This window comes from Nocardiopsis coralli, from assembly GCF_014892575.1.
Classification (GTDB): domain Bacteria; phylum Actinomycetota; class Actinomycetes; order Streptosporangiales; family Streptosporangiaceae; genus Nocardiopsis; species Nocardiopsis coralli.
This window is the reverse complement of the sequence record NZ_JADBGI010000005.1, coordinates 1-115,343: the sequence shown is the minus strand read 5'-3', so window position 1 is coordinate 115,343 and position 115,343 is coordinate 1. Positions and strand designations below refer to the sequence as shown.

The window sequence follows — 115,343 nt, the reverse complement described above, 5'->3', positions numbered from 1 at the left end:
GCAGCCGGGTGACGACGCCGCCGTCGGAGGGTGCGACGGTGTCGTGGAACAGTCGGGACCCGTGGGTCACGGGTGCACCTGCGACCGGTTCGAGGTCTTTGACCGGAACCGGGACCCCCAGCAGGGGCGGAAGCCGGTCGGGCGCGTCGGACATGACACGCTTCTCCGCATTCAGAGCCTGCTCCATGGCCATTTCTGACATGACCGAAACGAATGCACCGAGGGCCGGATCGTGCCGTTCGGTCCGCCGCAGAACATGCTCAGTGATCTCAACAGGGGACAGTTCACGACTGCGGACCAATGCAGCCAACCCCTGTGCCGTCTGGTCGTGGATCTGGGTCATGGGGCCTCAGGTTAGCGGGCACCAGAGGGGGCACCACTGGAGTTGGCGCCGCTTCTCCAGAGAGACCGACGAAGCAACGATCATGCCCCCGTTTCCTTGCGCACACACGCGTGCACACAGAAGAGCGAGGAAACAACCGTGTGAGATGTCAGGCACTAGGACTCGGATATGGATGGAACTAACCTGTCCGACGTGGAAACGGCAACGCGAGTGAACGGCCCCGAAGAGGCGTCTGGAAACCGGGAGACGGACAACCCCGAGACCCTCTTTTTCCCCAACCAACGTAAGAACCAGGACGATTCGGGCGCATCGATGTACGGCGCGCTCAAATCGAGCCAGTCCGCCCGCAAATGGATCATCCGTATCGGCGCGGCCGTGGCCGTCACCGCCGTGTTCGGCCTGCTCACCTCGGAATGGGCGGTCAGCGCGACCCTGGGCATCATCGTCATGATCGCCTGGACGATCTACAGCTCCCGGCGCGAGTCGGAGATCCCCCGCTGGCGCAAACCCTCTGCGGCACAACGGCGCACCGAGGTCCAGCTCAAGGTCATGAAGCAGCTCGGGTACCGGGTGCTGCACGCCCGGGCCGTGCCGGGCGGCAACGGGCAGATCGACCACTTCATCGTGGGTCGGCGCGGTGCGTTCGCCATCGACTCCGAGGCGTGGGACAAGCGCCTGCCTCTGCGCAACAAGCTGGAGAAGCTCTACCACGGTCGCTTCTCCAAGAACGAGCGCATCGACGAGGCCCTGGAGGAGGCCCAGCGCGCGGAAGAGCTCGTCAGCGCCGAGCTCGGACGCGACATCAAGGTCCGGGCCTCGCTGGCGATCTACGGCCCCGGCATGCCCTGGGACAGCCACCGGCTGCGCGGGGTGGACATCATCCAGGGGACCAAGGTCCGCAAGTGGTTGCGCAGCGGACGCGACCGGTTGACCGAGACGGAGATCGAGGAGATCTATCAGGCCGCGAAGAAGGCCCTGCCGGCCCGTTACTGAGGGCCGCACGAAAGCACGCAGGACACGGGCCCGGGACCGGCCACGACGAGGTGGCACCCGGGCCCTCGGTATGTCCGGGGCCTGCCTCCGGTGAACAGGACGGGCGCGCGGAGCTCTCCCCGGACCCACCGCGGACCGACTGTCTCATGATTCGGACGCAGCGTCTTCACTCATGAGACCGAAGCGCCCCTCACGAGGGATTACCATCGGAACACGCACACCCCGTAACGATGGGAGTCTCCCCGATGCCAGCCCTACGCTCACGCACCGTCACCCACGGCAGGAACATGGCCGGCGCGCGTGCCCTCATGCGCGCCACCGGTGTGGAGCGCGAGGACTTCGGCAAGCCCATCGTGGCCGTGGCCAACAGCTTCACCGAGTTCGTCCCCGGACACGTGCACCTGCGCGAGGTCGCCGAGGTCGTGGCGAACGCGATCCGCGAGGCCGGGGGCGTCCCCCGCGAGTTCAACTCCATCGCCGTGGACGACGGCATCGCCATGGGCCACGGGGGCATGCTCTACTCGCTGCCCAGCCGCGAGCTCATCGCCGACTCCGTCGAGTACATGGTCAACGCGCACTGCGCCGACGCCCTGGTGTGCGTGTCCAACTGCGACAAGATCACCCCCGGGATGCTGCTGGCCGCCATGCGCCTCAACGTCCCCACCGTCTTCGTCTCCGGCGGGCCCATGGAAGCCGGCAAGGTCACCGTCGTGGACGGCACCGCGACCAAGGTCAAGAAGCTCGACCTCATCAACCCGATGATCGCCTCCGCCGACGAGAGCGTCTCCCAGGAGGAGCTCGACGAGATGGAGGAGAACGCCTGCCCGACCTGCGGTTCCTGCTCGGGCATGTTCACCGCCAACTCGATGAACTGCCTGACCGAGGCGATGGGGCTGGCCCTGCCCGGCAACGGCACCGTGCTCGCCACGCACACCGCCCGCCGCGCCCTCTACGAGAAGGCCGGGCACCGCGTCGTGGAGGCCGCGCGCCGCTACTACCAGGACGACGACGACTCCGTCCTGCCGCTGTCGATCGCCACCCCCGCGGCCTTCGAGAACGCCATGGCGCTCGACGTGGCCATGGGCGGCTCGACCAACACGATCCTGCACCTGCTCGCCACCGCCACCGAGGCCGGCGTCGACTACGGGCTGCCGGAGATCGACGAGGTCTCGCGCAGGGTCCCGTGCCTGTGCAAGGTCGCGCCGAACACGGAGAAGTACCACATCGAGGACGTGCACCGGGCGGGCGGCATCCCCGGGATCCTCGGCGAACTGGCCCGCGGCGGCCTGCTCGACACCAGCCGGCCCACCGTGCACGGCAAGACCATCGGTGAGTTCATCGAGGAGTGGGACATCGCCGGCGAGTCCCCGCTGCCCGAGGCGGTCGAGCTCTTCCACGCCGCACCCGGCGGCAAGCGCACCACCAAGGCCTACTCCCAGAGCACACGGTGGGACAGCCTGGACACCGACCGGGAGCAGGGCTGCATCCGCTCATACGAGCACGCCTACACCAAGGACGGCGGGCTCGCGGTGCTCTTCGGCAACCTCGCCCCGCAGGGCGCGATCGTCAAGACCGCCGGCGTGGAGGAGGAGCTGTGGACCTTCTCCGGGCCCGCGAAGGTCTTCGAGTCGCAGGAGGACGCCGTCGACGGGATCCTGCGCAAGGAGATCGAGCCCGGTGACGTCGTGGTGATCCGCTACGAGGGCCCCAAGGGCGGCCCCGGCATGCAGGAGATGCTGTACCCGACGAGCTTCCTCAAGGGCCGCGGCCTGGGCAAGGCCTGCGCGCTCATCACCGACGGCCGCTTCTCCGGCGGGACCTCCGGGCTGTCGATCGGCCACGCCTCCCCCGAGGCGGCCGCGGGCGGCGACATCGCGCTCGTGGAGGACGGCGACACCATCAGCATCGACATCCCGAACCGGGGGATCGTGCTGGAGGTGCCCGAGGACGAGCTCGACACCCGCCGCGAGCGCCTGCTGAAGGAGCTGGGCCGGTTCCGCCCGGTCGACCGCGAGCGCCCGGTGACGGCGGCTCTGCGCGCCTACGCCGCGATGGCCACCTCGGCCCACACCGGCGCCGCGCGGGACGTGGAGCAGATCGAGAAGTAGGCGCCGAGCACGCCCCGGGACAAAGCGAAGCTCCTGGGGGCAGCCCCCGTGAAAAGGGTGCCCCCAGGAGCCTGGGTCGGTGGTGTGTTCCTCGGGCGCTGACAGCGGGGCCGGCCGGGACGCAGGACACCGGCCCCTGAAGCTCAGGCCGCCAGGTGCCCGGTGTAGGGCTCCCACTGTGGATCACCGTGCAGGTCGCCGTTGATCAACCGCCAGTGCGGACCCTTGGGCACCTTCGGGGTGACGTTGAGTTGCCAGCCGATCTCGTCCAGGAACTTGTCGGCCTTCCGGTGATTACAGGGTTTGCAGGCGGCCACCACGTTCTCCCACACATGTGCGCCACCGCGGCTGCGCGGAATGACGTGGTCGATGGTCTCCGCCCGCTTTCCGCAGTAACCGCACGTGTGCCGGTCCCGCCGCATGAGCGCCACCCGTGTCAGCGGCACCCGCCGTCCGTGGGGGACGTTGATGTACCGCCGCAACCGGATCACCGACGGCACCTCGTAGGTCCTCGTCGCCGAATGGAGCAGCGCCCCGGCCTCGTCCCGGTGCACGACCTCGGCCTTCTCGCGTAGAACGAGCAGGACCGCCCTGCGCAGCGGCAATGTCGTGAGCGGTTCGAAGCTGGCATTGAGCAGGAGCACGTGCCTCCGGGCGGCGGCAGTGGCATCCGCCCCGCCGTTCCGGGCACTCATCGTCCCACCCCGGCCGCCGGACGCGACGGCCGTGTCTCATCCCCGGCCAGCCGATCGGCCAGCCAGGAGACCTCCTTGTGCACCGACCCGAGGATCGGTGATTCTGTTCGCCTTGCCACACGGACCTCCCGGTGGTTCCCGCCGAGTTGCGTCCCGCATTCAGTCTGCTTGTTGGGACCGTCCCGGCGCCACCCCAATTTACGCCGGACCGCGCAGAAACCGTGTGTTCTCCGTTTTCGCGGGCCATTCCGTGTCGCCCAAAACCCTTTCCTGGACGGTTCGGAGGACTGGATAGGCTTCGGAGCATGCACGAACTCCGCTACCCCTCCGCCGAACGGCTGGACCTCACCGAGAACCTGCACGGCCACACCGTCTCCGATCCCTACCGGTGGTTGGAGGAGGCCGACTCCTCCGCGACCAAGGAGTGGGCCGAGGCGCAGGACACCCTCTACGCGCGCGCGAGCGCCGAGTACAGCGGCCGGGACCGGTTCGCCCTCCACCTGCGCGCCCTGATGGGCTCGGGCGGGGTGGGCGCCCCCGTGCACGTCGGCGCGCGGTCCTTCTACCTTCGGCGCGACCCCGACCAGGAACACGCCGTGCTGCTCATGTCCGAGGACGGGCAGGAGCGCGTGCTCGTCGACCCCGGCGCGCTCGACCCCGAGGGCCTGACCACGCTCGACGCCTGGAAGGTCGACCCGGGCGGGCGCCTGCTCGCCCACCAGCTCTCCGAGGGCGGGAACGAGGAGTCGGTGCTCCGTGTGGTCGACATCGACACCGGTGAGCTCGTGGACGGCCCCATCGACCGCGGCCGTTACTCCCCCGTCGCGTGGCTGCCGGACTCCTCGGCCTTCTACTACGTGCGCCGGCTGCCCGCCGACGAGGTCCCCGAGGGCGAGGAGCACTACCACCGGCGTGTGTACCTGCACCGCCTGGGCACCCCGACCGAGGAGGACGCGCTGGTCTTCGGCGCGGGCCGGGACATGACCGACTTCCACCTGCCCTCCCTCAGCCGGGACGGGCGCTGGCTCACGGTCACAACCTCCCGCGGGACCTCCGCCGCCACCGAGGTGCGCCTGGCCGACCTGACGGTGTCGCCTCCCGACGCCCCTGAGTTCACGGTCGTGCAGGAGGGTGTGGACGCCGCGCTCAGCCCGCACGTGGGCCGGGACGGGCGCCTGTATCTGTTCACCGACCGCGACGCCCCGCGCGGGCGCCTGTGCGTGGCCGACCCCGCGTCCCCCGGCGACTGGACCGAACTGGTCTCGGAGGACCCCGAGGCGGTCATGGAGGACTACGCGGTCCTCGACGGCCCCGACCTGGACCGGCCGGAACTTCTGGTGGCCTGGGCCCGGCACGCGGTCAGCGAGATCACCCGCCACGACCTGGCCACCGGTGAGCGCCTGGGTGCGCTGGAGATGCCGGGGCTGGGTGCGATCGGCGGGATCGTCGAGCGGCGCGAGGGCGGGCACGAGGCGTGGTTCGGTTACACCGACACCACCCACCCGTCGTCGGTGTACCGCTACGACGCCCTGGCCGGCGAGGTGACGGCGTGGGCGCACGCGCCGGGTGAGATCGAGGTCCCGGACGTCTCGGTCGAGCAGGTGACGTACACGTCGCGGGACGGCACACCGGTGCGGATGCTCGTGGTGGCGCCGGCCGACGCGGGTGAGGGGCCGCGGCCGACGATCCTGTACGGCTACGGCGGGTTCCGGATCTCCCAGCCGCCGGCGTTCTCCCCGACGGCGCTGGCCTGGGTGCGTTCGGGCGGTGTGCACGTGGTCGCGAACCTGCGCGGCGGCCTGGAGGAGGGCGAGGAGTGGCACCGGGACGGGATGCTCGAGCGCAAGCAGAACGTCTTCGACGACTGCATCGCCGCGGGTGAGCACCTGATCGCGACCGGGGTCACCACGCCCGGGCAGCTGTCGGTGCTGGGCGGGAGCAACGGCGGGCTGCTGGTCGGCGCGATGGTCACCCAGCGCCCGGACCTGTTCGCGGCGGCCGTGTGCTCCGCGCCGCTGCTGGACATGGTGCGGTACGAGCGCTTCGGCCTGGGACAGCTGTGGAACGTCGAGTACGGCACGGCCGACGACGCCGAGCAGCTGGGCTGGCTGCTGGGTTACTCGCCGTACCACAAGGTGCGCGAGGGGACCCGGTACCCGGCGACGCTGTTCACGGTCTTCGACAACGACACCCGGGTGGACCCGCTGCACGCCCGCAAGCTGTGCGCGCAGATGCAGTGGGCGACGTCGGCGGCGCCGGAGGAGAGCCCGGTGCTGCTCAGGCGCGAGTCCGAGGTCGGGCACAGCGCACGTTCGGTGAGCCGGCGGGTGTCGCTCAACTCCGAGCAGCTGGCGTTCCTCGCGCACCATCTCGGGGCGGCCACGGCCTGACCTCCGGTTCCACCGGCGTCCGTTCCGGGCACGGCCACCGGCCGCGCACGCCTCTGACCTGCACAGTGAAGCCCCGAGAGGAACAACACAGCGTTTTCCTACTCGGGAGTAACACTCTCTCCCGGGGGTGTTGAGACAATCGGAACCGTCCGACACCCCCGGAGAGCACCCACGAGAGGATCCCCGACGTGACACAGACCGAGGCCGGACCGGCGGCGAGCGAGACGCAGGGCGGGACGCCGCAGCGCCACGTGCACCTGCAGCAGGTCCGCTACGCCGACCTCGACCCGCAGTTCCACGTCAACAACGTGCGCATGCTCACCTACCTGGAGGACGCCCGGATCTCGTTCCTCCACTTCGGGCAGGGCCACACCGACCAGGTCTTCGGGGCGATGGTCGTCGCACGCCAGGAGGCCGACTACCTCGCTCCGCTGCTCCCGCGCACCGAGCCGGTCCGGGTCGAACTGTGGGTCACCGAGGTGCGCAACTCCAGCTTCACCCTGGCCTACGAGATCCTCGACGAGAACACCGTCTATCTGCGCGCCCGCACCGTGCTGGTCGGTTTCGACGTGGACCAGCAGCGCGCCCGGAGGCTCGACGCCGCCGAGCGCGCCTTCCTCGCCGACTACGCGTAGACCGACCTCACCGGGAACCGCGGGGCGGGGCGGTCACTTCAGGGAGATCGTGACGGTCTCACCGTCGTCATCGTCGTCGCCGGAATCGGCGGAGACCGACACCGAGGTCGGGTCGGACACCTGCGGGGCCGCTGTCTCCTCGGGCACGTTCACCATGCTGTGCGCGGCCATGACCATGTACTCCCACAGCTGGCGCTCCAGCGGTTCGGGGAGTTCGACCGAGTCCACGGCGGCGCGCATGTGCTTGAGCCACACGTCGCGCTCGTGCGCACCGATGCGGAACGGGAAGTGCCGCATGCGCAGGCGCGGGTGGCCGCGCTGTTCGTTGTAGGTGCGCGGCCCGCCCCAGTACTGGATGAGGAACAGGCGCAGCCGCTCCTCGGCAGGGCCGAGGTCCTCCTCCGGGTACATGGCCCGGAGCTCTTCGTCCTGGGCCACGCCCTCGTAGAAACGGCCGACCAGGCGGGTGAAGAACTCCTCCCCGCCCACGGCCTCGTAGAACGTCATGCGTACCGGCTGCTCGCCCTGGCTCTGGTGGTCATCACGCGCGGAAGTCATCGCCCCCAGGGTATGCCACGCCCTCTCGGCGCAAGGGGGACGAAGACCGCGGCGATGGTCACCCCGCACGCACGCCGGGGGCCCGGCCGCATCGGCCGGACCCCCGTGCGCTCAGCCGGAGGCCCGTACCCGCCGTGGCGGGAACGGGCGGTGCTGTGCCCGGTGCGGCCGCCCCGGTCGGAGCGGCCTTCACACCGTGTCAGCCGCGCGTGAGCTTGCGGTGCGTGACCGCGTGCGGACGTGCGGCCTCCGGGCCCAGGCGCTCGACCTTGTTCTTCTCGTAGGCCTCGAAGTTGCCCTCGAACCAGTACCAGTTCGCGTCGCCCTCCCAGGCGAGGATGTGGGTGGCCACGCGGTCCAGGAACCACCGGTCGTGGGAGGTGATCACGGCGCAGCCCGGGAACTCCAGGAGCGCGTTCTCGAGCGAACCCAGGGTCTCGACGTCGAGGTCGTTGGTGGGCTCGTCCAGCAGCAGCAGGTTGCCGCCCTGCTTGAGGGTCAGCGCCAGGTTCACGCGGTTGCGCTCACCGCCGGAGAGGACCCCGGCCGGCTTCTGCTGGTCCGAACCCTTGAACCCGAACGCGGCCACGTAGGCGCGGCTGGGGATCTCGACCTTGCCGACCTCGATGAAGGTCTCGCCGTCGGAGATGGTCTCCCACACGTTCTTGGTGTCGTCGATCCGGCCCCGGTACTGGTCGACGTAGGAGATGTCGACCGTGTTGCCGATGTTGATCTTGCCCTCGTCGGGGGTCTCCTCCCCCATGATCATCCGGAACAGCGTCGTCTTACCGACACCGTTCGGACCGATCACACCCACGATGCCGTTGGGCGGCAGCGAGAAGTTGAGGTTCTCGATGAGCACGCGGTCGCCGAAGCCCTTGGTCAGGTTGCTGACCTCGACGACGGTGTCGCCCAGACGCGGGCCCGGCGGGATCTGGATCTCCTCGAAGTCCAGCTTGCGGGTCTTGTCGGCCTCGGCGGCCATCTCCTCGTAGCGCTGGAGACGGGCCTTGGACTTGGTCTGGCGCGCCTTGGGGTTGGAGCGCACCCACTCCAGCTCCTCCTTGATGCGGCGCTGGCGCTTGACGTCCTTCTGCCCCTCGACCTTGAGACGCGACTCCTTGGTCTCCAGGTAGGTGCTGTAGTTGCCCTCGTAGGGGTAGAACTGGCCGCGGTCCAGCTCCAGGATCCAGGTGGCCACGTGGTCCAGGAAGTACCTGTCGTGTGTGATGGCCACGATGGTGCCCGGGTAGCTCGCCAGGTGGGACTCGAGCCAGTTCACGGACTCGGCGTCCAGGTGGTTGGTGGGCTCGTCGAGCAGCAGCAGGTCGGGCTGTTCGAGCAGCAGGCGGCACAGGGCCACGCGGCGCTTCTCACCACCGGACAGGCTGTCGACCGACGCGTCCTTGGGCGGGCAGCGCAGCGCGTCCATGGCCTGCTCGAGCTGGCTGTCGAGGTCCCAGGCGCCTCGGTGGTCGAGCTGCTCCTGCAGCTTGCCCATCTCCTCCATGAGATCGTCGGAGTAGTCCGTCGCCATCTTCTCGGCGATCTCGTTGAAGCGGGCCATCATGTCCTTGGTCTCGCGAACGCCGTCCTCGACGTTCTCGAGCACCGTCTTGTCCTCGTCCAGGCGGGGCTCCTGGGCGAGCAGCCCGACGGTGAAGCCCGGCATCAGGCGCGCTTCGCCGTTGGACGCCTGCTCGATGCCGGCCATGATCTTCAGAAGCGTCGACTTACCCGCCCCGTTGGGGCCCACGACGCCGATCTTGGCTCCGGGCAGGAACGACCCCGAAACGTTGTCCAGGACGACTTTGTCGCCGTGCGCCTTGCGCACGTTGTTCATGGTGTAGATGTACTCCGGCATGTCTTCCAGCCTAGGGCGTCGGGGACCGTGCCAGGGCCGCCGGCGAGCGCCGCCTCACACCGGTATCTCCCGGTGTGCGCGCGCCCGCCCCGGGACGGCCGCCAGCAGTTCGTGCGTGTGCTCGTGCTCGGGTGCCGCGAACAGGGTCCGGACGTCGGCCTCCTCGACGATGCGCCCACGGTGCATGACACCGACCCGGTGGGCGACCCGGCGGACGACGGCCAGGTCGTGCGAAATGAAGAGGTAGGCCACGCCCAGGTCCCGTTGGAGTTCGGCGAGCAGGTCGAGGATGCGCGCCTGGACGCGCACGTCCAGGGCGGAGACCGGTTCGTCGCACACGACCAGGTCGGGTTCGAGGGCGAGAGCACGGGCGATGGCCACACGTTGGAGCTGCCCGCCCGAGAGCTCCCCGGGCCGGCGGTCGGCGGTGCTTGCGTGCAGACCGACCCGGTCGAGGAGCTCCACGGCACGGGCCCTGCGCCAGGCGCGGTCCCCCACACGGAAGGCCCGCAGCGGTTCGGCGACCGAGGCCGCCGCGCCCGTGCGCGGGTCCAGCGACGCGTAGGGGTCCTGGTACACGACCTGGAACCGGCGGCGCATCCGGCGCAACCGCGACCCGCGCAGCGAGGTGAGGTCCACCCCGTCGAAGAGCACGGAACCGGACGTGGGACGGGTCAGCCCGATCACCGTCCGGGCCGTCGTGGTCTTGCCGGACCCCGACTCCCCGACCAGGGCGTAGGTCCGCCCGCGCTCGAGTGTGAGGTCGACCCCGGCGACCGCCGGTTCGGGCCCGCCGTAGTCCTTGATCAGGTTCTCGACGCGGACCAGGGGCGGGCCGTCGTTGGCATTCGGATCTGTTCGGGGCGCGTCGGCCCCGGTCGGGTCGTCCAGGCCGGGGGCCGCTTCCAGGAGGGCCCGTGTGTACGTGTGGCCCGGCCGGTGCAACACCGCGTCGGCGGGTCCCTGTTCCACGATGCGGCCTGCGGACATGACGGCGATCCGGTGCGCCCGGTCCGCGGCCACGCCCAGGTCGTGCGTGATGAGGAGCATCGACAGGTTCTGCTCGGAACGCAGGTGGTCGAGGTGGTCGAGGAGGCGGTGCTGCACGGTCGCGTCCAGGGCGCTGGTGGGTTCGTCGGCGACCAGGAGGCGAGGTCCGCCCGCCAGGGCCATGGCCACGAGCACCCGTTGGCGCATGCCTCCGGAGAGTTCGTGGGGCAGGCGCAGGGCGATGCGCGCGGGGTCGGGCAGACCGGCCTCGCCCAGGAGGCGGACCGCGTTCGTTCGTGCGCCGGCCCGGTCGGTGCGGTGGTGCAGGCGCACGGCCTCGGCGACCTGCGCTCCCACGCGCTGGACCGGGTTCAGTGCGGCGGCGGGGTCCTGGGGGACGAACCCGATCTCACCTCCGCGCACCTGGCGCAGGCGGCGTTCGGTGGCGGTGAGCACGTCGGTCCGAGTGCCCCCGGACCCGTGGAGGAGGATGCGTCCGCCGACCCGTGCGCGTCCGGACAGCCCGAGGATCGCGCGGGCGGTGGTGGACTTGCCCGACCCGGACTCCCCCACCAGGGCGAGCACCTCGCCCGGGAACAGGTCGAGGTCCACCCCGTCCACGGCCCGGTGGCGCCCCGAGCGGGTGGCATGGTCCACGCGCAGATCCCGCACGGACAGGAGGGCATCCGCTTCGTCAGGGGCAGCCGCGGTGGAATCGGGCGGTGTGGGCCTGTGAACAACGGTCATACGGGGCGCCTCGTCTCGGGGTCGAAGGCTCGGGAGATCCGGTGGGTGGAGAGCACGGTGGCCACGACGACCAGTCCGGGCAGGGTCGTCAGCCACCACGCGGTCACCATGTAGTCGCGCCCCTCGGCCACGAGCGATCCCCATTCGGGTGCGGGCGGGGCGGCCCCGAACCCGAGGAAGCTCAGCGCGGAGACGGCCAGGACCGCCTGCCCGAACTGCACGGCGGCGAGGGAGAGCACCGGTCCGGCGGAGTTGGGCAGCACGTGGCGCACCAGGACCCCGCCCCACCGCACCCCGCCCGCGCGGGCGGCCTCGACGTAGGTCGCGGTGCTCACCCGCAGCACCTCCGCGCGGGTCACACGCGCGAAGGCCGCCACGAAGCTCACCCCGACCGCGACGGCGACGTTGACGGTCCCGAACCCCAGGACGGTGATGACGGCCATGGACAGCAGGAGCCCGGGCACGGCCTGCACCACGTCCACGCACCGCATGAGGAACCCGTCCGTCCGGCCGCCCGCGAACCCGGACACCAGCCCGAGCGCGCCGCCGGCGAGCGCGCCCAGGCCGACCGCGAGGAACGTGGCCCGCAGGGTGAGCGAGGCCCCGTGCACGACCCGGGAGTGCAGATCGCGTCCCAGGTGGTCGGTGCCGAACCAGTGCTCGGTGCCGGGTGGGACCAGGACCTGCGCGGTGTCGCCGGTGAGGGGATCGTGCGCGCTGAACAGGGACGGCCACAGGGCCCAACCGGCCAGGAGCACGAAAACGCCCAGCGCCGCCGACAGGCCGGCCCCGGGCCGCGCACGGACCGCGGCCAGAGGGGTGTCGGGTGCGACTGCCGTTCCGGGTGTGTCTGCTGTGTCGGGTGCGTCCGGAGCGTCGGACGGGGCTGAAGGGCTCGGCGTGGAGGGGATGGTCATGCGGCGGCTCCGCCGGGTCGGCGCGCACCGATGCGCACGCGCGGGTCGAGCAGGGGCAGGAGGAGGTCGACCAGGAGGTTGGCCAGGACGAAGACGACCGCGGCGAGCAGGACGACCCCTTGGACGAGGGGAAGGTCCTGGGCCTCCACGGCGGTGGCGGTGATGCGTCCGATGCCGGGCCGGGAGAAGACGGTCTCCACGACGACGGCCCCGGCGAGGAGTTCCCCGGTCACGACCCCGACCAGGGTGAGGGTGGGCAGCACGCCGCCGCTCAGCGCGTGCGCGAGGTGCACGCGGGCGCGCGAGGCCCCTTTGGCGCGGGCGGTCGTGGTGTGGGGGCGGGCGAGTTCGGCGCGCAGGCCGTCGGAGAGCACCTGGGCGATGAGCGCCGCGACCGGCAGGGACAGCGTGAGGGCGGGCAGGACGAGCCCGGCGGCGCTGGTCTCCCCGCCGAGGGCGGTCAGCAGTCCCCACTGGAAGGAGACGACCTGCACGAGCACGAGCCCCACCCAGAACGTCGGCATCGCCACCCCCACCGGCGGCAGGGCGGTGAGGAACCGTGCCAGGAGCGGCGACCGGGTGTAGGTGGCCGCCACCGCCACGCCCCCGCCCAGGAGCACGGCGGTCACCAACGCTGCGCCGGCGAGCTGGGCGGTGGGCGGCAGGGCCTCGGCGAGCGCGGCGACGACGGGTTGCCCGGTCGTCAGGGAGGTTCCCAGGTCGCCGGTCAGGGCGAGGCCGAGCATGGTCAGGTACTGGATCGCCGGGGGCTGGTCGAAGCCCCACCGTTCGCGGAGTTCGGCCTCCTGTTCGGGGGTGGCGAAGGATTCCTCTCCCCCGCCGCGCAGCATGAGGGAGACGGGGTCGCTGGGCAGCAGGTAGAGCAGTGCGAAGGTGGCGGTGTAGGCGGCCCACAACACCAGGAGGGCCTGGAACAGGCGGCGCAGGACGTAGCGGGTCACCGTTCCGGTTCCGGGCCCTGCCGTGCCGAACCCTGCCGGTCGGGTACGCCGCGCCACCGCGTGCGCGTGGCGGCCCATCAGTCCTCCGTCCAGGCCTCGTAGAAGCTCAGGCGCGAGGACGCCTCGAACTCGACGCCGTGCACGTGCTGCCCGAGGCCGTGGATCTGGGCGAACTCGAAGACCGGGACGATGTAGCCCTCCTCGATGATGTGGCTCTCGGCCTGTTCGACCAGGTCGGCGCGTTCCCCGGGGTCGGAGGTCGCGGCCTGGTCGGCGAGCAGGGCGTCGAGTTCGTCCTCCTCCCCCAGCCCCGTGCGGTCGGCGTACTCGGTGTGGAAGAGGGTGCGCAGGACGTCGGGATCGGTGCGCGTGAGGTTGTACCAGGCCAGGTCGTAGTCGCCGTCTTGTTGCACGGTGTCGTACTCGGCGGGGGTCATGGAGCGCAGTTCCAGGTCGACACCGAGGTCGCGGAACTGCTGCTGGAGGAGTTCGAGCACGGTCTCGTTGGCGTTGAACAGTGGGCTGAAGATGACGTCGAGCTCGAGGGGTTCGCCGTCCTTGGTGCGCACCCCGTCGCCGCCCTCGGTCCAGCCGGCCTCGTCGAGGAGCTCCGCTGCGGCCTCGGGATCGTGCTGCAGTCCGTCACCGGTGCCGGCTGCGTGGTCGGTGACCTCGGCCAGGGGCCCGGCGGCGACGGGGTAGCGCTCGCTGAGCACGGTGTCGACGATCTCCTGGCGGTCGACGGCGAGCTGGAGCGCCTGCACGATCGCGGGGTCGTCGAACGTCGGCGAGGCGAGGTTGGGGTGCAGGTTGAAGGGGATCCCGGGGTTGGGGCGCGTGAGGACCTGCACGTCGTCGCCCTCGAAGCGTTCCTCGTCCTGGGGCGGGATGTCGGCGATGGCGTCCACCTCGCCGGAGAGCAGGGCCCCGGTGCGCACCCCGGACTCGGGCACGATGCGGAAGTCGATGCCGTCCAGCCGTGCGGGGCCGGTGTGCTCGGTGCGTTCGGAACTCCAGTCGTAGTCCTCGCGCGCGGTGGTGGTGACCTGCTGCTCGGGTTCGTAGGAGTCGAGGGTGAAGGGCCCCGACCCCTCGTACTCGCCCTGGCAGCGCTGCTCGGGTGTGGTCTCCTCCAGCGAGACCGGCGAGACCAGGCCCAGGGACATGGTGGAGGTGGCCTGGAGGAACTGGGCGTTGGGGTCGTCGAACCGCACGGTGAGGGAGAGGTCGTCGTGGACCTCGGTCCCGGCGTATCCGCCGAGGTAGCTGGAGCCGAGCTCGGCCAGGGCTCCCAGTTCGGAGACGGTGTCGAAGTTGGCGCGCACGGCCTCGGCGTCGAGGGGTTCGCCGTCGGAGAAGGTCACGCCGTCGCGCAGGTGGAAGGTGTACTCGTCCGCGTCGTCGGAGACCTCCCAGTCCTCCGCGAGCCAGGGCACGATCTCCCCGGTCTCGGGGTCCTGGTCGGTGAGGGAGTCGACGACCTGCCGTCCGACGTTGAGGGCCTGGTTGTTGCCGGACTGCTGGGGATCGACGCAGGAGGGGTCGGCGGCCAGGGCGAAGGCGAGGGTTCCGCCGTCGGAGGGGCTGCCGGTCTCGCCTCCGGCCGTGCCGCAGCCGGTGAGGACGAGGACCGGGGCCAGGGCGAGGGCGGTCCGGGCGAGTGCGGGCCCGGACGCGGGTCGGAGGGACACGGCGGTGGCTCCTCGGATGGGGGGTGGACGATCAACCGATATTCCAGATCGAATTAGTAGGCATTATGGGCGCGCAGGGAAGCCCGCCGCAAGCCCCGGTCGCCCGATTGTCCATATTTACTACCTACTAAGTATGGATTAGTCTCGTCGCGTGACCTCCCCAGCCCAGGCCCGCCCCTACCGGATCGCTCTCGTCGGAGGCGGACCCCGCAGCACATCCCTCCTGGAACGCATCGCCGCCAACCTCCCCCTCCTGGCACCCGGCCGGCGCGTGTACGTGCACGTCCTCGACCCGTTTCCCCCCGGGGCCGGCCGCATCTGGCGCCGCGAACAGTCCGAACACCTGTGGATGAACACCACCGCAGGCGACTGCACGATGTACACCGACCCGTCGGTGACCTGCGACGGGCCCATCGTCCAGGGCCCGACCCTGACCGAGTGGGCCACCCGCCTGGCCGCGGGCGGGCTCGAACGCCCGCCGGGGTTCACCACCGACGAGCACGACCTGGCCGAGGCGCGCCGGGTGAGCGCCGGCTGGTTCTCCACCCGGCGCCTTCTCAACCGGTACCTCGCCTGGGTCTTCCACGACACGGCCGCCCGCGCACGCGGGGACCTGTCGGTACGCGCGCTGCCCTCGACCGTCGTCGACCTGCTCGACCTGCCCGGCGGCGGCCACCGGCTGGTGCTGGAACCCGGTTTCGGCCACCTCGACGCGGACGCCGTCGTGCTCGCCCAGGGCGGCACCCCCACGGCCCCCACCGACGAGGAGGAGCGGCTGGCGCGCCACGCCGATGATCACGGCCTCGTGCACCTGCCGACGGCGCCCACCGCCGACGCCGACCTGGACCGCGTCCCGCCCGGCGCGCGGGTGCTGGTGCGCGGCCTGGGCCTGGCCTTCGTCGACACCGTGGTGCTGCTGACCTCGGGGCGGGGCGGCACGTTCGTGCGGTCGGCCGACGGCACGCTGCGGTACCGGCCCTCGGGGCGCGAACCGCTGCTGTGGGCGGGGTCCCGGCGCGGTGTTCCGTACCATTCCAAGCTCCACTACGACCTGCCCGGAGCGCGCCCGCCGCTGCCCCGACACCTGACCCCCGAGGTGCTGGCCGGGGGCGGGAAGTGGAACCTGGGCGAGGACGTGTGGCCCCTGATCCTGCGCGAGATCACCCACGCCCACTACCACGAGCTCGCCACCCAGCACCCCGAGCGCCTGGCCGTCCCCGCCCGCGAGTTCCTCGACCGGTTGGAGACCCTGGACTGGGAGGGGCCGGGGCTCAAACACCTGGTGACCGAGGCCGTCCCGCACGAGCACGACGTCTTCGACGTGGAACGCATCGACCGTCCGCTCGCGGGACTCCGGTTCGGCGGCCACGAAGAGCTCGCGGACTGGATGCGCACGTACATGCGCGGCGACCTGGAACGGCGCAGGGACGAGCAACACAGCCCCGACCTGGCCGTCTTCTTCGCGCTGCTGTCGGTCTTCGGGGTGCTGTCCGAGGCGCTCGCGGCCGGCCGGATCGCCCCGGAGAACCTGACGCAGGACCTGGACCGGTTCCGGGGGTTCTTCAGCTTCCTGGCCAGCGGGCCGCCCGGGCCCCGCTTGGAGGAGTTGCTGGCCCTGACCGACGCCGGGGTCCTGCGCTTCACGGGGGCCAACACGGCCGTCGAACCGGTGCCCGGCGGGTTCGAGGCGTCGTCGGACAGTACCGGGGCCACAGTGCGGGCCGAAGCGCTGGTCGAGGCACGCCTGCCCCGGTACTCGCTGGAGCGCACCACCGATCCGCTGCTGAGCGCGCTGCGGGCGCGGGGGCGTGTGCGGGCCCGCGCCGACGACGGGCTCATCGACACCGACCCGGAGCAGCGGCTGGTGGACTCCGAGGGGCGGGCCCACCCCATGCTGTTCGGTGCCGGGATCATGGTGGCCGGCGGGGTGGGGTCGGGCGGTTTCTCGCGGCCCCGCACCGACGCCGGGTTCTTCCGGCAGAACGACCGGTTGGCGCGGACGCTGTTGGCCCCGGACGGTTCGGACGGTTCGGGCGGACCGGGCGCTGCGTGATCGCACCCGGTCCGCTGCGCGCTCCGGGACGTGTGCCGTTCCGGGCCGCGCCCCAGTGTCAGGGGCCCGGAACGGGTGTCGGCTCTCCGGCCCCGGACGGCTCTCGGGTCGCACCGCGGTCGGGCGCCGGGCGCGGGCGCAGCCCCAGGTTCTCCCGCAGCGTCGCCCCCTCGTATTCGGTGCGCAGGGCACCGCGTTCGCGCAGCAACGGCACGACGCGGTCCACGAACTCGTCGAGCCCGCCCGGCGTGAGGTGCGGGACCAGTACGAACCCGTCGCAGGCGCGGGTCTCCACGTGCTCGACGAGCGTGTCGGCCACGGTCCGCGGGGTTCCGACGAAGGTCTGGCGCGCCGACACGCGCACCACGAGCTCGCGGAGGCTGAGCCCTTCGGCCTCGGCCAGGTCCCGCCATTCCCGCGCCTTGGCGGCACGGTCGTGGAAGCGGGCCGCCGCCTTGCCCTGGGTCACGACGGTGTCCAGGTCGGGTTCGACCGTGGGGAAGGGGCCCTCGGGGTCGTGGTCGGACAGGTCGCGCCCCCACACCTGCTCGACGAACTGGATCGCGGTCGCGCCGCTGACCTGCTGGTACCTGATGTGCCGCGCCCGCTCGGCCGCCTCCTCCTCCGTGTCGCCGAGCACGAGGGTGGCGGCGGGCATGATGAGCAGATCGTCCTCGTCCCTGCCGTGCGCGGGCAGGCGTGCTTTGACGTCGGCGTAGAACTCACGGCCTTCCTCGAGCCCGCCGTGCCGGGAGAAGACGACGTCCGCCTGGGCGGCGGCGAGGTCGCGGCCGCGGGGTGAGTCTCCGGCCTGGATGATCACGGGGTGCCCCTGGGGCGGGCGGGGCACGGTGGCGTTGCCGGCGATGTCGAAGAAGCGGTCCCGGTGGCTCACGGGGTGCACGGCCCCGGGCCGGGCGGTGCCGCGCGTCCCGGTGTGCGGGCTGAGCGCGTCGGTGTCCCAGGAGTCCCAGAAGGCCCGGGCCGCCCGCAGGAAGGACTCGGCCCGTTCGTAGCGGTCGGCGTGGTCGAGGTAGCCGCCGCGGCGGAAGTTCTCCCCGGTGAAGGCGTCGGAGGAGGTGACGACGTTCCAGGCGGCCCGGCCCCCGCTGAGGTGGTCGAGGGTGGCGATCTGGCGGGAGATCTCGTAGGGCTCGTTGTAGGTGGCGCTGAGGGTTCCGGCGAGACCGAGGTGCTCGGTGACCGCGGACAGCGCGGCCAGGACGGTCAGGGTGTCGGGGCGGCCCATGACGTCGAGGTCGTGGATGCGTCCGCGGTGTTCGCGCAGGCGCAGGCCCTCGGCGAGGAAGAGGTAGTCGAACCCCCCGCGCTCCGCGGTGCGGGCGAGGTGGGCGAAGGAGCCGAAGCCGATCTGACTGTGTGAGCGCGGGTCGGCCCACACGGTGGTGTTGTTGACGCCGGGGAAGTGCGCGGCCAGGCGGATGCGTCGGCCGGTGCGGCGGTCGGAGGCGCTCATCGCGGGGCTCCTTCACTGGCGGGGGCGGTGGGTGCGGTGCGCGCGGTGGGCGCGTGACGGTTGGCGGGCCGGCGCAGGCCCAGGTTCCCGCGCAGGGTGTCGGCGGTGCGGGCGGTGCGCAGGATCCCGGCCTCCTTCAGCAGCGGGACGGTGTCGGCGGCGAACCGCTCGAGGTCGACCGGTAGGACGGCGGGGCGCAGCGTCAGACCGTCCACGGCCTCGGACCATGCTTCGATCTCGCGGGCCAGGTCACGCGGGGTCCCGGCGAAGGTGGCGGCCGGCCTGGAAGGCGCGGAGGGCTTGGCTCCGGAGATCCCGGTTCCGCGGGCGCCGGTCTCGGGGGCGCCGTCCCCGGGCACGAGCGCATCGAGCCGGGCGCTGCGTTCCTCGGCGATGCGCCGGTCCCGGTCGAGCACGATGCCGAGGTCGGCCAGCACACGGACCTGCCCCGGGTCGCGGCCCGCTCCCCGGACGGCCCGGTGCACCTCGGCCCGGCGCTGCGCCGCGCGTTCCGGGGTCCGGGCCCGGATGAGCACGGCGTCGGCGTACCGGGCGGCGGTCCGGAGCCGGTCGTCGGTGTCGGCGCGCACGAAGACCACCGGATGGCCCTGGGGCGGGCGGGGTGTGATCGAGGGCCCGCGTACGGTCCAGCCGGTGTCCTCCGCGTGGGGGCCGTCCTCCGGCCGAGCGTCCTCGCGCCGCACGTACTCGTGGTCGACGTAGTGGAGCCGGTCCCGGTCGATGAAGCGGCCGGTGGCGACGTCACGGATCTCCGCGCCGTCCTCCCAGCTGTCCCACAGTGCCGAGGCGGCGTCGACGACCGCTCCGGCCTCGTTCCAGAGCTCCTCGGCGGGGGCCACCGGACGGCGTCCCACGAGCCGGGCGTCGTCCTCGGTGTCGGAGACCTCGACGAGCCAGCCGGCCCGGCCCCGGGAGGCGTGGTCGAGCGAGGCGATGCCCTTGGAGACGTGGAAGGGCTCGGTGTGGGTGGTGGTGACGGTGGGGACCAGGCCGATCCCCGAGGTGACCGGGGCCAGGGCGGCGAGGGTGAGCAGCGCGTCGGGGCGCCCCGGAACGCCCGGGCGTCCGGGTGCGGCGAAGCTGTCGTCGAGGGTGACGTAGTCGAGGGTCGCGCGCTCGGCGAGACGGGCGCTGTGGGCGTAGTGGGCCGCGGTGAAGAGTTCGTACGGGGCTGCGGGTGTCGAGCGGTGGGCGGCCGGATGGGAGCCGGCGCCGTCGATGGCGGCGCCGATGTGCAGGGGGTGGGCCACGGGTCCCTCCTCGTCGGTCTCCTGTGGCGTTCTTATCTCAATTAAACCTACATGAATGGTGGGGTATTTCGAAGAGGGGTCCGGGGGTTGCGACTGCAGGGCGATGACTTAGAATCTTCGTATGAATGAAGATAAGAAGGCTTGCAGTTTCGGACTCGACAGCCCCTACGTCGACCTGGCCGTGGAGGTGTTCCGGCTGCTGTCGGACGCCACCCGGATCCGGATCGTCCTGGCTCTGCGTGAAGGGGAACGCTCGGTCAACGACCTGGCCGAGGCCGTGGGCAAGTCACCCACCACCGTCTCCCAGCACCTGGCCAAGCTGCGCTGGGGCCGCGTGGTCGCCACCCGCCAGCACGGCACCCGCGTCTACTACCGCCTCCAGGACGAGCACGTGCGCGAGCTGGTCGCACAGGCGGTCTTCCAGGCCGAGCACGCCTTGGACGAAACCCCCGCCCACCACCGAGCCGGCGTGCCCGCGGACCCGCGCAAGAGCCCCGGATGCCCCGCCGGGACCTCCTCGGACGCCCCGGAAGAGCAGACGTGACCCGGCTCCAGGCCCCGCCCGCGCTCCAGGACGGCCGCGTCCTGGCCCGGCCCCCGTCGATCTTCACGACCGCGCTCACCCTGCCCGAGGTGCGCTGGGCCCTGGGCGCCCTGGTCCTCTTCTTCCTGGGTTGGGGCCTGCAGCTGGGTGGAGCCCCGGAGCTCCTGTGGTGGGCCGCCTACTTGGCCTGCTACGGCGTCGGAGGCTGGCAGCAAGCACTGTCGGGCCTGAACGCCCTGCGCGAGAAGACCCTCGACGTGGACCTGCTGATGGTCGTCGCCGCCATCGCAGCGGCCTCCATCGGGCAGGTCTTCGACGGTGCCCTGCTCATCGTCATCTTCGCCACCTCCGGGGCGCTCGAGGTGATCGTCACCCGGCGCACCGCCGACTCGGTCGACTCACTGCTCGGACTGGCCCCCGAACAGGCCGAGCTGCTCCACGAGGACGGCAGCACGTCCACGGTCGCCGGCCGGGACCTGGAACCCGGGCACCGCATCATCGTGCGCCCCGGCGAACGCATCGGCGGTGACGGGACCGTCGTCGAAGGAGTCAGCGAGGTCGACCAGCAGGCGATCACCGGCGAATCGGTGCCCGTCACCCGGGGCATGGGCGACGAGGTGCTCTCCGGAACCGTCAACGGCACCGGCACCCTCACCGTCGAGATCACCCGACCGGCCTCCGAGTCGGTCATCTCGCGCATCGTCACCCTGGTCGAGGAAGCCTCCGGGACCAAGGCGAAGACCCAACTGTTCATCGAGAAGGTCGAGCAGCGCTACTCCCTCGGCGTCGTCGTGGGCACCCTGCTCGTGCTGACCGTCCCGATGCTCTTCTTCGCCCACACCTTCGAAGACGCCCTGCTGCGCGCGATCGTGTTCATGATCGTCGCGTCCCCCTGCGCCGTGGTGCTCTCCACCATGCCGCCGCTCCTGGCCTCCATCGCCAACGCGGGCCGGCACGGCGTCCTGGTCAAGTCGGCGACCGTCATGGAGACCATCGGCCGCTCCAGCGTGGTCGCCTTCGACAAGACGGGAACACTCACCGAGGGCTCGCCCGAGGTCAGTGCCGTCGAGCCCGGCGCCGGCCACGGCGCGGACCAGGTGCTGGCCCTCGCCGCGGCCGTCGAACGCCACAGCGAGCACCCCCTGGGCCGGGCTGTGGTGCAAACGGCCACTCAGCGGGGCCTGACCCTGCCCGAGGTCGACGGGTTCCGAGCGCTTCCCGGCCGCGGGGTCACCGGCAGCGTCTCCGGACGAACGGTCACCGTGGAACGGGCCGAGCGTGGGACCTCGACCACCGGCACCCGTGTGCAGGTGCGGTGCGGGGACGAGGTCATCGGAACCATCCTGCTGGTGGACCGGTTGCGCGTCGACGCACCCGATGCGGTGCGCGCGGTCTCGCGCTTGACAGGGAGCCCGGCCGTACTGCTCACCGGGGACAACGCGTCCACCGCGGCGGCGGTGGCCCAGCGCACCGGGATCGGGACGGTGCACCACTCCCTGATGCCGCAGGACAAGGTCGGCATCGTCGACGAGCTGTCGGCACGGGGTGAGCACGTCCTGGTGGTCGGGGACGGCATCAACGACGCCCCGGCCCTGGCAACGGCCGGCACCGGGGTGGCGATGGGGCGCCGCGGTTCGGACCTGGCCCTGGACACCTCCGACGTGATCATCGTGCGCGACGAGCTCGGGGCGTTGGAGAACCTGGTTCGTCTGTCCCGGAAGGCACGGCGTTACGTCATCGCCAACCTGACCATCGCCGCGACCTTCATCGTGACGCTGGTGACGTTGGATCTGGTGGCCACCCTGCCCCTGGGTCTGGCCGTGGCCGGCCACGAGGGGTCCACGGTCCTGGTCGCGCTCAACGGCGCCAGGCTGCTCCGGCGCTCGGCCTGGGAGGGGTGACCCGGCGTGCACGGTGCCCGTGGGGCCGGGTGCCGTGCACGATCTGCCCCGCGATCGGCTCTGGAGACCGGGCCCGTGCGCCGGCCCTCAACCGGAGCGGTCGTGAAGATGGTCGATCCACCGTTCGGCGGGCAACCCCACGTCGAGGGCCTGCTGCATGAGCAGCGCCATGGAGTACTGCGGATCCGCCTCCAGCGAGACCTCCAACGCCGCCCGGGCCAGGACGAGGTCCTCGAGCTGCCAGGCCGCGACGGCAGCCAGTGCGGCAGGTGCGGCGCGGTCCGCGCGGGCGGCCATGTGCCCTGCGTGGCCGGCATCTTCGGCGCTCGCGCCCTGGGCCGTGGAGGCACCGTGCTCAGGGTGCCCGGTGTGCGCTCGCCGGCCCGGCTCGGCGGCAGGGCCCTGGTCGGCCCGGTCGACCGTGTCCGCCCACGGGGCGTGCTCGCCCGCCCCGGAACCCCGGGCCGGCAGGGACGCCCGGGTGACGCGGGACCACAGGTCCAGGTGGGTGCGTGCGGTCTCGGGGGTGATCGTGGCCCAGACGGTGTCCCGCACCGGACGCTCTCGCAGGAACACGGCGAGCCGGATCAGCTCCTCCACCCCGTGGGGACCTGCCCCGGTGCGCTCGGCCTCGACCGCGGACCGCACGACCGCCGCCCCGCAACGGCGCAGGACCCGCTCCCCGGACCGGCGCAGGCGTTCGGCCTCGGACTCCGCGTCCATGAGCGCAGCCCGGACCGTCTCGGCCCTGAGCGACCCGGGCGGGTCCAGGGTCCGGCGCGCCCGCGCGATCCCGTCCATCACGGTGCGCAGCGGCGGACGCGGGGCCAGCCCGCGCAGGACCGCCTCGGCGGGCCCGGTGGAACGGTCGGGGTCGAGCTCCGTCCCCTCCGGCGGACAGCATCCGGGACGCACGCACACCTGCGACCAGTAACGGCCGCCGTGCACCCGGAAGGCCTCCAGGACCTTGAGGCCCCGCCGTCCGGCCGTCGTGACCAGACCTCCCACGTGGCCGGAGACCTGGGCCGCGGTTCCGTACCCGACCACGATGACGGCATCGGCGCCCTCGGTGACCGCGCTGTCCACAGGCGGCCCGGCGCAGGCGAGCGGGTCTGCGGCCTCGGCCTGCCCGAGGTCGCGGCACAGGACCGAGCGCACGCTCCTGCCGCACAGGGTGAGCACCACCAGGCCGGGTACGGGCGGTTCCCCGACCAGGTAGGGCATGGTCGCGACGACGTCGTTGGGCGAGGACAGGCTGATGCGCTCGGACGAGGGCTCGGCGGGCGGGCCGGTGCCCGGGGTACCGCTGTCGGTGGAGCCGCTGATCGGACCGCCCTGGGCCCGGCCGGTCAGCCCCTCCACGGGGGTGTCGGGCGCGGGCACAGAACGGGATCCGCGGTGGGTCCCGGGGTCGGGCCCCGGGAGGGGTGAGGGCGCAGCGGGTCCGTCGTCCCGAGCGCGGGCTGTCCGGCCGCCGTCGGACGCATCGCTCTGGGCGGTGTCGTGTTCCTGCTCCAGATCCGGTTCGCGGCTGCGGTCCCGTTCGTGTTCGAGCTCGTGCCCGGGCGCCTGTTCGGGGCCCGGCCCGGGCGCATCTGCGCGCCCAGGCCGGTCGGGGCCGTGCTCGGAGCCGTCGTCGGGGTCGATCGGGTGAGGGGTGTGGTGTGAGGCCATGACCTCACGGTGAGTGACGCCGGATCGCCCCGCAATGGCGTTCTCCCGGCCTGTGGACAACGCTGGCGCGCAGGTCAGCGACGCCGCCCGAAGAAACGCCCACCAGGGGGCGCAAGGGGTCCCTCCGAGGCAGGCTCACCGCCCCGGGGCGACGTCGCTCATTCGGCCGGCGTGGCCCTCGGGCAGGGGTCCACCCGTGACGGACGGGGGTACCCCGAGAGGGCTCGGGCGGTGTTCCGGGGGAGCTGCCCGGCAGGGCCGGGGCCGGCCTCAGGGGTGTTCAGCAGAAGGCTTTCGCATCGGCGAGCGCCCGCACAGGCGGCCTCGCGCACGACAGTGCGCGAAGGCCGGCCTGATCGGCTTCACAGGGGCGAAACGAGAGGCGTCCTGGTCGTTGCACGTAAACACAGTCGCGCGCCGACGCGTCCGTCGAGGGCGCTGGTGGGCGACGGTACAGGAGCGGAATGCTTCAAAGAGCATGACCCCGGGGACCGTCCGCCGGGGCGGGCGGAGAGCTCGCAGAGCGTCGCCCGCCAGGCCTGCGCCCGGGAACCCGGCCGGCCCCGACACGTTCCGTCCGGGGCCGACCGGGTTCGACCGGCCGCGCGCTTCCGGTCAGGGGATCTCGCCGGCCGGGACCCCGGCGTCCCCGGCGTCCCGAAGGCCTTGGGCGTCCCGCACGTGCCCGGACGGTCCTGCGTCCGCAACGTCCCCGGCGGGGTCGCCCACGGGACACCGGACCGGGTCCCCGGTCGCCGCTCCGTCGGACGCAGCCCCACGAATGTCTGCGTCGGCACCGGTCGCCTGTTCCGACAGGTCGGACCGTGGTTCGCCGACGGAAGGGCTTGGGCCCACCGAAGCCCTCGGCGCAGGGGGCTCCGTGCGCTCGCCACCCGGAACGCGCGGCGGCGCCCCGGGCGTCACCGACGGCTCCGCGACCGCAGAGGCAGCAGCCCCGGCGACCGCATCGACGGCCACCTCGGCGACCACCGCCTCGGGTACTCCGCCCTCCCGTGGCCCCGGGATGCGTCCGACCGGACCGGTGTGGCCCTCATGGCGCGCCGTCGACCGGTCCGCGGCCCGGTGCTCGGCAGCACGGTGCATGGACGCGTCGTGCCCGTGCGCCGGGTGCACCGACGGGGCGGGGCCCTCCCCGGATCCGGCGTCCCCGACCGGACCGGCCCCCTGCGTTCCGCACCCCGCAGGACACGTCTGAACCCCGCGCAACTCCACGGAACCGGGGTGGTCGGTGGAGGTTCCCACGACACCGGGACCGCCCACAGAACCGGGTTCGCCCTTGCCCTCGGGCTCCCCCACGGAATCCCCCGTCGGACCGGGCCCCCCGGCAGGCAGGCACACCCGGTTCCGCCCGGTCTCCTTCGCGCGGTACAGGGCCAGGTCGGCAGCGGTCAACAGCTCCACGAGGTCGTTCCCGTGCTCCCCGGTGACCGCCAGGCCGACCGACACGGTGATCGCGACCGGTACGTCGTCCACGGTGATCTCCATCCCGCCGACGCGGGCGCGCAGGCGCTCAGCGGCCCGGGAGGCCTCACCCACGTCCGCCCCGGGCAACAGCACCACGAACTCCTCGCCACCGAACCTTCCGAGCAGGTCGGACTGGCGCAGCTGCTGGTCGATGGTCGTGGCGACCCCGAGCAGCACCTGGTCACCGAAGAGGTGTCCGTGACTGTCGTTGACGCGCTTGAAGTGGTCGATGTCGATGATGAGCACGGCTGCACGCCCCCTCGTGCTGCGGGCCCGCGCGATCGCGTTCACGGCGGCCTGCTCCCACGTGGGGGCGTTCAGCAATCCGGTCTTGGGATCGGTCCGTGCCGCGGCCCTGAGTTGGTGGTACATCAGGCTCCGCTGCAGCAGGAGGATCGGCGGCAGAGCGATGGCCAGCAGCAACAGCGAGAGCTGGGCGAGGATGGCGACGGTGATCCCGACACATAATTCGACGGCGTCCACCATGACCGCCTCGCGGTCGGCGTTGGTGCGCCGGACCCGCTCGGGGCCGTTGCTGATCCGGGCGGCGAGGGCGATCAGCGCGGTGTTGAGGCCGGTGAAGGCCATACAGCACAACACCGCCAGCAAGACCCCGCCGACCGTCAGGAGCGAGGCGGCGGAACCGGCGGAACCGCCCAGCCCCGCGATCGGGTCGCCCGCGTGCACACCGTGCCAGAGCACCGAGGCCAGGAACCCGCAGAGCGCGATCGAGCAGGCATTGAACACACGGCGGTGCACCCGCGCGCGCCGTACACGGCACTGCATCAGCACGAAGACCGGGAGCGGGACGAGGAGCGCGTAGATCGGCGGCAAGAGCACGACCACGGGGAACCACCAGGCCCCCAACAGGTCGTGCGAGAGCCCGCGCGGTTGGCCGAGGCGGCGCACGCCCTCGACGGAAACGGCCGCGCACAGGGTGAGCGCGGCGAAGGTGACCACGTCCGAGGTGGTGAGTGTGGTCAGGGCCGCGGCCACGCCGATGAGGAACAGCACGGCGAACACCAGCAGCCCCATGTAGACCACGAACCCCGGGGGTTGCTGCAGGATCGGCCAGCCGGGGCGTTCACCGTGTGCCTGTTCCGCCGCCGGTTGCTCCGGGATGCTCACGTCTCCCGCCTCCCTCCCGAACTCACTCCGTGTCGACTGCCCCATTCACCCCTGTGATGGGCCCACCCTCTCCAGAGGTTCTCCCTCAGACGGAACGTGATCGCACCGAGTTCCCCCGCAGTGCCGGAACGGCAACCCCCATGACCCCCTCTGCGCCTGCGCGCCCTAGAGCATCATCCGCATCATTGTCGACCACACACGACCCACTTTACATTACGTTGAGTAATTCATTTATTGCCCATTGTACTGCCAGCGCAGGCAGGGGCAAGGTTCCCGGGGAGCTCGTCCGAGAAGGGGGTTGGGATCGCCTGTGGATTAGGGCATCCTGCCGTGGGCGGACGACGGCCCGGAGAGTCGGAGGACCGTGGCTCGCCGGTCGGCCGCCCCGTACGTGCCCACCCCCACCGACAAGGAGTGCACCCATGAGCAAGGGTCTGACCTGGGTCTGAGGACGCACAGAAGCCGGGGGCGGGCGGCATCGGTCGTGCCGCCCGCCCCCGGGCCGGTCCGAGCGTCCGGCCGGCCACCGGACGTGCTCGTCGTGTTCTGTTATCGCCTGCGGACCTTGATCCGCTCCTGGAACCGGTACTCGGGGCCGGTTCCGGCCCCGTTCACCGACCGCTTCGGTCAGCCCCCGGAACCATGCTCGGCAGGCCCTCGTGCGGTCTCGTAGGCCCGGCGGAAGGACCGGAACCGTTCCAGCTCGGCCTCCAACGGGCGCACCACACGTTCCCCGGCGATCTCGCGCATGCTCGCGTCCGCGGTGCGTTCGATCTCCTCACGCCGCTGGACGGCCGCGACCTCCACGAGGTTCCCGCAGCCCACCCCCGTGAGCCAGCCGACCACCAGCGAGGCGGCCACGACCGCAGCCGAGTAGGCGATGAAGACCGGGTCGTCGAAGACCCGGAGCCCGGTGATGCCGCCGCCCAACCAGCTCACCGCCGACACCAGCGCCCAGGCAGCGCCCACGCCGGCCACACCCAGCAGCACGTACTGCACCAGGCGCGCGAAGGCCCACCAGGAGGGGGTCCGCTCCGACCCGCGTACGGCGGCGTCGACGGTCTTGCCCAGCTCGGTGGGGAGCTCGCCCACACCCGAACGGGCCGCCGCGCGCAAACGCCGGCGCCACATCGACGGCATGCCCTCGGAGACGTTGTCGGCCGCCTCCACCAGGGACTTCTCCAGCTCGGCCTCGTGCGCGTCGACCCGTCCGGACACCCCGTTCTCGGTGTCGCGGCGCACGAAGTCCAACTGCACCGCTGCCAACGGATCCTTGCGCAGCTTGGCGAGCCGGCGCGCCACCGGCCACCCGACCCTGCGCCGGCCGCGGCGCACGTCGTTGGCCTCCGTGACGTCGGCGACCGCGCTGACCCCGGCCGCGTTCGACAACCCCTTCTGCAGGGAGGAACGCACCTCGGTCGAGACGGTCGTGGGGATCTCGCCCTCGCCCTGGAACGGTTCGAAGTCCCCGATGATGACGTCGAGGTCGGCGTCGAGGCGGTCGACCAGGGCACGCCGCTCGTGCACGGTCTCGACCAGGAACTCGCGCAGGTCGTCCACGCCCTGGTCGGTGGTGGTCGAGGTGGTGATGATGCGCGGGTGCACACCCGACTCGCTCTCGAGCAGGCGCCGCAGGTCGGTGAGCAGCTCCTCGAGCTCCTCGTTCCCGACCCGGTCGACCTGGTTGAGCACGGCCACGGTCACCGCGCCGTGCCCGGCCATCTTGGCCAGGTAACGGTGGTGGACGGCAGCGTCGGCGTACTTCTGCGGGTCCAGGACCCACACGAGCAGGTCGACGGAGCCGATGAGCCGGTCGGCTTCGGCGGTGTGCATGCTGCGGACCGAGTCGTGGTCGGGCAGGTCGAGCAGGACCAGCCCGTTCATCTCGGAGTTGCCGGAGTCGAGCACGCCCGTGCGCGAGTGGCGGTAGCGCTGCGGGACCCCGAGCCAGCCCAGGAGTTCGTCGGCGCCCTCGTGCCCCCACACGCAGGCGTGCGCCTTGGAGGTGGTGGGGCGAGTGATGCCGGTCTGCGACAGTTCCAGCCCGCACAAGGCGTTGAACAGGGAGGACTTGCCGCTGCCGGTGCCGCCGGCCAGGGCGACGACGGTGTGGTCGCCGGACAGGTTCAGGCGGGCCCCGGCGTGCTCCAGGAGCTGGGCGGAGCGTTCGGTCACGTTGGAGGGGATCTCGCCCTCGCCGAGCTCCTGCAGGGTGCCGAGCGCTTCGAGGCGTTCGACCAGTTCCTCGCGGGTGGAGGCGCGGGCCGGACGCCAGGTGTCGTGGTCGGTCGGGCGGTAGTCGTTCTCGTCGGAGGCGGGTCCGTCCTCGTCGGCCCCGGCCGGGGCCGAGGGGCTCGGTCCGGTGTCGCCGTCGGCCTTGCCGGTGGTGCCGGCGTTGGGGTTCACGGCCCGGAACGCGCCCGACATGGGCGAGGTGCCGGGGACGCGGTGCGGCAGCGGCTCGGCCTCGTCCGGGCCGCGCCGGCTCTCGCCCGCGTCCTCGTCCTGGTCCTGCGCCGACGCGTCGGAAGCTGCGGACGCAGTGGAGTCGACGGAATCCGCCGGGTCGTCGGCGAGCAGGTCACCCGAGGGCTCCCCGGAAGGGCGACCGCCCTCTGCGGTCGCGCCGGCGGAGGCGCTGCGGGCGGCCGTGTCGGTCTGCCCGTCGGCCTCGGTGGCACCAGTGGTCCCGTCGGCCTCGTTCGCGCCGCGCGCGGCGGCCCGGCCTCCGCTGGCCCACGGGAGCTCGGCGTCGTACGCGGACGCACCGGAATCGGGGACACCCGAGGGCCCTGCGGCTCCGGAGGAAGCGGGGTCGTCGCGCCACGGGTCCTGCCCGCCATTGGCCTCCGAGCTGTCCGAGACACCGGGAGCTCCAGTGGTGCCGGAAGTTCCATCGGCCTCGTGGGCGCCCGCGATGCCGCCGGCCGGGGTGTCCTGACGCCAGGACCCCTGCCCCCCGGTGCCCCCGGAACCCGCGTTCAAGGGCGCGGACGCGCCGGCCCCGGCAGGGTCAGAAGAAGCGGGGTCGTCGCGCCAGGGGCTCCGCCTGCCCGTGGCCTCGTGGGCGCCTGATCCCCCGAGGGCCCCAGTGACAGCTGTGGCCCCTGTGGCCCCCGCGCCGGTGGCCCGAGGCCCCTCGTTCACACGCTCGGAGCTGTCGGCCCCGGCGGTACCCGGGGCCCCCTCTGCGCCGGAGGAATCCGTGTCGTCGCGCCACGGGTTCTGGGGCTCGGCCGTCCCGGCGCTTCCGGCGGAGGCGTCGGGGCCGATGCCCCCGGCTTCGGGACGGGCCGCCCAGGGGCGCACCGTCTCGGTCCAGGACCCCTCCGCAGGGGTCGCCCCGGTCGTCCCCGTGTCTCCGGGTTCCGGCTGCGTCTCACCGGGCCGGGTCTTGGGCCGAACCGTCTCCGTCCAGGAACCCTCTGCCCCGGAACGCTGCGCTCGGCCGGCTTCGCGACCGGACACCGCCGGGAAGGACCCGGTCGTCCGGCCCGCGATCCGGGTGTCGTCGGCCGCCTCCGTGAGACTGCCGACCCACCCCGCGAGACCGTCGGGGTCGTCGTCCCCGTCCTCCGGGCTGAGCCCGCCGCTCGGCCCCGTCGGACGAGCGTGACGGCCCGTGGAACGGTGCTGGGCCCCCTCCCCGGGCCCGGCGGGCCCCGCGGGCGCCGGGTAACCGGTGATCCCGTCGTAGCCCAGTTCCTCCGGCTCGGCCTCCGCGCCCGCCTCGTCACCGTGCTCGGGGTTCTCGGGCACCGGCATCGTGTACACGCGCCAGGGACCGGGGTCGGCCTCGGCGCGCCCGGCGTCCGACGCCTGGGCCGGGGACGGCGCGTCCGACCCGTGCTGGTCCGCGTGCGGACCGGCCTGGGAACCGGTACCCGCGTCCTCCCCGTTGCCGTTGCCGTCAGCGCCGGGCTCGCCCTGGTGCCCCGCAGGGTTCCACTGAGTCGTCATCGTGTTATCTCAAGGTTGTACGTGGCCTGGTAGAGCTGGACGGCGGCGTCCTCCGACGGGACCCCCGCCGACGCGAGCGCGGTGTCGAAGGGCAGGCGCTCGCGACGGAGCAGCCCCTCGATGCGCTCCCGCAGGTTGTCGCGCGCGGTCGCGCCCATGCTGCGCAGGGACGGTGCTCCGAACAACCCCTTGAGCAAGCGCTGCGGGGAGGGCCCGGAGGCCTCGGCGGCGTGGGCTCCGCCCCCCGACTGGCTGCGCTCGTAACCGAGCAGGTCGATGATCAGGACCAGCGCCACGACGTCGTGGTCGAAGGTGACGAACCGGGCCACGGAGCGCTTGGTGGCGCCGCTCGCCGCGGTCATCTCCGCGATCTCGCGCTGCCACTCGGCGATCTCCTGCCGGATCTGCTGCGTGAGCATCCCGGTGCCGGGCTGTTCGAGCGCCGTCGCCGCGAGGTCCCCGCCGCCCGAGACGGTGCGCCACTCTTCCTCGACCTCGTCGGAGGCACGCTCGCTCGCCGAGACCACGAGGGCCTCCAGGGCGTCACGCACCGCACGTTCGAGGGAGGCGACGCGCTGTCCGCGTTCGGCCTGCTGCGCCTTGGCCTTGCGGCCGCGCTTGCTGCGCATCTTCAGGGTCTTGGCGAGTTCACCGCTGGCGGCGACCTCGTGCCAGCGCGCCAGCAGGGTCCCGCGCAGGAGGGAGCCGTCGCCCAACCCGGAGTCGATGCGCTGGGCGGCACCGGCGTAGGCGTCGTCCACGACGGACTCCAGCTGCCGGGAGAGCTCGATCTGGCCCTCCACACAGCGGGCCAGCTCGGGCACACGCTTGGCGAAGCTGTCGATGACACCGATGAAGGTACGGCGGGAGACGCGGTCGCGCTGTTCGGCCTCGCCCGCGACGTCGGCCAGGTAGTCGCGCACCGGGTCGGCGACGTTGGAGGTGAAGCGCTCCCCGGAGATCTGGTCGGTCTCGGGAACGGCGAAACGGGTGGCGTTGCCGAGCCCGTTGGCCTCCAGCATCGCTCCGAAGTGGTCGAGGAGCTGGCGGCGGCCCTTGCGCGGCACTCGCGAGAGCACCACGGCCAGGGAGGTGTCGCGGTCCCGGGCCACCTGCAGGAACTCCCACACACGGGCGTCGGCGTAGCGGGTGCTGGTGGTGACGAACACCCACAGGTCGGCGGCGTCCAGGAACTTGGACGCGAACTCGTGGTGGGCGGCGACGGCGGAGTCGACGTCCGGGGTGTCCAGCAGGGCCACACCGGGCGGCATGGCCTCGCTCGCGGCGAGCACGAGCATGCCGTCCTTACCGGGCATCGCCAGACCCTGCTGGCGCACGCGCGGCAGGGTCGGGATGAAGTGCGACTCGCTGAACCAGTCGACGTCGGCCGGGTTGCAGGCCAGCACCGGGCTGTTCGTGGTCGGACGGCGCACGCCCGTGGTCGTGACCTGCTCGCCCACCAGGCTGTTGACCAGGGTGGACTTGCCCGCGCCGGTGGATCCGGCCACGGCGATCAGCAGGGGGATGTCGGGGCGGCGCACACGCGGCAGCACGTAGTCGGAGAGCTGCGCCAGGACGTCGGCCTGGAGCTCGGCGCCCTCCTCGGCACCGGGCAGACCCTCGGCGAAACGGAGGTCCCGGATCTGGGTGCGCAGTGACTCCAGGACCTGTTCGAAGCGGCCGTCGTCGGCGGCCGGGGCGCGGTGCTTGGCCCGCCCGGCGGGGATGGGGACGGTCGGGCCCCGGCGCCCGGCGGCGTACGGGGTTCCGGCCTCGGGCACGTCGTGGTGCCCTTCGGTGGTCTGGTCGGAGGTGGCGGCCGGTCCTGGGTCGAACCGGTCCGAGGCACCGGAGCCGGTGGCGTTCGGTGCAGCCGACGGCCGGGTCATGATCGGTATGCCCTCCTCATCGGTACTGATCTGTCCCCACCGGCTCGGACGGACGCCGCCGGAGAGGTCTCACTGGAGATCGCGCCCGGTCGCCAGTCGACGGGTCTCGAACTGGGTTCCCGTGTGCAGTATGTCAAGTTCCCGCGCTGTTTTGACCACTTCTCCGATGATCACCACCGCCGGGGGCCGCACGTCGGCCGATCGGGCCTCGGCGGCGATGGTCGCCAGAGTACCCGTCACGGTTCGCTGCCCAGGCAGCGTGGCCTCCTGCACGACGGCGACGGAGGTTTCGGGGTCGCGACCGTGTGTGACCATCGCCTCGGCGACCTTGTCCAGGCGCTCCACACCCATGAGTACGACGACCGTACCGCCCGAGGCGGCGAGCCCGGCCCAGTCGACGGTCGAACGCGGATCGTCGGGCGCCACGTGGGCGGAGACGACGTGCGCGCTCTGGGCGACACCGCGGTGGGTGGTGGGCACCCCGGCGGCGGCCGGAGCTGCGAGCGCGCTGGTCACGCCGGGCACGGCCAGGACCGGAACGCCGGCCTCTGCGCAGGCCGCCGCCTCCTCGCCACCGCGGCCGAACAGGAACGAGTCGCCGCCCTTGAGCCGCACCACGAACTTGCCCTGTCGGGCGCGGTCGACGAGAACCTCGTTGATCGCCTGCTGCGCCATCGAACGGCCGTAGGGGATCTTGGCGGCGTCGACGATCTCCACGTCGGCCGGGAGGCGGTCGAGCAGGGAGGTCGGCGCGAGGCGGTCCACGACCACGACGTCGGCCTGGGAGAGCAGCTGCTGTCCGCGGACCGTGATCAGGCCGGGGTCGCCGGGGCCGCCGCCGACCAGGGCGACACCGGAGAGGCGTTCGCGGCCGCGGCGGGCGTCGAGGGTCCCGTCGGCGAGCTGCCCGGTGACGGCATCGCGGAGCCCGGCCGCGCGGCGGGGGTCACCGGAAGCGACCACACCCACCGTGACGTCCCCGACGCTTCCGCTGGCCGGCGTCCAGGCCGCGGAGGCGTGGCGGTCGTCGGCGCGCACGCACCACAGGCGGGCGTTCTCGGCCTCCTCGGCGACGGCGGCGTTGACCGCGGGGTCGTCGGTGGCGGCGTGGACCAGCCAGTAGGCGGCGGCGTCCGGGCCGGCGACGTCGCCGGGTTCGTAACCGCGCGCGGCCCACGTGATGTGCCCGGCGGCGGCGAGGTCCTCCAGCGCAGTGGACACGGCCGGGGAGACGAGGTGCACCCGGGCGCCCGATTCGATGAGGACGGGGATGCGGCGCTGGGCGACCCTTCCCCCGCCGACCACGAGCACGTCGCGTCCGGCCATGCGCAAACCAAGGAGATAGGTCATGGGAGCTCCCCTTCGGTCGTCCGGCCGGCCCCCGGCGACGTCGGCGGGGTGCGTGTGGGTCGGAGGCCCACACCGCCGGCGCTGATACGGCGATTCCTACGTATCACCTTGTCAGAGAGGTGTAACACACAGGTAAATCGGGGCGCTTCGGACGATGTGAGACGCCCCGCACCTGGGGGTGGGTACGGGGCGGATCTCGCTGGCGTGTGCGGGCGGGGCCGCTCGGTCAGGGCGCGGCGGTGATCCCGGAGTCCTCGAGGGTGGCCACCGAACGCAGGGCACGCGCCGAGGCCTGCAGCATCGGCAGGGCGAGCAGGGCCCCGGAGCCCTCCCCCAGACGCATCTCCAGGTCCACCAGCGGGCGCAGTCCGAGGTGGTCGAGGGCGGCGGCGTGCCCGGGTTCGGAGGAACGGTGCCCCGCGAAGCAGGCGCTCACCGACTCCGGGGAGATCGCTGCGGCTGCCAGGGCGGCAGATCCCGCGATGACACCGTCCAGGAGGACCGGCACGCGCATGGCGGCGCCGCCGAGCACGAACCCGGCCAGGGCGGCGTGCTCCAGTCCTCCGAGGGCGGCGAGGGTTCCGACCGGGTCGGAGGCGTCGACCGGGTTGGCCTCCAGGGCGCGGCGGACCACGTCGACCTTGCGCTTGTGGGTCTGCTCGTCCACACCGGTACCCACACCCGTGGCGTCCTCGGGGGAAGCACCGGTGTAGGCGCAGACCAGGGCGGCGGACGGGGTGGTGTTGGCGATGCCCATGTCGCCGGTGATCAGGCAGCGGTGGCCCGCGGAGACCAGGTCGCGGGCGACCTCGATGCCGGTCTCCAGCGCCTGGAGGACCTGCGGGCGGGTCATGGCCGGGCCCTGGGTGGGGTCGGCGGTGCCGCGGGCGACCTTGCGGGGCAGCAGGCCCTGGGACGGCGGGAGGTCGGCGACCACGCCCACGTCCACGACGGTGACGTCCGCACCGACCTGCGCGGCGAACGCGTTGACGACCGCTCCGCCCGACAGGAAGGTCTGCACCATCTGCGCGGTGACCTCCTGCGGCCACGGGGTGACCCCCTGGGCGTGCACCCCGTGGTCACCCGCGAACACCGCTACGGCGGCGGGTTCGGGGATCGGGGGCGGGCACTCGCCGGAGAGGCCGGCCAGGCGCACGGAGACCTCCTCCAGGACACCGAGGGAGCCCGGGGGTTTGGCCATTCTGCTCTGGCGGTCTCTGGCCTCCTCGACGGCGCGGGCGCTGAGCGCTCCGATGGCGGCGATGGTCTCCTCCAGCAAGCTCGTGGGTTCCCGTCCCGGGAGGCCGCGGCGGCCGTAGCGGTCGTGGTGGACCGCCCAGGACAGGGGGCGTCCCTTCGCCCAGCCTCCGAGGCCGAGTTCGGGTTCGGTTGGGAACTCGTCGACGTGGCCCACGCAGAGGTAGGCGACGACGTCGAGGTGAGGGGGCAGGTCGAGGGCGCGGGCGACGTCGCGTTCGTCCAGGAAGGAGACCCAGCCGACCCCGAGGCCCTCCGCGCGTGCGGCGAGCCAGAGGTTCTCCACGGCCAGCGCCGCGGAGTAGGGGGCGTTCATGGGGCGGGCGTCGCGGCCGGCGGCGGGGCGGGGGCCGCGCGTGGGGTCGACGGTGACGGCGATGTTGAGGGGGGCCTCGAGTATCGCCTCGACCTTGAGCCCGGAGAACGCGTGCGCGCGGGTGCCCGGGAGGGAGCGCGCGTGGCCCTCGCGTTCGGCGCGGGCGAGGTCGTGGACGCGGGTGCGCAGGGCGCGGTCGTCGACGACGAGGAAGTCCCAGGGTTTGGCGTGGCCGACGCTGGGTGCCTGGTGGGCGGCCTCGAGTATGCGGGTGAGGAGGTCGTGGGCGATGGGGTCGGGGCGGAACCCGACGCGGACGTCGCGGCGTTCGCGGATGGTGCGGTAGACCGCCTCGCGCTCGGCGTCGGCGTAGGCCTGGCCGGCGGAGGTGCGCGCGAGGGGTTCCGCGTCCGCATCAACGCGCGTCGCTGCCGCGTGCGGTACTGCGCCTTCCTGACCGTCCCCATGGGCGCGGGGTGCTGCGCCGGACGTGCTGGGCGCGTCCTGGGTCCCGTCTTCCTCGTGCGTACCAGCGGTCCCCGGCGCGCTACGCGCGGGCACAGGCTCGGGCGTCTCGCCAACAACCCCACCGGGCTCACCCGACGCGCTTCGCGCGTCCTGGGTCCCGTGCTCCTGGCGCGCGCTGAACGGGCCAGGCACGTGATGTGCACCGGCGGGGCCCTGGGCCCCATCCGTTTCAACAGGCGCATGCGGCGGCTCGGACGCATCGGACCTGGAGGAACGCCCAGACGCCCCGGACATGCCCACGCCCACGTGCTCGCCCGTGGGCGCAGCCCTTCCGGGGGCCACGGATCCAGTTCCGCGAGGCTCGCCCGCCGGTTTCTCCCCGACCACGTGCCTGCGCGTGCGGGACGCACCGCGCGTGCCGGACGTGCTGGGAGTGCCGGCCGCGCTACGCGCTTCCTGCGCCCCGTGTTCCTCGTGCGTACCAGCGGCCCCGGGCTCACTCGGCGCGGGCCTGGAGGGGACGGAGTCGTCGGCGGCAGCACCATCCGCGCCGTCGGGCTCACGTGTCGCGGCCTGCACGGCCTGCCGCCCGTGCTCGACGGGCGCGCTGGGTCCGCTGGGCGCGTTCATCGGGGCATGGGGGGCCTCACCAACGGCACCACCTGCGCCGCCGGGCTCACCCGACGCGCTTCGCGCGTCCTGGGTCCCGTGCTCCTGGCGCGCGCTGAACGGGCCAGGCACGTGATGTGCACCGGCGGGGCCCTGGGCCCCATCCGTTTCAACAGGCGCATGCGGCGGCTCGGACGCATCGGACCTGGAGGAACGCCCAGACGCCCCGGACATGCCCACGCCCACGTGCTCGCCCGTGGGCGCAGCCCTTCCGGGGGCCACGGATCCAGTTCCGCGAGGCTCGCCCGCCGGTTTCTCCCCGACCACGTGCCTGCGCGTGCGGGACGCACCGCGCGTGCCGGACGTGCTGGGAGTGCCGGCCGCGCTACGCGCTTCCTGCGCCCCGTGTTCCTCGTGCGTACCAGCGGCCCCGGGCTCACTCGGCGCGGGCCTGGAGGGGACGGAGTCGTCGGCGGCAGCACCATCCGCGCCGTCGGGCTCACGTGTCGCGGCCTGCACGGCCTGCCGCCCGTGCTCGACGGGCGCGCTGGGTCCGCTGGGCGCGTTCATCGGGGCATGGGGGGCCTCACCAACGGCACCACCTGCGCCGCCGGGCTCACCCGAAGCGCTTCGCGCGTCCTGGGTCCCGTGCTCCTGGCGCGCGCTGAACGGGCCAGGCACGTGATGTGCACCGGCGGGGCCCTCGGCCTCATCCATTTCAACAGGCGCATGCGGCGGCTCGGACGCATCGGACCTGGAGGAACGCCCAGACGCCCCCGATGTCCCCGGGCCCGGGTGCTCACCCGTGCCCAGAGGCGCGTCACGAGAAGGCGTTGCCCCACCAGGGGCGCGAGTTCCACCGTGCGCGCCATGTGCGCCGGCAGAGGGCTCGGCCTCGTTGCTTTCAACGGGCGCAGCAGGCGCGACAGGCGCATGCGGCGGCTCAGAGGCCACAGGCACCACAGCGGTGGCGGACTGCTCAGGGGGCGCAGGGTTCTCAGGGGCTGCGGGTTCCGCAGATACCGGTGACGCGGGTCGCTCGGGAGATTCAGGGGATGCAGGGGACTCAGCCTGCTCAGGAGCCGCGAGGGCCTCGGAGGCATCACGGCCGTCGGACGTCTGAGGAGCCTCGGGCCGCTGAGGGGTGCCGGGGTTCCCCTGCGTTCCGGTCGCGTCGGGGTTCCGGTCGGCACGTGAGTCCTGCACGCCAGCAGCGAGGGCACCTTGCGCAGCATGCGGGTCATGCGGGTCATGCGCGGCACGTGCGCCATCCGCGCCCCGCGCAGAATGCGCGACCTGCACGTCCGACACATTGTGCGTGGCGCGGGCGTCATCCGCTCCCCGCGAGTCATGGGTCGGGTTCGGGGCCTGCTCCGCAGGCGAAGTCACCGCATCACACACGGCCTTCTGCGCGTCGTGCGCAGGGTTCGGGACGGGCGCCGCATCCGCGGTTTCCGCCAGAGGCTCGGTGCGCGCGTCGTGCGCAGCGTGTGTGGCAGGCGCATCCGCACCCTGCACCGCATTGGCGGCGGCCTGCGCGCCCCGTTCGTCATGCGAGACGCTCTGGGCGCCCTGGGCGAGCTGAGCTCGCTCGGCGACGCCGTGGGGCTCGACATTGAGGTCGTAGCCCGTCGCATGCCCGCCCGCGACGGTCGGAACAGCGTGCCCGCCGGGGCCGGAGCCGGCGCCTGCGCGGATGCGGCTGTCGGCATCACTGTCGGTCCCAGCAGCAGAGCTTCCACCGGTAGGACCGACGGCCCCCTCAGCGGTACCGGTCTCCGTGCCGGGCTGGGCAACGGCCGCATCGAGGTTCTGGCTCTCGGCCTGGGCGGTGTTCCGCACGGCGTCCTGAGCGCCGGTCTTCCCGGCAGGCAGGCCGCTGGTGTTCCCGCCGGCGTTCCCACCGGTGTGCGCGGCCGGAACTGTGGGCGCGCCGCCGGCGGCAGACCCGTCAGGCCCGTCCGACGCTTCGTGCCCGCCATCGAGGTCCGGGCCGTCAGGCAGATCTCGCCCGGAGAGTTCGGTCTCGACATGCTCGGTGCGTCGATTCGGTTCCCCGTGGATGTCGGGGGACACGGAGCCCTCGGCGTCCTCGGCATCCTCAGCCCCTGCGGCGCCCGCAGGGGACGTCGTAGGCGTGGGGGCCACGTCGGCCGTCGGTTCCGCAGGCTCGGCACGCACCTCGGACGCCTCCCCGCTCCCATCGCTCGCAGGAACACCATGCGCCCCCTGCGCTTCGGGGGCATCTGGTGCATCGCGGGTCTCCGCCGTGTCCGGCCGGCCTGTCGGATGCACGGGGGCAGAAGGACCGGAAGGCGCACCAGGCGTGCTCGCACCGCCGGGCGCGACGTTCGTGGGGTGTTGACCGGGGTGACCTCCCTGGTCGCGGTCGCCCGAGTGGCCGGTGTCGTTCGCATGGTCCCCGTCGCTGAGACCGCCGGAAGAGGCGTCGGCGATGCCACCGACCCCCTGCACCCCGTACTCACCGTGAGACCCGTGGTTCACGTGGGCCACGTGGTCCCCGTGACCCGCACGGTCACCGTGGTCCGCACCCGTTCCCCCACCGGCCGTGCTCTGCGGCATCTGCCTGTGCGCGCCGGTGCCGGCGGTGCCAGTGGTGTCCGTGGTGCCGACGGCTTCACCGGTGTCACCGCTACCGGTGGAGTCCCCGGGCCCCGGTGCATCCGGACGTGCGTGTGCCCCACGCGCGCCGGACGATTCATGCACCGGAGGCGTGTCATGCCCCGCGGGCGCTTCAGGCGCGCCGGGCGCGCTGGGCGTGCTGGGGCCGGTGGAGGTGGGCCCCTCCGCCGGGGGCACAGACGGCCCGGGAACAGGTTCTCCAGCCACGGGCTCCTCAGGCACGGGCTCCCCGAGCGCGGGATCACCGGGCACGGATCCCCCGAGGGCGCTCTCCCCGGGCACGTCCCCCTCCGGTCCGTGAGCACGGCGCGTTCCAGGGGCCCCGGGCGCATCGTCGCCGGGCGCATCGGCGCCGGGCGCATCGTCGCCGAGCGCATCGTCGCCGGGCGCATCGGCGCCGGGCGCATCGTCGCCGAGCGCATCGTCGCCGGGCGCATCGGCGCCGGGCGCATCGTCGCCGGGCGCATCGTCGCCGGGCGCATCTTGGTCGGATCCCGCGGACGTCGGCAGGCCCGGAGCGGCAGGGAAGGACGTGGAAGCCGGAGACGCCGGGGAAGCCGGGTACGTCTCGGCCCCGTCGGATGTGTCGGGCGGACCGGACGCAGGTGTACCGGACGCGTCAGCCCCGCCTACGTCCCACGTGGTTCCCAGCGGTCCGGGCGTTGCCGGCGTTACGGGGACACCGGAGACCGGCGCACCACCGTCGGGCGGCCCCGCGCCCGGCCCGGCGCCGCCCGCACCGTCCGCACCCTGGAGACCGCGCGGGCTCCAGGTCTGCTGCGAGGGCGCCAGGGGACCTGTCGCCGAAGCAAGGCCCAGCGGGTCGGGGTCAGCCTCGGTACTCACCGGCGGACCGGTGGGCGGCGGCGCGTCCGGCGGCGGTGTGTCCGTGGGAGTTGCGTGCGCCGGCGGCTCGGACGTCCGGAAGGGGTTGGCAGGCGCCGGCTCCCCGAGACCACCTGCACCACCGGTACCACCGGGGTCCCCGATACCGCGTCCGCTCTCGGGCAGCCCGTCCAACAGTCCGCCGAGCAGCGCTCCTGCCTCGTCCCCACCGCGGGCACCGCCCTCGGCACCACCCGGCGCCTCGGCACGGCCCGCCGCCTCGGCACCACCGTCCTCGGGATCCCCGGGCAGCCCGGAGAGCCCCGGCCCCGGACGGCTGTCCTGGCGGTCGTCGTCGGTCATGCTTCGCTCCCCGGAGAGGTCGACCGCTGCCCGTCACACCCGGTCCGGCGCGGGGAAAAGATGGAGGAAGGGGCCCGCGCCCCGGGCAGCGCCACCCGGCCCGTCCGGGTGCCCAAGTCACCCACAACTGTGCCAGAGACCGCCCGCACCCGTTCCCGGAGACCACCACGAACGGGACGAAGCCGACACGCAGCGGCCCGGGCAAACGGGATGCGCTGCCCTTTTCCGCCCCATAGCCTGACCCCACCCCGACCGCCGGAACGAAGGGAACCCACTCGCCGTGAGCGACCTCCAGGAGAAGAAGATGCTGCCCTCCGTCGTCCTCGAGACGGACCGGCTCCGGCTCCGGGCCTTCATCGAGGACGACATCGACGACGTCCTGGCCACCTGCAGCGACCCCGACCTGCAGAAGTGGATCCCGATCCCCGCGCCCGACACCCCCTACACCCGCAAGGACGCCGAGGAGTGGTGCCGCGAGGTCTCCCCGGGCATGCGTACGCGCGGCGAGGGGCAGCAGTGGGCGATGACCGAGGCCGACACGGGCCGCCTGGTCGGGGCGATCGGCCTGCTGCGCGTCAGCTGGGCAGCGATGAACGGGGAGCTGGGGTACTGGTCCTCACCGTGGGCGCGCAACCGGGGTTACATGACCGAGGCGGTCGTTGCGGTGTCGCGGTGGGCGCTGGACCAGGGGTTCCGCCGCGTCGAGATCAAGGCGGCGACGGGGAACGCGCCTTCCCGCAGCATCCCGGAGCGCACGGGGTACACGTTCGAGGGTGTGGAGCGCAGCGCCATGCCGGGCCACGGCGGAACCCGGTACGACCTGGCCGTCTACAGCCTGCTGCCGTCGGACCCGCGTCCCTGAGGCCGTCCGGCGCACGTCCGGGGCGCTCGGTCGCGGGTCGGCACCCCGGCACCACCGCACCGGGATCAGCCGGGCCCTGAGCCCCTGGGCCAACGTCCCGGGATCACCGGATCTCGCGGCCCCCGCCACACCGGATCCTGCACACCCCGGAACCCGTCGGCGCAGCTGCCTCGGAACCGCGGGGCCCTGCCCCGTTCACCCCCGCCCCCATTCACCGCAGCCCGGCCGTCAGTCCCACACCCGGGAGAGCGACCACTGCCCGCTGGCTCCGTCCTTGCGTAGTTCGTACACCCCCTGCGCCCGTACCGTCCCGGCCTCCACGCGCCAGTGCCACCGCTCGGGCACACCGCCGCCGGGCACGGGGGCCCAGTCCATGCGCACGTTGACCCAGTGGTCGATGATGCGGCGCACCCCGTACACGCGCCCGTCCCAGGTGAACCTGGTCGGCCGCCCGTCGTCCTCCACGACCGTGATCTGCGCCCCGTAGTACCGGCTCACGTCTCCCCCATGTCTTGATGCCTCCGGCTTTCTTCGGACTCCGACCCGGGGCACGCTCTGCGCGCCCGACGGGCCCGGCCGCGGGGAAGGACGGCCGTTCGAACAGGTGTTCCCATAGTAGCGAAATCGGGGCGACCGTGGAACTGTTTCCACAGGCTCGGCATCCTTCTTCTTGACGCGGTTTCTCCGCGCCGCACCCCACATGCGCCGACACCAGCACCGATCCCGCGCGACCGCCCCTCGTGCACCGCGCCGACACGACCCCTGAGGTTGCAGCAGTGACGTCGAACAGCGCCGGTCCCCCGCCGGCCGACTCCCCCGGTTCCGCGGGCCCGCCCGGCCCCTCCGGACCCCCGCCACCGGGCGGCGCCTCCCCCTGGGACCCGCCGCACCCGCCGACCGGACACCCAGGTGCGCCCCGACCGGCACCCCCGGCGCGCGGGCGCCGACGCCTGCCCTGGGCCCTCGGCGCGGGCGCGGCGGCGGTCGTCCTGCTCGGCACCACCGCGTTCCTCGTGTTCTCCGGCGACGAGGGGCCGCCCGAGGACCTCACGAGCCTCTACGCCACCGACTTCGCCACGAACCCGCAGTGGAGCGACAGCGTGCACGACCCGGAGGAGGACCCCTACGCCTCCGGCCACCTCCCGGGCGAGGGGCACGTGATGGCCTACGACCCGGCCGAGGAGTCCGACCCGTGGTCCGGCGCGGTGTTCCTGGTGCCGAGCGTCGACGACGGCGACCTGCCGCCGTCCCTGATGGTCGAGGCGGACGTGCGCATCCTCGAGGGGTACGAGTACCTGTCCTTCGGGGTGGAGTGCACCGACGAGTACCACGAGCCCGGCACCGACCCCGAGGACACCTCCGACGACCCCGTACACCACGCCACCTACCGGATCTCGGTACGCGCCGACGGAGAACGCGCGGACCTGACCCGCAACACGCCCGACACCGACGGCTCGGAGGAGCTCGCGAGCGGCCCGGTTCCGGGGTTCGAGCCCTACCCGGCGGTGACCGGAGACACGGACGAGGGCGACGACCCGGCCTCGAACAACGTCAAGCTCTCCTGCGACTCCGAGGCCCCCGACGGCGACAGCCCCGGGCGCACCACCGTGACGGCGTGGGTCAACGACCAGCTCGTCGCGCAGGCGGTCGACGAGAACGCCGCACCGGCCGGCCACGACGGCCACGAGCTCGTGCGCAAGCAGCGCATCGCCTACGACCGGGGCCAGGGCGAGGGGCCGCTCCGGGTGCTGTTCGAGGACTACCGCCTGTACGAGGTCGGCGACCGGCCACACACGACCTGACCCGCCCCGGAACCTGCCCCGAACACCCGGCCCGAGTCAGGGCTCCCGACCACGCCGGGGCAGCCGCCTCGGTACCCTGATGACCGCGAATCCGAACAATGATGCGAGGGACCCCCCACCGTGATGTCCAACGGCCACAACAGCGGCAAGCCCCTGCGTGCAGGAGACCCGCACGAACTCAACGGCTACCGCGTGGCGAGCCGGCTGGGACGCGGTGGCATGGGCACCGTCTACCTGGCCGAGGACGGGGCCGGGCACAAGGTCGCGCTCAAGCTCATCCACCCCGACCTCGCCGACGACGAGGACTTCCGCCGCCGCTTCGCGCGCGAGGTCGAGTCGGCCCGGCGGGTGGCGCGCTTCTCCACGGCCGGGGTCATCGACGCCCGGTTGGAGGGTGAACCGCTCTACATCGTCTCCGAGTACGTTCCGGGCCCGAACCTGGACGAGGCCGTACGGGCCGACGGGGCGATGTCCGGCGGCACCCTGGAGAGCCTGGCGATGGGCGTGGCCGCGGCGCTGACGGCGATCCACGGTTCCGGGATCATCCACCGCGACCTCAAGCCCGCGAACGTGCTGCTGTCGCCGGTGGGCCCCAAGGTCATCGACTTCGGGATCGCGCGGGCCCTGGACGACTCGGCGGGCGCGGTCACCCGGTCCAGCCAGCTCATGGGCACACCCTCGTACATGGCGCCGGAGCTGATCCTGGGCGAGCAGCCGACGGCGGCCGCGGACATCTTCGCGTGGGGCTGCCTGGTGGCCTTCGCCGGTATCGGTTCGGCGCCCTACGACGCCCCGACGGTGCCGGCCGTGCTGCACAACATCTCCTCCGCGGAACCGCGCCTCGAAGGGTTGGACCAGGACCTGTCGGAGCTGGTGGTCGCGGCCCTGGACAAGGATCCGCGCAACCGGCCGACCTCGCAGCAGCTCCTGGCCCGGCTCACGGGGCAGCCGCAGCCGGAGGAGTCCGAGGTCAACCGCACGATCTCGACGTCGTGGGCCCCGCCCGCCAGCGCGCCGATCCCGGGAGCCCCGCCGCAGGAGACGGCCGCGCACGGTGCCGAGGCCCCGAGCGCGCCCAGCGGGCCGCAGCAGCCCCAGGGCGGACCGGATCAGCCGCCGAGCGGACCGCAGCAGCCGGTCGCGGGCACCCCGCCGCAGGGGCAGACGACCACGCCGTACACGACCCCGCCGACGCAGGCCTACACCGCGCAGCAGGGGTTCGCGCCGTCCGGCCCCCAGCCCCCGCACCAGCCGCCGAGCGGGCCGCAGCAGCCGCGCCCGGGCCAGGTTCCGCCGGGACACCAGCCGCACGCCGGTCCCCACCCGCAGCAGCACCCGTACGGGCACCCCTCACCTCCGCAGGGGCAGCAGGCCTTCGCGGCGCCGGCCGGCCCCGGAGGCCCGGGCGGTCCCGGAGGCCCCCACGGTCCCGGCGGTCCCGGGCAGCAGCCCGGCGGGGGCGACCCCTCCGGCCGCAAGCGCCGCAAGCGCCTCACGATGCTCGCCGGGGGCGCCGCGGTGCTGGTGATGGTGCTGGTCGCCGCGGTCGTGCTGACCCGGCCGCCGTCCGTGCCCGACAACACCCTGTCGCTGTACAACACCGACTTCTCCACGCACCCGGACTGGATCCGGGGCTCCTTCGACAGCGCGAGCCTGAACGACGACGGTTACTGGCCGCAGGAGCAGGCGGCCCTGCTGCACGTGGACCCCACCAGCCAGGAGACCCGGGGCGAGTGGCTCGTGCGCGAGGACGAGGCGCTGCCCGACCGGGTGCTGGTCACGGCCGACGCGCACGTGCTGGAGGGCCCCGACGAGTCCACGTTCGGTGTGCGCTGCTGGGGCAACGACGGCGAGGACGAGTTCACGCGTTACGACGGTGTGGTCCGCGCCGACGGGCAGCAGGCCGAGATCCGGCGTTCCTCGGACGAGAGCGGGGACAACGCGCTGGCCTCCACCACCGACGTGTCCGGTTTCGAGGAGTACGAGCACCTGGAGGAGCTCCCCGCCCCCGACCCCGACAGTGACGAGCGCGCCGGGATCGCGGCCTACGACGCCTCCGAGGCGGTGAGCAACACGGTCACGCTGGCCTGCGAGTACGACGACGAGGAGGACACCCTCGAACTCGGCCTGTGGGTCAACGGCGACTTCGCGGTTTCCGCGGTGGACGACAACCCGCTGCCCGACGACGCCGAGGACGAGGAGGACCGCCGCCAGACCGGGATCACGGCGCGTGCCGCCCCGGGGCACGAGGCGACCAGCGACGTGATGTTCTCGTCCTTCTCGGTGCACGAGATCTCCGACGAGAACTGAGCCGGCAGGGCCCGGGGACCTCGGTCGCCGCTGAAAGCCCCCGGCCGGCCCGAACACGTCGGGACCGGCGACAGCTCGAGTCCGTTCGAGCACCGGCTCTCGGGCAGGGCCCGAGTCCGTACGGACCCAGGCCTGGCGACGCGGCCCGAACCCGAGCCACCGGCACCGCCGTGCGGCGGGCCCTTGCTCCGAAGGATCGAACGCTCGGGCACCGGGATCAGCCCTCGTCCCCCTCACGCGGGGACGGGGTCGTGGGCCCGCCGGCGCCGGCCCTGCGCACGTCGTCGCGGGCGTCGGCCACGGCCTTCTCCGCGGCTTCGGCCGCATGCATGGCCGCCTGTGCCGAGGACGAGCGGGTCGCATCGGGGCCGGTGATACTCCGCTGGCCGTGTTCGTCCGTGCCGCGCTCCTTCTCCGTGGAGGGCGTGGTCTGCGCGGCGTCCCCCGCGAAGGCGTGGGTGACGTTCTTGACCGCCTCGGTGAACTCGCCGGGGATGACCCAGAACGTGTTGCCTTCGCCCTGCGCCAGCGCCGGCAGGGTCTCCAGGTACTTGTACGCCAGCATCTTGGCGTCGGCGTCGTTGTCGTGCACCGCCTGGAACACACGCTCGACGGCCTGGGCCTCACCGTCGGCGCGCAGGATCGCGGCCTGCTGGTCACCCTGCGCCTCCAGGATCGCCTGCTGCCGGGCGCCCTCGGCCTTGAGGATGCGGGACTGCCGCTCACCCTCGGCGTGCAGGATCGCCGCCCGCTTGTCGCGGTCGGCCCGCATCTGCTTCTCCATCGCCTCCTTGATGGTGGGCGGCGGGTCGATCGCCTTGATCTCGACGCGGTTTATGCGGATGCCCCACTTGCCGGTGGTCTCGTCCAGGACCCCGCGCAAGCGGGTGTTGATCTCCTCGCGGGAGGTCAGCGTGCGTTCGAGGTCCATGGAACCGATGACGTTGCGCAGCGTCGTGACGGTGAGCTGGTCGATGGCCTGGATGTAGTTGGCGACCTCATAGGCCGCGGCCTTCGGCGCGGTGATCTGGTAGTAGAGCACCGTGTCGATGTTGACGACCAGGTTGTCCTCGGTGATGACGGGCTGCGGGCGCGAACTGAAGACCTGTTCGCGCAGGTCGAACTTGGTGTTGACCCGGTCCACCCCCGGAACGAGGAAGTTGAGCCCGGGGTTGAGGGTGCGGATGTAGCGGCCGAATCTTTCGATGTTGTAGGCACGCGCCTGCGGCACGATCCGGATCGCCGACAGCGCCAATGCGACGAAGAGGACCGCGAGGATGATGAAGGGAATGGCCGGATCCATCGTGTGATCACCTGGCTTCGGTTGGCTGTGGTTGCCGGCCTGGGCCGGTACCGCCCTGAGTGCGTCAGGCACGCCCCGACTGGTTGTTGTCGTCGGTCTCCTCCGGGCCGGTCTCCTCGAGGGCGGACCCCTCGGGAAGGGCCTCGCGCGGGTAGACCACTGCGGTGGCTCCGTCGATCTCCACGACGTCCACGTGGGCACCGACCGGGATGACCAGGTCCTCGTCGATGCAGCGGGCCGACCACTCCTCGCCGGACAGTTTGATGCGCCCCTGGTCGCCGTCGACGGGCTGCAGGACCACGGCCGAGCGCCCCACGAGCGCGTCCGCGCCCGAACGTGCGTCGGGTGTGCGGTCCATCTGGCGTTTGATGAGGGGGCGGACGAAGACGAGTCCCGCCGCGGTGGCCGCGGCGAACCCGATGATCTGCACGGCGACGGGCAGGCCGATCGCGCCGAGGAGCGCGGCGACCAGCGCCGCGGTGGCCATGAGCCCGAGGACGAAGGTCAGTGTGAAGAGTTCGGCCACGCCCAGGCCCGCGGCGAGGATGAGCCAGATCAACCAGGCCGGCATCGTCGTCTCGACCCTCCCGCCTTCTTGTCGGGTATTGGTGTGCCTACCCACGCAAGCGGGGCGAAGCACCCGATTGCGGGTCTCCGTTGCCTTCCCGAGACCGCGGGAAGGAAAACACGTGGCCCGCGGCACGCCGTCCGGTGCCGCGGGCCGGGCCCCGGGAGGTCCGGGACCCTCGTGCGTTCGCCTTGACCTCTCCTACCGTCCGCCGGAGAACTGGTAGACGACCTGGAAGGTGGGACGGTTCTGCCAGTGCACGGGCCACATGTCGATGCCGCCCACGGACTGGTGGATCACCGAGTCCGCGCAGAGCTGGTCGCCGGCGTCGCAGTGCTCGTCGCCGGGGTAGACCTCCTCGGCCGGGGTGTCGGCGGCCGCCGCGAGACTCTCCAGCAGGACCGTGCGGCAGGTGTCGACGTCCCCGTCACCGCAGTAGGACTCGGGCAGGGCGCCGTCGACGTCCTCGCCCAGGACCGTTCGCAGATCCTTGTCGACGTAGGACCACCAGCCGAGCTGGAAGGCCGAGCCCCGGTGCGGCTGGGACTGGTTGGGGCTGCCCGGTTCTCCGCCGCCGATCTGCCCCGAGGGGGACTCGTCGATCTGGGAGACCGCGGTGACCTGCTCGTACAGGTCCTCGCCCAGGCCCGGTTCGAACTGCGCCTGCACCAGGAGCGGCCACCATGCGTCCAGGACCTGGATCGCCTCGGCGTGGTCGTAGGAGCCGGCGTCGCGTTCGGGTTCCTGCCGCTGGGCACCGTCGTCGACCCAGGCACGCAGGCCCTCGACGGTCTCCGCGAGTTCGGGGTCGTCCACCTCGGCGGTGTCGATGACCTCCAGCAGCAGCGGCAGGAGCTCCTGCGCACGGAGGTCGCCCACGCCCGCCTCGACGGACAGCGCGGTGAGGGAGGCCGGGGTGAAGGCGTGGCCCTCGTCCAACGCGGCTTCCACGCGCGCCTCCAGCAGGTCGTTGCGGTGCACCGACCCGTGCGACCAGCCCGAGGTGTAGCCGTCCGCGGGTTTGTTGTTCCAGTTGAGCAGGTGATCGGGGTTGATCTCCTGCGGGTGGTCCTCCGGCGGGTGGTAGTCGGCGAGGTTGGTCGCGGGGTCCCAGCCCGACCAACCGGCGTCCGAGGTCGCGTCGATGGGCATGTTCGGGTTGGTGCCCTCGGTCCGCACCGGGTTGGCCCCGGAGTTGACGAACGCGATGTCCTCGTTGTCGACGTAGTGCCAGTTGAAGGCGTACTCGATGTCGTAGGCGGCCTCGGTGAAGCTCTCCGCCGAGGTGATGTCGTCCGGGTCGTTGAAGCGCTGGAACCCGATGATCGAGTCGACCTCGCGCATGTAGGTCGAGCGCAGGTTCGTGTGCGCCACGGGGGTGCCGTCGACGGTCGCGAACGACTCCACGAGCCCGTACTCCGAGCGCAGGGACGTGAGTGTGTATCCGCCCTCGGGTGTCTGGTCGGCGATGGTGGGCGACCACTCGTTGGTGACGCTGAGCTCCTCGAACTCCGTGCACTCGCCGGACGTGTCGACGTAGGCGCGGGAGTCGGTGGTGGGGTCGGACCCGTCGGTCTCGCACAGCGGCACCGCGTAGGTGTCGGTGACGTCCTGGTTGGCGGAGGTCGCGCTCCACGCGTAGTCGGCGCCGCGCCCCATCTGGACGTAGAAGCTCACGCCGGCGAAGGAGGCGCCGCGGGCGCTGATGCCCGGGCCCTGCAGTTCCTGGAGCATGAGCAGTTGCGGGGAGAAGTAGCCGGTCTGCGGCCCCATCACGGCGACGGGGTTGCCGCTCTCGGTGTGCTCGGCCGAGACCAGGAGGGCGTTGGACATCCCGCCCGGGTCGAGGAAGCCCTCGGGGAGCACACCGTCGTTGAACAGGCCCTCGGCGACGGAGAGGTCGTCCTCCTCGACCATGCGGTCGAGCTCGTCGCGCTGCTCGTCGGTGAGGTCGTCGACGGTGCCCGCGTCGGCGCCGGCGGCCTCGGTGTCGGCGGCCGCGAGCGGGTCGGCCGTCTCACCGCTCTCCGCGGAACCGTGTTCGTCGTGCACGATGTCGTAGCCCTCGACCGAACCGCCGTCGGGCACGGACTCGCCCACGGCCTCGTCGGGGGTCTGGCTGTAGGGGAACTCGCCGTCGACCGTGGCGGGGGCCTCGGGGTCGTTCTCCATGCGCCAGGCGTCGTAGGCGGCCAGGCCCTCCTCGGCGCCGTACTGGTCCTGGAACCCGGCGCGGGTCAGGGCGGACTGGACCTCGCCGCCTCCGCCGCCGCCGAAGATCCCGCCGACCATCGCGGCGATGCCGACCACGTCGGGGGCGGTGAACGGTTCGATCTCGCCCTCGTTGGTGATCGCGTCCTTGTGGCCGGTGAGCACGTACTCGCCGGGGAAGTTGCGGTCGGAGTCGGCCTCGTCGATGTAGGTGTTGATGCCCTCGAGGTAGTCCTCGACATCGTCCAGGGCCTGCTCGCCGCGTTCACCGGCGGAGGCGACGCGGTCGATCTGGGCCTGCTTGTCCTCCTCGGTGTAGGGGGCAGTGCGCCACAGGTCCTGTTCGAGGTCGCGGTTGCCCTCGGCCCCGCCGGCGAAGGAGGTCAGCTCGCCGCGGCCGACGCGGCGCAGCACGTCCATGAGGAAGAGGCGGTCCTCGGCGGCGGCGTACCCGGCGCCGTACATGGTGCCCTCGCGGGTGTCCCCGTGGATGTGCGGGATGCCGTGCGAGGCGTCGCGGGTGATGGTGACGTCGTCCCGCGGCTGGTACTCCTCGCCGATGTCGTCGGGGTCGGCCCCGAAGCCGGCGTCGAGGAAGTAGTCGTCCAGGTCGTCGCCGGTGAGTCCGTCGTAGTTGTGGACGATGTCGTCGTACATGTCCAGCTGGCTGGAGGAGTGCTCGGGACGGGTGCCGAACGCCTGGTGGGCGAGGATCTCCACGAGGGTGGCGCTGCCGTTCTGCCCGGGACCGAGGATGTCGTGGCATCCGTCGGGGGCGCAGTGGTCCTCGCGGTCCTGGGCGGCGGGGAGAGTGGGGGCCTGTGGGGGCTCGGGGGCCCGTGCGGGGGCGGTGCCGGCCGAGACGGGCACGGCGCTGATCGTGGCCGCTGCCACGGCCAGCGCCACACCCGAGGCGGCTGCGCCCAGGCGTCGTCTGCGGGAGGGAAGCATGTGCTGTTGTCACCACCTGGGGGTGAGGGCGATGGATCAGCGGCATGCTACGCAGCGGTAACCAAAACGCGAAAGAGTTTCATGTTTTTCGGGGAGGCCTGGTGAGCCGGGGTGCGCAGGGCTCCGCATTCACAGGTTTGGTGTGTTCGCGCCCGCACGCAGCGCACACGCTCCGGCGGTCACCCCGAAACCCGACCCGGAACCTGACCACATCCGGCCACATGGGAACCCCGTACCGCCCGAGACCAGGGCAAAAGCCCGGGCGCCTCCCCGACCCCCTGCAGAACCACTCCCCCGCTGCCACAATCGAGCCATGTACCAGCAACCGGACCCCCACTCTGGTGACCCCCGCCAACCCCCCGACCCGAGCATCGGCGGGTGGGGCCTGCCACCCAGCGTGGACGGCGGAACCCTCCAGCCGTACGGCGCGGGCGACGCCGGCCCGCAGCTGCTCACACTCGGCGACATCTCCGTCTCGCAGCACATGGTGGTGACCCCGGCCGGCCGCTTCCCGCTCCGGGGCAGCGTCTGGACCGTGACCGACATGAGCAGAACCGAGCGCACCACCCCGGCCTGGGCGATCGTGGTCGCGATCCTGACCTTCTTGTGGACCTGCCTGCTCGGACTGCTGTTCCTGCTCGCCAAGGAGACCCGCACGACCGGGCACATCCAGGTGACGGTGCAGCGCGAAGGCCACTTCCACGCCACGGTGGTGCCCGCGAACTCGCCGATGGATGCGCAGCGCATCCACCAACAGGTGAACTACGTGCGGTCCCTCAGCGGCTGACCGGGCCCGGGGCCGGGGTGAACCACCACCGGACCACGGCCCCGCCACCCGCACACCAAGCGCGCCGTGCCCCGGGCCAAGTCGCGACAGTGCGACGCCCAAGGCACCGCAAACCCGCGTTTGCTACTCAACGCGTTCGCCCATACACGTAGGGCACCCTAGAGTCGAGCGCGAAGTAGGCACGAGCATGCTGTCCACCCTGGCGGCCCTGATGGTGATCCTGGGCCAGTGGTGGGTCTTCTGACCCGCCCGGGGTCGCCTGCGGGGGCGGCCCTGCCGACTTCACGAAACGCCGCGGGGTCAGCACACCCGCCGGTGTTAATCACCGGTAACGTGGTGCGCGAGGCCCATAGCGACCGATTTGGTGGAACACACGTGGTAACGAGACGTAACTACGAATGACGGTAGTTGAGAGGCTTTGCCCTCCTGTGGGCGACATCTACGGAATACCCTAGAATGTCTGCCCGGAAGCCCCCGGCACCGCGGGACGGACCCCGACCGCAGGACCGCCACCGGCTTCGCTCCACCCCGGCGCACGGCACCCACCCCGAGCCGACGACGCGGCCGGTCGGCCCGACCGGCTCGGCCCGCCGCCCCGCCGCCGCTGTGGAGACAACTTCAAGCGAGCACCCGTAGCTCAGTGGATAGAGCACCGGACTTCTAATCCGATGGTCGCAGGTTCGAACCCTGCCGGGTGCGCCAGCTACATCCCCTGCACAGCAGGGGCTCCCGCCCCCTCCGGGGGCGACCAGAGGACTCGTGACGTGCCTCCGTGCCGTTCCCTGTGCAGTTCCCTGCTGCCGAGGGATCACGAAACAGAGGGCCTCGGCGTGTCGCGCGGGGCGGTTCGCCCTACCTCAGGCGAACCGCCCCGCTCCATGGATCCAGGGTGGGACCGAGATCGCGTGCCCCGACACCGCCCGCGCCGCCCCCGGCTCCACCCCGGCCGCGGAGACCAGGACTCAACCAAACATGGGAAACAGAACCCGCCGGGAAGACCTCACGACCTCTCCTCGGCCGTTCTCGCACTCTGCCGGTACTCGATCGCCTCCGGGACCTCCTCGTACTGGATGAGGTCTCCCGCAACGCTACCGAGCAGGTCACGCACCTCCGAGGGCGAGGTGTAGAAGAACTCGCGACGGAGGTTGACACGGTTCACGCGTTTCTCGGCGAGCCTGCGGTGCATCTCCGCTTCGACCCCCACCGCGTCGTCGGAGAAATGCAGGGCATGCACGTCGAAATTGAACGGCACTGAGGCATCACTCAGCTCGCGGATCCGGTCCATGGGCTCCAGCCGGCGGGTCATGCCGACCTTGACCATCCGTTCCCCGAAGGAACCCAGGTTCGAGATGACGTACACGTAGCCCGCGCGGACATTGGCGGCGCGGTCGGCGACGTTCTCCATGGCCAGCCCGACGCCGTCGAGCTGCTCCTGCAGGCGCTCGACCCCCGCGTCGTCGCCCTTGTCCTTCAGCGCGAGAAGGGCGTTCTCGTAATGGCGCCGTTCCTTCTCCAGCCGGGCCCTCTCGCGGTCCAGTTCGGCTTGGGCCCGGCGTTCTTCCCGGAGCCGGGCCTTCTCCTCGCGTTCCCGTTCCTTCTCCTCCGCCAGCTTGTTCCGATGGTCCGCGGTCAGTTCGAGCTCGCGCAACCGCAGCCGGTGATAGGGGTCGGAGATGCGGATGTCCATCGACCGGCCCAGTTTCTCGATCGTGGCCCTGCTCTTGATGAGCCGATCCCGTGAGGTGGGGAGCTTGTAGGCCTTCATCCCACGCACCAGATTGTCAGCCTCGTTGTTGTAGGCACGCAGGAGCAGTTTGGAGAACTCACGTACCATTCTGCGCCCCTCGGTGAGGGATCCGTTCATGGTGAAGGACGTCGTGGCTTCGACCGCCCCGCCGTCCTTGCGGTTCATCGACCTCGTACGGTCCTTGAGCTCAGCGAGGGCTGACTTGTAGGCGACCGAGTCGTCCAGAGGGTGGGAGTACTCGTAGATTCCGGCCTCTTGGAGAGCGATCAGATCCTCGGACGCGACGATCTGACCTCGCAGTTCGTTCAGGCGCAGGTCGTGCTGCCTGATGTCCGCGGTGGCACGGGCGTACCGGCGCTGTTCCTCCGCCTCCAGCTGAGCGACCTTCTTCTCGAGGGCGTCCCGCGAGTGCACCAGCTGTTGGGTGGTCTGCTCCGCCGATGCCCGGATCTCGTCCTCGATCCGAGCACGCCTGCGCTCCTTCTCCTGTTCCAGCTCGGCGATCTCCTCCCGGACCCGGTCCCGAAGGTCTTCGAGCTCGACGGCCTCGAGTACCCCGAGCCGTTGCAAGCTGTTCCTGAGGTAGATGTTCTCACCGGCGAGCTGGTTGACCTTGGACGCCAGCTCGCGAGCTTTGGCACGCGCACCGAACAGACCGATCTCCGTGTCCACATGCGGATGTGCCGGATGCGCTCCGGGCACGACCGGTGATGCTGCGGGGCTTCCGGGCCCACTGGAAGAAGCATGCTCCGGGCTGACCTGCATCCAAAAAGTCCAGCCGGGTGGAGCGGGGCCCCACGCGGGATCCGGTTGCCACCCCGGGGGCGGGTTCCATCCGGGCGGCATCGCGGGCCAGTTCGGCGGGGTCTGGAAACGGTACTCGGGCTGGTCGCCCCGGTAAGAGTTCATGGGCAGGGATCCCCTGGGGAGGGCGGCCCGAGCGGGAGGACGCGGCCGACAAGGCCTCTACATTAACGCGCAAAGGGCGCGCCGGGCACTCGCAGCGCAATCCGGACCATAAGCTTCCGACACCCAGGCACCACACAACTATTGTCGCGTGGCCACTGTTGGCCACGCACCACCGCGGGCGGGCACAGCACATGCCGCATCGGGCGGGACACGCAGGAACCAGGGCCGAACGTTCCGCCCCTGGCCGGAACCGGGGGCGGGTCAGTTTCCCCGTCGCGGTCGGCGCAAACCCCCACGCGCCGAGGATCACCCACAGCAAGATCGATTACCCTGCGTGCACAACCTTCTGACCGTGTGTGCGCTTAGCATCCCTGTGGCGTCTGCAGACCGGCCCGAGGTGCCTGCTCTCACCATCTAGCCCACCGCCGACGCTCCCCCGATCCCCCTTTCCCCCTGTCTGGAGCGCTCCCCCAGTGAGATGGCACCTACCCCGGGCCATCGTGGCCACCACAGCTGCCGCGACCCTGACCGCGTCCCTCGTGCACGCACCCCCCGCACTGGCCGACACCGACCCCCACTCCCCGCACGACCGCACCGTCCCGGTCCCCGAGACCTTCGAACCCGGCGAAGCCACCGGCGAACACCAAGCCCAAGATCCGCCGGACGAGGCCTGGGAACCGGCCGGGCCCGACGAGCAGGACGAGGACGAGGCCGAGCGCAGCCCCGCCTGGACCTGTTCCACGGGCGAGGAGAACCTCGGGATCGCCGACTGGCACCCGATGCAGCGCCACCAGATCAGCGACCGCCTCGACGTGGACATCAACCTGGAGAACGGCAACGCCGTGATCCGCCACCGCGATCTGACCGTCGGCGGCACCGGCGTCCATCTCGGGTTGAACAGCGTCTACAACTCCCGCGACCTCAACCAGCAGTGGAAGCACTCCTACGGGCGCGACATCGGCCTGAAGTTCGAGTCCGACCGCATCGCCTTCCACGGCCCCACCGGCTCCTGCGATGAGTTCATGGAGGACGGCGACGGCGGATACGACTCACCCGCCGGGCTGAATGCGACCCTGACCGAGCTCGACAACGGCCACTACGCGCTCACCTATACCCGGGGTGAGTTCGAGGACGAGGTCTGGTACTTCGACGCCAACGGGTGGGCCATCACCCACGCCGACCGCAACGGCAACACCAACGACTTCGTCTACTCCAACGGCGGCGACCTGATCGCCATCAACGACTCCCAGAACCGCTCGACCTCACTGGACTGGGACACCGGCGCCAACCGGCCCACCGAGGTCACCGACCCCACCGGAGAGACGGCCGCCTCCTACACCTACGGGGGCGAGTCCACCCGGCAGCCGGACACCATCACCGACCGCGCCGGCAACGACATCGACTTCGCCTATGAGGACGGCTACCTCACCGAGATCACCGACCCCGAAGGCGCCGTGTGGGAGCTGTCCTACGACGCCCAGGGGCGGGTCACCTCCTTCACCGAGCCCTACGGCGAGGACGGGGCGACCTACAGCTTCGACCACGGCGACGGCGACGGAACCTCCACCACGGTCACCGACCCGGGCGGCGGCGAATCCACCCACGAGTTCGATGACATGGGGCGCCAGACCGAGGCCACCGACCAGGTCGGCAACACCCGCTCCCAGGAGTGGACCGCCAACTCCGACGTCGCCTCCACCACCGACGCCCTGGAAGCCTCGGTCAGCTATGACTACGACGACGCCAACAACCTCATCGGCACCGAACTGCCCACCGGGGCGGAGACGGCCGTGGGCTATGGCGACAGCGCGAACCCGGCCAAACCGACCTCGTTCACCGGGCCCGACGGCAACGAACTGTCCTTCACCTACGACGAGGCCGGCAACATGATGCGGGCCTACTCCGAGGACGAGGACATCCTGCTCTCGTCCATGCACTACAACAACGACGGCACACCCTCCTCGGCCACCGACGCCAACGGCAACCGGACCACGTTCGACTACGACGACGCGGGCAACATGGTGGCCCAGCACGAACCCGGGCCGATGGGGTCGATGGAGTTCACCTACGACTCGCTGTCCCGGGTCACCTCGGTCACCGACGGCAACGGCCAGACGCTGGAGTACGGCTACGACCGCCTCGACCGGGTCGTGTCCATCAGCCACGACGGCGAGCTCATCCAGTCGCACTCCTACGACGACAACGGGCGGTTGGTGGCCACCCACACCGACCAGGTGAGCACTGAGTTCACCTTCAACGCCCGCGGTGACCTGCTCCAGAGCGTGCGCAGCGATTCCTCGGACGAGGAGAGCACGGAGTATGCCTACGACGCGGTCGGCAACGTCACCGAGTTCACCGAGCACGGGCGCACCACCGAGTACTCCTTCGACGACGCGTTCCGGCTGACCTCGCTGCTCGACATCACCGGGGCCGAGACCACCTTCAGCCACGACGAGAACAACCAGCGCACCAACACCACCCACCCGGACGGGGCCGAGGAGGACCGCAGCTACGACGACTCCGGACGCCTGACCTCCATCACTGCCACCGGCGCCGAGGGCCAAGAGCTCTTGAGTGCTTCCTACTCCTGGACCAGCGGTGAGGACGACTCCGACAAGCTCTCCGAGCGCACCGTGGACGGCACCACGGAGGAGTTCACCTACGACGGGCTGGACCGGCTGACCAGCAACGGGCAGATCGATTACTCCTACGACGAGGCCGGCAACCTCGTCTCGGCCGACGGTGAGGAGTGGTCCTACAACGACGCCGACCAGGTCACCGACGCCCGCGGAACCGGGGTGGAGCACGACGACGCGGGCAACATGGTCACCCGGGGCGGCACCACGTACGAGTACAGCCCCACCGACCAGATGCTGCGTTCGGAAGACGGTGACGGGGACCTGGCCCGGTCGCTGAGTTACGACACCACCGACCAGACCCAGATCCGCGGCATCACCGACGTCGAGGACGGCGACGATGGCGAGCGTGTGGAGCGCCAGCTCTCCAACACCGCGCTGGGCACGACCAACATCGCCTCCGAGGGCGAGCGCACCAGTTACGTGCGCGACCCCGCCGGGGAGCTGGTCTCGATGGTGGCCTGGGAGGACGAGGAGCGCTTCCACTACACCACCGACCACCAGAACACGGTGTTGGCGCTGACCGCCGAGGGCTCGGAGGCCGAGGCCCCGGACGCGGTCTATGAGTACACCCCGTTCGGCGAACGCACCGACGAGGTCGACGAGGACAGCCGGGCCGGTGAGCTCAACCCGTTCGGGTTCACCGGTGCGTACCAGTTCCTGGACGGGACCACCCACCTGGGACACCGGTTCCTGGACGCGATGACGCTCAACTTCACCCAGGCCGACCCCTCCCGCCAGGAGATGAACAACTACGCCTACGCCATGGGCGACCCCATCAACCGCACCGACCCCACCGGGCTCATGAGCGCGGTCGATCACGGTGACATGGCGTCTGGACTCGCTACCGGGCTCTTCGGAGTGGGTATGTTTCTCACTTGCACGGCAGCCTTCCTAGTATGCGCGACTGCTGGCGTAGTGGGTGGTATGGCCATCGGAGGTGCTGCTGGAGGAATGGGTGCGATCGCTTCCGGTGGCTCGCAGGGTCAGGTTCGAGAGGCGACGTTCCGAGGCATGGCCAGCGGGGGCGTTGGTGGAGCATTCCCTGACCCTGTAAGCGGTGCCGCTGTGACAGAAGTAGGCACAACGGTGTTCTGACATATGACCCATTGACAGACATGCAGAAACGAGGCGGGCGACCTCCAGCAAGGCGCCCGCCTCAAACAAACACTAAATGAACACTGAAAGGGGGCGTGAAAAATGGAGAACGAACATGAAGGAAATGCAAGGCACGTAGACATAATTGAACGCCTGGCACGTTCAAGCCTTCTTTCTTTCGGCGCCAAGTGGAAGATGCCCAACCATCCAACTTCACGGCAATGGATCGACTACATCGCCGCCAGTTCTCTCGGCTTGCTGGCACTCCTGGGGTTCACTTTCGTGAGCTACCTTCAGAATGATCCTCTCTTGATTGCCATATTCTCCCTCATGGCATTCTTTTATTTCTCGATATGGATCCTACCCAAGCTGATCCTCTGGATGAGGATGGGAGGGAAGAAAAACCTGAGAGATTCATGAACGAGAAGCGCAGGAACCATGAGAGGCCTTGATTCGAGGAACGCACCCGAAGCGGGGATACTGGTGCCCGAAAAGACTCATGAGGAACCCCTGACGACTTCGGAGGCAACCTCGAGACAGAAACAAGGACTGGCATACTGGCTTGCCTGCAGGGGCCCGTTTTCCTTCGTCCACTATCTACAAGAACCTCCCGAGCACCCTGAAGACCACATCCGGCTTCCTCTCATAGCAGCAACCTTCATACCCACCCTCATCCTCGCCGGACTTTCTTGGCTCTTCCCAGATGAGGGTGTAGGTCGGCCGGGCGCGTCGGTCCGCAGATAGACGTCGAGATCTCCCGACGACGGAGGTTCCTACGCCATCCATCCGAAAGACCTCGACGTGACCGACGCTACCCCGCCGGCCGGCTTCGGCCGCCCTGACCTGACCGCCTTCGCGTCTCATCCCAATCGACTCTGATCGGGTCTGCTGATCCTCTCGACGAGAACGCAGCGACATCACAGCCACCCAACCCCGACCGTCCGGGAAGCCGGGACACGTCACATGGCCTGTGCTGCGGGCGTGTCGAGTGGGTCGTCCAGGGGCGACGCAGGAGCGTCGACGCGACGTGCTGAGAGGTGGTTCCAGTCGAGCACTAGCACACCGGCTACAGGAATGGCGATAGGTCAGGAACGGCGTCGCTCCCTACGCAGGAGGGAGCGCAGAGTCTCGGCGTTCGCGTAGCCGACCCGTAGCGCGATCTCGGCGGAGGTGAGGTCCGTGGTTGCTGAGAGGTGCCGAGCTCGTTCGATGCGAAGCCGTTGGACGAAGCCGAGCGGAGTGAGGTTGAGCGCCGCACGGACTCGTCGTTCGAGGGTGCGCCGGCTGGTGCCGAGCGACTGCGCGACGAAGGCGACGTTGAACGGTTCGTCCAGGCGGGCGCGCACGAAGCGTTCGAACTCGACGACGATCGGGTCCTCGTGCCGGAGATGTTCGTAGGCGACGAAGGCCGCCTGCGACGGGCGCTCGTCGATGATGAGGAGCTTGGCGACATGTTGGGCCAGGTCGGGGCTGATCGATCGCACGAGTGAGAGCGCGAGGTCGATGTGGGCGAACGCGGCGCCGGCGGTGACGAGGTTCCCGTCGACCACGACCATGGTGTCGAGATCGAGGGCGACGGTCGGATAGCGCTTCAGGAACTCCGGCCCCAGGAACCAGCTGGTCGTCGCCCGCCGATGATACATCCGTCCGGTCTCGGCGACAGCGAACACGCCGGTGCACGCCGCGGCGATCCGGGTGGTCGCCTCGTCGAGGCGCCCGAGCGAGGCGATGACCGAACGAGCATCTCGGCTCTGGAGGGCGTCGTTGGTAGCGGCGGCCGTAAGGGTTCCAAGCGCAGGGACGACGACCACGTCGAACTCTCCGGACTCCGACAGCGGGTGGTCCACCGACAGGGTCATCGATGCCGTCGTGGTCACTCGCCGTTTCGGTCCGAGGATGGCGAGTTCGATCGGGTCGATCCGCGGGTCGACATCGCCGCGGGCTCCGTCGGCCACCCGCACGATGTCGATGATCGACGCGATAGCCGAACCGAAGCAGCCGTCGATCGCGATCAGTCCGATACGCATGACGTAAACAATAGCAATACTGCCGTATACGCCACTCCCCACCGCCCCTCGCTCGTCATACGCTGAACTCGTCCCACGAAGAACCACGACTTCAAGGAGAGTCCCTCATGTCAACACCCGCATCACTTCCGTATGCCTTCGTCGCCAAGATCGTCGCGGCCGATGGACAGCACGACGCGCTCGCCGATCTGCTCGCCGGCGCTGTCGCACTCGCCAACGAAGAAGTAGGAACGATTGTCTGGTTCGCGGTCAGGACCCACGCCGACACCTTCTGGATCTTCGATGCATTCCCCGACGAGGCCGCTCGCGACGCCCACGCCAACGGCGCCATCGTCGCAGCCCTGATGGCCAACCAGCACCTCCTCAGCGCAGCACCCGAGATCCTGGCGGCCGACGTCCTCGCGTCCAAGCTCCCGTAGTCCGCCAACGCACGAGACGATCGCGCCCCGCCGAGCCGTCGCCAGGTCGCGACGCAACGCCATGCTGCGTTGCCGAGCGGTGCGAGGCCTATCGGCACACGGACAGGATGCCGGCCGCGAGCGCTCAGCCGGCGAGGGGTCCGTCGCAGAGGAGAGCGACGTCGGTGTCGGGCAGAGCCGTGAGGCCAGCGCATCGCGCGACCACCAGAACCGAACCGCCCCTGCCCTGCGTTTCCGCAGGTCAGGGGCTGTTCGCCGGAGCCGCCTGTCGGAATCGAACCGACGACCTAATCACGTCGGCTTTGCGTCTATCGCTTGATGCGCCCACTGGGCGAACGAGCCGCTGACCTGCGCAAACGCCGAGCGTGGGGGACGCCGCCATCCGGTGGTGACCGACGACGACCGACCAGTACCGACCGTTTCACCGGAGCTTGCGGCGGCGTCGAAGCCGAGCAAGCTCCATTCCTTTAGCTCACCGCGCCCTCCTCCTCGCCGGTCCCGTCGTCGTCGAAGACGTTTCAGGGGTCTTCTCAGATGACGGTGTAGGTCGGCCGGGCGCGTCGGTCCGCAGATAGACGTCGAGGTCTCCCGACGACGGAGGTTCCTAGGCCATCCATCCGAAAGACCTCGACGTGTCCGACGCTACCCCGCCGGCCGGCTTCGGCCGCCCTGACCTGACCGCCTTCGCTCGACTCGACGGCCTCGGTCTGAGCGTGACCGGACAACGACTTGAACCGGATCGTGCGGTCCTCGCGTGCCGCGTGGTGGAACCAGATCAGTGGTACCGACGGTGCGGCAGCGAAGGCGCTGCTCGTGACACCGTGATCCGGCGGTTGGCCCACGAGCCGCTGGGCTGGCGACCGACCGTGCTGGAAGTTGTAGTGCGCCGCTACCGCTGTGCCGACTGCGGACACGTGTGGCGCCAAGACACCAGCGCCGCGGCGGAGCCACGCGCGAAGCTCTCGCGCACCGGGCTGCGGTGGGCGCTGGAAGGGATCGTGGTCGCACACCTCACCGTCGCCCGTGTCGCCGAGGGACTCGGGGTCGCGTGGGACACCGCCAACAACGCGGTCCTGGCTGAAGGCAAGCGGCTGCTGATCAACGACCCCACGCGGTTTGAGGGCGTGAAGGTCATTGGCGTCGATGAGCACGTCTGGCGCCACACCAGGCGTGGCGACAAGTACGTCACCGTGATCATCGACCTCACCCCGGTCCGCGATGGCGCCGGCCCAGCAAGGCTGCTGGACATGGTCGAGGGCCGGTCGAAGGCGGCGTTCAAGACCTGGCTCGCCGACCGCGACGACGCCTTCCGTGACGCGGTCGAGGTGGTCGCGATGGACGGCTTCACCGGGTTCAAGACCGCCGCTGCAGAGGAGATCCCGGACGCGGTCACGGTGATGGATCCCTTCCACGTCGTGCGCCTGGCCGGTGACGCCCTCGACAGGTGCCGGCGCCGGGTCCAACTCGCGATCCACGGGCACCGTGGGTTCAGGGACGACCCGCTCTACAAGTCGCGGCGCACGCTGCACACCGGCGCGGACCTGCTCACCGACAAGCAGAGCGACAGGCTACGCGCGCTGTTCGTTGATGACGCTCACGTCGAGGTCGAGGCGACCTGGGGTGTCTACCAGCGCATGATCGCCGCCTATCGCCACGAGGACCGGCAACGTGGCCGCGAGCTCATGGAGAAGCTGATCACCGACCTCAGCGCCGGCGTCCCCAAGGTGCTCACCGAGCTCACCACCCTGGGCCGGACCCTGAAGAAGCGAGCCGCTGACGTGCTCGCCTACTTCGAACGACCCGGCACCAGCAACGGGCCGACCGAGGCGCTCAACGGACGGCTCGAACACCTGCGCGGCTCCGCACTCGGGTTCCGCAACCTGACCAACTACATCGCCCGAAGCCTGCTCGAGACCGGCGGCTTCAGACCCCAACTCCTACACCCCCGATTGGGATGAGCCACTTTCTTTTTATCTCTATCACACGAATCAAGGACCGGCCGTACTGGCTCTTACATTCTCCCTCATCGCATTCCTGGTGATCCCAGCTCCATATACATTGGCCTACCACAGAAACAAAAGATTACACGAGTGAAGACATGGCCAAATAGATTGACCCTACCCATGGAAGAGAATAGATTTTTTTTCGGACGAGCAATGATGAGTCTCGCCCTGAACCCCCTCCTGATGCCAAAAGCTGCTGCCGACAAACTGAGCGAAGAGTCTTCAACCAAGGAAGTAAGAGCTGTGATCATCGGCTCACTGATGGCAGTCCTACCCCTTGGAGCCCTGGGCTACATGTCATTTTTTGGCGAGATAGCCTTGGCGGCATGGTGCTCAGCCTTGCTCTTATTGTATTTTGCATTTTCTTCATGGCCATCCCCAAGATCTACCTGCTGAACGCCGTAAAAAATAACAAGCACTAAAACAAAAATATTATGCCCCAATCGCAACATGGAAGGTTAGGGCTACACCGGCCTGAGCATGCGCGGACTTCTGACTGGAGACTCGGCCTAATGACGTAGAGTTGGGCGCAATCAGAGAACTCACGTGCAACGCATGCGCATGATCCTCGCATTCATCACCCAAAGCTGGAGGAGCATATGGCAAGGAGTTCGCCCACCGGATTCATCGAGCGCCTTGCCAAGTCTCATATGCTCCTCCCCATCGGATACAAGGAATTCCCAGAGAACCCGGGAAGCCATGACTGGCGCGCATTGATAGTCGGACTCTCCCTTGTTCCAATCATGCTCCTTGCCGCATCCCTTTGGTTTGCATATGACGACACCCCTGGGGCGGGGGCTGCCTTTGCCGCCATGGCCATCGTGTTCTTTCTCATCTGGATCCTCCCCAAGATCATTCTGTGGAACCGGACAAGAAACTAGCCGCCACATGACGTGAGCGCTTCCATTGCCGTAGCAAGTTCGAGACGAAACAGTTCGGAAGAGATAACAGAAAGCAGGGAAACAACATGTCCCCCCACCTGCTCAGAAGCACGGCCCTTCTGGGCGCGAGCGCCCTGTGCGTGCCCCTGATGTTGGTCCCCGCCCAGGCCCAGACGGTCTCTGCCTCCGACATCGACGGTGACGGTTACGCCGACCTGTTCGTGGGCGCCCCCGAAGGCATCGGCGGCAACGACGTGCGCGGCGGATACGTGGCCGTCGTTCCCGGCAGCCCGGACGGCGCCGATCCGGAGGCCGGCTACCAGATCGACCAGGACTCCCCGGGTGTGCCGGGCGCGCCCGAGGTCGGTGACCGCTTCGGCGAGCAGGTCGCCTCGGCCGACCTGAACGGCGACGGCCACGCCGACCTGGTGGTCTCGGCCCCCGAGGAAGACGTGGGCGAGTACGAGGACGCCGGTCTGGTCCAAGTCGTCTTCGGGTCCGAGGACGGGCTCTCCCAGGACGCGATCGGTTTGCACTCGCCACGCCAGGAGCGCGGTGACACCGGGTTCGGCACCCACCTGGCCACCGGCGACCTGGACGGCGACGGACTGGAAGATGTGGCCATCAGCAACGGCGACCACATCAGCGTGCTGTGGGGACGCGAGGATCTGGACGAGGCGGACGATCCATCGGTGACCTCGTTCCTGGCCGCCGCCGGCCCCGGTGACGAAGTCGAAGGGTTGGCCATGGCCGACGTGAGCGGCAACGGCGTCGACGACCTCATCGTGACCTCTGCCCACGATGAGGGCCCCGACCTGGGTGACCTGCTGGTCTTCTCCGGAACCGAGGCGGGCTCCGATCCGGTCCGTATCGGTGAACCGGTTCTGCTTCCCGAGGGGGCTTCGGACGTGGCCGCAGGCGACATCGACGGTGACGGCCACGCCGACGTGGTCCTCACCCCCGCCGACGGTGACGCCGCTCGGGTCTTCGCCGGTTCGGCCGACGGGATCACCGAGGACGGCACCACGCTGGACGAAGGCCTGGGGACCGATTCCGTCGCGATCGGTGACATCGACGATGACGGGCACGCCGACATCGTGCTCGGTGACACCACCGTGGAGGACCCCGACGGCGGTGACGATGCGGGCGGGGTGAGCGTGGTCCACGGCGGCCCGGACTGGACCGACGGGCGCCAAGAGTCCTTCGTTCAGGGCTCCGACGGCGTGGACGGTGTGTCCGAGGCCGGTGACCGCATGGGCGCGGACGTGAGCCTGATCGACCTGGACGGCGACGGGATGCTGGACCTGGTGGCCGGGGTACCCGGAGAGAACGACGGCAACGGCGCCATCACCATCATCTACAACTCCGACGAGGGCCTGAGCGGTGAAGGCTCACAGACCTTCGGCGCGGCCACCATGGGCCTGGACGGCACGGAAGCCGAATTCGGCGCCGCACTGCCGTAGAGACCCTGTACCGACCGGCGGAAGAAAACTCGGTCACATGCCTGCCCAGGGTCCGATCACGTTCGCCGGGCCCCGGGCAGACGCACCGAAGTAGGGGGCTCTTCACAGCAACCGTCACGTGCAGGGGCCAGTCCGGGCGAGTGGCCGCGACAACCCTGGGGCTGTAGTACTCACTTTCAACCGGCTCTACGCGGATGCCCTGCCCGGTTGGGGGGGGCGACCCTGGCGGGGCATCGAGGCCCTGGAGATCGCGGTGGCCGAGCACGTGGACTGGTTCAACCGCCGCCGCTTGCCCGGAGAGATCGGCTTGGTCCCTCCCTCGGAGTTCGAAGCCGACTTCTACCAGCAGCACGATCCGGCATCGGCGCACGTCGATGCGTTGGTTCCGAGCTTCGGCTCTGCTGTCGATCGGAACCAGGAGCTCCGGCCCGTGGTTCACCGGTCCCGGGCCTTGCTTCACGGGCATACCGTGTGTGGTTTCCCCGTCGTCGGAGCGAACCCTCCCGCGCCCGGCCGTCCGGCAACGGACACGACGGGGAAGGAAGAGCCCCAGCGGATCCGACCGGAAGTCGCACGACACATGACAGACAGCACGCCCACGGGCAGCGGTCCCCAGAACGCCTCCGATCTCATGTCCCTGCTGCTCGAGACCTACGAGCGTCACGGGGTCGAGGTGGAGCAGCTTCCGCCGACGGGGATGCGTATTCGGATCCCCGGCAACGACCCCTTGGAGACGGATTACGCCGACGCCATCGAGCGCGCACGGGACCTGTCGGCCGAGCAGTATCCGGAGTTGGCCGAACAGGTGGTGCTCGCCCTGATCCGCCAGGTCCGCGAGCAGGGGGTGCCTCTGGGTACGCACTACCCGCCGCGCCCGGACGACCACGGCCGACAGGTGCTGATCAGGGTCCTGCACGAGCTCGGGTACTCCGCCCGGTTCGAGGATCCGCAGACCATCAGCGTCCCGCTCCGCGACGGCGAACGGGGCGCCATGGACATGAGTGACTACCTCTCCCGTGTCGAGGACGCCGACCTCGACACGGCCTTCGACGAAGTGACCCCCTTCGCCGAGGCCGTCATCAAGCGTGTCTCCGAGGTGGCCGACCTCTCGGAGGCCTCCTCGGAGCAGCTGCGCGTGCGCCTGTACCCGGAGTCCGGGTTCCCCGAGGGTGTGGCCGGCACCCTGCTCGGCCGACGGGTCGGAGCCGATCTGTTCGAGACCGTCGCGCTGAACACCCCCGACACCGTCCAGCCGGTGAAGCGGGACCAGCACGAGGAGACCGGCCGCTCGGAGGAGGGAACCTATGGTGAGGCGGTCGCCAACAGCGTCGCCGAACCCGTGGAGGTCTCCCACCACGACTTCGGCGGTATGAACTTCGTGCACATCAGCGGTGAGCACCCGTACGTGTCCGCCCAGCTGCACGTCCTCACGAGGCACGTGGAGCAGGCCCCGCACGGTGTGCTCGTGGCACTTCCCGTCCCGCAGGTGATCCTGGCCCATGTCCTCGGGGAGGAGAGCAGCCACCCCGTGGCCGCGCTCGAGCTCCTCCAGAACATGGCCGACCGCTTCGTCGAGGAGGCCGACAGGCCCATCACCTCCCAGGTGTACTGGTGGCACCCCTCTTCCCGGGACCGTGCCGAGTCCGAGCTGCCCGACCTGCGTGCCGTCCGGATCGAGATCGACCAGGAGCAGGGTTCGGCCTCGCTGTTCACCGACGACGAGGAGTTCGGCGACCTCGTGCAGTCCCTCCTGGCGAAGTGAGGCCCGGGAGGTCGACCTTCGGTAGGTCCGGAGACAACACCGGGCGGCGGCCCGCCCGCCTACACCAGGCCGGCGTCGTGGGCGATGATGGCCGCCTGGACACGGTTGCGTACGTCGAGCTTGGCCAGAGCCCGGCTGAGGTGGCTCTTGACGGTGGCCTCGCTCATCCACAGCTCGCGGCCGATCTCGGCGTTGGACAGCCCGAGGGTCACCTCCCGGATGACGGCTGTCTCGCGTTCGGTCAGGACGGAGAGCCGTTCCCGCGCCCGGGTCCGGGCCGACGGGTTCTCCTCGGTGAACGTGCCGATGAGTCGCGTGGTGACCGTGGGCGCGAGCATCGCCCCGCCCTCGGCGACGGTGCGTACGGCTGAGGCGAGCGTGTCGGGTTCGGCGTCCTTGAGCAGGTACCCCGCCGCTCCCGCGCGCAACGCGCTGTGCACGTACTCGTCGAGGTCGAACGTGGTCAGCACGACGACCCGCGGAGGGTGTGGACCGCGGGCGAGGTGTTCGGTGGCCGCGATGCCGTCCATGGTCGGCATACGGACGTCCATCAGCACCACGTCGGGGCGGTGCCGGATCACGGCCCGCAAGGCCTCGCCCCCGTCGCCGGCCTCCCCCACGACCTCGATCCCCTGTTCCTGGCCGAGGATCGCGCTCAGGCTGGCCCGGACCAGTTCCTCGTCGTCGACGATCAGAACCCGGATCACTGTGCATCCTCACTGGACGTTGCGGGATCGGCCGCCCCTGCGGCGTCCTCACCCGTGCGGGCGGGCAGGTGCGCGACGAGGACGAAGCCGCCGTCGGCACTGTGGTCGGCATGGAGACGGCCGCCCAGGATCTCCGCGCGCTGCCGCAGGCCCGCGAGGCCCTGGTTCGAGCCCGTGGAACCCTCGACCGGCTGCGATGCGGGCGCGCCGTTGCGGACGTGGACCATGAGCTCGTCGCCGTGGAGCCGCAACTCGACCTCCGCTGCGGCACCGCCGGCATGTTTGCGCACGTTGGTCAGCCCCTCCTGCACCGTTCGGTACGCGGCGCGCTGCACCAGGGGCGCGAGACGGTCGAGGCCGCGGTCGGCGGCGAGGTCGACCGGCACCCCTGCCGCACGCGACTGCTCCACGAGCCGGTCCAGGTCGGTCAGGAAGGGTTGCGGAGCGCGTTCGGCTTCGTCACCCGAGTTCCGCAACACCCCCAACACCTCGCGGAGCTCCGCCAGAGCGCCGCGCGCCGCACCCCGGATCCGTGCGAGCTGCTCGGTGGAGACCGTGCCGGTGGTGACCTGCGCGGCCGTGGTCTGCAGCACGATCAGCGAGATGTGGTGGGCGACCACGTCGTGCATCTCCCGGGCGATACGGGCACGCTCCTCCGCCCGTGCCTGGTCCTCGCGCGCTTCCTGTTCCCGTTGGGCGTGCTCAGCCCGTTCCCTCAGGGCGTCCGTCGTGGCCTGTCGGGCGTTGACCCACAGTCCCACGAGGACCGGGACGACCACCGTCATCGGCAGAGCGCCCAGCAGGTCCTCGGCGAGCTCTTGCCATTCCGGCAGGGGCTGAAGCACCGACCGCACCAGTGCCGGGGCTTCCACCAGGAGCACCGCGAGCACCACGTAGACCACCAGGTGTGCGCGGCGGCGGAGGCGCGTGGCCGCGACGAAGGAGGCGGCGAACAGCGCGGGCCACGAGGCGAAGGCCAGCCAGCCGACGGCCGCCGCGGCGAAGAGCGGCCACGGGGTGATCCGGGCGGCGGCGACCGCGGCGGCGGAGAGCGTGGCGACGGTGAGCGTGAGCGCGATCTCGGCCGGGCTCGACAGACGCATCGGGGTGGCGAACATGTGCGTCACAGGGGCCCCCGCCCCCGTGGCGACGATCGCCCCGAAGACCAGCACGCTCAGCACGACCGGGGCGGTGTTGCCCGCCGGACGTGTGAACGGTTCCCGCTCGACCCCTCGTGATTGCTGCACGGGGTCGAGCGTAGGCGGCCCTCGACCGGCGCGTCCTCGTCCGATCGGACCAGCGTGTCTCCTCCTCGGGGAGGACCATGCGTAGCGCCTTGGGCGAGGCGCGGGCGTGCGCCGCCGGTCCACGCTCGGCACATGACGACACATGCCGCGGTCCGCACGACCGGACTGACCAAGACCTACGGGGCCGGCCCATCGCAGGTCCGGGCACTCACCGACGTGGACGCCGAGTTCGCCCGCGCGGAGTTCACCGCGATCATGGGGCCTTCGGGTTCGGGGAAGTCCACCCTGCTGCACTGTGTCGCCGGGTTGGACACGCTCTCCGCCGGACGGGTGTGGATCGGGGACACCGACCTCACCGGCCTCGACGACGACGCCTTGACCGTCTTCCGCCGGGACCGGCTCGGGTTCGTGTTCCAGGCGTTCAACCTGCTGCCCACCCTGACGGCGCGGGAGAACATCGTGCTGCCGTTGGAGTTGGCGCGCCGTCGCCCCGACCCGGAGAAGGTCGCGGGGATCGTCGACGCCGTCGGGCTCTCCGACCGGCTCGACCACCGTCCGAGTGAGTTGTCGGGCGGGCAGCAACAGCGTGTGGCGTGCGCGCGTGCCCTGGTCACCGGGCCCGAGGTGGTGTTCGCGGACGAGCCGACGGGGGCGCTCGACTCCACGTCCTCCGCCGAGGTGCTCGGACTGCTGCGGCACAGCGCCGACGCGTTCGGACAGACGGTCGTGATGGTCACCCACGACCCCTCGGCCGCGGCCTACGCGGACTCCGTGCTCTTCCTCGATGACGGGCGCGTCGTCGACTCCCTGCGAGGGCCCACCGCGGACTCGGTCCTGGACCGGATCAAGGCGCTCGAGAAGGCGGTGCGGTGATGCTGCGCGCGATCCTTCGCGACCTGCGGGAGCACAAGGTCCGTGTGGCGATGACCCTCGCCGCGATCGCCCTGGGCGCGTGCGCGGTGGTCGCGAGTTGGGTGGTGAGCGACTCGACCATCGCCACGCTGGCTGCGGGGACCGAGAGCCGTGAGGGCGTGGACGCCGCGGCCTGGCGCGGCGACGAGGGGATCCTGTCCGAAGCCGATCGGGAGGCTCTCGAGGACATGGAGGGGGTCGCCTCCGCCCGTTCGGTGACGGCGTTCCGTGCCGGGCTCATCGGTCCGGACGGCGATCTGGTGGGGAGCACGACCCCGCTGGACATGACCGGTACGGGTTGGGACGACAGCGGGCGCTTCTCGCTCGTCGAGGGACGTTCCCCCCGGGCCCCCGAGGAGATCGCGGTCGACCGGGTCACCGCCGAGCAGGCCGGCATCGCCGTGGGTGAGGACACCGGCGTTCTGCTCGACGGGGGTCACATCGCCGAGGTCACCGTGGTGGGCGCCTTCGACTACCGGACCCTCGGTGAGCACGACGCCGACGACGCCTGGGTCGATCCCCGGCCGGACGTCGTGTTCGACGCTCGGAGCGCGCAGGAGCACACGCCCGGGTTCGCGCGGGTCGAGTTGGCGGCCGCTTCCGGAGCCGACCCCGAGCAGGTGTCACGGGACGCGGAATCCGTCGTCGCCGGGGCTTCCGCCGCGAGCGCGACCACCTTGGCGGAGGTGAGCGATGAAGGGCAGCGCGATGCGGCCCGTGAACTGCGCCTGAGCCTTCTGCCCTTCGCCGGGATCGCGATGCTGGTCGGGGTCTTCGTCATCTCGAACACCTTCCGGCTCCTGGTCACCCAACGCACCCGGCACTTCGCGCTCCTGCGTGCGGTGGGGGCCCGGCGCGCGCAGGTGCGGGCGACCGTCGTCGTGGAGGCCTTGGTGCTCGGGGCGGTCGGGGCCGTGCTGGGGTCGGCCCTGGGAGCGGTGCTGGGCCCGGCCGTGTTGACCGTGCTGCGGCCGGGAGAGGAACTGGTCTTCGCGGTCTCCCCGGTCGCGTTGTTCGCGGGCGGGCTCGCCGCGATCGTGACCACCGTCGCGGCCGCGTACGGGGCTGCCCGGCGCGCGGGCTCCGTGGCGCCGATGGCCGCCCTGCGCGAGGGGACCGGCGAGCCGGGAGGGGTGCGGCGCGGCCGGCACCTGCTGGGAGCGGTGTTGCTGCTGGCGGGGGTGGCGGCCGTGCTGGCCACCTCGTCACCCAGTGAGGCGGCGGCGTCCCGCATCATCGGCCTCGCCGGGGCAGCGGTGTCGGCGGTGGGCGTACTCCTGCTGACCCCCGCGTTCACTCGGGCGGCCCTGGGGCTCGTCTCCGGAGTGGTGCGGAACGGGGCCGGTCCGGCCACCCGCCTGGGCCTGCGGAACGCCGCGCGCGATCCGCGCCGCGCGGCGAGTACGGTCGGCGCGGTCACGGTCGGGCTGGCACTGGTGTGCGCCATCGCGACCCTGAGCGCGACCTTCGCCTCGTTGATCGCCTCGACCACGGAGGCGAACGTCCCCGAGTCCACGACCGTGGTCGAGCCCGCGGCCGGAGACCGGGGAGCGCTCGTTCCGGCGGCGGAGGACCCGGTACTCGAGAGCACGGACGTGGCGGAGATCGCCGCGCTTTCAGAGGTCGGGACCGCGATGGCCGGCAGTGACGCCATGGCTCGGATCGACCACCCCGGCGGCAGCACTCGACGCGTCGTCTCGGCCGTGGATCCGGAGGGTCTGGGAACCGCGCTCACCCCGCACATGCTCGAGGGCGAAGCCGACCTGGACCGAGGCGTCATCATGGCCGAGACCCAGGCGGACATGCTCGGCCTCGGGGTGGGCGACCGCCTCACGCTCGGTATCGAGGGCGTCGACCTGGAGACGCGCGTCGCCGGTCTCTACGAGGCGACGGAGATGTCGGCGAGCGTGTTCTTCGACGTCGCGGACGCGCCGCACGAACTGGCCGACCGGGTCAACCGCGTGCACGTCACCGGGCCGGACCCGCAGGCCGCCCGCGCCGCGGTCGAGGAGGCCGTCGGGGACCGCCCGGACGTCATGGTCAGCGACAGGGACGCGCTCATCGAACGGGACGTCGAACGGCAGCAGGCCGGGTTCATGGTCATGAACGCGATGTTCGGCCTGGTCATCCTCGTCGCGGTGTTCGGGGTGGTCAATACGCTCGTGCTGTCGGTGCGGGAGAGGGGCCGTGAGATCGGCATGTTGCGGGCGGTCGGAGCGCGCCGCCGGACCGTCCACCGGGTGATCCGCGTGGAGAGCCTGGCCCTGTGCGTGTTCGGAGGGCTGCTCGGCATCGTCCTGGGGGTCGGTGTCGGAGCGGTGATGCAGAACGCGATGCTGGGCCAATCTCTGTGGACCCCGACCGTGCCGGTACCCGTGATCGCGACCGCGGCGGCGGGGACGGTCGCCCTCGGGGTGATCGCCGCGGTCTGGCCGGCCGGCGTCGCGGCCCGGACCGATCCCCTGGAGGCCATCACCGCCGAATAGGCCGGGTGTGCCGGGCCGGGTGCGCAACGCGCCGGAGTGGCGCGCCCGGCCGCATGGGACCACTACGAGGGGGCCCGGCCTGCCGACCAGGGATCCTCCGGGCGCCGCTCAGCCGGACAGGGCCGAGGGCTCCTCCGCCCCCAGGCGGGTCACCCGCGCGGGGTCGTTGATGACGGCCTCGATGCCCAGGCCCGCTGCCCCGCGAACCGCCGCGTCCGAGCCCAGCTCGGAGACGGCGACGCGGGGAGGCACCCACCTGGCGGCGATCGTCTGCCGGTGCAGGGCCTCGGTGAAGCGCTCGACGAGCCAGGGCGCGAGCGGCGCGTAGACCCCTCCGAGCACGACGGTGTCGGGGTCGACGGTGTTCACCACGTTGGCCATCCCCACCCCGAGGTAGTCGGCCGCCCGGCCGACCGCCCGGAGGGCCTGTGGCTCCTCACGGCGTAGGGCGGCGACCAGCTGAGAGATCGGGCCGGTCGGGTCGCCGATGCGCGTGGTCAGTTCCGAGGACGACAGACCCGCGCCCCGCAGCATCGTCTCCAGGCCGCAGTACCGTTCCAGGCATCCGCGGCCGCCGCAGCCGCACGGCTCGCCGTAAGGATCGACGCTGATGTGGCCGATCTCCCCGGCGAAACCCCGGGATCCCCGATCGATGCGGCCGCCGGTGATGATCCCGGCCCCCACACCGATCTCTCCGGAGATCTGGACGTAGTTCCCCCACTCGCCGCCCCCGCCGAAGGAGAGTTCTCCCAGCGCAGCAAGGTTCGCCTCGTTCTCCAGCCGGATCATCCCGGGCCGTAGGCCCAGCCGTTCGGCGAGCATGCCGGCGATCGGCAGATCGCTCCACTCCAGGTTGGGGGCGTGCAGCAGGCGGCCGTCCGAGACGTCGATGAGGCCGGGCAGGGCCAGCGCGACCCCCACCGGTCGCAGCTCGGCCTCACGCGCGGCGTCCAACGCTTGCCCCAGCACCCGGGCGAGCCGGTCGACCGCCGACCGCGGGGCGCCCCGGTTGTCGGCGCACTCCACCCGGTGGTAGCGGATCCGGTGGCCCAGATCGCTGACGCAGGCGGCCATGTAGTCGACGTTGACCTCGAGTCCGATGCTCGCGTGGGAGTCGCTGTCGATGTCGATCACACTGCCCGGACGCCCCGCTCCACCGTTGGACCGCACGCCCAGTTCGGTCAACAGCCTCGCCTGGATGAGTTCCGAGACGAGGCTGGAGACGGTCGCCTTGGTCAACCCGGTGACCGTCGCGAGCCGCGCCCGCGTGGCGGGGCCGTGCGTGCTGACCCTGCGCAGGATCAACCTGAGGTTGTTCTCGCGGACACCGCGCTGGTGCACGGAAGCACCCGATGAGGCATGCGTGTGAGCGGCCATGGACCCGATACTCTCCCACCACAGGTGTGGCACCAAGAAGACCCGGAGCGTCATGTGAGACAGAGCGCGCTCGCGGGCCGAATTTCGTTCGACGCACGAATGATTGGCGCCCCAGTCACCTTACGGCACGCTCCTGTCACGGTTTTCGGCCACACGACGGAGCTATGGTGTTCTCGGGTTGCGGGTTCGGCGTAGGGGACTCCCGCACGACATCGGGCGTCACCGCCTGGGACATCTCGACCGACGGGGAACAGGACCTCATCAACGACGTCGCCTCCCGGTTCAGCGGCGTAGCCGGCGAAGTGCTTCAGCGTCGCGATGACTCCGGAGGACTGCAGACCTCGGACGCAGGCGGTACCGACCGTTCCGACCGCCCGGTGGGGGAGGTCAGCGCAGGCCGAACAGGTGCTCCAGCGCGAGCTGGTCGAGGCGCTCGACGTGGTAACCGCGCTCTCCGGCGCTGTCGACGTCCAGGGATTCGCTCAACAGTTCCGCGATCCGCTCGTCGGGGGCGAGTGTGGGGCGTGAGAGCTCCTCGACACCCGTGACGGCCCGCGCCTCGATCACGTCCGGGTCGGCCCTGAACGCCGCGGCCTTCTCCTTGAGGATCAGGTAGTTGCGCATACAGGCCTCGGCCGAGGCCCACACGCCGTCGAAGTTCTCTGTTCGGGCCGGCTTGAAGTCGAAGTGCCGGGGGCCGGTGTAACCCGCGTGCTCCAGGAGGTCCACCAGGTAGAAGGCCTCCTTGACGTCGCCGGCCCCGAAGCGCAGGTCCTGGTCGTACTTGATCCCGCGCTGGGAGTTGAGGTCGATGTGGAAGAGCTTGCCGTGCCACAGCGCCTGGGCGACACCGTGCGCCGCATTCAGCCCCGCCATCTGCTCGTGGCCGACCTCGGGGTTCACGCCGACCATCTCCGGGTGTTCGAGTTCGGAGATGAACGCCAGGGCGTGGCCGACCGTCGGCAGCAGGATGTCGCCGCGCGGCTCGTTGGGCTTGGGCTCGATCGCGAACCGCATGTCGTAACCCTGCTCGCGCACGTGGCGGCACAGGATGTCGAAGGCCTCGCGCAACCGGTCCAGTGCGGCCCGGCTGTCCTTGCCGGCTTCGCTCTCCGCCCCGTCCTGGCCGCCCCAGCAGACGAAGGTCTTCGCACCCAGCTCGGCCGCCAGGTCGATGTTGCGGATGACCTTGCGCAGCGCGTACCGGCGCACTTCCCGGCTGTTGGAGGTGAAGCCCCCGTCACGGAACACGGGGTGGCTGAAGAGGTTGGTGGTGACCATCGGCACCACCAGGCCGGTCTCCTCCAGCACCGACCGGAACTTCCGCAGGATCGAGTCGCGCGTCGCGGGGTCGCTGCCGGGCGGGACGAGGTCGTCGTCGTGGAACGTGACACCGTACGCTCCCAGCTCACCGAGGTTGCGCACCGCGTCGGCGGGGTCGAGCGGCGGCCGCACCGCCGAGCCGAAGGTATTGATGCCTTGCCACCCCACGGTCCACAGGCCGAAGGTGAACTTGTCTTCCGGGGTCGGGCGGTAGTCACTCATGTCCGGCTCCTCGTTCGTCGGTTGGCGTTGTCGGCGGTCCTGGCCCACCGCGGCGTCCCGGGCCGACGCGTACTGATGGGGGACGGAGGCGCGGCCGCTGTCAAAATAGTTTGTTGAGTGAACGAACTCATGTCAAGACGCCGGCGCGGGGGTGGCCGAAGAACGGTGGGGCACGGAGCAAGGCCGGATCCGCACCAGCCCGGGCCGGTGGCGGATCTCGAGGAGATCACGAGAGCTGCGGACGGCCCCCGAGCCCGGTGAAGGACTCGCGACGGAACCGGAGGGCCTGAGCAGATGCCGACAGCGGCACGGCGTCGGCCATGGCCCACCGGGGCCGAGGAGAAGCGGGCACCGCGGGCACCGCGCTCACCCGCCCAGTGCCGCACCCGGGGTCCGGTGGCTGTCCGGGGATGCGAGCCAGGGGGCGCCCGAACCCGGGGACCCGAGGGAGGCCCCGACGAGGATCATGCGCAGGACACGTTCGGCGGCGTCCGCGGTCAGCGGGACGGCCTGCTCGATGGCGCCTGCGAGGTCGAGCGGCGCCGCGAGGATCCCCAGGATCGCGTCGATGCCCGCGGCGTGGTTGAGGTCGGCGCCGCGGCCCACGGTCCCGGCCAGGGCCACGACCGGCGTGTTCTGCAGCTTGGCCCGGCGCGCGACCTCGGCGGGGACCTTGCCCTTCGGGGTCTGGTCGTCGATGGCCCCCTCGGCGGTGATGACGAGGTCGGCCTCGGCGATGCGGCGGTCCAGGTCCAAGCTGCCGGTGAGCACCTCGAAGCGCGGGACCAGGCGGGCCCCCAGCACGGCGGCGGCCCCGGCACCCAGCCCGCCCGAGGCGCCGCTGCCCGGGGCGGTGCGAACGTCGGTCCCGGCATGGGCGCTGAGCAGGTCGCCCCAGTGCTCCAGGGCGGCGTCCAGGCACCGCACCTGCTCGGGCGTGGCACCCTTCTGCGGACCGAAGACGCGGGCGACGCCCTTCGGACCGGTGAGCAGGTTGAACGGGTTGCAGGCCAGCACGACGGAGGTGTGGCGCACCCGGGGATCGAGTCCGGAGGCGTCGATGCGGTCCAGCCGGGCCAGCTCACCGCCGCCGCGGCCGATCGGGGCGCCGTCGCGGTCGAGCAGGCCGACGCCGAGCGCCTGCAGCATCCCGGCTCCGCCGTCGTTGGTGCCGGAGTCCCCGCAGCCGACGATGATGCGTTCACAGCCCTCGTCGAGCGCCGCGGCGATCAGGGTGCCGACGCCGTAGGTGGAGGTGCGCCCCAGGTCGCGCAGGTGGCGGGGCACCAGCCGCAGGCCCGCCGCGGCGGCCATCTCGACCACCGCGGTACGCGGACCGGGCCCGCCGAGCACCGCGAAGTGGGACTCGACCGGGGTGCCGACCGGCCCTTCGACCGTGGTGTGGACCAGCCGTCCCCCGGTGCTGCGGGCCAGCGAGGCGGCGGTGCCTTCGCCGCCGTCGACCATGGGCGCGGTGTCGATCACCGCGTCGGGCACGGCGCGCACCGCCCCCTCGGCGATCGCGGCGGAGACTTCGGTGGCGTCGAGGGACTCCTTGAACCCGCTGGGTGCGACGAGGATGCGCATACGGCGTTCGTGGGACAGGTGGGACATGGCTGAGCCTTTCGGTCGGATACTCGAGGGGTGGTGCGTTGCGCGTCGGTACCGCGGGTCAGCGCAGGGGCAGGCCCAGGTGGGGCCAGACGAACACGGCGGCGCCCAGGACCAGGGCGACCATGAGCGGCCCGAGCAGCGCCGAGAGCCGCAGCAGGTCGGCGCGCCCGTAGGTGGGCGATCCGTCGGGCAGGTCGGAGAAGAGCGCGACGGGTTTGGCCGAAGAGGTCAGGGTGTGGCAGAAGCCGGCGGCCGCGGTGGAGGCGAACACGGCCGCGGCGGGGTCGAGTCCCACCGCGGAAGCGAGCGGGATCACCGCCGGCACCAGCACGGCGGCGCGCGCCGAGCGGGACTGCAGGACGAGATGGGAGGCCGCGCTGACGGCGATGACGGCCGCGAGCACGACGGTGGAATCCGTCCCGGCGGCCCCGGCGAGGGCTGCCTGGGCCGCCCATTCGGCCGCCCCGGTGCGCACCAGCGCGTCGGCCAGGGCCGCGGCGCTGATCATGAACACCAGGAGTGGCCAGGGGACCGACTTCAGCGCCGCCGTCATGGGTGTGGTGCCGAACCCCGGCGCCGTGGCGGCCAGCGCGCCCAGCAGGGCGACGGCGGTGGGCGGCACCCCGTGGAGCGACTCGGTGCACCACAGCGCGACCACCACTGCCACCAGGGCGAGCATCCGCCACTGGGCGTTCGTGAGGCGCCCTGGGACATCCCCACCGGAAGCAGAATCCCCGTGGGCGGGGTCGCCCAGCTGCTCGGGGTCGAGGGTGAGGCGGCCGCGCCGGTCGGCGCGGCGTGTCATGAGCAGCAGGACCAGTTCGGCCGCCAGGTGGGCCGAGACCACGGCGAGCGGGACGCCGAGCAGCAGCCAATGGCCGAACCCGATGCCGGACCCGGTCATGCCGCGCAGGATCTCGTCGCCGATGAGGTGGGCGGCGGCGCCGATGAGGCTGGCGATAGCGCTGAGCAGGATCGTGGTGGGAAAGACCAGGGCCAGGGCGCGCACGACGGCGGGGCGCTCGGCGAACACGCGCGCCAGCGCCAGGAAGACGGGCAGGGCCAGCGCGGCCCGCCCCGAGGTCGAGGGGATGGCCAGGGCGGTGAGGACCACGCCCACCGTGACCAGGTGGACCAGGGCGCGCACACTGCCGGCGCGGACGATGAGGGCGCGGGCGGCTCGGGCCGGGAGTCCACTGGCCTCGATGCCCGCGGCCATGACGCCGGCCGCGACCAGGAGCCAGACGGTCTCCGAACCCAGCAGGCCGAGGACGTCCCCGTAGGGCAGGATCCCGGCCGCGACCAGCACTGCCACCGCGGCCATGCCGATGAAGGCGTCGTCGGCGCGGGTGAGCGTCCAGCACAGCAGCGCCGCGGCGAACACCGACAGGACGACGCGGGCGTCGGCGGTGAGCTCTCCCCCGGGCCCACCGGCGGCGGGCAGGGCCGCGGCGACGGCCGTGGTCCCGGCCGCGACCGCCGACAGCGCCGCCGCTCCCTGGATGAGTCCGGAACGCGAGCGCCGACCGCCGGCGGTTTCCGGCGCCGCGTCAGTGTCGCGGTGCTCGTCGGGGTCCGGGGACTCGGAGTGTCGTGCGTCCGCGGCGCCGGGGACGGCGTCAGGGACGGTGTCGGCGACCGCGGAGTCCTGCGTGGTGGTGCTTGTCCTCATGGTTCTTCAGCCTGTTAGTGGCGGCTGAATCCCCGATGAGGCAATCATGAGCAAGTCCTCATGAACTGATTTGCGGCGGTCTGTGCCTCACGCGGACGCCCGGAACGGCGAACCATCGGGTGCGTTCTCACCGATGCTCGACGGGTAGAGGCGAACCGAAAGAGCCATGACCACCAGCGTCACCAGGCCGATCCCCGACGCCGCCACGACAGCACCGATTCCGCCGTGGAGTGTGATCGCACCGCCGCCCACTGCGCCCGCGACAGCGATGCCGACATACAGGCCGCTGGTGTTGAGCGCTACAGCTTCGGTCCCGGCATCGCCCGCCAGGCTCAGTGCGCGCGTGTTCATGGGCGGGTTGAACCCCCATCCCGCGAAGCCGTAGACAGCCAGAGCCACGGTGACCAGCCAGACCGGAGCGGTCCCCCGTCCCAGGAGACCGATCGCCGACAGAGCCACGGTGGCCAGGACCAGCACGGTGAAGGTGGCGATCAGCGTTCGGTCCGCCCCCCATCGGTCGGTCAGGCGTCCGCCCGCGAAGGTACCGACCGCGCCGGCTACACCGACCGTCCCGATGAACACCGCGAGCATCAGGCCGCCCTGCCCGCTGAGGGCCTCGGTGATGGGGCCGATGTACGTGTAGACCAGCAATCCGCCGCTGGCACCCATCACCGTGCCCATCACACAGGTCAGCACAGCGGGGCGCGACAGGATGCTCAGCTGCCGGCGCACCCCGATCTCCGGTGCGCCGGGGAGCCGCGGGAGCAGAAGCACGCACGCGACCAACACGGCGACGGTGAGCAGGGCCACCGCGATGAACGTCGAGCGCCAGCCGAAGGTGGTTCCCAGCACCGAACCGATCGGAACCCCCACGAACAGGGAGACGGTCAGCCCCGCCGCAACCACACCCATGGCCCGGCCCACTCTTTCCGGGGCGGCGAGCCGGCCGGCCATACCGAAGACCGCAGGCGTGATCGATGCACCCACCAGCGCCGCGAGCACACGCAGTACCAGGAGCGCCCCGTACGTGGGCGCGAAGGCCGTCAGGAGGTTGAGAGCTGCGAAGACCAGCAGACCTCCCACGATCAGGGTCTTGCGCGGCCACCGGGCCGTCGCAACTGCGATGGGAGGCGCGGCCACGGCGTAGGTGATGGAGAAGACCGTGACCAACTGTCCCGCGGCCGCTTCGCTGACCTGCAGATCGGACGCGATGGCCGGCAGTACGCCCGCGATGATGAAGTCATCGGTGCCGATGACGAACGTGACCAGCAAGAGGCAGAGGAGCCGGCCCGTGCCTGAACCGTCCTTGTGCTCATGAGAAACCATGAGCGGACGGTAGAAGGTTGACACGGGCGTCAAGGTCAACCCCGGGACTCGGGCACCTGCTCCGCTTCGATGGCGTGCGCCAGTTCGGTGTGGTGGGAGACCAACCGTTCGCGCAGGCTCTGGAGCCGTGCGATGCGTTCGTCCAGACCGGCCAACCGCTCCTGCACGGTGTCGAGTTCCGCGGAACAGGGCGGTGACTCGGCCAGGGGCCGGTCCAGACACCCGTTCTCGATGTACTGGATGACATCCGCAGAGGTGAGACCGGCCTCGAAGAGTTGCTTGATGTTCTCGGCCCGGACGATGGAGAGCTCATCGTAGATCCGGTATCCGTTGTCACCCCGGGTGGGCGAAAGGAGCCCCTGCTGTTCGTAGTAGCGCAATGAGCGGGCACTGACGCCGATGCGTTTCGCCAGCTCACCGATCTGCATTGTCGTCACGTCGGACATGGTTTCCCACTCTATCCCACGCCCCGAAAAGGCAACACACAGGAATCTTCCGCCCCCTGCACCCCCTTTTCATGAATGGAACTCCCGTTCTTGGCCGGGAGGACCGCGGCGTCATTTTTCCTTCTTGGCCTCGGCCTTCAGGCGCTTCTTCTCGGCGCGCACCTCGTGCAGCGTCTCGTCGTCGACCACGTCGGCGATGGAACGCCGGGCGCCTTCCGCGCCGTAGACGCCGGAGGCGTCCCGCCACCCGGGGATCTGCACGCCCCACTGCTTGCCCAGCAGCGCGAGGAAGATCTTCGCCTTCTGCTCACCGAACCCGGGCAACGCCCGCAGCCGGCGCAGCACCTCGCGCCCGTCGGGGTTCCCGGACGTCCACAGTTCTTCGGGGTCGCCGCCGTACCCCTCGACCAGGGCAGCGCACAGCGCCTGGATCCGTTTGGCCATCGACCCCGGGAAGCGGTGCACCGCGGGCGACCGGGCGCAGAGCTCCTGGAACCGCTCCGGGTCCATGGACGCGATCTCGTCGGTGTCCAACGAACCCAGCCGGTCCAGGATCTTCTTCGGCCCCGCGAAGGCGGACTCCATGGGCACCTGCTGGTCCAGCAGCATCCCGATCATCAGGGCCGTCGGGTTCTCGGACAGCAGCCGGTCCGCGTCGGCGTCCCCGGTGAAAAACAACGTGCGGCTCATCCTCGTCCTCCTCCGGTCTCACGGCGGCACAGACGGTCGCCGCCGGTTCCCACCGTGGCGGGTTCTGTTCCCCTGTCGGGCGGGGTCCGTACCCGCCATGACCGGGGACCGCTCCAGGTCGTGCTCCACTTCTACCCGGTCGTGCTGCAGCGTTCGTCCCTTCACCGGATCCCACCCGCCCCGAGAGCATCGAACGAGCGTGTCAGGGCCGAGAAGTGCGCACGGATGTGGGCGATGTCCTCCCGGTACAGGTCGATGTGCCCGTCGGAGATGTGTTCCTGGAAGGCCGTGCTGCCCCGGTCGGCCTGTTCACGCATGTGCTCGATGGTCCACCGGAGCCGTTCGACCACGGCGTCGAGCAGGGCTCCGTCCGGTTCCCGTCCGTACGCCCGGCAGAGAAGGACGACGCGTCCGGCCTGGTCCGCGATGTCCCCGAGGCTGTCCGGGTTGTCCGGCGCGTGGAGAGGCGCGAACCGGTAGGCGGCGTGGGCGAGGTCCCACAGTCGCGGCCCGGGGTGTGCGGTGTCGAAGTCGATGAACCCCACGACGCGCCCGTCCCGCACCACGCTGTTGTAGGGGGCGATGTCCCCGTGGCAGATCACCTCCCTCGGCGCCCGAGGGGCCACCTGCCAGCGGTCCTCGGGCCCGGTCCCGAACGAGGCGCTCGCGTCGTGCAAGCCGCGCAGCAGGGCACCGGCCGATCCGAGGAGCCGCTCGGACCTCAGCCGGGGCGGCAGGGACCCCGGCACCTCGCCCGGGAGGAACGACAGGACCTCGTCGCCCTGCGCGTCCCGGCCGAGGGGTGTCGGAGCCCCGGCGAACCCCCGTGCACGCAGGTGCGCGAGCAGGCGGTGGATGGTCGGTGTGGCCGCCGTCGACGGGCGGTGGACCCGGTCGCCGGATCTGCGGACCACATTGACCCCGCCGCGCAACCCCTCGCCGTCAACCATGCGGTCGGCCCGTCAGGTTCGGCACGGCGCTCACCCCGGAGGGATGTTGTGGGTGAGGCGGAACATGTTGTCGCTGTCCACGTCCGACTTCACCGACACCAGGCGCTCGTACACCTCGGGCGCGTACGCGCGCTCCACGTCGGCCGGGTCCGCCTCGTCGCTGGACAGGAAGTTGACGTAGGCGCCGCCGATGCCCCAAGGCTCCATCGCCTCGACGAGCAGGGCGCCGTGCGCGCGCACCTCCTCGACCTGCTCGGGCGGCGCCAGCCCGATGGTGAAGAACGTGAAGGCGGCGTCGCGGTGCCCCACGGCGTTCGGCACCTCGGGGTCGCGCGCCAGGGCGCCGCCGAGCTGGCGGACCTCGACCAGGTCCATCGGCGAACCCGAGTCTGCCCCGGCGAGTTCGATCATCACCTCCAGCGCCAGATCCGGGAGCTCGCCGAGGAGGCTCGTGCGCTCGTAGGCCGGGATCGGCCCCTCCGGGTCGCTGTGGATGATGTCCCAGTCGGTGAACGGCATCTCGTCGACGGAGTCCAGGAGGACCGGCCCGGCGTCCCGGAGCGGGGCCACGAGCCGGGCGCCCTCGTCGGTGTCCCCCACGTAGGAGACCCGCACGCTCACCACACGCCGGCCGCGCACGTCGTCGGGGAGCGGCGCGTCGGGCGGGATCTCCACGAACGCCGCCGAGGTCGTCACGCTCTCCGGCGCCTCGGCGGCCCAGTCGCGCCAGGCCGGCAGGACCTCGCGGGCGACTTCGGCGGGGTACATGATCGCGCCCGCGTAGAGGGTCCGCACGGGGAAGAGCCCGAAGTCGAGCGAGGTGACGATCCCGAAATTGCCCTTGCCGCCCCGGGCCGCCCAGAACAGGTCCTGTTCCTGCTCCGGGGTGGCGACCCGCAGTTCGCCGTCGGCGGTCACGATCTCGAGGCGCGACACGTGGTCGGCGGCGTAGCCGTGCAGGCGGCCGAACGTGGGGCTCAGCCCGCCGCCGAGCGTGTAACCGACGGCCCCGACGCTCACCGACGAGCCGACGAGCCCCGCCAGGCCGTGGGGTGCGGTGGCTTCGGCGATGGGCCCCCACTGGGCCCCGGGCCCGACCCGCACCGACGAGGAGTGCTGGTCCACGCGGACCCCGTCCATCGCCGCGGTCGAGACGAGGATGCCGCCCTCGAAGGAGACCGATGCCTGATGCCCGGTCGCCATCACACACACGGGGAGGTCCTCACGTCCGGCGTAGCGCACGGCCTGCTGCACGTCCTCCGCGTCGCGGGCGAGGACCACCGCCTCCGGCCGACGGGTCACCGTGGTGTTGAAGCCGGACACCGCCGCGTCGTACCCCTCGTCGCCGGGGCGGAGCCAGTGGTCGGGCCGGCCGGCCCCGTACGCGGGGTTGGTGAGGGCACCCAGGGCACCGGCGGCACCGAGCACCCCTCCGGCCCGGAGGAGGGTCCGCCGGCCGATGCCCGTGTTCCTCGGAGACGGCCCTGCACGGTCGAACTGTTGTGTCATTCCTGCACCTCTGCACTGTCACGGGGCGCATTCGAGGCCCCCGAATTCCGATTCGTCGCCGGACCCGGACGCGGGAAATTAATGGGGGATCCTTGTCGGGCGCCACGTTCTGGGCGGCAGGTTGTGCGCCGGACCGGCAAACCGGATCTCAGGGGGGCCGACCACCAGCTCAACCTCGGTCACCAGTCGAGTATCACCACGGGCCGGGCACGGTTCAACCGACGCTCCGACGGACGGAGGAACGTCTCCGGGATGCGCCACCGGTTCTCGCGGGAATGGTCCGTCGATGTCCGGTTCTCGAGGTGATCCGGATGATGAAGAATGGAGGAGAATGGTACGGCTGGTGCAAATGCGCACCCGTGCCCGACCCGAATTCACCCCCACGTCCTGCCCGATCCGGATCCCGAGGAGCCGCCCGATGCTCAGCAGTGAACTCGCCGAGCTGGCCGGTGTCACCGTCCGCACGTTGCGCCACTACCACCGGATCGGACTGTTGCCGGAGCCGCCGCGCTCGTCCGGGGGCTACCGGCGTTACGGCGTGAGCGACCTCGTCCGCCTCTTGCGCATCACGAGGATGACCGCGCTCGGCCTGCCCCTGTCCGCGCTCCCGGAGGTGCTGGACGATCCGACGGCCGCGGAGGAACTGCTCGACGAGCTCGATCGCCGGGCCGCCGCCGAGATCGAACGGCTCACCGCCCGCCGGGCCGACATCGCCGCGCTGCGCCGGGGCAACACCCCGCCCGATCTGCCTCCGGGGTGGTCGGGCTGGCGCACCGACCCGGAGAAGATCAGCGCGGACATGGCCCGCTACGAACACGAGCAGCTGGTGCTGGCCGGACACCTGCTCGGCCACGGCGGTCCGGCGCTGCTCACCGCCCTGGTCGGTGAATCGGCCCCGGACTCGGCGGTGAACGTGGCTCTGACGGAGCGCTTCTACGCCCTCGGGCCCGACACCCCGGACGTCGAGGTCGCCGCTCTGGTCGACGAATTGGTGACCCACCTGGAACCGGTGGTGGCCGGGCTGACCGAGCTGCCCCCGCTCGACCACCGGGCCTCGGCTCTGATGGAGCAATTGAACGAGCAGGCGCTCGAACCCGTGCAACACCGTGTCCTGCAGCAGGTCCAGCAGCGGTTGGCCGCGACCGGCGAGGGCTCCGGCGGGGGCTGAGACCGCGCCGAGCCCCTGAGCCGCCCCTCGATCGACGGTGATGCACGTCATCCATCGAGGCCTTGAGTCCGACGCGACGTCGGGGTCTGGAGTGGCTGGTGCACGCCGCCACCGACCACGAGGATCCACCATGACCGCACCGTCGACGCCGATCCCCGTCGAAGACTTCTTCGGCCTGCCGGTACGGAGCCGGGCCGTGCTGTCCCCGGACGGCACGAAGGCCGCCTACCTCGCCCCGTGGCGGGGACGGCTCAACGTGTTCGTCCGTGACATCGACTCGGACTGGTCCGCCCCCGACGACAGCGACACCGCCGGCGCCCGGCGCGTCACCTCCGAGACCCGCCGCAACATCGACACCTTCTTCTGGAGCACGGACGGCCGTCGCCTGCTGTTCCTGCAGGACTCCGACGGCGACGAGAACTGGCACCTGCACCGCGCGGACCCGTACCGCCCCGGGGAGCCCACGGTCGACCTCACGCCTTACGAGGGTGTGCGGCTGCTCGGCACCCAGCTCCCCCCGGACCGCCCGGACACCGCGCTCGTGCCGCTGAACAAGCGCAGCCCCGACCTCGTCGACCTGTACGAGCTCGATCTGGACACCGGCGAGCTGACCTGCGCCGCGGAGAACCCGGGCGACGTCTACACCTGGCTGCGTAGCCCCGACCGGTTGTTGTCCTTCTCCGTCGAGGAGGGCGGCGACCACCTGCTGTCGGAGTGGGAGCCGGAAGGGCGGCGCCCGATCGCCCGGTTCGCCGGCATCGACTTCCCCTTCGGCCCTGCCCCGGCCGTGCTCAGCCCGGACGGGGAGGGTCTGTGGATCGGTTCGCCGGAGAACTCGGACCGCACCCGCCCGGTCCGGGTCGACCTGACCACCGGGGAGCAGAGCGAGGTGGACAGCCACCCGGTGTTCGACCTGGACACGCCCCGGCCCGAGGCCGACCCGCGCTTCCCGTCCTCGCTGATCCTGCACTCGTGCACCGGGGACCTGCTCGGCGTCCGCTACCTGGGTGCCCGCCAGGAGATCCACGCGCTCGACCCGCATTTCGCCGAGGTGCTGCCGCGGCTGGCGGAGCTGTCCGACGGCGATCTGGGGCACGTGTCCTGCGACGCCACCGGGCAGCGCTGGGTCGTGGACTTCACCCACGACCGCGACCCCGGTGTCACGTGGTTCTACGACCACAACACGGGGCAGGCGCGCCGGCTGTTCCGTCCCTACCCGCACCTGGACCCGGCCCGGCTCGCCCCCGTCACGCCCTTCACCGTCACGGCCCGCGACGGCCTGGCCCTGCCCTGCCACCTCACCCTGCCGGTCGGGGTCGAGCCGCGCGGCCTGCCCACCGTGCTGCTGGTGCACGGCGGCCCGTGGTACCGGGACAGCTGGTGTTACGACCCGGAGGTGCAGCTTCTGGCCGACCGCGGTTACGCGGTGCTCCAGGTGGACATGCGCGGCTCCACCGGCTACGGCAAGGCCCACACCCAGGCGGCGATCGGGGAGTTCGCCGGACGCATGCACGACGACCTGATCGACGCCCTCGACCGGGTGATCGAGCAGGGCGTCACCGACCCGGACCGGGTCGCGATCTACGGCTGCTCCTACGGCGGGTACGCCGCCCTGGTCGGGGCCGCGTTCACCCCGGACCGGTTCGCCGCCGCGGTCAGCTACACCGGCATGTCCGACCTCGTCGACCTCGTGCGGTCGGTCGTGCCGTTCGCGCGGCGCACCGTCGAGAACAGCTACCTGCGCTACATCGGCGACCCGGACGACCCCCGCCAGGAGGCCGACATGCTGGCCCGCTCCCCCATCAGCCGGGTCGACGACATCACCGCGCCGGTGCTGTTGGTCCACGGCGCCAACGACGTGCGCGTCCACCGCCGCAATTCCGACCGGATCGCCGACGCGCTCCGCAGCCGCGGCGCCGAGGTCGAGCACCTGGTGAACGAGTCCGAGGGGCACTGGTTCACCAACCCGGACAGCAACATCGAGCTGTACCGGACACTCGAGCGGTTCCTCGCACGCCACCTGGGCGGACGGTCCTCCACCCCGGCCTGATGCGCCGCGAGCGCGGCAACGGTGCCCGCGGGGGCGCAGAGGACCTACGAGGACGGGGCCGGAATGTGCACCGACGCGGGACGCGTGGCGGCGTCGTAGGCGGCGTGCGCGCCGGTGGCGCCCATCCCGCTGTCGCGGGCCGGCTCGTACAACCGCTCCGGGCCCCCGCCCTGCCATTGGTTGATCCAGGTGACACCGGCGGGGATGCGCGTCGCCGCGGCCGCGTGCCCGGGGTCGTGGGTGAAGACGGTGGCGGCCAGTCCGAACCTCGACCGCGACGCGCGCTCCAGCCCTTCCTCGAACGATTCGACGACGGCGACCGGGGCGACCGGGCCGAAGGTCTCCTCGGCCATGACCAGCATGGAATCGTCCACGCCGGTCAGGACCGTCGGCGGGTAGAAGAACCCCCGCCCCTCGGGCACGGCGCCGCCGGTGCGCACCCGTGCACCCCGGTTCACGGCGTCGGTGACGTGACTGTGGACGAGCCCGCGCTGACGTGCGTCGACGAGCGGGCCGAGCACCGTGTCCTCCCGGCGTCCGTCGCCCACGGTGAAGCCCTGGGCCGCGGTGACCAGTGCGTCGACGAACCTCTCGGCGATCTCCCGGTGCACATAGATGCGCTCCATCGACGTGCAGATCTGCCCGGTGTTGACGAAGGCGCCGAAGGCCACGGCCTCGGCGGTGGCCTCCGGGTCGCTGTCGGCGTCGATGACGACCGGGTCCTTGCCGCCGAGTTCGAGCACGGTCCGGTGCAACTGCCTGCCGGCGTTGGCCCCGATCGTGCGCCCGGCCCCGACCGAGCCCGTGAAGTGCACCAGCTGCACCGTCCCGTGTTCGGCCAGGGGCGCACCCGCGCGGGCATCGCCGAGCACCAGGTTGACCACACCGGGCGGCAGGTCGAGGAGCTCGAACAGCCGCGCGGTGGACAGCGGTGAACGCTCGGAGGGTTTGACCACCACGGTGTTGCCCGCGGCGAGCAGGGGGCCGAGGGCGGACAGGACCATCGCGACCGGGAAGTTCCACGGCGTGATGACCGCGGCCACGCCCAGCGGGTGCCGCAGGATGCGTGTGCGTCCGCCGTCGGCGCGTTCGATGTCCCGCTCGAACGGGTAGTCCAGCGCTTCTTCCGCGGCGCCCCTGAGCCCCTCGACCGCCCCGTCGATGAACGTGCGGGCGGTCCCGACCGGTTTGCCCATCTCCCGGCATTCCAGCTCGGCCAGTTCGGCGCTGTGTTCGGCGACGACGTCGGCCCAGGCCGAGATGCGTGCGACACGTTCGGCGACCGGCAGCGCGGCCCACTGGGGTTGCGCCTGCTCCGCTGCCTCCACCGCTCGGTCGACGTCGTCGGTCGAGCCGGCCGGGAACCGGGCCACGGCCTCCTCGGTGGCGGGGTCGACGACCTCGAGGTACACCGTGCGCCGCGATCCCTCCCACGCGCTGCCGATGAGGTTCTGCAGGGTCTTCATGGGCGTCTTGTCCCTCCGTGGTGCCGGGCGGGCCCGCCGAGATGGCGCGCCCGAGGGTGTGGGGCGGCGGCGTCAGTCGAGCCGGGAGGCCATGAGCTCTCCGGCCATGATGGTGACGAGGTTGGTGTTGGCCCTGGGCACGCTCGGGAACACGGACGCGTCGACCACCCGCAGGCCCTCCACCCCGAGTACGCGGCACGCGGGGTCGACCACGGTGCCGTCCCCGTCGGGGTGGCCCATGCGGCAGGTGCTGGTCCCGTGCTGTGCGTCGCCCACCGTGGCCAGAAGGTGTGCGTCGAGGGCGCGGTCGTCGTCGAGCGCGGCGAACAGGGCCGCGTTCGCGTGTTCCACGGCCCCCTCGGTGACGGCTGCCGTCGCGGGCCGGCGGGCCAGGTCGACCAGGGCCCTGATCCCGTCCCGCATCCGGGCGAGGTCGTGTTCGTCGGAGAGCATCCGTTGGCGGATCCGCGGTTGTTGCGCCGGATCGGTCGAGGTCAGGGTCAGCTCACCGCGCGACCGGGCCTGGTTGAGCCAAACCCCGTAGGCGCCCGCCCCGGCCCCGGTGTCGGCCGCGGCCATGGCCAGCACGTTCTGGTTCATGGAGACGAACATCAGGTCGTTGACGGGTGCCCCGGCGCCGCTGGTCCAGCGGACGCAGACGTTGGTGTGCCGGTCGTTCGGGGTCCCGACCGACGCGGCCGGGGTCAGGGGCAGGGACAGCAGTGCCATGGGGTGGTCCTGCATGCCCTGTCCCACCGGGAGGTCCTGCCGGACGCCGATGCCGAGGGACTCCAGGCGCCGGGCCGGGCCGATGCCGGAACGCATCAGGATCCCCGGGGTGTGGACGACGCCGGCGCTCAGCACGACCGTGTCCGCGTGCTCGGTCACCGTGGTCCCGCCGGTGACGACCCGGACCCCGGTCGCGCGCCCGCCCTCGAGGACCACCCGGTCCACGAGCGCATCCCCGCGCACGGTGAGGTTCTCCAGGTCGCGGGCGTGTTCCAGGTAGGCGTCGTTGACCGACACCCGCCGCCCGTCGCGGGAGTTGATCGGGTAGGGCGAGACCCCGGTCGCCCCGGGTGCGTTGACGTCGGGTGCCCACTCGAACCCTGCGGCCCGTGCGGAGCTGAACAGCGCGGTGTCGACGCTGCCCCACCGGTCCTGCGGGGTCCGGTGGATGGGTGTGGGGCCACCGCGTCCGTGGTGTGGCGCGTCGCCGAAGTCCTCGTCGTCCTCGACCCGGGCGAAGTGGGGCAGGACGTCTCCGGGCGACCATCCGTCGCAACCGAGTGCGGCCCAGTCGGTGAAGTCCTCCATCGGCGGCCGGATCGCGATCTGGCCGTTGACCGACGAGCTGCCCCCGGCGCCCCGGCCGCGCCAGTACGGTGCGGGCTGCTGCGCATCGGTGCGCGAGGAGTCCAGGCCCGTCCAGAGCATGCCTTCGATCGCTGCGGGGTCGGCCAGCGCGGCCGCGGGGTTGGGCGAGCGCCACGCCTCGTGCATCTGCGCCGACCGGTAGTCGGGGCCGGCCTCCAGCAGCAGGACCCGCTTGCCCTTCTCGGCCTGGCGGACCGCGAGCGGTGCGCCCGCCGAGCCCGCGCCCACCACGATGAGGTCCCATCCGTTGCTCGCCACTGCTCATCTCCCGCCCTGTGTGGGGCGCCTCGACCCCCGTCACGGCCCGGTCGCCCGATCTGTACAATGACCCACATCACAGAGTTCGGTCAATACTGAACGTTCACTTTTTTGCGAACTTTCGTGGAGGAAGCGTGGCCCTGGCAGCCGACGACAGCGGGGCCGACCCGCTCGCGTCGATCGTCGAGCAGTTCGGACTGCACATCGGCAGGGCGATGGGCTGGCCGCCGATGGCCGGTCGGGCCGCGGGCGTGCTCATCCTCAGTGAACGTGCGCTGACCTCGGCGGAGCTGCAAGAAGCGCTCGGGGCCGGGAAGGGGTCGGTCTCGGAGACGACCCGGCTGCTCAAGACCAACGGCGTCGTCGAGCGTGTCAAGGAGCCGGGCTCACGGCACTTCGTGTACCGCTGGCGCGACGACGCCTGGGTCGGCTGCCTGCGGCACCAGCTCGAGTCGACCACCCGGTTGCTGCACCTGGCGGAGAGCGCGGAGGAACACCGCGCCGAACTGTCGGCCGTGCAACGGGAACGGCTGGGCGAGATGCTGGATTACTACCGCTTCCTGGTCTCGCAGCTCGAGTCCCTGCTCACCGAGTACACCGCACGGTGGGAGGCCCGCCGGGCACAGCCCTGACCTGGACCCTCGCGCCCCCGTGGTCACGCGGTGGCGAGGGGCAGGCGGATGTGCACCGAGCTCCCCTCGGGGCCGCTGTCGATGTCGACCTCTCCCCCTTGCGCCCGCACGCGCGCCTGGACGATCGCCAGCCCCAGACCGGACAGCCCGCCCGATGCGTCGGAGCGAGTCGTCACGAACGGTTCGAACACGTGCGGAAGCAGACCGGGGTCGATCCCGTTCCCGTCGTCCGCGACCGTCAGGACCGCAGTACCGGCCTCCGCACGGGCGGCCACCGTGACGGTCACGTCCGGCGGGTTGTGGTCCACGGCGTTGGAGACCAGGTTCATGAGGCACTGTTCCAACCGGTCCTGATCGCCCAGCACGACCTGGGGCGAAGCCTCCTCGAACACGACGGAGCGTGCGTGGGGCAGGGAGCTCACGCGGGCGCGTACGGCCTCCACGACGTCGGGGAGGAAGACCGGACCGCGGTGGGCGTCGATCTCGTCGCCCCCGCGTGCCACGGCCATGAGGTCCTCCAACACCTGCCGCAACCGGTCGAGTTCGGCGTGCACGACGTCCGCCTCGGGACCGCCCAACAGCTCCAGGTGCCCCTTGGCGACCGCCAGCGGCGTGCGGACCTCGTGGGAGATGGCCGCCAGGTACCGGCGCCGGGTGTCGTCGGCCTGTTCGATGCGGGTGAGCATCTGGTTGATCTCGGTGGCCAGTTCGGCGATCTCGTCGTCGGTGTCCGGTACGGGGACACGTGTGGCCAGGTCGGTCGGGCGGATCTCCTTCGCGGCCGCGGAGACCGTGCGTACCGGTGCGAGGGTCCGGCGCACCACCAACCACAACGTCGTCCCGCCCACGCCGAGGCCGAGGGCACCGGCCGCAGAGGCGACCAGCAGGACGGTGGTGGCCTTGTCGTGGACCGTGTCCAAGGGCGAGGCGAGGCTGATCACCGCGACCTGCCGTCCGGTCCCGTCGGTGACGGCGGTGTCGAGCACACGCATAGGCCCGGCGTCCGTGTGCTCGGTGCGCACGGCCCCGGGCTCCGGCCGGGGTGCGTCGTCGCCGCGCATGAGGGCCGCCGCCCTGGACGGACCGCCCGTGCTCTGCAACCGGACCCCGTTGGCGTGCACCGACGACACGTGCCGCTCCCCGCTGGGGCGCACGGTCAGTGCCTGGCGTGCGGCCTCCTCTGCCTCGGGGCCCGACACCACGCCGTCCAGCCCGGCCGCGGCGGGCAGCTCCTCGCCGAGCGCGTCGCTCAGGAACTCGGCCTCCTGCTGCAACAGCTCGTCCACGTCGTTGCGCCCCGAGACCTGCACCAGTTCGTAGGTCAGAGCAGTGATGCCACCGATCACCAAGGCCATGACCAACAGCGACCGCAGGATCAGGCGGCCGGCGAGGTTCACCCTCGGCCGTTCAGGCGGTAACCGACACCGCGCACCGTCTGGATACGGTCGGCGCCGAGTTTGCGCCTCAGCTGGCTGACGTAGACCTCGACGACGTTGGAGGCGCCCTCGAAGTCGTACCCCCACACCAGGTCCAGGAGCTGGGGCCGGGAGAACACCTGTCCGGGGTGGCGGATGAAGACCGCCAACAGGGCGAACTCCCGGGCCGACAGGGTGATGGCGGTCCCGTCCACGTGGGCCACGTGTCCCCCGAAGTCCAGTGTCACGCCCCCTGCGGCCAGGGCATCACCGCGTTCCTGGCCGCTGGTGCGCAACCGGGCCCGGACCCTGGCCAGCAGTTCGTTCAGGCTGAACGGCTTGACGGTGTAGTCGTCCGCGCCGGCGTCGAGGTTGGCGACGCGGTCGCTCACCGCGTCCTTCGCGGTCAGTACGATCACCGGTACGGAAGGACGGCGACGGCGCAGTCGGCGCAGGACCTCCTCACCGGGCAGGCCCGGCAACCCGAGGTCCAGGATGACGAGGTCGACGTCGGAGGACTGCGCCAGGATCAACCCGTCCACACCGTCGGAGGCGGTCAGCACCTGGTGCCCGGCGCTCTCCAGCCCGCGCTGCACGAAGGAGACGATGCCCGCCTCGTCCTCGACCAACAGAATCGACACCGCGTTGCATCCCCCTGCCCGCTCGGCCGCCCCGGCACGGAAAGAATGCCGGCCCACGACAAAAGAAACCTGAATTCGATCTTCAGGATGTTTTCAGGGACCCGTCATCGGGCCCGTGAACAATGGGAACCTGTCCGCACCCACCGTATAAGGAACGACGATGCGACGAAGAACGACCGTGCTCGCCGCCTGTGTGGTGGCGGCGACGGTCCTGGGCGTCGGTGGGCGCCTGGTCTTCTCCGAGGACCCGGAACACACGGTCGAGACGGTGCACCTCGACGGGTTCACCGGCGCCCCCTCACTGCCCGAACCCGGCGGAGAGGGCGAGTCCGTACCGGTCGAGGGCCTGGAACAGCTGGTCGGTGAGCTGCGCTCGGGGGACGGCCCCGACGATTGGTACGGCGCGGGTGTCGGGGTCGACTTCGGCCCCCGCGCGTGGCTGCTCACCGATCCCGTCCTGGAGGACTTCGACGCCGACGGGGTCGCCGATCCGGTCCTGGAGGAGCTGCGTTCCCTGGACGGTTCCGACGTGACGCTCGGCGTGCGCTACGACGCGAGCGGGGAGGACGGCCGCGACGAGGCCGATGTCTTCACCATCAACGGGCGTTCGTTGCGCGACCCCGGCGGGGGTCCTGCCCCGTGGGAGGACACCGGGCCGCGGGCCGAGGCCGACCGGGAATCCGCCCGCGCCGCCGCCGAGGACGCGGTCGGGGACGGCGCGCGTGCGACCGGTGTCGAGCGCACCGGCGAGGACGGCTGGGAGATCGCTGTGCGGAGCCCCGACGGGCGCTCCTACGACGTGCTCCTCGATCACTCCGGTGAGGTCGTCGACATCCGCCCGGGCGACTGACGGGTCCCGGGGTTCACCTGAAGAGGGGCTTCAGGATCGTTTCAGCCTTGATTCAGTAATCGTTGACACGCTGGGCGGGGCCGTTCGGCGCGCATGAGGGCCCGGCCCTGCCTTGCGCGCATTTTTCGAACCGGCCCGTTCGGAACCCGTTCCGGCTCGGAAATCACGTGAACTCGTCGCGGTCGCAAAAAGAACCCGAGTTCGGTGGCGCCCTTCGGCCGGAAACAGTTCTGCGATTCCACTCGCCCGCTCCACCGAAAGCTCTGCCACCTCATGCTCGAAGAACGCTCCGCCCGGGGCGCGTCCCGGCTGTCCACCCTGCAGTGGATCGCCTGTGCCGCTACCGCACTGGCCGTCATCGTGAGTCTGGCCGGCTACGGCTGGTACCAGGGCCTGGTCGGCAACGTCACGACCACCGAGGTGGACACCGACGAGTGGGGCGAGAGGCCGGTGGACGTGGACGGCATCATGAACCTCCTCGTGCTCGGCTCCGACGTGCGCACGGGCGACAACGCCGACTACGGGGACGCCGAGGGCGAGCGCGCCGACACGATGCTCATCGCCAGTATCGACGTCGACAGCGGCGCCGCCACGCTGGTGAACCTGCCCCGCGACCTCGTGGTCGACCTGCCGGGCTGCGATCCGGGCGACGGCTACGAGGGCATGTCGCCGCAGGAGGGCATGATCAGCTCCGCCATGACCTTCGGCGGGGTGGGATGCCAGTGGAGGGCGGTCGAGGAGGTCACGGGGGTGCACCTGGACCACTTCGTCATGATGGACTTCATCGGGTTCAAGGACATGGTGGACGCCCTCGGCGGGGTCGAGATGTGTGTCCCCGAACCCGTCGACGACCCCAAGGCCCAGCTGGAGCTGGACGCCGGACTCCAGGTCCTGGACGGCGAGGACTCGCTGGGTTTCGTGCGCTCGCGCTACGCCCAGGGCGACGGCAGCGACCTGTCCCGGATCGACCGCCAGCAGGAGTTCATGGGCGCGATGCTGCGCGAAGCCCTCAGCAGCGAGGTCATGCGCAACCCTGCGACGGTGACCGAGTTCCTCGGCGCGGTGACCGACTCCATCACCACCGACGACGACCTGTCCGTCGACACCATGGCCGACATCGCGGTCTCCCTGCGGGAGATCGACCTGGACCAGGTCCAGTTCGTCACGGTCCCCACCGAGGCCCACCCCGAGAACGAAAACCGCCTGGCCATGGGCCCCGAGGCCCCGGAGCTGTTCGCGGCGATCAACGAGGGGGCGGACCTGACCGCCGACCAGGAAGACGAGGCCCCGGACGGGGACGGCTCGGTCGACCCCTCCGACGTCTCCGTCGAGATCGTCAACAACACCGACATCGACGGGCTGGCCTCGGAGGTCGAGGCGTTCCTGACCGGGGAGGGCTACGAGGTCACCGGGACGGGCAACCCCGAGGAGCGTGCTCCCGAGGCCACCACGGTCTTCCACGGCCCCGGTGAGGAGGCGGCCGCGGAGCTGCTGGCGGGTTCCCTCGAGAACACCCCGCAGACGGAGGAGGCCGACGGGCTGGAGGGAACGCTCGAACTGGTCACCGGCGTCGACTGGGACGGGTTCGCCGAGAGATCGGACCCGGGGAGCGACCTGTCCGTCACCGAGGACCTCGACGGTGTCACCGCCGAGGACGAGGAGGAGGGCGCCTGCTGAACGGGCCCGCGCGGCACCGGCCCCCGCTCGGCGCCGCGCGGAAGCGCTCATGCCCTCTGCGCGCGTGGCACCTGGCGCGGTCCCAGCGCTGAGGCGAGGAAGGGGCGGATCAGCGCGGCGACCTCGTCGAGGTGGGTCTCGAGCAGGAAGTGACCGCCGGGCAGCAGTTCGATCTGTGCGTCGGGGAGGTCCCGGGCGAAGGCCTCGGCGCCGGCGGGGCCGAAGATCCGGTCGTTCTCGCCCCACACGGCCAGGAGCGGCACCCGGAAGATGCGGAAGTACTCGTGCAGCCGCGGGTACAGGGGCGGGTTGGTGGCGTAGTCGCGCAGGAGCCGGAGCTGGACCAGGTCGTTCCCCGGACGGGAGAGCAGGGCGAGGTCGTGTTCCCAGACCTCCGGGTCGACCAGTGTCGGGTCGGGGACACCGTGCAGGTACTGCCATTCGACCGCTTCACGGGTGAGCGCGGACCGGACCGCGGACTCGGTCCGCTCGTCGGGGTTCTGCGCGTAGGCCCACACGTCCTTCCAGAAGCCGTCCACGAAACCCTCGTCGTAGGCGTTGCCGCTCTGGCTGATGATCGCCGTGACCGCCGAGGGGTCCGCCAGCGCGAGCCGCCAGGCGACGGGGGCACCGTAGTCCTGCACGTAGACCGCGTACTCGGTGATGCCCAGCTTCGACAGGAGGGCGGCGGTGATCTGGGCAAGGCTGTCGAAGGTGTAGTCGAACTCGTCGACACCCGGCGCGTCGGAGAGCCCGAAGCCGATGTGGTCCGGCGCCACGACGCGGTAGTGCTCGGCGAGCTCCGGGATGAGGGCGCGGAACATGAACGAGCTCGTCGGATAGCCGTGGAGCAGCACGACCACCGGGGCGTCACGAGGGCCGGCCTCGCGGTAGAAGACCCTGTGCCCGTCGACCTCGGTGAACCGGTGGTGACCTGCAACCATCAGATCTAACCCCTTCAGTAGCTTTGACTGGTTAGGGGTGCAGTCGACCACCGCTCGACTAACCTGTCAAACGGAGTTAGGGGGTTAGATGCGGCCCGGGTGGCACACGCGGACCAGAACCCGCCGCCGGCGCCGACACACGCCACCCCGACAGACCTTCGCAAACCGGGCAATCAGGGCCCTTTGCCGACAACGCATACATGGACCGCGACGGACACGGCGCCCGGAAATGCCCCGACCACAGGAGGAATGCCGGCCGCGCTTTCCGCAGAACCCCGGAAAGAGACACGCGCACGGCGGATTCCGATTCCGCAGTTGACAGGCGCCTCAATCCACAGTTACTGTGTGTCGCATATGTCCGAATTCCGATCGCCGACACAGCGCCGCGACGGGCGCGGGTCCGCGGAGCGCCAGGGGCCCCTGGCCGCGCTCCGTGACCGGGTCGGCTCTCACGCCGCCACCGACACGGTCGGCCACGAGAACGACTCGTGGGCAGGCGTGGCGATCGGCTGGTCGGGCGGCGAACCGTAACCGGTCCGCCCCGGGACATCGATCCGGCACCGTCGGCAATGACGCCTGACGCATGCCGTTCTCACCATGCGCAGAGGTGCGTGCACACCTTTCCGTCGTGCTCGCCGAAGCCTCCCGCCTCTGCCGGAACCCGGCGATTCCGCTGCCGGTTCCCCAATCTTTCTGCTCCCTTCTTTCGACGTGCGTGCGCGCCTTTCCGGGCCCGTTCTGCATCTCCGCTCGAAGACTCCTGAGGAGGCTGTTTTTGTCATGCCCGAAAACCCGAACAAAGGCCTAGGGCAGCCGCACAACCCTCAAGAACCGAACAAGAACACCACAGAGGACGGGGTAGGACCGAACCCCCAGCGGCGGACCGGGAACTCCGCGTTCGCGAGCCTCGACTACCGGCGTCCCAAGTACCCCCACGACACACACCCGGTCCTCGTCCCGGGCATCCCCATCGACGAGCAGCGCCGCCGCTACCGGATCGACCGGCTCGTGTTCGCGATCGCCGGATCGCTGACGGTCGCCTTCGTCGCCTGGGGCATCTGGTCGCCCCAGAACGTCGCCGCGGTCTCCGAGACGGCCTTCTTCTGGGCGACCGACAACCTCGGCTGGATGTTCAACGCCGTGGCGATCATCGTGCTCGCCTCGACGGTGGGCATCGCCCTCTCCCGCTACGGCAGGATCCCGCTCGGCAAGGACGGCGAAAAACCCGAGTTCAGCACGTTCTCGTGGGTGGCCATGCTCTTCGCCGCAGGCCTGGGCGTCGCGGTCCTGTTCTGGGGCCCCTCCGAACCGCTCGGTTATTTCATCTCCCCTCCCCCGATGACCGAGGAACCCGAGTCGACCGAGGCCCTGCACACGGCCATGGCCCAGATGTACTTCCACTGGGGCTTCCACGCGTGGGCGTTCTACGCCCTGGTCGGCGGCGCCGTCGCCTACGCGGCCTACCGCCGCGGCCGGTCCCTGCTCATGTCGTCGATCTTCCGGGCCCTGTTCGGGCAGCGGCTCACCGAGGGTTTCGCCGGCAAGCTCGTCGACGTCTTCGCGATCATCGCGACCCTCTTCGGCACGGCCGCCGCCCTCGGTATCGCGGCGATGCAGATCGGCGCGGGCGTCACCATCGTCTCGGGCGCCGGTGAGCTCACCAACAGCGCCCTGGTCGTCATCATCGCGATCCTGACCGTCGCGTTCGTCGTCTCGGCCGTCTCGGGTGTGGCCCGCGGCATCCGCTACCTGTCGAACATCAACATCGTGCTCACGATCGGCATGATCGCGATCGTGTTCTTCGCCGGCCCATCGCTGTTCCTCCTGAACCTGCTCCCCTCGGCGGTCATGGAGTACATCGGGTCCCTGTTCGACATGATGGGCCGCTCGCTCTCGTGGGGCGGGGAGACGCAGGAGTTCCAGTCCACGTGGACCGTCTACTACTGGGCCTGGTGGATCTCCTGGTCGCCGTTTGTCGGCATCTTCCTCGCCCGCATCTCCCGCGGCCGCAGTATCCGCCAGTTCACCCTCGGGACGATCCTCATCCCCTCGTCGCTGCTCTTCATCGCCTACGCGGTGATGGGCGGTACCTCCATCTGGATGTACCGGGACGGCGCGGAGGGACTCGGCGCCGACACCCCGCCGCCGGAGGTGCTCTTCTCCGTCATCGGCAACCTGCCCTACATCGGCTGGCTTCCCTACGTCGTGATCGTCGTGCTGGCGATCTTCTTCGTCACCGCCGCCGACTCCGCGTCGGTCGTGATGGGCATGCTCACCACGCAGGGCGACCAGAAGCCCCGCCGCTGGGTGGTCGTCTTCTGGGGCCTGGTCATGTCGGGGATCGCGATCGTGATGCTGCTCCTCGGTGATGCGATGGCCCTGGAGGGCCTGCAGCAACTCGTGATCGTCACGGCGGTCCCGTTCGCCCTCATCCTGGTCGCCGCGATCGTCGCGTGGTTCAAGGAACTGCGAACCGACCCGCTCGCACTGCGCATGCGCTACGTCGAGACCGCGGTGAACAACGCCGTGACCGAGGGCGTGGAACGCTACGGCGACGACTTCTCGCTGAAGGTCGTCGAGTCCCGCCCGGGCAACGGTGCAGGTGCCGACATCGACTCCACCGACGAGAGTTACACCGAGTGGTACCGGCGCACCAACGAGGAGGGCGAACCGGTCGACTACGACTTCGGGACCGGGGAGTGGGCCGACGGGTACGACGCGGCCACCGGCGAGATCTGCGAGCCCGCCGCCGAACCCGGGCCCGAGACCGGTGCCGAGCCCGAGCCGGTGACGGGCGCCGGGCCCGACACCGATCCGGACACCGGGGCCGAGCGTGAGCGCCGCTGACGGCCCGGGAACCCGGCCCGACCGGTCAGCCGGCGTCCACGGCCAGGCGGAACCCCGTGTGCCCCAGGCTCGTGTCCGCGGTCACCGCGGTGCGCGCCGAGGTGCGGTACCGGCGGCAGTACGACGCGTGGCACATGTACGACCCGCCGCGCAGCACGGGGCGCGGGTCGTCCGCGCCGAACACGCCGGAGGTCCACTCCCACACGTTGCCGGTGGTGTTGTACAGGCCGTAGCCGTTGGGTTCGAAGGAGTCCGCGGCCATGGCGCCGACCGGGCCGGTCGGGCCGTCCGGGAACCGGCCGGGGAAGGTGTTCATGCGCACCTGTCCGCCCGGTTCCCGTTCCCCGCCCCAGGGGAAGGGCTGCTGTTCGAGGCCGCCGCGGGAAGCGAACTCCCACTCGGCCTCGGACGGCAGCCGGCCACCGACCCACTCGGCGTAGGCGTTCGCGTCGCGCTGCGAGACGTGGGTGACGGGGTGGCGTGCGCGCCTCTCGGCCGAGGAACCGGGGCCCTCGGGGCGGTGCCAGCAGGCGCCCCCGACCTGGCGCCACCACGGTGTCGCCTCCACCGCCGGCGCGCGGTCGCGCAGCGCTTCGGGCAGCAGGCCCTGGAACACGAGGGAGTCCCCGTGTTCCTCGGCGTCGGTGCGGTACCCGGTGTCGTGCACGAAGGCGGCGAACTCGGCCACGGTCACCGTCGTGGGTGCGATGGCGAACGGCGCCACGTGCACCTCGCGCACCGGGCCCTCGCCGTCCTCCGGGTAGGCGAACCGGTCGGTGCTCCCCATGAGGAAGGCACCGCCGGCCAGGCCGACCATGCGCAGTTCACCGTCGGCGGCCGCGGCCAGGCGTTCCAGCACCGCTGTGTCTGCGCCCGCCGGGCCCCCGGGCCGCGGGCCGGCCGTCTCACGCGCAGGACCACAGCAACTCATTCGAACCCCTTTGTTCCGTCCTCAGAAAGGAAGACCCATGACTCGGAATCGGCCGAACATCATCGTCGTCCAGGCCGACCAGATGGCGGCGCAGGCCCTCGGTGCCTACGGTGACGAGGCCGCGCGCACACCCAACATGGACGCGCTGGCCGATGAGGGGGCGGTGTTCGATCGCGCGTACTGTAACACCCCGTTGTGCGCGCCCTCGCGTGCGTCGATGATGACCGGGCGCATGCCCTCGGAGATCGACTGCTACGACAACGGGGACGACTTCGCCGCCTCCGAGCCGACCTTCGCGCACCGGCTGCGGGCGGTCGGCTACCACACGGCGCTGGTCGGGCGGATGCACTTCATCGGCCCGGACCAGCAGCACGGTTTCGAGGAGCGCCTGACCACCGACGTCTACCCGGCCGACCTGGACATGGTGCCCGACTGGAACCGGCCGCTGAAGGACCGGCTCCAGTGGTACCACGACGCCGACGCGGTCTTCACCGCCGGTGTTTCCAAGGCCACGGTGCAGCAGGACTTCGACGACGAGGTCGGGTTCCGCACCCTGCGCCACCTCAACGACCGGGTCCGCGCGAACCAGGCCGCCGGCGAGGACCAGCCGTTCCTGATGGTGTCCTCGTTCATCCACCCGCACGACCCGTACGAGCCGCCGCGTGAGCACTGGGACCGGTTCGCCGATGTGGAGATCCCGGACCCGGCTCACCCCGAGGTGCCCGACCCGGAGCAGGACCCGCACAGCCACCGCCTGCGCACGATGAGCGGGTTCGACCGGCGCGACCCCGGGATCGACGAGGTCCGCCGGGCCCGCCGCGCGTACTACGCCGCGGTGAGTTACATCGACGACCACGTGGGGCGCATCCGCGACCGGGTCGAGGAGCTGGGTCTGGCCGACAACACCGTCATCGTCGTCACCAGCGACCACGGCGACATGCTCGGCGAGAAGGGCCTCTGGTACAAGATGTCGCCGTACGAGCAGTCCTCGCGCGTGCCGATGATCGTGTACGGGCCCGAGCACCTGGTGCCGCGCGGCCGCTTCGCGAACCCGGTGAGCCTGGTCGACCTCATGCCCACCCTGCTGGAGCTCTCCGGGGCCCCGGAGGCGGAGGAACAGGCCGGCCGTTCACTGCTGGAGTCCGCACGCCTGGAGCGGGCGGGCGATGTTGCACCGGAGGACCGCGACATCGTGATCGAGTACCTGGCCGAGGGCACGGTCCGGCCGCAGCTGACCGTCGTGCGGGGCGACCTGAAGTACGTGTTGTGCCCGGGCGACCCGGAGCAGCTCTTCGACCTGGCGGCCGACCCGGACGAGCTGCACAACCGTGCCGCGGACCCCGCGTACGCCGACCGGGTGAAGGAGCTGCGGTCTGCGCTCGAGGCGCGCTACGACGTCCCGGCGCTGGAGGAGAAGGTGCTCGCGAGCCAGTCGAGCCGCCGCCTGGTCGCCGAGGCCCTGCAGAACGGGCGCGTGCGCCGCTGGGACTACGAGCCCGAGGCGGAGGACCGCTACGTGCGCGGGGACTTCTGGAACGCCCTGGGCCACGGGAAGATCGCCGACCCGTCGAGGTGACCGACCCCGGGGATCTTGCTACTGGAACCAACATCAGCGCTGAAGCCGGCTCTGGTAGCAAGATCCCCGACGGTCAGCGCTCCTCCGGACCGGGCCGGGTGCGCCTGCTCATGCGGTGGCCTCCTGTTCGGGGCACTCGGCGTCGAGGTCGGGCACCGGGGTGAGGCTCACCGAGAAACGGGGCACCTTCGTGAGCCCGTGTTCCCGGTCCCACAGGAGGTCGACGCCGTCCGTGCCCTCGAAGTACAGGACCGGCCGGTCGGTGGTCAGCGGCGGCCCGATCCGGGTGACCGGGTCCTCATCGGGTACCGCACAAACGGCGGAGGGCAGCACCCCCGCGTGCCCGAGGGGTTCCCCGCCCTGGTCCCGGTAGTGGGCGGCGTGTTCGGCGCCGACCTCGACGCTCCGCTCCAGGGACACGGCCATGGCGGTGAGCAGCAGGTACAGGGTGGCGAGCCCGTACAGACCGACCACGCCGACCGACAGCAGCTGCGGCACGAACCCCACCCCACGCCGGCCCACGTGGAAGTACCGGAGCAGGCCGAAGACCCCGAGGGAGAACAGCAGCACGAACAGCACCGGGGGCAGGGTGTCGGACAGGGCGAAGAGCCGGCCGGCGGCGCCGGTTGGCGCCACCTCCCCCGGTGTGATCCCGAAGGTCTCCAGGTAGGTGTCGTAGCTGGAGTTGCTCAGGGCGACCGCCAAGGGTGTGGCCAGAGCGGCCAGGGCCACGGGGAGCCAGGTGTTGATGCGGCCTTCGGGGACACGTCGGAGCATCTGCCACAGCCCGAAGACGCAGAAGCCGGCGGCGAGGATGCCGGCGAAGAGCCACCTCGTGATCCCCTCGGGCATCCAGAAGGCGGAGTAGAGGCCGAGGAACAACGCCCCGGCCGCGATCGCGGCCGCTGCGGCGAGGAGGAAACGCCAGTCGCTCCAGGGGTCGTGTTCCGCCGGGGCCGAGCCGGGGCTCGGGGCGTCCGGGGGATCCGGCGGCCCGGCCACCATGAGCCCGGTCGGCGGACCGGCCTCGGGGTTGCGTTCGGCGAAATCGGGCAGCCTCGATCTGGCTTCCTCGAGCGAGGCGGCTTGGATCGTTCCCCGGGACCACCAGGCCAGCAGACCCCGGGCGGGGGCCGCGAGCCATTCCCGTTCGGGCATCCGCCCCTTGGGCAGAACCAGGTACCGGCGGGACGGCTGCGAGCGCCGCAGCAGCCGGGCGGCGCACACGACCCGGGCGTTCGAACCGGCCTTGTCCATGGCCTGGTGGCACTCGGCCAGGGCCACCCCGGTGGCACCCAGAGCGGCACCGGCGACGGCGATGTGCACGTCGTACCGGCCCGGGCCCACCCTCCGTGTCTGCCACGGCCGGCCGCCGGCCACCGCGAGGAAGGCGGCTTCGTCCCGGGGGTCGGCCTCCACCCCGATACGCACCACGTGGTCGTAGTGGCGGGGGAGCTCACCCTTCAACGGTTCGGGGGCAGAGGCCTCGGGGGCGGGTGCCTCGGGTGGTCCGGAGGGCCGCGGACCGCGTCGGCGACCGCATCGGAAGAAACGCATACGGACCTCGTCTGCTGGGGGCTCCGGCGAGCCTACTGCGCGGCGGACGAGCCCCGGGGCCCCGGGCGTGCACCCGTGGGTGGGGCCCACCCGCGTGGACCCCACCCCGGCACTACCGCGGGCCGCCGACCTCGAGCGGCCCCTCGGCGAAGTGGCAGGCGCTCGGGTGGTCTGATCCGGGTCGCACCGTCAGCTCCGGGTCGTCGGTGGAGCAGATCTCCTCCGCCTTCCAGCAGCGAGTGCGGAACCGGCACCCCGAGGGCGGGTCGGCCGGGCTGGGCACGTCCCCGGAGAGCAGGATCCGCTGCCGCGACTCCCGCCCGACCGGGGTCGGGTTGGGCACCGCCGACAGCAGGGCCTGGGAGTACGGGTGGCTCGCGTGGTCGTAGATCTCGGTGTCGGTACCGGATTCGACGAAGCGGCCCAGGTACATCACCGAGACCCGGTCGGAGATGTGGCGTACCACCGACAGGTCGTGTGCGATGAAGACGTAGGCGAGCCCGAACTCCTTCTGGAGCTTGATCAGCAGGTTGATGACCTGCGCCTGGATCGACACGTCCAGTGCCGAGACCGGCTCGTCGCACACCAGGATGCTGGGGCGCAGCGCCAGGGCCCGCGCGATCCCGATCCGTTGCCGCTGCCCGCCGGAGAACTGGTGCGGGTAGCGGTTGATGTGCTCGGGGTTGAGGCCGACCACCTCGAGGAGTTCCTGGGCGCGGCCCCGGCGTTCGGAGGACGGGAGCACGTCGCCGTGGATCTCGAACGGTTCGCAGATGATGTCGCCGACGGTCATCCGCGGGTTGAGCGAGGTGTAGGGGTCCTGGAAGATCATCTGGATGTCGCGGCGCATGCGCTTGGCCCCGCGCCGGTCCAGTTCCGTGATGTCCTTCCCGTGCACCTTGATCGAGCCCGATGTGGGCCCCTCCAGACCGATCAGCATCTTGGCGAGCGTGGACTTGCCGGACCCGCTCTCCCCCACCACGCCCAGGGTCTCGCCCGGACGCAGGTCGAAGCTCACCCCGTCCACGGCCTGCACGGCGCCGTAGCTGCGCTGGAACAGGATCCCGCGGGTGATGGGGTAGTGCTTGACCAGGTCGCGCACCTCCAGGACCGGTTCGGCCGAGGGCGCCGGGCCGCGCTCACCGCTCTGCGTCATCGAGGACCTCCTGGTAGTGGTGGCAGGCGCTGCCGCGGCCCCCGCCGATGTCGTGCAGTGGCGGGTCCTCGGTCAGGCACTCGTCCGTACGGAACCGGCAGCGCGGGCGGAAGGCGCAGCCCGAGGGCCTGTGCAGCAGGTCAGGCGGGGTTCCCGGGATCGAGAACAGGTCCCCGCCCTTCTGGTCCAGCCGCGGGATGGATTCCAGCAGGCCCTTGGTGTAGGGGTGCGCGGGTGCGGCGTAGGCGTCGAACACCCCGGCCTGTTCCATGACCCGGCCCGCGTACATCACCGCGGTGCGGTCGGCGATGTCGGCGACCACCCCCAGGTCGTGCGTGATGAGGATCAGCCCCATGCCGCTCTCCTCCTGGAGTTCGGCCAGCAGCTCCATGATCTGGGCCTGCACCGTCACGTCCAGGGCGGTGGTGGGCTCGTCCGCGATGAGCACCTCCGGGTCCAGCGCGATCGCCATCGCGATCATGATGCGCTGGCGCATCCCGCCGGAGAACTGGTGCGGGAAGTCGTCGACGCGTTTGGCCGCGGCCGGGATGTGCACCCGCTCCATCAGCTCGATCGCCCGCTTCTTCGCCTCCCGGCGGGACATGCCCCGGTGGACCCGGAACATCTCCGCGATCTGCCAGCCCACGGAGAAGACCGGGTTCAGCGCCGACAGCGCGTCCTGGAAGATCATCGAGATCTTCTGGCCCCGGATGGCACGCCGTTCGGGCGGGGAGAGCCCGAGCAGGTCGGTGCCGCGGTACCGGACCGCTCCGCCCGCGATGACGGCCGGGGGCATGTCGAGGATGCCCATGATGGTCTGCGCGGTCACGCTCTTCCCGGAGCCCGACTCACCGAGGACGGCCAGCGTCTCCCGGTGGTCCACACTGAAGCTCACACCGTCGACGGCCTTGAGCACGCCCGCGCGGGTGTGGAACTCGACCTGGAGGTCCTCCACCTCCAGCAGGGGGACGGAGGAGTCACCCGAGTCCCTGTTCTGCAGGGTCACTGCTTCACAACTCCTATCTGAGCTTCGGGTCGAGGGCGTCGCGGATGGCATCGCCCAACATGACGAAGGCCAGGACCGTGACGCACAGGAACGCGGTGGGGAACGCCGTCAGGAAGAAGGCCTGGCGGATGTAGTCGCCGGCCTCGGAGATGGCCACGCCCCAGGACACCACCGGCGGCCGCAGGCCCACACCCAGGAAGGACAGGGTCGCCTCGGCGCTGATGAAGGTGGCGACCATGAGCGATCCGTAGACGATCACCGGTGCCATGACGTTGGGCAGCAGGTGCCGGAACATGATCCGGAACGGGCCCGCCCCGAGCGCCCGCGCCGCCTGCACGTAGTCGGCGTGTTTGACGGAGTAGGCGGCCGAACGGGCGATCCGGGCCACCAGTGGCCACGACAACAGCGTCAGTGTGCCCACGACCAAGGTGATGACGAGCGCGGGCCCCGCCCCGCTCTGGGCCCCGGCGAAGGTCGTCAGGATGATGATCGCGCCCAGCACGAACGGCAGGCCGAGCAGGATCTCGCCGAGACGGGAGATCAGGGTGTCGGCCCATCCGCCGAGGTAGGCGGCCAGGATCCCCAGCAGCCCGCCGATGAGCGTGGTCACCAGGGTCGCGGCGAGCCCGACGATGATCGAGGCCCGCGCGCCGTGGATCGTGCGGGCGAACACGTCGCGCCCCTGCCGGTCCAGGCCGAACCAGTGCTCGGCGCTGGGTTCCTCCATGCTGCGGCTGAGGTCCGCCACGTGCGGGTCCACCCGGGTGAAGAGGGTGGGGAAGGCGGCCATCAGGATGAACAGGAGGATCAGGACCGAGGAGATCCAGAAGATCGGCCGGCCCTTCAACTCGTCCCAGGCGTCGTCCCAGAGCCCGCGTGGCCGGGTACTGGTGCTCACCTGGGCCAGCTGCTCACTCATATCGGATCCTTGGGTCGAGGAGGCCATAGATCAAGTCGACGACCAGGTTGGCGAGGATGTAGATCAGGACGAAGAGCGTGGCGACCGGGACCACCACGGTCGAGTCCAGCCGCATGACGTGGTCGTAGACCAGTCCGCCCAGCCCGTTGATGTTGAAGATGCCTTCGGTGACCACCGCTCCGACCATGAGGGTGCCCAGGTCCAGACCGATCAGGGTGATGATCGGGATCATGGAGTTGCGCAGCAGGTGCACACCGATGACCCGGTGCGGCGGCATGCCCTTGGCGATCGCGGTCCGTACGTAGTCGGCCCGCAGGTTCTCGGCGATGGTCGTGCGCGCCAACCGGGCGAGGATCGCCGTCGTGGTCGTGGCGATCACGATGCCGGGCACGATGAGTTCGCCCCAGGTCGCCTCACCCGAGACCGAGGGTGTGATGATGCCCCACTGCACACCGAGCAGCCACTGCAGGAACCGGCCCAGAACGAAGGTCGGGATGGACAGCGCGAGCAGGGTGCTGACGAAGACCAGGTTGTCGAAGAAGCTGTTCCGGCGCAGGCCCGAGAGCACGCCGGCGACCACGCCGATCACGATCTCGAAGGCGAGCGCGACCAGCGCCAGGCGCAGGGTGATCGGCGCCGCCTGGGCGATCAGGTCGGTGACGGGCACCATGTTGTAGGTCAGCCCGAGGTCGCCCTGGAGCATGTTGGCGATGTAGTGCCCGTACTGCACGAGCAGCGGCTCGTCCAGGCGGAACTGTTCGTTCATCGCGTTGACGAACGCGTCGGGGCAGGCCCGGTCGCCGCACCGGCCGGCGAACGGGTCTCCGGGGAGCTGCCAGACCACCACGTAGATCAGGAAGGTCGTTCCGAAGAGCACCGGGACGGCTTGGAGCAGGCGCCGCAGGAGATAACGGCCCATGGGTGTCCTCTCACATGCGGGCGGAGCGCCCGGGGACCGGACGCTCCGCCGCGTATTACCGCGTCTCGCTGGTCACTGCACCGTGAGGCGCTCGTAGACCGGGACACCGAAGGGGTTGATCTCCATGTTGTCCATCCGCTCGGAGTAGCCGGAGATGGTACGGCCCGCGAAGATCGGGATGGTGGGCATGTCCTGGGCGAGGATGCGCTCGGCCTCCTGGTACAGCTCGGCGGCCTCGTCCTCGTCGGAGCTCTGCTTGGCCTCGGCGACCAGCTCGTCGAACTCCTCGTTGCTGTAGTCGCCGTCGTTGGAGGCGGCGCCGGTGACGAACAGCGGGGTCAGGAAGTTCTCCAGGTGCGGGTAGTCCATCTGCCACCCGGTGCGCAGGATGCCGTCGTAGTCCCGGTTGTTGATGTTCTCGCGGAACTCGCCGAAGGTCGGGACAGGGACGGCGTTGGCCTCGAGGCGGCCCTCGAAGACCTGGTTCCAGTTCGTGACGACGGCCTCGACCCACTCGCGGTGCTCGGCGTCGTCGTTGAAGTAGAAGTTGACCTCCTCGGGCACGTCGAAGCCGTCGTCCTCGGCCTCGTCGAGGAGCTCGTTGGCGCGGTCCGGGTCGTACGTGCAGAACTCGCCGCAGGCGTCCTCCTGGTAGGCGACGACCGCACCGGTGGCCCAGCCGTCGGCGGCCTCCTGGCCGTTGTTGAAGATCTGCTCGGCGAGCTCGTCGCGGTCGACCGCCATCGACAGCGCCTGGCGGAAGGTCGGGTCGTCGTAGCCCTCCGACTCCGTGGTGATGGTGGCGCTGTAGGTCAGGCCCGACTCCTGGTCGATGTAGCGGTCCTCGAGGTCGTCCTGGTAGACGTCGCCGGCCAGCGCGGCCGGGGTCAGCCGGGTCATGATGTCGAGGTTGCCGGAGATCAGGTCCTGGTAGGCGGTGTCCTGGTTGTCGTACATGCGCCACTGGATGGCGTCGACCTGGCCCGGCTCCTCACCCGGGAAGTCGTCCCACCGCTCGACGGTGATCTCCTCGTTGTCGGTCCAGGAGGAGAACTCGTACGGCCCGTTGCCGACCGGCTCGGAGCCGAAGGCCTCGGGGTCGTCGTAGAAGGAGTCCGGCAGGGGCGAGTAGACCGTGTACCCCAGCTGGAACGGCCAGTCCGCGAAGGGCTCGTTCAGGGTGACCTCGAAGGTGTGGTCGTCGATGATCTCCAGGCCCGACATCTCGTCGGTCTCCGGCTCGGCGTCCTCGTCCTCGGGGTTGAGGTCCTCGTAGCCCTCGATGTCCTCGAACCAGTAGTTGTTCACGAACCCGTTGGGACCGTAGGCGGAGTAGTTCCACGCGTCCACGAAGTGGCGCGCCTCCAGCTCGGTGCCGTCGTGGAACGACCAGTCGTCCCGGATGGTGATGGTGAAGGTCTGGTCGTCGTCGGTCTCGATGGACTCGGCGATGTGCTCCTCGGGTTCAGCGGTGTCGGGGTCGTACCGCATGAGCTTGGCGAAGAGGGCGTCGAGGATGTCGCCGCCGTAGACCTCGTTGGTGTTCCCGGGGACCAGGGGGTTCTCCGGCTGGCCGCCGTCGATGGTCACCGGCCCTTCGGCCTGGTCTTCGTCACCGGACCCGCCACACGCGGTGAGCAGGAGCGTCACCGACAGAGTCGCAGGTAGGAACAGGCGAGATCGGGGGACTCGCATGGTCGAAGCGCCTCCTTGAGCGCAGGGGATATCAACCGACATAGTTTCCCTGGCCTGCAAAAATGTTCAATACTTTGACGGTTGCATTTAAGTAACACACCCGGGTTTTTTCATGTTGTTCCTCTGAGTGAAAAGAGCAGAACCAGGGGTGACATCCATCGTGAGCACTCGGCCACATGTGGCCACGGATTCCGTTCCGGAACGGGACGGAACCGGGTTCGGGCGGCACTAGGATGCGGCCCGCACGTCCCCCTCACCGAGAAGGCCCCCATGTATCCCCGACCTTCCCAGCCGGACCGGCCCGCCCTGCTGGAGCAGTATCCGCCGCCCGGACCCGTACAGAATCTGGCGGCGATGCTGTGGATCTCCGCGGCGGTCTCGTTCGCCGTTCTCGTCTTCAACATGGCCACCGGGCTCATGGCCGGTGTTTCGGCCGGGTACGCGTTCGGTTATTCCCTGCCCCATCTGGTCCTGGGCGCGTTGTTGGCCGCGCCGGCGTTCTCCCTGACCCGCGGGCGGCCCTGGGCGCGGAAGATGGCCAAGGTCATGCTCATCGTGCAGACCGTGATGCAGTCGCTGTTCCTGCTGAGCGGGGAACAGTGGCTGTGGGCGCTGTTCCTGCTTCCGCTGTCCATCGCCGGGCTGGTGTCGCTCGGGCGCCCGCTGTCCGGACGGTTCTTCGCGATCCACCGGGGCGACGCCGTGCAGGACCACGCCCAGCAGTACGCGCCGCATCCCGGTCAGCCCCACTACGGGCAGCAGTACGGTCAGCCGCCGTACGGCCCGCAGCAGCCGGTGGGCGAGAGGTACGTACCGCAGCAGCCGCACGCGCAGCCGCCGCAGAACGGGCCCTGGGGACCGCCGCCCCAGCAGTGACCGCGCGCCGCTGACCTGGGCGCTCCGCCCCGAGGCGGGGCGCCCTTTCCTGTGGTCCCGTAGCGGTATCCGTACAGAACGTAAGAATCGAACATGCGATATTTACATTCTGGTCATGTGCCACAGCAGCCCCGCCGGTAATCATGAGGGACATGCTTCACCCCCGGCGAAGGGCATATCCATGACCAGGAGAACTCCGACGCCCGTCACCACGACGCTCTGGACCCTCATCATCATCGGCCTGGCGACACTGCAGTTCCCGGGCATCCTCTTCTACCACGACGTGACCGAACCCCGGATTCTCGGTATGCCGTTCATCTACGGCTTCAACCTGGTGATCTGGTTCGCGATCTGCGTCGTCCTCTTCATCGCCTACAAGGTGCGCTGGGGCAGACCCCGGCCCGACGAACTCGACGGTGAACCCGACGGAAACGGGAACCGGGACGCCGGCGAGGGGGAATCGCACCGATGACCTCCCAACACGTGCTCGGCGTCCTGGTGATCGCGGCTTTCCTGGCGGTACCGCTGATCATCGGCGGACTCGCCGCACGCAGGTCCACGGCCACCGCCGACGACTACTTCGTGCAGGGGCGCTCCATGGGGTCGGTCGCGGTGTTCTTCACCGTCACCGCCACGTGGTGGAGCGCCTTCGCCTTCCTCGGGTCCAACGCGAGCTTCTACCTCGACGGCCCGCTGTACTGGACGGCCCTGGTCTGGAACGTCTTCTTCGGGGTCATGTTCTACTGGATCGGCAAACGCGTCTGGTTCCACGGAAAGCGCGGGAACTACGTGACCCCGCGGGACTTCTTCGTGGGCCTGTTCGGGTCGCAGCGGCTGGGCACGTTCATCGCGATCATCCTGTTGGTGTTCACCCTCCCCCACCTGCAGATCCAGCTCACCGGCGGCGCCTACCTCATGGAGGTCGCCTCCGACGGCGCGATCCCGTTCTGGCTCGGCGCGCTGCTGTTCTACCTGGTGATCATCGCCTACGTGTGGGCCGGCGGGGTGCGGGCCATCGCCTGGACCGACGTGTTCTACGGCGTCACGATCTTCCTCGGGCTCATCGCCGGGGGCATCTTCGTGGTCGGCGAGGTCGGCGGCATGGGCACGATGTTCGACCGCATCGAGCAGGTGCAGCCCGACCACCTCGTGCTCGGCGACGGCGTGTGGATGACCTGGGTGGCGATGTTCCTCATCACGCCCCTCGGCGCCCTGATGGGGCCGCAGATGTGGACCCGGATGTATGCCACCAAGAGTGCGCGCATCTTCGACCTGATGCCGTTCCTCGTCGGGCTCATGGCCTTCGCCTACATCGGTTCGATGCTCGTCGGGAACTCCGCCGTCCTGCTGGACCCCGTCATCGAGGAGGCCGACCAGGTCCTGCCCGCGGTGCTGCTGGAGCACGCGCCGCTGCTCCTGGCGCTCCTGGTGATCGCGGCCGGCGCGGGCGCGGCGATGTCGACCGCCAATTCGCAGGTGCACGCGATGGCCGCGAGTTACACGGTCGATTTCCACGAGCGCTACGTGCAGCGCGACCTCCCCGAGCGCAAGAGGGTGTGGATCGGCCGCTGGGCGATCCTCGGGTTCTCCGCGCTCGCGTACGTGATGACGCTGTACGTGCCCGGACTGCTCGTCACCATCGGCCTGGTGGCCTTCGCAGGCCTCGCGCAGGTCGTCGTTCCGACGGTCGGCGCCCTGTTCTGGAGGCGTGCGAGCGTCGTCGGAGCCACCGCGGGGCTGGTCGTCGGCCTGGTCTCCCTGGCCGTCTTCACCGCCGTGCCCGCGTGGGCGCCCGGGCCCTTCTCGGAGGGCGGCGGCGGGCTCCTGGCGCTGTTGCTGAACGCGGCCGTGTTCACGGCCGTGAGCCTGTGCACGAAGCCCCGCGACGAGCGGCTCCTGGGGTTGCTGCGCTCCCGCAAGCACGATTTCGACCGGGAGAAATGGGAATCCGAGGACACGACGGACTCGGGCGAACCCAGTGGCGACCCCGGACTGCAAGGTGATCACCAGTGACGGATCGAGGTACCCCCGTGCCGAACAGCCCCTCCCCCGACGCCTTCGGCCCCGACACCGAAGAGTTCCTCGCCGACTTCCACCACACCACGCGCTACGGCGCCACCGACAACGGCGGCATCGACCGCCAGGCCGCGACCGTGCCCCACGGGCAGGTGCGGGACTGGTTCGAGGCCCGGGCGGCGGAACGCGGGTTCGAGGTCCGCACCGACACGATCGGCAACATCTTCGCGGTCAAGGAGTGGAACCCCGGGGCGCCGTACGTCCTGGTCGGGTCGCACCTGGACAGCCAGCCGCTGGGCGGGCGCTTCGACGGGACCTACGGCGTGGTCGCGGCCCTGCACGCCGCCTCCGCCCTCGACCGCGCGGTGCGCGACGGGCACCTGGTCCCGCAGGCCAACATCGCGGTCGTCGACTGGTTCAACGAGGAGGGCGCGCGCTTCCCTCCGTCGATCATGGGCAGCTCGGTCTTCGTGGGGCTGCTGGAGCTCGAAGCGGCGCTGCGCACCGTCGATCCGGACGGTGTGACCGTCGCCGACGCGCTGGCCGACACGGGCCGGGCCGGGGAACCGGTCGACCTGCCGCTCGCCGGTTACGCGGAGGTGCACATCGAGCAGGGCCGTCGCCTGGAGCGCGCGGGCATCCCCATCGGCGTGGTCGACCGCAGTTGGCACACCCAGAAGCTGCTGGTGCGGGTCGTCGGGGAGCAGTCGCACACCGGCGCGACCCTCATGGCCGACCGCAGGGACGCGCTCGTGGCCGCCTCGCACGTGGTCGTCATGGTGGAGGAGATGGTCGACGAGTTCACCCCGGAGACGATCGTGACCTCGGTCGGCAAGTTCGACGTCGAACCGAACTCGCCCATCGTGGTTCCGCGCCGGGTGGACCTGGTGGTGGACCTGCGGGCCGCCGACCGGGGCGACGTCACCCGCGCCCGGTCCCTGCTGCTCGAACGCATGGAGCGCCTGGCCGAGCGGCGCGGGGTGGAGATCGAGGCCGACGACTTCGACGTCCGCCCGGTCCAGCCGTTCCCGCAGGACGCGATCGCCCTCGGCCAGGAGGCCGCCCGCGACGAGGGCATGGGATCGGCGGTGCTCAACACCCTGGCCGGCCACGACTCGGTGGCGTTGAACCGGGTGACGCCGACGGTGATGCTCTTCGTGCCGTCCGTCGACGGGGTCTCGCACTGCGAACGGGAGTTCACCTCCGACGAGGACCTGGTCAGCGGGCTCCGGGTGCTGACCAACGTCGCAGCGCGCATGGTGACCGGTGCACTGTCGCAGACCGAACCCGGGGGCGAGCGCCCGCATGGCTGACGGACCGACGCCGGACACGGAGGCGGGCCGGATCGCCGCGCTGCCGGCGGTCGAGGTCCTGCGCCTGTTCCGTACCCGGGCCCTGGCACCGAGCGAGTACCTCGGTGTGGTGCTCGACCGGATCGCCGCCGATGCCCGGCACGAGCTGCCGCTCAACGCGTTCATGGAGGTGTTGGACGGGCCCGCGCGCGAGGAGGCGCGGGCCGCGGACGCCTTCTACGCGCGGGACGGCAACGACGCACCCCTGGGTGCGGCGCTGTTGGGCCTTCCGGTGGCCACCAAGGAGAAACACGCACTGGCCGGCCGCTCGATCAGCCAGGGGATGCGGGCGCACGCCGACGCGGTGGCCGCGGAGGACCACCCCGCGGTCGCGCGCATCCGGGCGGCCGGGGGCATCGTACACGGGAGGACCACCTCACCGGAGTTCTCCTGTGCGACCGTGACCCATTCCCGGATGTGGGGCGTGACCCGCAACCCGTGGGACCGCGCGCTCTCGCCCGGCGGCTCGTCCGGGGGTGCGGCAGCGGCGTTGGCCGCCGGCATGACACCCCTGGCGACCGCGTCCGACATCGCCGGGTCCACCCGCCTGCCGGCCGCCTTCACCGGCAACGTCGGGTACAAGGGGCCCTACGGCACGGTTCCGGGGGCGGGGCCGTTGGCCGCGGACTGGTACCGGGGCGACGGTGCCATGGCCCGGACCGTGGCCGACACCGCCCTGCTGACCGACGTGATGCGGGGCCCGCACCCGTCCGACCACGCCACGGTGCCGTCCCGGGGCATCGCGGTCGCCACGGAGGAGCAGGCCCTGAGCACGCTGCAGGGGCGGCGGTTGGCCTACTCCCCCACCTTGGGCGACTTCCCGGTCGAGCGCGGGGTGCGGCGTGAGGTCGACCGCACCGTCGCCGCCCTCGAGGCCGCCGGGGCGGACGTGGTCGAGGTGGACCTGCCCTGGACCACCGAGGAGATCGGCCGGGTCAGCATGGCGCACTTCGGGCACCTGTTGGCCGAGGGGATGCGTTCCCTGCTCGCCGGCCGGGAGGACACGGCCGAGGCGTACACGCTGCGCTTCATCGAGGTGGCCCGGGAGCACGCCGCCCGGCACACGCTGTTCGAGACCGTGGCCGCGGAGCACCGGATCCAGGCGGACCTGGCGGCGGCGCTGCGGGGCGTCGACGCACTGCTGACCCCGGCCTCGGCGGTGCGCGCGTTGGCGGCCGACGGCCAGTACCTGGACGGGATCACGGTCACCGACCAGCCCGACGGGGTCGACCGCACGCTGGAGCACTACTGGCAGGCGCACATGACCGTGCCGTTCAACATCGCCAACCGGTGTCCGGCCCTGTGCGTGCCCTCCGGGACGGCGGCCGGGTTCCCGGTCGGCCTGCAGATAGTGGGCCACCCGTTCGACGAGACGACCGTCTTCGAGATCGGGCGGGCCGTCGAGGGGCTCCCCAGCACGAGTGGTCAATGAACCTGGTCCCGTTTGGGGTCGGCAGGGCGCGCGATCGGGTGTGGGGTGTTCTGTGGTGTTGCCTCGGGGTAGCCGGCGGGATGGGTGTTCTGTGGTGTTGCCTCGGGGGTGGTGGTTCGTCGGGGTCGGATCTTAGCCCGGCCGGGCCTTCTCGCAACCCACGTCGGCGCCACCCCCGAGGCTTTCTCTGGGCGGTGATGGTGTCGGTGGTGTGGTGGGTTGTTCGGGGCGCCTCGGGGTGTGCGTTCCGGCCCTGTTCGCCGGGCTGACCCGACCCGCATCGACGAACCCCCTTCACCCCCGAGGCCCCCGCCAGCCCAAAGGAACGGTGGCACTACGGGCGCCTTCGGCGCGGTGACCCTCTGGGGTGGCCACACTGCTGGCCGACGCTTGCGGTGTGGGGGTGGTGGCTCGCTCCTGCGACGGCAACGGCACAGGCGCGCCCCGCGCACTCCCGGCGGAGCATTGAGGCCAGGGGTGACACGTGTGCGGGTGGGGCCGGGCGGACCTGTGCTCCGGTCCACCCCTCTGGTTGCTGGTGGCGTTGGTGTGCCCGGTGGGGCAGGTGTCCGGCGCTGTGTCGTTGATAGTGCTCAATTAGGCACTGACAACGTTTTCAGGTGCTCAAAAGAGCACTATCAACCGCTGAGGGACGGCCGCTCGGGCCACGCGCAGACTCGCGTGCGATCCGGCCCGGTGGAGCCGGAGCTGGCCGCCGTCGGTAGGCGTGCTGCGGTCGCATGCGAGGGGTATGCGGTGGCCATCCTGCGGAGATTCTCCAGAGACGACGCCCGGCGCCCGGTGCCTGGCGCCCGGTACCTGGTGCCTGGTGCGCGGTGGGCCTCGACGGGGCCGGTTACGGCAGTGGCCGTCCAAGCGTGCACCACTGGACCCAGGTCTGGAGAGGCCCCGGTGGCCCCGGTGGGGCTCGGTTGAACTCGGTTCCGCAACAGCCCCACGGAGCGGTCCTGGGGATCTAACCGGTGCCGACGACCCACGGAGGGCCCCCGGGGATCTAACCGGTGGCGACGTTGACGGTGTCGTTGTCGGAGTCGGCGGCCTGAGCACCCGAGCCGCTTAGGGCGCCGACACCGGTCCCGTTGGTGGGGGTGTTCTCGGTACGGGAGCGGCGGTACTTGGCGCGGTTGTGCTTGGAGCACAGGGGCTGGAGGTTGGTGGCCTTGGTTTCGCCGCCGTGGGAGAACTCGGTGATGTGGTCGGCCTCGCACTGCGAGACCGGCACGTCGCACCCACCCGACCAGGCGCAGGTGGTGTGCCCGGCAAAAGCGGCAGTGCGCAGGTAACCGGGGGCCAGGCGGTGGGCCCGGCCCAGGTCCAGGGGCAGGCCGGTGCGGTCGTCGAAGATCAACCGGCGGATCTGGGCCGTGGGCGCCATGGCGCGCACCGCCGACAGGGCGAGCACGTTGCCGTCCTCGGTCACCGCCAGGCCGGAGGATGCGAGCGGCCCGGGAGACCCGGGGCCACCAGGGGCACCGTGGGTGCCGGGGGTGCCGGGCGCACCGGCGTAGCCGGGCGGGCCGGTGTTGGAAGCAGGGGTGGTGCCGCCTGTGGTGGTATCGCCACCGCAGGTGCAGCCACCGCCGCCGGGGTCGGGGCCAGTCCCGGCGCCCGAGCCGGAACCCGAGCCCGGCGGCGACCCGCTCGCCCCGAATGCCCCGGCCGCGCCAGCGGCCCCGGGGGCGGTTGCCCCGGTGGCGCCTGCGGCGCCGTCGGCGTCGGCGTTGCCGTTGGCGTCGTGGGCGTCGGTGTTGAAGGCGAAGCCGAAGCCCAGCAGCGCCGACAGGGGCACGGTGATGTTGATGACCGCCTTCGTGCCCGGCGGCTCGGTGCAGCCACCGCCCGAGGCGGAGCCGTCCGCGTCAGCGGCAGAGCCGCCCACGACGTCGCCGTCGGCGCCAGCAGCGCCGGAGACGTTGCCGGTGGCCGCCCCTGCGGTGCCGGCGGCTTCGCCGCTGCCGGAGGCGTTGCCCTTGCCCTTGCCCTTGCCGGTGACCTCGGTCCCGGTCTTGGTGTTGGTGTGGCCGTGGTGGCCGTGGGCGAAGCCCATCGCGCTGATGAGCGCGTCGTAGGTGCGCCCGTAGCGCGAGGTCACGGCCTCGCCCGGGGGGATGAAGTCGATGTCGGAGCCACCCGCGCCACCGGGGCCGCCGGAGGCGGCGGAGGCAGCGGTGCCGTCGGCGCCCGCGCCGTTGTCGGAGTTCTTCTCCGTGGTGCCGTAGGGGGCCGTGAACGAGGC

Annotated in this window: 79 protein-coding genes, 1 tRNA gene and 1 pseudogene (1 of these 81 running past the window's edge); 35 read left to right on the top strand and 46 right to left on the bottom strand. The window is 70.9% G+C overall.

Annotated elements, in window-relative coordinates; genetic code table 11:
* A protein-coding gene (locus tag IDM40_RS07030; RefSeq protein ID WP_193121107.1) for an amidase crosses the window boundary here: on the bottom strand, window positions 1-343 show its start. Its footprint begins 1,085 nt before the window's first position; 343 of the gene's 1,428 nt are visible here — the first part of the coding sequence; it begins with the start codon at window positions 341-343; the stop codon falls past the left edge of the window.
* A gap of 192 nt (window positions 344-535) precedes the next feature.
* On the opposite strand from IDM40_RS07030, the gene IDM40_RS07025 reads away from it, so the two are divergent.
* Both IDM40_RS07025 and ilvD read left to right on the top strand, forming a co-directional pair.
* Window positions 536-1,336, top strand: a complete 801-nt coding sequence (locus tag IDM40_RS07025; RefSeq protein ID WP_193121106.1) for a nuclease-related domain-containing protein — start codon at window positions 536-538, stop codon at window positions 1,334-1,336.
* A gap of 245 nt (window positions 1,337-1,581) precedes the next feature.
* Window positions 1,582-3,444, top strand: coding sequence for a dihydroxy-acid dehydratase (gene ilvD, locus IDM40_RS07020; RefSeq protein ID WP_193121105.1), 1,863 nt, complete (start codon window positions 1,582-1,584; stop codon window positions 3,442-3,444).
* Window positions 3,445-3,587: 143 nt separating this feature from the next.
* Here the strand turns inward: ilvD and IDM40_RS07015 are convergent, their stop codons facing one another.
* Complete coding sequence (locus IDM40_RS07015) at window positions 3,588-4,088, bottom strand: HNH endonuclease (protein ID WP_193121277.1); 501 nt, start codon at window positions 4,086-4,088, stop codon at window positions 3,588-3,590.
* A gap of 356 nt (window positions 4,089-4,444) precedes the next feature.
* Here IDM40_RS07015 and IDM40_RS07010 point away from each other — a divergent pair, with 356 nt between their 5' ends.
* Window positions 4,445-6,529, top strand: coding sequence for a prolyl oligopeptidase family serine peptidase (locus IDM40_RS07010; RefSeq protein ID WP_193121104.1), 2,085 nt, complete (start codon window positions 4,445-4,447; stop codon window positions 6,527-6,529).
* A gap of 188 nt (window positions 6,530-6,717) precedes the next feature.
* Window positions 6,718-7,164, top strand: a complete 447-nt coding sequence (locus IDM40_RS07005; protein ID WP_193121103.1) for an acyl-CoA thioesterase — start codon at window positions 6,718-6,720, stop codon at window positions 7,162-7,164.
* A gap of 33 nt (window positions 7,165-7,197) precedes the next feature.
* On the opposite strand, the gene IDM40_RS07000 is transcribed toward IDM40_RS07005, so the two are convergent.
* The 6 genes from IDM40_RS07000 to IDM40_RS06975 form a co-directional block, all read right to left on the bottom strand.
* Window positions 7,198-7,722: a globin gene (locus IDM40_RS07000; RefSeq protein WP_193121102.1), complete on the bottom strand. Its 525-nt coding sequence runs from the start codon at window positions 7,720-7,722 to the stop codon at window positions 7,198-7,200.
* 199 nt (window positions 7,723-7,921) lie between these two features.
* A complete protein-coding gene (ettA, locus tag IDM40_RS06995) occupies window positions 7,922-9,586 on the bottom strand; it encodes an energy-dependent translational throttle protein EttA (RefSeq protein WP_193121101.1) in 1,665 nt (554 codons plus the stop codon).
* A gap of 54 nt (window positions 9,587-9,640) precedes the next feature.
* Window positions 9,641-11,233 carry an ABC transporter ATP-binding protein gene (locus tag IDM40_RS06990; protein ID WP_328806958.1) on the bottom strand — a complete coding sequence of 531 codons (1,593 nt, stop codon included), beginning with the start codon at window positions 11,231-11,233 and terminating at the stop codon, window positions 9,641-9,643.
* 86 nt (window positions 11,234-11,319) lie between these two features.
* Entirely contained in the window at window positions 11,320-12,240 is a 921-nt protein-coding gene (locus IDM40_RS06985; protein WP_193121099.1) for an ABC transporter permease, read from the bottom strand.
* Window positions 12,237-13,280, bottom strand: coding sequence for an ABC transporter permease (locus tag IDM40_RS06980; RefSeq protein ID WP_193121098.1), 1,044 nt, complete (start codon window positions 13,278-13,280; stop codon window positions 12,237-12,239). Before IDM40_RS06980 ends, IDM40_RS06985 begins: the two co-directional genes overlap by 4 nt.
* Window positions 13,280-14,893: an ABC transporter substrate-binding protein gene (locus IDM40_RS06975; RefSeq protein WP_216630445.1), complete on the bottom strand. Its 1,614-nt coding sequence runs from the start codon at window positions 14,891-14,893 to the stop codon at window positions 13,280-13,282. Before IDM40_RS06975 ends, IDM40_RS06980 begins: the two co-directional genes overlap by 1 nt.
* Before the next feature lie 151 nt (window positions 14,894-15,044).
* Here IDM40_RS06975 and IDM40_RS06970 point away from each other — a divergent pair, with 151 nt between their 5' ends.
* Complete coding sequence (locus IDM40_RS06970; RefSeq protein ID WP_193121097.1) at window positions 15,045-16,946, top strand: FAD/NAD(P)-binding protein; 1,902 nt, start codon at window positions 15,045-15,047, stop codon at window positions 16,944-16,946.
* Window positions 16,947-17,004: 58 nt separating this feature from the next.
* Here IDM40_RS06970 and IDM40_RS06965 read toward each other — a convergent pair whose 3' ends face one another.
* Window positions 17,005-18,423 (bottom strand): NtaA/DmoA family FMN-dependent monooxygenase, encoded by a 1,419-nt coding sequence (locus IDM40_RS06965; protein ID WP_193121096.1) that lies wholly within the window; start codon window positions 18,421-18,423, stop codon window positions 17,005-17,007.
* On the bottom strand, window positions 18,420-19,694 hold the full coding sequence (locus IDM40_RS06960) for an LLM class flavin-dependent oxidoreductase (protein ID WP_328806957.1): 1,275 nt from the start codon (window positions 19,692-19,694) through the stop codon (window positions 18,420-18,422). The genes IDM40_RS06965 and IDM40_RS06960 overlap by 4 nt, the downstream gene beginning before the upstream one ends.
* A gap of 121 nt (window positions 19,695-19,815) precedes the next feature.
* Here IDM40_RS06960 and IDM40_RS06955 point away from each other — a divergent pair, with 121 nt between their 5' ends.
* Both IDM40_RS06955 and IDM40_RS06950 read left to right on the top strand, forming a co-directional pair.
* Window positions 19,816-20,238 carry an ArsR/SmtB family transcription factor gene (locus IDM40_RS06955; RefSeq protein ID WP_193121095.1) on the top strand — a complete coding sequence of 141 codons (423 nt, stop codon included), beginning with the start codon at window positions 19,816-19,818 and terminating at the stop codon, window positions 20,236-20,238.
* Window positions 20,235-22,139, top strand: a complete 1,905-nt coding sequence (locus IDM40_RS06950; protein WP_193121094.1) for a heavy metal translocating P-type ATPase — start codon at window positions 20,235-20,237, stop codon at window positions 22,137-22,139. The genes IDM40_RS06955 and IDM40_RS06950 overlap by 4 nt, the downstream gene beginning before the upstream one ends.
* Before the next feature lie 87 nt (window positions 22,140-22,226).
* Here IDM40_RS06950 and IDM40_RS06945 read toward each other — a convergent pair whose 3' ends face one another.
* The 6 genes and pseudogenes from IDM40_RS06945 to cobT all read right to left on the bottom strand — a co-directional run bounded on the left by IDM40_RS06945 (window position 22,227) and on the right by cobT (window position 35,960).
* Window positions 22,227-23,813: a DUF4192 domain-containing protein gene (locus tag IDM40_RS06945; protein WP_407939938.1), complete on the bottom strand. Its 1,587-nt coding sequence runs from the start codon at window positions 23,811-23,813 to the stop codon at window positions 22,227-22,229.
* A 1,287-nt stretch (window positions 23,814-25,100) separates the two neighbouring features.
* Window positions 25,101-26,426: pseudogene (locus tag IDM40_RS06940) on the bottom strand (GGDEF domain-containing protein); the annotation flags it as partial.
* Window positions 26,427-27,053: 627 nt separating this feature from the next.
* A complete protein-coding gene (locus IDM40_RS28020) occupies window positions 27,054-29,735 on the bottom strand; it encodes a GTPase (protein ID WP_456320157.1) in 2,682 nt (893 codons plus the stop codon).
* 647 nt (window positions 29,736-30,382) lie between these two features.
* A complete protein-coding gene (locus tag IDM40_RS06930; RefSeq protein WP_193121093.1) occupies window positions 30,383-32,275 on the bottom strand; it encodes a dynamin family protein in 1,893 nt (630 codons plus the stop codon).
* A 69-nt stretch (window positions 32,276-32,344) separates the two neighbouring features.
* Window positions 32,345-33,625, bottom strand: a complete 1,281-nt coding sequence (gene cobA, locus IDM40_RS06925; protein ID WP_193121092.1) for a uroporphyrinogen-III C-methyltransferase — start codon at window positions 33,623-33,625, stop codon at window positions 32,345-32,347.
* Between the two features lie 226 nt (window positions 33,626-33,851).
* Window positions 33,852-35,960, bottom strand: coding sequence for a nicotinate-nucleotide--dimethylbenzimidazole phosphoribosyltransferase (cobT, locus tag IDM40_RS06920; RefSeq protein WP_407939942.1), 2,109 nt, complete (start codon window positions 35,958-35,960; stop codon window positions 33,852-33,854).
* Window positions 35,961-40,386: 4,426 nt separating this feature from the next.
* Here cobT and IDM40_RS06915 point away from each other — a divergent pair.
* The gene (locus IDM40_RS06915; RefSeq protein WP_193121090.1) at window positions 40,387-40,968 is read left to right on the top strand and encodes a GNAT family N-acetyltransferase; all 582 of its coding nucleotides are present in this window, start codon (window positions 40,387-40,389) and stop codon (window positions 40,966-40,968) included.
* Window positions 40,969-41,196: 228 nt separating this feature from the next.
* Here IDM40_RS06915 and IDM40_RS06910 read toward each other — a convergent pair whose 3' ends face one another.
* Window positions 41,197-41,466 (bottom strand): DUF6504 family protein, encoded by a 270-nt coding sequence (locus IDM40_RS06910; protein ID WP_193121089.1) that lies wholly within the window; start codon window positions 41,464-41,466, stop codon window positions 41,197-41,199.
* Window positions 41,467-41,744: 278 nt separating this feature from the next.
* Between IDM40_RS06910 and IDM40_RS06905 the strand changes: the two genes are divergently transcribed.
* The gene (locus IDM40_RS06905; RefSeq protein WP_235997395.1) at window positions 41,745-42,770 is read left to right on the top strand and encodes a hypothetical protein; all 1,026 of its coding nucleotides are present in this window, start codon (window positions 41,745-41,747) and stop codon (window positions 42,768-42,770) included.
* A 123-nt stretch (window positions 42,771-42,893) separates the two neighbouring features.
* Entirely contained in the window at window positions 42,894-45,080 is a 2,187-nt protein-coding gene (locus tag IDM40_RS06900) for a serine/threonine-protein kinase (protein WP_193121088.1), read from the top strand.
* 217 nt (window positions 45,081-45,297) lie between these two features.
* Here IDM40_RS06900 and IDM40_RS06895 read toward each other — a convergent pair whose 3' ends face one another.
* From IDM40_RS06895 to IDM40_RS06885, 3 genes are all read right to left on the bottom strand, one after another.
* A complete protein-coding gene (locus IDM40_RS06895; RefSeq protein WP_193121087.1) occupies window positions 45,298-46,383 on the bottom strand; it encodes an SPFH domain-containing protein in 1,086 nt (361 codons plus the stop codon).
* Between the two features lie 64 nt (window positions 46,384-46,447).
* Window positions 46,448-46,954, bottom strand: coding sequence for an NfeD family protein (locus IDM40_RS06890; RefSeq protein ID WP_193121086.1), 507 nt, complete (start codon window positions 46,952-46,954; stop codon window positions 46,448-46,450).
* A 198-nt stretch (window positions 46,955-47,152) separates the two neighbouring features.
* Window positions 47,153-50,113, bottom strand: coding sequence for a penicillin acylase family protein (locus IDM40_RS06885; RefSeq protein WP_193121085.1), 2,961 nt, complete (start codon window positions 50,111-50,113; stop codon window positions 47,153-47,155).
* A 313-nt stretch (window positions 50,114-50,426) separates the two neighbouring features.
* On the opposite strand from IDM40_RS06885, the gene IDM40_RS06880 reads away from it, so the two are divergent.
* Both IDM40_RS06880 and IDM40_RS06875 read left to right on the top strand, forming a co-directional pair.
* Window positions 50,427-50,900 (top strand): hypothetical protein, encoded by a 474-nt coding sequence (locus IDM40_RS06880; protein ID WP_193121084.1) that lies wholly within the window; start codon window positions 50,427-50,429, stop codon window positions 50,898-50,900.
* A 626-nt stretch (window positions 50,901-51,526) separates the two neighbouring features.
* A tRNA-Arg gene (locus tag IDM40_RS06875) sits at window positions 51,527-51,602 on the top strand.
* Window positions 51,603-51,900: 298 nt separating this feature from the next.
* Here the strand turns inward: IDM40_RS06875 and IDM40_RS28790 are convergent.
* A complete protein-coding gene (locus tag IDM40_RS28790) occupies window positions 51,901-53,319 on the bottom strand; it encodes a DUF4041 domain-containing protein (protein WP_328806956.1) in 1,419 nt (472 codons plus the stop codon).
* Window positions 53,320-54,056: 737 nt separating this feature from the next.
* Here IDM40_RS28790 and IDM40_RS06865 point away from each other — a divergent pair.
* The gene (locus tag IDM40_RS06865) at window positions 54,057-57,290 is read left to right on the top strand and encodes an RHS repeat-associated core domain-containing protein (RefSeq protein WP_328806955.1); all 3,234 of its coding nucleotides are present in this window, start codon (window positions 54,057-54,059) and stop codon (window positions 57,288-57,290) included.
* A 102-nt stretch (window positions 57,291-57,392) separates the two neighbouring features.
* Complete coding sequence (locus tag IDM40_RS06860) at window positions 57,393-57,710, top strand: hypothetical protein (RefSeq protein WP_193121082.1); 318 nt, start codon at window positions 57,393-57,395, stop codon at window positions 57,708-57,710.
* 665 nt (window positions 57,711-58,375) lie between these two features.
* Here the strand turns inward: IDM40_RS06860 and IDM40_RS06855 are convergent.
* Window positions 58,376-59,317, bottom strand: coding sequence for a GlxA family transcriptional regulator (locus IDM40_RS06855; protein ID WP_193121081.1), 942 nt, complete (start codon window positions 59,315-59,317; stop codon window positions 58,376-58,378).
* Window positions 59,318-59,424: 107 nt separating this feature from the next.
* On the opposite strand from IDM40_RS06855, the gene IDM40_RS06850 reads away from it, so the two are divergent.
* The 6 genes from IDM40_RS06850 to IDM40_RS06825 all read left to right on the top strand — a co-directional run bounded on the left by IDM40_RS06850 (window position 59,425) and on the right by IDM40_RS06825 (window position 65,845).
* Window positions 59,425-59,736: a putative quinol monooxygenase gene (locus IDM40_RS06850; RefSeq protein ID WP_027020518.1), complete on the top strand. Its 312-nt coding sequence runs from the start codon at window positions 59,425-59,427 to the stop codon at window positions 59,734-59,736.
* 632 nt (window positions 59,737-60,368) lie between these two features.
* Window positions 60,369-61,694, top strand: a complete 1,326-nt coding sequence (locus IDM40_RS06845) for an ISL3-like element ISPfr2 family transposase (protein WP_193121080.1) — start codon at window positions 60,369-60,371, stop codon at window positions 61,692-61,694.
* Window positions 61,695-61,859: 165 nt separating this feature from the next.
* Window positions 61,860-62,135 (top strand): hypothetical protein, encoded by a 276-nt coding sequence (locus IDM40_RS06840; protein WP_193121079.1) that lies wholly within the window; start codon window positions 61,860-61,862, stop codon window positions 62,133-62,135.
* A gap of 203 nt (window positions 62,136-62,338) precedes the next feature.
* On the top strand, window positions 62,339-62,620 hold the full coding sequence (locus IDM40_RS06835; protein WP_193121078.1) for a hypothetical protein: 282 nt from the start codon (window positions 62,339-62,341) through the stop codon (window positions 62,618-62,620).
* An 86-nt stretch (window positions 62,621-62,706) separates the two neighbouring features.
* Window positions 62,707-64,083 (top strand): FG-GAP-like repeat-containing protein, encoded by a 1,377-nt coding sequence (locus IDM40_RS06830; protein WP_193121077.1) that lies wholly within the window; start codon window positions 62,707-62,709, stop codon window positions 64,081-64,083.
* Between the two features lie 580 nt (window positions 64,084-64,663).
* Entirely contained in the window at window positions 64,664-65,845 is a 1,182-nt protein-coding gene (locus IDM40_RS06825) for a hypothetical protein (protein WP_193121076.1), read from the top strand.
* Window positions 65,846-65,904: 59 nt separating this feature from the next.
* Here IDM40_RS06825 and IDM40_RS06820 read toward each other — a convergent pair whose 3' ends face one another.
* Together IDM40_RS06820 and IDM40_RS28785 are read right to left on the bottom strand one after the other, a co-directional pair.
* On the bottom strand, window positions 65,905-66,552 hold the full coding sequence (locus tag IDM40_RS06820) for a response regulator transcription factor (RefSeq protein WP_193121075.1): 648 nt from the start codon (window positions 66,550-66,552) through the stop codon (window positions 65,905-65,907).
* Window positions 66,549-67,799 carry a sensor histidine kinase gene (locus tag IDM40_RS28785; RefSeq protein ID WP_193121074.1) on the bottom strand — a complete coding sequence of 417 codons (1,251 nt, stop codon included), beginning with the start codon at window positions 67,797-67,799 and terminating at the stop codon, window positions 66,549-66,551. The genes IDM40_RS06820 and IDM40_RS28785 overlap by 4 nt, the downstream gene beginning before the upstream one ends.
* A gap of 132 nt (window positions 67,800-67,931) precedes the next feature.
* Here IDM40_RS28785 and IDM40_RS06810 point away from each other — a divergent pair, with 132 nt between their 5' ends.
* Both IDM40_RS06810 and IDM40_RS06805 read left to right on the top strand, forming a co-directional pair.
* A complete protein-coding gene (locus IDM40_RS06810) occupies window positions 67,932-68,672 on the top strand; it encodes an ABC transporter ATP-binding protein (RefSeq protein ID WP_193121073.1) in 741 nt (246 codons plus the stop codon).
* Window positions 68,672-71,197 (top strand): ABC transporter permease, encoded by a 2,526-nt coding sequence (locus tag IDM40_RS06805; protein ID WP_193121072.1) that lies wholly within the window; start codon window positions 68,672-68,674, stop codon window positions 71,195-71,197. Before IDM40_RS06810 ends, IDM40_RS06805 begins: the two co-directional genes overlap by 1 nt.
* Window positions 71,198-71,305: 108 nt before the next feature.
* Here the strand turns inward: IDM40_RS06805 and IDM40_RS06800 are convergent, their stop codons facing one another.
* The 9 genes from IDM40_RS06800 to IDM40_RS06755 all read right to left on the bottom strand — a co-directional run bounded on the left by IDM40_RS06800 (window position 71,306) and on the right by IDM40_RS06755 (window position 82,326).
* Window positions 71,306-72,538, bottom strand: coding sequence for an ROK family protein (locus IDM40_RS06800; protein ID WP_193121071.1), 1,233 nt, complete (start codon window positions 72,536-72,538; stop codon window positions 71,306-71,308).
* A gap of 423 nt (window positions 72,539-72,961) precedes the next feature.
* Window positions 72,962-74,119: a xylose isomerase gene (gene xylA / locus IDM40_RS06790; RefSeq protein WP_193121070.1), complete on the bottom strand. Its 1,158-nt coding sequence runs from the start codon at window positions 74,117-74,119 to the stop codon at window positions 72,962-72,964.
* Between the two features lie 366 nt (window positions 74,120-74,485).
* Window positions 74,486-75,733: a glycerate kinase family protein gene (locus tag IDM40_RS06785; protein WP_235997394.1), complete on the bottom strand. Its 1,248-nt coding sequence runs from the start codon at window positions 75,731-75,733 to the stop codon at window positions 74,486-74,488.
* A gap of 58 nt (window positions 75,734-75,791) precedes the next feature.
* Window positions 75,792-77,405 carry an SLC13 family permease gene (locus IDM40_RS06780; protein ID WP_193121069.1) on the bottom strand — a complete coding sequence of 538 codons (1,614 nt, stop codon included), beginning with the start codon at window positions 77,403-77,405 and terminating at the stop codon, window positions 75,792-75,794.
* Window positions 77,406-77,492: 87 nt separating this feature from the next.
* Window positions 77,493-78,731 (bottom strand): MFS transporter, encoded by a 1,239-nt coding sequence (locus IDM40_RS06775; protein ID WP_193121068.1) that lies wholly within the window; start codon window positions 78,729-78,731, stop codon window positions 77,493-77,495.
* A 35-nt stretch (window positions 78,732-78,766) separates the two neighbouring features.
* On the bottom strand, window positions 78,767-79,177 hold the full coding sequence (locus IDM40_RS06770; RefSeq protein WP_235997393.1) for a MerR family transcriptional regulator: 411 nt from the start codon (window positions 79,175-79,177) through the stop codon (window positions 78,767-78,769).
* 111 nt (window positions 79,178-79,288) lie between these two features.
* On the bottom strand, window positions 79,289-79,867 hold the full coding sequence (locus IDM40_RS06765) for an HhH-GPD-type base excision DNA repair protein (RefSeq protein ID WP_193121067.1): 579 nt from the start codon (window positions 79,865-79,867) through the stop codon (window positions 79,289-79,291).
* 161 nt (window positions 79,868-80,028) lie between these two features.
* On the bottom strand, window positions 80,029-80,817 hold the full coding sequence (locus IDM40_RS06760; RefSeq protein ID WP_193121066.1) for a phosphotransferase enzyme family protein: 789 nt from the start codon (window positions 80,815-80,817) through the stop codon (window positions 80,029-80,031).
* Window positions 80,818-80,847: 30 nt separating this feature from the next.
* Window positions 80,848-82,326, bottom strand: coding sequence for an FAD-binding oxidoreductase (locus IDM40_RS06755; protein ID WP_193121065.1), 1,479 nt, complete (start codon window positions 82,324-82,326; stop codon window positions 80,848-80,850).
* Window positions 82,327-82,744: 418 nt separating this feature from the next.
* Between IDM40_RS06755 and IDM40_RS06750 the strand changes: the two genes are divergently transcribed.
* Complete coding sequence (locus IDM40_RS06750; protein ID WP_193121064.1) at window positions 82,745-83,494, top strand: helix-turn-helix domain-containing protein; 750 nt, start codon at window positions 82,745-82,747, stop codon at window positions 83,492-83,494.
* Between the two features lie 130 nt (window positions 83,495-83,624).
* Entirely contained in the window at window positions 83,625-85,544 is a 1,920-nt protein-coding gene (locus tag IDM40_RS06745; protein WP_193121063.1) for a S9 family peptidase, read from the top strand.
* Between the two features lie 44 nt (window positions 85,545-85,588).
* Here the strand turns inward: IDM40_RS06745 and IDM40_RS06740 are convergent, their stop codons facing one another.
* Both IDM40_RS06740 and IDM40_RS28780 read right to left on the bottom strand, forming a co-directional pair.
* Window positions 85,589-87,010: an aldehyde dehydrogenase family protein gene (locus tag IDM40_RS06740; RefSeq protein WP_193121062.1), complete on the bottom strand. Its 1,422-nt coding sequence runs from the start codon at window positions 87,008-87,010 to the stop codon at window positions 85,589-85,591.
* Between the two features lie 72 nt (window positions 87,011-87,082).
* The gene (locus IDM40_RS28780; protein WP_193121061.1) at window positions 87,083-88,645 is read right to left on the bottom strand and encodes a GMC family oxidoreductase; all 1,563 of its coding nucleotides are present in this window, start codon (window positions 88,643-88,645) and stop codon (window positions 87,083-87,085) included.
* A gap of 134 nt (window positions 88,646-88,779) precedes the next feature.
* Here IDM40_RS28780 and IDM40_RS06730 point away from each other — a divergent pair, with 134 nt between their 5' ends.
* Window positions 88,780-89,277, top strand: coding sequence for a GbsR/MarR family transcriptional regulator (locus IDM40_RS06730; protein ID WP_193121060.1), 498 nt, complete (start codon window positions 88,780-88,782; stop codon window positions 89,275-89,277).
* 23 nt (window positions 89,278-89,300) lie between these two features.
* Here IDM40_RS06730 and IDM40_RS06725 read toward each other — a convergent pair whose 3' ends face one another.
* Both IDM40_RS06725 and IDM40_RS06720 read right to left on the bottom strand, forming a co-directional pair.
* The gene (locus IDM40_RS06725; RefSeq protein ID WP_193121059.1) at window positions 89,301-90,674 is read right to left on the bottom strand and encodes a sensor histidine kinase; all 1,374 of its coding nucleotides are present in this window, start codon (window positions 90,672-90,674) and stop codon (window positions 89,301-89,303) included.
* Window positions 90,671-91,333, bottom strand: coding sequence for a response regulator transcription factor (locus IDM40_RS06720; RefSeq protein ID WP_193121058.1), 663 nt, complete (start codon window positions 91,331-91,333; stop codon window positions 90,671-90,673). Before IDM40_RS06720 ends, IDM40_RS06725 begins: the two co-directional genes overlap by 4 nt.
* A 160-nt stretch (window positions 91,334-91,493) precedes the next feature.
* Between IDM40_RS06720 and IDM40_RS06715 the strand changes: the two genes are divergently transcribed.
* Both IDM40_RS06715 and IDM40_RS06710 read left to right on the top strand, forming a co-directional pair.
* Window positions 91,494-92,183 carry a PepSY domain-containing protein gene (locus tag IDM40_RS06715; protein WP_193121057.1) on the top strand — a complete coding sequence of 230 codons (690 nt, stop codon included), beginning with the start codon at window positions 91,494-91,496 and terminating at the stop codon, window positions 92,181-92,183.
* Window positions 92,184-92,456: 273 nt separating this feature from the next.
* On the top strand, window positions 92,457-93,860 hold the full coding sequence (locus IDM40_RS06710) for an LCP family protein (protein ID WP_193121056.1): 1,404 nt from the start codon (window positions 92,457-92,459) through the stop codon (window positions 93,858-93,860).
* Window positions 93,861-93,907: 47 nt separating this feature from the next.
* Here IDM40_RS06710 and IDM40_RS06705 read toward each other — a convergent pair whose 3' ends face one another.
* A complete protein-coding gene (locus tag IDM40_RS06705; protein ID WP_193121055.1) occupies window positions 93,908-94,804 on the bottom strand; it encodes an alpha/beta fold hydrolase in 897 nt (298 codons plus the stop codon).
* Between the two features lie 354 nt (window positions 94,805-95,158).
* Here IDM40_RS06705 and IDM40_RS06700 point away from each other — a divergent pair, with 354 nt between their 5' ends.
* Window positions 95,159-95,335 carry a hypothetical protein gene (locus IDM40_RS06700; protein ID WP_193121054.1) on the top strand — a complete coding sequence of 59 codons (177 nt, stop codon included), beginning with the start codon at window positions 95,159-95,161 and terminating at the stop codon, window positions 95,333-95,335.
* A gap of 249 nt (window positions 95,336-95,584) precedes the next feature.
* Window positions 95,585-97,651, top strand: coding sequence for a BCCT family transporter (locus tag IDM40_RS06695; protein WP_193121053.1), 2,067 nt, complete (start codon window positions 95,585-95,587; stop codon window positions 97,649-97,651).
* A 25-nt stretch (window positions 97,652-97,676) separates the two neighbouring features.
* Here the strand turns inward: IDM40_RS06695 and IDM40_RS06690 are convergent, their stop codons facing one another.
* Entirely contained in the window at window positions 97,677-98,510 is an 834-nt protein-coding gene (locus IDM40_RS06690) for a formylglycine-generating enzyme family protein (protein ID WP_193121052.1), read from the bottom strand.
* A gap of 109 nt (window positions 98,511-98,619) precedes the next feature.
* Here IDM40_RS06690 and betC point away from each other — a divergent pair, with 109 nt between their 5' ends.
* Window positions 98,620-100,158, top strand: coding sequence for a choline-sulfatase (gene betC / locus IDM40_RS06685; protein ID WP_193121051.1), 1,539 nt, complete (start codon window positions 98,620-98,622; stop codon window positions 100,156-100,158).
* A gap of 108 nt (window positions 100,159-100,266) precedes the next feature.
* On the opposite strand, the gene IDM40_RS06680 is transcribed toward betC, so the two are convergent.
* The 6 genes from IDM40_RS06680 to IDM40_RS06655 all read right to left on the bottom strand — a co-directional run bounded on the left by IDM40_RS06680 (window position 100,267) and on the right by IDM40_RS06655 (window position 107,410).
* On the bottom strand, window positions 100,267-101,625 hold the full coding sequence (locus IDM40_RS06680) for a hypothetical protein (RefSeq protein ID WP_193121050.1): 1,359 nt from the start codon (window positions 101,623-101,625) through the stop codon (window positions 100,267-100,269).
* Between the two features lie 202 nt (window positions 101,626-101,827).
* On the bottom strand, window positions 101,828-102,871 hold the full coding sequence (locus tag IDM40_RS06675; protein ID WP_193121049.1) for an ABC transporter ATP-binding protein: 1,044 nt from the start codon (window positions 102,869-102,871) through the stop codon (window positions 101,828-101,830).
* Window positions 102,855-103,877, bottom strand: a complete 1,023-nt coding sequence (locus IDM40_RS06670) for an ABC transporter ATP-binding protein (RefSeq protein ID WP_328806954.1) — start codon at window positions 103,875-103,877, stop codon at window positions 102,855-102,857. Before IDM40_RS06670 ends, IDM40_RS06675 begins: the two co-directional genes overlap by 17 nt.
* A gap of 13 nt (window positions 103,878-103,890) precedes the next feature.
* Window positions 103,891-104,796 carry an ABC transporter permease gene (locus IDM40_RS06665; RefSeq protein ID WP_193121047.1) on the bottom strand — a complete coding sequence of 302 codons (906 nt, stop codon included), beginning with the start codon at window positions 104,794-104,796 and terminating at the stop codon, window positions 103,891-103,893.
* Entirely contained in the window at window positions 104,789-105,715 is a 927-nt protein-coding gene (locus IDM40_RS06660; protein WP_193121046.1) for an ABC transporter permease, read from the bottom strand. The genes IDM40_RS06665 and IDM40_RS06660 overlap by 8 nt, the downstream gene beginning before the upstream one ends.
* Window positions 105,716-105,787: 72 nt before the next feature.
* Window positions 105,788-107,410 (bottom strand): peptide ABC transporter substrate-binding protein, encoded by a 1,623-nt coding sequence (locus IDM40_RS06655; RefSeq protein WP_193121045.1) that lies wholly within the window; start codon window positions 107,408-107,410, stop codon window positions 105,788-105,790.
* 270 nt (window positions 107,411-107,680) lie between these two features.
* On the opposite strand from IDM40_RS06655, the gene IDM40_RS06650 reads away from it, so the two are divergent.
* From IDM40_RS06650 to IDM40_RS06630, 5 genes are all read left to right on the top strand, one after another.
* A complete protein-coding gene (locus IDM40_RS06650; protein WP_235997392.1) occupies window positions 107,681-108,286 on the top strand; it encodes a hypothetical protein in 606 nt (201 codons plus the stop codon).
* Between the two features lie 181 nt (window positions 108,287-108,467).
* Complete coding sequence (locus IDM40_RS06645; RefSeq protein ID WP_193121044.1) at window positions 108,468-108,758, top strand: hypothetical protein; 291 nt, start codon at window positions 108,468-108,470, stop codon at window positions 108,756-108,758.
* Window positions 108,755-110,299 (top strand): sodium:solute symporter family protein, encoded by a 1,545-nt coding sequence (locus IDM40_RS06640; RefSeq protein ID WP_193121043.1) that lies wholly within the window; start codon window positions 108,755-108,757, stop codon window positions 110,297-110,299. Before IDM40_RS06645 ends, IDM40_RS06640 begins: the two co-directional genes overlap by 4 nt.
* 17 nt (window positions 110,300-110,316) lie before the next feature.
* Complete coding sequence (locus IDM40_RS06635; protein WP_193121042.1) at window positions 110,317-111,615, top strand: M20 family metallo-hydrolase; 1,299 nt, start codon at window positions 110,317-110,319, stop codon at window positions 111,613-111,615.
* The gene (locus IDM40_RS06630) at window positions 111,608-113,086 is read left to right on the top strand and encodes an amidase (protein WP_193121041.1); all 1,479 of its coding nucleotides are present in this window, start codon (window positions 111,608-111,610) and stop codon (window positions 113,084-113,086) included. The genes IDM40_RS06635 and IDM40_RS06630 overlap by 8 nt, the downstream gene beginning before the upstream one ends.
* A gap of 1,015 nt (window positions 113,087-114,101) precedes the next feature.
* On the opposite strand, the gene IDM40_RS27995 is transcribed toward IDM40_RS06630, so the two are convergent.
* Window positions 114,102-115,343: HNH endonuclease signature motif containing protein (locus tag IDM40_RS27995; protein ID WP_407939936.1), on the bottom strand; the 1,242-nt coding region annotated here is incomplete at its 5' end.

What these genes read in the sequence shown, in the direction of transcription:
- IDM40_RS06695 (WP_193121053.1), top strand. Translation starts at nt 95,585, where the DNA reads ATGCCCGAAAACCCGAACAAAGGCCTAGGGCAGCCGCACAACCCTCAA.
- IDM40_RS06645 (WP_193121044.1), top strand. Translation starts at nt 108,468, where the DNA reads ATGACCAGGAGAACTCCGACGCCCGTCACCACGACGCTCTGGACCCTC.
- IDM40_RS06930 (WP_193121093.1), bottom strand. Translation starts at nt 32,275, where the DNA reads ATGACCCGGCCGTCGGCTGCACCGAACGCCACCGGCTCCGGTGCCTCG.
- IDM40_RS06770 (WP_235997393.1), bottom strand. Translation starts at nt 79,177, where the DNA reads ATGTCCGACGTGACGACAATGCAGATCGGTGAGCTGGCGAAACGCATC.
- IDM40_RS06705 (WP_193121055.1), bottom strand. Translation starts at nt 94,804, where the DNA reads ATGGTTGCAGGTCACCACCGGTTCACCGAGGTCGACGGGCACAGGGTC.
- IDM40_RS06890 (WP_193121086.1), bottom strand. Translation starts at nt 46,954, where the DNA reads ATGCCGGCCTGGTTGATCTGGCTCATCCTCGCCGCGGGCCTGGGCGTG.
- IDM40_RS06785 (WP_235997394.1), bottom strand. Translation starts at nt 75,733, where the DNA reads ATGTCCCACCTGTCCCACGAACGCCGTATGCGCATCCTCGTCGCACCC.
- IDM40_RS06765 (WP_193121067.1), bottom strand. Translation starts at nt 79,867, where the DNA reads ATGAGCCGCACGTTGTTTTTCACCGGGGACGCCGACGCGGACCGGCTG.
- IDM40_RS06665 (WP_193121047.1), bottom strand. Translation starts at nt 104,796, where the DNA reads ATGAGTGAGCAGCTGGCCCAGGTGAGCACCAGTACCCGGCCACGCGGG.
- ilvD (WP_193121105.1), top strand. Translation starts at nt 1,582, where the DNA reads ATGCCAGCCCTACGCTCACGCACCGTCACCCACGGCAGGAACATGGCC.
- IDM40_RS06755 (WP_193121065.1), bottom strand. Translation starts at nt 82,326, where the DNA reads ATGACACAACAGTTCGACCGTGCAGGGCCGTCTCCGAGGAACACGGGC.
- IDM40_RS06675 (WP_193121049.1), bottom strand. Translation starts at nt 102,871, where the DNA reads ATGACGCAGAGCGGTGAGCGCGGCCCGGCGCCCTCGGCCGAACCGGTC.
- IDM40_RS06760 (WP_193121066.1), bottom strand. Translation starts at nt 80,817, where the DNA reads ATGGTTGACGGCGAGGGGTTGCGCGGCGGGGTCAATGTGGTCCGCAGA.
- IDM40_RS06945 (WP_407939938.1), bottom strand. Translation starts at nt 23,813, where the DNA reads ATGGCCTCACACCACACCCCTCACCCGATCGACCCCGACGACGGCTCC.
- IDM40_RS06810 (WP_193121073.1), top strand. Translation starts at nt 67,932, where the DNA reads ATGACGACACATGCCGCGGTCCGCACGACCGGACTGACCAAGACCTAC.
- IDM40_RS06715 (WP_193121057.1), top strand. Translation starts at nt 91,494, where the DNA reads ATGCGACGAAGAACGACCGTGCTCGCCGCCTGTGTGGTGGCGGCGACG.
- IDM40_RS06980 (WP_193121098.1), bottom strand. Translation starts at nt 13,280, where the DNA reads ATGGGCCGCCACGCGCACGCGGTGGCGCGGCGTACCCGACCGGCAGGG.
- IDM40_RS06655 (WP_193121045.1), bottom strand. Translation starts at nt 107,410, where the DNA reads ATGCGAGTCCCCCGATCTCGCCTGTTCCTACCTGCGACTCTGTCGGTG.
- IDM40_RS06775 (WP_193121068.1), bottom strand. Translation starts at nt 78,731, where the DNA reads ATGGTTTCTCATGAGCACAAGGACGGTTCAGGCACGGGCCGGCTCCTC.
- IDM40_RS06955 (WP_193121095.1), top strand. Translation starts at nt 19,816, where the DNA reads ATGAATGAAGATAAGAAGGCTTGCAGTTTCGGACTCGACAGCCCCTAC.
- IDM40_RS06780 (WP_193121069.1), bottom strand. Translation starts at nt 77,405, where the DNA reads ATGAGGACAAGCACCACCACGCAGGACTCCGCGGTCGCCGACACCGTC.
- IDM40_RS06745 (WP_193121063.1), top strand. Translation starts at nt 83,625, where the DNA reads ATGACCGCACCGTCGACGCCGATCCCCGTCGAAGACTTCTTCGGCCTG.
- IDM40_RS06650 (WP_235997392.1), top strand. Translation starts at nt 107,681, where the DNA reads ATGTATCCCCGACCTTCCCAGCCGGACCGGCCCGCCCTGCTGGAGCAG.
- ettA (WP_193121101.1), bottom strand. Translation starts at nt 9,586, where the DNA reads ATGCCGGAGTACATCTACACCATGAACAACGTGCGCAAGGCGCACGGC.
- IDM40_RS06850 (WP_027020518.1), top strand. Translation starts at nt 59,425, where the DNA reads ATGTCAACACCCGCATCACTTCCGTATGCCTTCGTCGCCAAGATCGTC.
- IDM40_RS06830 (WP_193121077.1), top strand. Translation starts at nt 62,707, where the DNA reads ATGTCCCCCCACCTGCTCAGAAGCACGGCCCTTCTGGGCGCGAGCGCC.
- IDM40_RS06805 (WP_193121072.1), top strand. Translation starts at nt 68,672, where the DNA reads ATGCTGCGCGCGATCCTTCGCGACCTGCGGGAGCACAAGGTCCGTGTG.
- IDM40_RS06985 (WP_193121099.1), bottom strand. Translation starts at nt 12,240, where the DNA reads ATGACCATCCCCTCCACGCCGAGCCCTTCAGCCCCGTCCGACGCTCCG.
- IDM40_RS07000 (WP_193121102.1), bottom strand. Translation starts at nt 7,722, where the DNA reads ATGACTTCCGCGCGTGATGACCACCAGAGCCAGGGCGAGCAGCCGGTA.
- cobA (WP_193121092.1), bottom strand. Translation starts at nt 33,625, where the DNA reads ATGACCTATCTCCTTGGTTTGCGCATGGCCGGACGCGACGTGCTCGTG.
- betC (WP_193121051.1), top strand. Translation starts at nt 98,620, where the DNA reads ATGACTCGGAATCGGCCGAACATCATCGTCGTCCAGGCCGACCAGATG.
- IDM40_RS06750 (WP_193121064.1), top strand. Translation starts at nt 82,745, where the DNA reads ATGCTCAGCAGTGAACTCGCCGAGCTGGCCGGTGTCACCGTCCGCACG.
- IDM40_RS06700 (WP_193121054.1), top strand. Translation starts at nt 95,159, where the DNA reads ATGTCCGAATTCCGATCGCCGACACAGCGCCGCGACGGGCGCGGGTCC.
- IDM40_RS06835 (WP_193121078.1), top strand. Translation starts at nt 62,339, where the DNA reads ATGGCAAGGAGTTCGCCCACCGGATTCATCGAGCGCCTTGCCAAGTCT.
- IDM40_RS07010 (WP_193121104.1), top strand. Translation starts at nt 4,445, where the DNA reads ATGCACGAACTCCGCTACCCCTCCGCCGAACGGCTGGACCTCACCGAG.
- cobT (WP_407939942.1), bottom strand. Translation starts at nt 35,960, where the DNA reads ATGTCCGGGGCGTCTGGGCGTTCCTCCAGGTCCGATGCGTCCGAGCCG.
- xylA (WP_193121070.1), bottom strand. Translation starts at nt 74,119, where the DNA reads ATGAGTGACTACCGCCCGACCCCGGAAGACAAGTTCACCTTCGGCCTG.
- IDM40_RS06900 (WP_193121088.1), top strand. Translation starts at nt 42,894, where the DNA reads ATGTCCAACGGCCACAACAGCGGCAAGCCCCTGCGTGCAGGAGACCCG.
- IDM40_RS06660 (WP_193121046.1), bottom strand. Translation starts at nt 105,715, where the DNA reads ATGGGCCGTTATCTCCTGCGGCGCCTGCTCCAAGCCGTCCCGGTGCTC.
- IDM40_RS06860 (WP_193121082.1), top strand. Translation starts at nt 57,393, where the DNA reads ATGGAGAACGAACATGAAGGAAATGCAAGGCACGTAGACATAATTGAA.
- IDM40_RS06840 (WP_193121079.1), top strand. Translation starts at nt 61,860, where the DNA reads ATGGAAGAGAATAGATTTTTTTTCGGACGAGCAATGATGAGTCTCGCC.
- IDM40_RS06855 (WP_193121081.1), bottom strand. Translation starts at nt 59,317, where the DNA reads ATGCGTATCGGACTGATCGCGATCGACGGCTGCTTCGGTTCGGCTATC.
- IDM40_RS06710 (WP_193121056.1), top strand. Translation starts at nt 92,457, where the DNA reads ATGCTCGAAGAACGCTCCGCCCGGGGCGCGTCCCGGCTGTCCACCCTG.
- IDM40_RS06895 (WP_193121087.1), bottom strand. Translation starts at nt 46,383, where the DNA reads ATGGATCCGGCCATTCCCTTCATCATCCTCGCGGTCCTCTTCGTCGCA.
- IDM40_RS06740 (WP_193121062.1), bottom strand. Translation starts at nt 87,010, where the DNA reads ATGAAGACCCTGCAGAACCTCATCGGCAGCGCGTGGGAGGGATCGCGG.
- IDM40_RS06825 (WP_193121076.1), top strand. Translation starts at nt 64,664, where the DNA reads ATGACAGACAGCACGCCCACGGGCAGCGGTCCCCAGAACGCCTCCGAT.
- IDM40_RS06880 (WP_193121084.1), top strand. Translation starts at nt 50,427, where the DNA reads ATGTACCAGCAACCGGACCCCCACTCTGGTGACCCCCGCCAACCCCCC.
- IDM40_RS06885 (WP_193121085.1), bottom strand. Translation starts at nt 50,113, where the DNA reads ATGCTTCCCTCCCGCAGACGACGCCTGGGCGCAGCCGCCTCGGGTGTG.
- IDM40_RS06630 (WP_193121041.1), top strand. Translation starts at nt 111,608, where the DNA reads ATGGCTGACGGACCGACGCCGGACACGGAGGCGGGCCGGATCGCCGCG.
- IDM40_RS06640 (WP_193121043.1), top strand. Translation starts at nt 108,755, where the DNA reads ATGACCTCCCAACACGTGCTCGGCGTCCTGGTGATCGCGGCTTTCCTG.
- IDM40_RS06965 (WP_193121096.1), bottom strand. Translation starts at nt 18,423, where the DNA reads ATGAGCGCCTCCGACCGCCGCACCGGCCGACGCATCCGCCTGGCCGCG.